We start from the raw sequence: 115,343 nt of genomic DNA, 5'->3' as shown, positions 1-115,343 counted from the left end.
GGCAGGGTTATTACAGCTGTGGTTGGTTATTTGGTGCCGAGTACCGTTTTAACTTTGATGAGCTCTTCTCAATGATCAGCGATTTAACCGCAGAGCGTGTAAAAGCGGTAGTGAACACAGACCGTGGCTGCTATGCGTTTAACTCAGCCAATGGTGTGGTTTCCGTGAATGAGTTGAGTCTTGAAGGCTTTGAGTCGCGCCTTGAAGTGATTGATTCTCAGCTAATGCCGTGGGATCAGTTGGAAAGCATTCTGTTAAAACTGGCTGGAATTTCCAAGTAACTTCTAAGTTACTGAAGAAGTCATAAACAGTGGGTACGACAAGGGCGACATGAGTCGCCCTTAATTTTATATCTATAGTAAAAAGATTAACGCTTGTTACGCAGGTAGCGCTTACGGCGTTCTTCTTTGTTTTTCGCTTTTTCTTCCGCTTTACGCGCTTCTTCGATTTCCACTTCAATCAGCTCCTGAGTAATCATCTCAGGGTGCTCAAGGGTAATTTGCCCCAGAATACCTTGACGCAGTTCATGCAGAAGAATTTCAGACGCTTTGTGTAAATCTACACGACCGCCAGCGCGTAGTGCGCCACGTTTGCGACCAATCTCTTCCATCCACTCAAGGTCAGATTCAGGTGACTCGTCGATGTTGTAACGTGCTTTCAATAGGTCTGGGTAACGCTCTGCGAGGTATTCTACGGTATAGAATGCCACTTCCTCATATTCCATTGCCGTATCTTTAATTGCGCCTGTCGCCGCTAAACGGAAACCACTGTGTGGGTTTTCCACTTTCGGCCATAAGATGCCCGGAGTATCAGAAAGCACAATGCCATTTTGTAGGTTGATACGTTGCTGACGGCGAGTAACCGCAGGCTGATTGCCCGTCTGAGCAATCGCACGACCCGCTAAACAGTTGATAATGGTTGACTTACCAACGTTTGGAATACCCATGATCATTGTGCGAACGTTCTTGCCCAAAGCTTCGCGGTTTGGCGCTAACTTGCGGCACAACTCCATGATTTGCATCACTTCATTCTGGTTAGAAGTGGTAATCGCAATCGCCTTTACACCTTGTTCTTTCTCTAAGTGCTCAATCCAAAGCTGAGTCATTTCAGGATCAGCCAAATCGCGCTTGTTCAGCACTTTTACACAAGGCTTTTCTTTGCGAAGTTTCGAAATAATCGGGTTTTCACTACTGAAAGGAATACGCGCATCCAACACTTCGATGATCACATCTACTTGTGGGATGACTTCTTCGATCTCCTTGCGCGCTTTATGCATATGCCCAGGAAACCACTGAATATTGTTGTTAACCATTTGAATTTATTGCCTTAGTCTTCATCTGAAATGTGCGTTGCTATACAGCAAATCTAAGAAGTCAGATGATCATTGGTTAATTTGAATGGCGGCTATTGTACGCGAGATTGTTCGATGTATCCAACTCACCATTCAGGGTCTGACTGAGTGCTGATGTGGTCGTTTAATCAAACACACTTGAGAATGAATAAATTCCACTCAATTTATTGATAAATCTCATACCACTTTAGGGTAGTTTAAAAACTCAATTGACCTACATCATGTATTAATTTACGCAGAAAAATAAAACTTCGCTTAGTTAAGAACCTAACCCTTAGGAATTACAATGAGCAAGTTGAAGCTAGTCGTTATCGGTAACGGGATGGTAGGTCACCGTTACATCGAAGATTTAGTCGAGAAAACCGATGTCTCTCAAATGGATATCACTGTTTTCTGTGAAGAACCTCGCGCCGCATACGACCGTGTGCATTTGTCCTCTTACTTTTCACATCACACTGCGGATGAGCTTTCTTTAGTTAAAGAAGGTTTTTATGAAAAGCACGGCATCAACATTCTTCTTGGTGAACGTGCAATCAACGTTAACCGCGAAAACCGAATTGTGTATTCAAGCACAGGTCGTGAAATTCAATACGACAAGCTGATCCTTGCTACTGGCTCATTCCCATTTGTTCCGCCTATTAAAGGTCATGAAAGCAAAGACTGCTTTGTTTACCGCACGATTGAAGATTTGAAAGCAATCGAAGCTTGTGCAAAAAACAGCAAGTCAGGCGTGGTTATCGGCGGCGGTCTGTTAGGTCTTGAAGCTGCAGGTGCTTTAAAGGCGTTGGGTGTGCAAACTCACGTTGTTGAGTTCGCGCCTAAATTGATGGCAGAACAATTAGATTTGGCTGGTGGTAACCAGTTACGTCAGAAAATTGAGCGTATGGGCGTGCATGTTCACACCAGCAAAAACACGCTTGAGATTGTTCCAGAAGGCACAAATGCACGTAACGTGATGCGTTTTGCAGATGGTACAGAGCTTGAAACAGACTTCATTGTGTTCTCGGCAGGTATTCGCCCGCAGGACAAACTTGCTCGTCATATGAATCTGGATATTGCACCTCGTGGTGGTGTGGCGATTAACGACCACTGTCAGACTTCAGATGAGAACATTTACGCGATTGGTGAATGTGCTTCTTGGAATCAAACCTTCTTCGGTCTAGTGGCACCGGGTTACAAGATGGCAACTGTGGCAGTAGACCACTTGCTTGGTAAAACGGAAAGCAAGTTCGAAGGTGCAGATATGTCTGCAAAACTGAAGTTACTTGGCGTGAAAGTCGGTTCAATCGGTGATGCGAATGGTCGCACTGAAGGTTGTAAGAGCTACGTTTACCAAAACGAAGAGCAAGAAGTTTACAAACGTCTGATTGTATCGAGTGACAACAAGAAACTGCTTGGCGCAGTGCTTGTGGGAGATACGTCTGACTACGGTGATCTGCTTCAGTTAATGCTGAATGAAATTGACCTTCCTGAACATCCAGATGCACTGATTCTACCTGCTCATGCTGGCGCAGAAAAACCGGCTCTTGGTGCCGATGCACTGCCTGAAAGCGCGGTTATCTGTTCATGTTTTGATGTGACTAAGGGCAAGATAGCACAAGCGGTTGCTGATGGTCATCATACGCTTGCGGATATCAAAGCAGTAACAGGTGCGGGTACGGGCTGTGGTGGTTGTGTTCCACTGGTGACATCTGTTCTGAATGCGGAACTTGCTAAGTCTGGTATCGAAGTGAAGAGTGATGTGTGTGAGCACTTTGCTTACTCTCGCCAAGAGCTTTTCCATTTAATTCGTATCGAAGAGATCAAAACTTTCGATGAGCTACTAGCAAAATACGGCAAAGGTTACGGCTGTGAAGTGTGTAAACCGCTGGCAGGTTCTATTTTGGCGTCATGCTGGGGTGAACATATTCTGAAACCTCAGTTAGTGAAACTGCATGACACCAATGACAACTTCCTAGGCAACATCCAGAAAGACGGTACTTACTCTGTTATTCCGCGTATGGCGGGTGGTGAAGTAACACCACAAGCGTTAGGCGCTCTGGCTGCAGTAGCGGAAGAGTACAAGCTATACACCAAAGTAACTGGTGCTCAACGTATTGGTTTGTTTGGTGCGCAAAAAGATGATTTACCTGAAATCTGGCGCAAGCTGATTGACGCTGGTTTTGAAACTGGTCAAGCGTATGCCAAAGCACTGCGTATGGCGAAGACTTGTGTGGGTTCTACTTGGTGTCGTTACGGTGTTCAGGATTCTGTTGGCTTAGGTTCATTAATTGAGAATCGCTACAAAGGCATTCGTACTCCTCACAAGATGAAGTTTGGTGTATCTGGCTGTACGCGTGAATGTGCGGAAGCTCAAGGTAAAGACTTAGGCATCATCGCAACAGATGCTGGCTGGAATATGTACGTGTGTGGTAACGGGGGTATGAAGCCTCGCCATGCCGACCTTCTAGCAAGCGATCTAGACAAAGAAACACTGCTCAAATACATCGACCGTTTCATGATGTTCTACATCCGTACTGCTGCGCCACTGCAACGCACATCGGTTTGGTTGGATAACATGGAAGGCGGCGTGGATTACCTGCGTAAAGTGATTGTTGAAGACAAGCTAGGCATCAATGCTCAACTTGAAGCTGACTTAGCGAAGTTAGTGGATGAGTATGAGTGTGAATGGACTGCGACCATCAACGACGAATCACAACTGACTCGTTTTGCTCATTTCATTAACTCAGACAAACGCGATGACAACGTTGTGTTTGTGCCAGAACGAGCGCAACACCGCCCAGCAACTTTCACGGAAAAACATCCTGAAGCGAAAGGCGACATTTTGCACGTAGCTGCGACAGAAGCATAAGGGAAGGTTAGATATGTCATTTGAAAAAATTTGCCAAATCAGCGACATCATTCCAGGTACTGGCGTATGTGCGCTGGTGAACGGTGAGCAAGTAGCGGTGTTTCGTCCTACTGATGCGGAAGAAGTGTTTGCTATCAGCAACACAGATCCGTTTTACCAATCGAACGTGCTGTCTCGCGGTTTGATTTGCGAACATAAAGGCGAGCTTTGGGTTGCAAGCCCACTGAAAAAGCAGCGCTTCAACTTGGCGACTGGTATGTGCATGGAAGATGAACGTTTTAGCGTGAAGTCTTACCAAGCACGAGTCACCAAAGGCGAAGTTGAAATCGCAGCCTAACTGATTGATGCCCCTCTCAATGGGAGGGGCAGATTCAATAGGCAAAGGCTTTAGTCGCGAATCCGTTTGAAAGCCTTTCTCTATTTAATCTTCCGTTTTACACATTTTTATATTTTAAATTTTAGGAGATCCACATGTCTGCATTAAAACCTGTAGAGTTTGTCCAAACCATGATCGACATTGGTGAGGCAAAAGTAAAAACCAGCACTCGTGACCTTATTTTACGTGGCATGATGGCAGGTGTGATTTTGTCGTTAGCGGTTGTTGTTGCGATTACAACTATTGTTCAAACTGGTTTGGGCGTTGTTGGCGCACTCGTGTTCCCTGTAGGCTTCTGTATTCTGAGCCTAATGGGCTATGACCTAGTTACAGGCGTGTTTGGTATTGCACCACTGGCTAAATTTGAAAACCGTCCGGGTATCTCTTGGGGTCGCGTTCTTCGTTGTTGGGGTCTGGTTGGTTTCGGTAACCTTGTTGGCTCATTGATTGTGGCTGGTTTGATCGCTCTCTCTTTAACTATGAACTTTAGCGTAGAACCAAATGCCGTTGGTCAAAAATTTATTGCTGTTGCAACGGCTCGTACCGTGGGTTTTGAAAACCTAGGTGCTGATGGTTGGATTACCTGTTTTGTACGCGGCATCCTATGTAACCTAATGGTTTGTCTAGGTGTAATCGGTAATATGACTGCTCGTTCTGTGGCTGGCAAAATCGCAGCAATGTGGCTTCCAATCTTCATCTTCTTCGCATTGGTATTTGAACACGCAGTAGTAAACATGTTCCTGTTCCCGCTAGGTATGATGCTAGGTGCAGATTTTGGCGTGGCAACTTGGTTGAACTTCAACCTGATCCCAACCATTCTTGGCAACATTGTGGGCGGTCTAGTATTTACTTGTATCCCTCTATACCTAACTCACGCGAAAACAGCGCCAGCGTTAAGTGTAGAAACTGAAGTAAACGCAGAAGTAGCACTAAGCAAATAAGGTTTATGGGCTCCGCCATTAAAGTGGTGGAGCTCTTTTAATACAGATTTTTGGCTATAAAAAGCAGTGACTTAATATCTCATGAGTACTCCTTCTTATATCCAAATTTGAAACGGCAGGCGTTGCTATGAATACAGATATCACTGTGAACAACCTTGATTTAACAACGGGCTTTGTCTCTCTTGTTGGTGCAGGCCCGGGTGACCCTGATTTGTTGACTATGAAAGGGTACCGAGTCATACAACAGGCGGAAGTCGTTGTGTATGATCGTTTGGTATCAGAGCAAATTCTCGCGTTAGCGGATGAAAGCGCTGAGCTAATCTACGTCGGAAAAAAGCTCGACTATCACTGTGTCCCTCAAGATCAAATCAATCAAATTCTGGTGCAGAAAGCGCAAGAAGGTAAGCGTGTTGTACGTTTAAAAGGCGGTGACTCGTTTATCTTTGGTCGTGGTGGTGAAGAGTTAGAAGAGCTTGCCGAGTATGGCATTGCTTATGAGGTGGTTCCGGGCATTACCGCAGCGGCTGGCGCAACGGCTTATGCAGGCATTCCGCTCACTCACAGAGACCATGCGCAAAGTGTTCAGTTTATTACTGGTCATGTGCAAAAAGATGGCCGTGAAATTGAGTGGCAATCTCTGGCGCAATCAAATAACACACTCGTGTTCTACATGGGCTTGAAGCAAAGTGGTCACATCATGGATAACCTAATTAGCCATGGTTTAGACCCACAGATCTCGTGTGCAATTATTGAAAATGGTACACGACCTGAACAACGTGTATTTCAGGGCAAACTTAATCAATTATCACAGTTAGCAGATCAAGCTCAAAGCCCTGCACTGATTGTGGTGGGTAGTGTTACTGAGCTGCACAATAAATTGGATTGGTTTAACAAATAAATAATCCTTTCATGTTTTATATCCAGAGAAGCCTAAATATTCTCGACACTTTTGCTTAATAATTTCACCTTTACCTGTAAGAAAGCTTGTTAAATTCTTACAGGTACAAATACCCATCATCCTGCATTATTTCCCGTCTATTTAGTTCACATTTCGTAAAATAGGAAAACCTATTTTCGCTCTAAAATCGTCGCGCACTACTGCAGCTTTTTACGCCTATTGATGATTTGTTTCCTAACTAAATTTGAGAAGCAATTCAAATGAGTGTGAACTTCGGATAATTAACGACTTGTTACACTGTTTTCAATTCCTTGTTTTGTAGCAAGTTTTAGACTTGAGATTGAGCTATAGGCTAAACAAAGCAGAGCTGTTCATCGCTTGAACGCGATTTTTCGCTGGTTTAGAAAACAACGCCTGTAGGTAGTTGTGAAATGACTCGTAGGAATAGTCTTAATTTTATTCGCATTGGCATGTTCATACGAATTGAAGATTTGGTTAATGATAAATTCTCCCACCATCAGAGATTCTTCATTAACCAGAGTTTAAATATCCGGATGAGATATTATTTCACTTTATTATTCTTAACATTATTTTCTTTTAAAGTTATTGCTGCGGATATATCGGTGCAATTAGAGGCTGATAAACCGGTTTATGAAAATAATGGTTTTGTTACTTATGCCGTGACAGTGTCTAACTTGACCGATAGTGTTATTGATATCTCATCGGTTTCTGCAGATTTCTCTGCCTATTCCACAACACAGATAAGTGCCTCATCCAGTTTTTTATCTGAGAGCGGAGATTTTAGCTCAAGCGGAAATCTGCAAGTCACTGGCGCAAGAATCCGTGCCGGTGGACACATTAAATATGTAGTTCAAGCTCTGGTTGCTAATGACACAACCGCAGACATTACCATTCAGGCTTCAGCTCTTGCTAGTTCTAGCCCAGATGCTGTGACTTCGGAGTTAGTTACCGTTACTCCAGCCCCTTATAAGTACTCTTTAACACTCTCTTCAGATACGAGTGAGTATCCAGTAACTGGTCTTCTGACATACACATTAGTGGCAGAAAACACAGGTGCTTACCGAGTTCAAAACCTCGATATCGAGCAGATATTTAGCACGTTATTGGTTGAAAATATTGATGGTACAAATACCGCGCCTTTCACTCAGATCGCCAACAGTGCCGTAAAAGAAGGTACTGAAAGTGATGTCGGCACCTTTGAACCTGTTGGGGATTTAAAGATCACAGGCGCAAGTATTGCTGTGGGTGGCAAGCTCACGTATACAATGCAAGCCACTCTAGCGGATCGGCTCGCCGGAGATATTGTTGTATCTGCTACTTCACAAACGAAAGATGGAATCGTTGCAAGTGATGAGTTAACTACGCCTCCTATGGCTGGCACGTTAGAGATCATCAGACATGGGTTTGTTAACAGTTCTCCTTATTTAGTCAATGGTGAAATGCAACTTCATCTGGCGGTAGAAAATACTGGGAAAGGTATCGTCCATAATTTTAGGGTTCAGCATAATATCAAAGATATTTTGACGACCTTAGGGAATAACTTAGTTAATTCCACCGTCACCTTCGACCATACCGATGTCAGTGGGCACCCTTATAAAACGTGGTCAATTGCTATAGACAGTATTGGAGAAAACTCTGTTTCCAAGTTGGGTAGCAGTACGGTGACGAATGATTCTCTTGATGACGTAGTCTCTGTTTATCCGGGTGAAACGATTGATTATCTGATTACTGCAGCCATCTCTCCAGCCGCTATTGGTGACATCAAAAACTTAACTGCGAGAGTCATCAATGATGAAGGTTCATTGGCGTCAGCGGCGAATACGATTTCGACACCGATTGCAACTGAGCGAGTATTACAAGTCGGTGACCCTGAAATTCATATAAGCAAGATAACGTCTCAGTCTCAATACAGCCCGGGTCAAAGTGTTGAATATAACATTAGCGTTGAGAACTCATCAGATAAGTACTTTGCTAATAACCTTATCATTGTCGATAAGTTGTCTTGTATTCAGACTGAGCAAGCTGCTGGGTACGGTGAGGGTGCTGCTTTTAAGTCTTGGAAGCTCGAGGTTGTTAGTGGCTCAGACGGTGAAGGTACAGATGCAGGTAAGTTTGATTATGGTGCAACTAAAACTGGCGATTTAACGATTTCTCCGGACATCGCTCCGGGTAAAAAAGTGGAATATAAACTTACCGCAACAACAACGGATAGCAGTATTGGCCTTATTCTTGATGATGCGAGTTGTGCTGATGATGTGGTAGAAAGTGGCACTGGTATTGAGATGCCTGCCAACGCTTTATCAGTGACGAAAGATGTCGATACCTCAAAATACTCTGCTGGCCAGGAAATGACGTATACCATTAAGGTTGCCAATACCAGTGATGCTATTGCGAATATGGTTCCCGTCGTTGACGATCTGGCTTCTATCATGGTAACGGATGTTTATGGCAACTCTATTCCCGCCTTCTCTTCTTGGGAAATTACCGCCGACTATGGAAAAGATATTAGTGGCGTGGATGGGACGATCACCTCACCAGACATATTAGATGTTAAAGCTACGATTCCTCCTCATACCGTTGTTACTTACACTGTAAAAGTTCATGTTGCACCAACCGCAAACAGCAAGATCAGCAACATAGTCACTGTAGATGGCAAAGCGATAGCTGATAGGGGCTCGGTTCCTAAAGAGTTCTCGTTGGCAATGAACAAGTCAGTCAAAGTTGATGATGAATCTTCTTTTCACTCCCTTTACAGTTTTTACTCCAAGCAAAGCAATGTCGTTACTTATCAGATAGTTGTTGAAAATGATAACACCAACGGCTTTGCTACTGATGTGGAGATAAAAGACCCTATCAGTTCGATTGAAGCTGATATGTTGGAACCCGACAATACACCAATGCCAGTGTTCAGTTCCTGGACCATTAGCGCTGATAAGCAGGTTATGGATATTTCGGGGTTAACCGCTGATGACCAGCAGCAACTGTTGAATGCCACTGATGTCGGAACATTTGCTGACAATACCGACCTTGATACGACTGCACAAATCCCACCTAACGTTCGAGTTATATACACCATTGTGGGACAAATTGATCGCTCATCAAGTAACAAAATCGTATGGGGCGGTTTTACCAATACTGCCACGGTATATTCACCAGACAACGGACAAACGCTTAGTGGTGGTGCGACAGTTCAACCCGAAGCTCCTGATGTGCAAGTTCTGAAATTAACTCCCAACGATATTTTTCAACTGGGGAGTGAAGTTTCCTTCGACATTTTTGTATTTAACAAAGGTTCTGGCTATGCCAATGATGTAGATGTTTCGGATGATATTAATGGATTAGGTGTATTCGAACCTGGCTGGACTATAGAAGCAACTGCGGATGATCACATAAGTAGCGGGAGTTACGCTGACGAAAAGTCCACTTGGCCCGATGGTGGAAATATAGCCTCAAAAGTGGATATCGATCCTAAGTCCGATTCAGGTAAATGGAACGGTATGGGTTACGTTAAATACACGGTCAAAGGTATTGTGAGATCTGATTATGAGAAAGAAGAAATCTCCAATACAGCGAGCATTCATGACCCAGCAACAAACACTAATCATTCTTCAACCGCTGAAATTGGTAAGGATGGCAGTGTCGATCAACTTAATGTTTCTATTATAAAAACCTCGGACAAAATGCAGGTCGCTCCGGGCGGGTATATTACTTATACCATCACCTTGCTTAACAACAGTACTAATACCATTGCGAACAATCTGACAGTGGTTGACCTGATCTCAGAGATAAAGTCTGTGCTTGCCAATGACAATAATGATGGTGGTATAAATGATGGCAAAATGGATAACGTTGAAGATTATCCGGATCAGTCCCCATTTGTACACTGGCAGTTCAAATTACCCGGTGACGCTAGCTTTGGTCCTGAAACCACAGAAGATTTTATTTATCCTGCAGTAGACTCTACAGATGTCCTATCGTTAGCTCCTCAGTCAACAATAGAATTCCAGATTAAAGCGCTGGTGAAAGACAACTACGTCAGTCAAGTGCTTAAGAATGATGCGTATGTTTATCGCGACTTTGGTGAAGTATCGTCACTGAATCATGTTTCCCACCATGAAAACAGATTGGCATCTAATGGCGCAGGTACACAACGACAACTATTGGTAAACGGTGTACCTAGCAAATATTACTCCCCAGGCGATGAACTGACCTATACGGTGAAAATTCACTCCAATACTGGGTATTTGAATAACCGCCATGTTGCTGAAGATATTCTTGGAGTAGATGTTTTGCTGATGGATGGTACATCGGCAAATCCGTTTAAAAATGCTTTTTCCGTAGATGTTGTGAAAGATGATGGCAATGGTAGTAATGGCACGACTACTGGCGAGTCTGAAGGGGTTGTTGAGGACAACCAAAACATTGATACCTACATAGATGTTGCTGGTGGGGACTACGTTTTATATACCGTCAAAGGAACTGTGCGTGATGATGCTGTAGGCAGTATTACTATCGGTGGCATTACGGTTAAACCTAACGATTATCATCTGAACTTTTACAAAACCACTGATGAAGTGAACTATCACCCAGGAAAAACAGCGACTTACCATTTACATATTACCAATAACGGGTTGGCTAACGCTTACAACATTCCTGTGGTAGATGAGTTATCAAAGGTACAAGTTAGCTTGGTTGATGGCTCAACTGGACCAGCTTATACCTCTTGGACTATTGCGCCGCAAGTGACACTTGATCCTTCTTTGCCAGACGGTAATGCTCAAGTTGGTGACTATGCAGATAATCAAGATATCAATACGTTAGCTTCAATACCGATGGGAGCGACGATTGACTATGTGGTTACTGCTACGATAAATCCTAATGCCATCGGCGAAATTACCAACGTTCTTTCTGTGAACGGCGATAGAGTCAGCTCTTCTCTTACGCCTGATGCCAATAAATTTAACTATAGCAAAGCGATTAAAGCCTATTACGACACAGATGGTACAACTTCACTAGGTTTAGAAGGGTATAAGCCGGATGGCTATATCGAATATGAAATTGCTATTGGCAATGAAAACGAAGTCCATCTCAACGATATTGCCGTGTTTGATAATATCCAAGGGGTCATGACTTCTTGTTACAACATCACGACTGGCACAACTTATAGTTGCCCAGCTTTTGATAGCTGGACAGTCTCATCAGAAGTCGATTCTAGTGGGATCACTGATGCAGGAAGCATTTCAAATAACACCAACATTGATACCACATTTGATTTAGCTGCTGCTAGCTATGGTTCTTATATTAAATACACGGTTAAAGCTCATATTGTCGAAAATGCAGTCGGTGAATTTAAGAACACCGTATTAGTCAATGGTCGTTATCAGGCTTCTTCTGATCGTTCAACAATGTTGCCGCCAAATTTAGTAAAAGCGCACAAAGCTTTTACCGATACGTCTCTAGCTACCGTTAAGACAACTTACAATCATCAGACAGATGATCAACAAGTGGCTTATCACCTGCGAATCGATAATAACGGTAATGGACTTGAGTATGGCAAAGCTCTGATTGAAAAATTCTCAGAGTTGCAAGTTCGCTTAGCGCAAAAATCTGATAGTGCGGGAGACAGTGATAAGGCTCCGGCATACCTACCTAAAGGATGGTTGGTTACGGCAAACACTTCTGGTGAGTCTATGACCTCTATTGGCGGTTTTACCCGAGGAAACAATGTCGATATTGATATCCCTCATGTATCAATAGCTCCGGGTGGTTATATCGAATTTGTCATGGAATCAGAGATTCGCGATGACGCTATAGATGCCATAGATATAACGCCAACGTACGGTGGTAGTAATCTTCCACGGGCAAATATTACCCCAGACGCTGCATTATTGAATGTCACTAAAGAGATTGTTTCTCTTGGTGGAAAAAACTACACCAGCGGTGATAAATATAAACCGGGCGACAGCATTGAATATCGGTTTGTGGTCGAAAATACAGAGCCTGTTTGGCACGACAACACAGTCATTCAAGACCTGATTTCTAATATTAAAGTTGAAGTGATCGGTGGAAAAACCGAAGCAGCGTTGATTGATACAAATATTAGTCATGTTGTATCAACGGGATTAAACAGTGTTGTTGATACCAAACCGCTAAGTTACGAAGCCAATGGTGATTTGAATATTGCGGCATCGGACGGTTTGGATATCGCACCCAATGAGACTATTACGTTTACCATCACAGGCAAAATTCGTGAAGATGTTGTAGGCGTTGTCGATGCAAACAGTGCGACAGGCGGGGATAACACAGTAACGACCGATGCTATTCCACCCCACGACGCAAGTTTAACGTATGAGAAATTGGTAACGAATACCACCGCAGACGGGAATGCGTGTTCGTTTCCTTCAAACTCTGGTTCTGGCTGTCTATATAACCCTGATGGTCAAGTTATATACCAAATCCACATAACGAATGATGGTGAAGGTACTGCGAATGATGTCGTGATTCAGGATCTGGTTAATTCAATTACGACCTCAGATAGCGGTGTTGCATTTTCTTCCAGCAGCGTTCGTATCGTGGAACAGCCAGACAGCTCACGTTTCTCTATCTCGGGTCAATATTCGGGAGTCGGAGACTTGGACGCTAAGTTTGATTTGATGGCTGGGGATACAGTGGTATTTGAAATCACCGCTACTGTTTCTGATAGTGCCACCGGCACGATATCTAATGTCGCAACAATTAATGGTAACAATACCAATACTATTGTTCTTGACCCTGGTATTGCCGAAATATTGGCGAAAAAAGAAACGGACATTAACACATATGTTCCCGGTCAAACGATAAATTACACCATCCATGTGCTAAACAAAGGGCAGAAAAACAGTTTTGTGCATATTACGGATATTGTTTCTGATTTCCTTGTAGAAACTGCGGATGGTTCTTCCAAGCCAGCGTTAGAAAATTGGAGCATTAAATCTCAAGTGCTGGCCGACTCTTCTCCAGCAGTGACAGATATCTCTGGTTTAACCGCATTAGAGTCAGGCACTAACGTTGATATTAATGATGTGGAAATTGAGTTAGCAGGAGAACACAGTGGTGTTGAAACACACGTAGCCATTACTATTACAGGTAACATCCGCAAAGATGCTGTAGGAGCTTTCCATAATATTGCTACTGTTGCGACGCTAACAGACTCTAACAGCTATCGTGTTGATGTCTCGCCTGAAAACGGTGTCCTCGAACTGTCGAAAGTCGCTTCAAAAACACCCGCTACTTATGTTCCTGGTGAGACTATTGGTTTTGACGTTGAAGTTAAAAACAGTGGTTTGGGCTATCTGACCAACGTCAATATTTCTGATTTGTCTGCGGACATCAAAACGGATTTCGCTGGTCAGGCTCGTGAAGGCCAAGTATTCGAACAGTGGACAATAACAAACGTCAGTGTCACGGGCGTGGAGCCTACTCTCAGCCAGCAAATCTCTGGGAGCGAAGTCACCGGTGCGAATGGTTATTCAGTTAACTACAATATTGCGCCGTCTCACTCGGTCGTGATGCATTTTGAAGGTGTCGTTAATGATAAGGCAATGGGAGATATTACGAATACCGTTGTTGTGTCAGATGAAGAGGGTAACAGCCGTACAGCACAAGCGACTTATACACCTGAAAAGGCGAATCTAACGGTAACGAAAACTGTCGATAAACCGCTATATGAAGCTGGTGATACCTTGACTTACACCATAGTCGTCGCCAATACCACAGGGGCTTGGGCTAAGGATGTTCATATCACGGATATGCTTTCTTCCATCGAAACGACGACGATCGACGGCTATACGGTTTCTGCGTTTAACCCTGATTCTATCGCAATAAATGCAACGTCATCGACAGGTGCTACGACTATCCCTGTAGTAAATTCGGGCGATATTGATGGAAGCATAGAAATTGCACCTAATGACACCTTGACCATCACTGTTCGCGGAACGCTCAATTCAACAATTCATGGTCAAGTGAAAAATACAGTCACAGTTGAATTGGACGGTGGCACTCAGACAGCCGAAGCGGTCAGCGAACCAGTCATTCCAGAAGTGAAACTGACGAAAGTTGCACCGGTGGAGAATTATGTTCCGGGCGAGGTTTCTGACTTTGTCATTACCGTTGTAAATGAAACAAATGGATTTGCAGACAACATTCAGGTTGAAGATCTTATCTCTGGTTTAACCGTCGATACCATCGACGGTACAACAGAAGCGGCATTCAGTTACTGGGTACTGGATATTGAGAACAGTAACTCGAACACGGTCATAACCTCTCGAGCCTCATTGAACGAAGATATTAAGTACAACATTGATCTTGCCCCTTTAGATACGGTCACTTTTAAAGTGCATGGCACAGTGAATCAAAAGGCTGTTGGAGTGATCACTAACACGGCGACAATGATATTCGACGGTAAGACTCAAACCGCAACGGCACAGTTAAAACCGTTTGAGCAGGATATCAGCTTTATTAAAACGTTAGCGGATGGCTCTCAGGAAGGGGAGTACAAAGCGGATGAAGAGACCGAATTTCATATTACGTTAGTCAATAACGCACAAAGTTTCGCTCAGAGCATCAAGATTACCGACATCATTAGTGACTTGACTGTCGTTAACTTGTTGGGGAATACGGTTCCGGCACTGACGTCGTGGGATATCAACTATGAAATCAAAAATGATAAATACAATACGACGACAGTCGATCCTTTACCGCTAGGGGATGATCTCGACGTTACAGTAAATCTAGCTCCAAGCGCAACAGTCGACTTTATTGTTAAGGGTATCGTCAATCCTATGGCATTAGGGGTAATCACCAATACCGCAACTATGGATGACGGTAGCTCAACGTCAGAGTCTACGGTTACTTTGATACCTGGTGGAGTGGTTCTTATGGCGACAAAAGTTGCTGATAAAGCCGAATACACTAACGATAATGATCAGATTACCTACACCCTTGCAGTGACTAACCGAGGCTCTTCTGATGCACTGAATGTTCATCTGGTTGATGAAATATCAAAGCTCCAAGGAGTGAACGGAAGCCCACTGTTTACAGAGTGGAAGACCACAATTAGTGAGTACGATACAGCTACTTCAACTACTACTGTACTGGATACTCAAAACTCGGTTGACCTTGACTATACCTACACTCTCAAGGCTTATGAGGGGAATATTATATGGGTGACTATTGTCGGCCAAATCGGTAAAGGGCTGGATGATGACATCACCAATACGTTTAGTGCTACAACGATTGGAGGTGATACCGAGCAAGCGAGTGTCACTGTGCATGTTAAAAAATACTCTGATAACGAAGGTGAGTTGGTTGTCACCAAGAAAGCGCTGCAACAAACCGCTCAGGTTGGGGAGGTCGTTGAATACGAAGTCACTATTGTCAATAACAACGAGTCAGAATTCAAAAATGTTCATCTAACAGATCGATATCCTTCTGGTTTCCAGTATGTAGAAGGTTCTACTGAGATCACGAATAGTGGCCCTGACGGAGAATTTGATACTGCTGATGATGTATTCAACACCAATGAGCCAACGCTAGCCAATGTAATGTCGTTCAGTGTGGGTGACATGCTGGCGTATGGTTCGAGTGGTTCTACTGTTCAAGAGAAGATTCGTGTTCGTTACTTGATGCGGGTTACTGTCGGTGCAACCTTTGGTAACTATACCAATACGGCTTATGCGATGACGCCTGCGGAAGGAATGACGAGCGGAGCGCTAGAAATTAAGTCAAACATGAGTAGCGCCACCGTTGAAGTGACACCAGATAAGCTTTTTGATACTGCATCAATAATCGGAAAAGTATTTGAAGATAATAATGGCGATGGTTATCAAGCAAGTGCAACTGCCTATGGCATCGAGGTCTCGATTGATATTGATCCTTCTCTTGTTGTCGCTGGCTCTGCGACGCTAAAAGTCGAAGGAGAGAAAAAGAAAGACGTTTCTATTAATGGCAATAACGTTGTGATTGATAAACTGATTGGTCAGTCCCGAAATCGAACGCTATCTGGTAGCCACAAGGCAACCCTACGGTTTGTTTCTAAGACTGCTGATTCGTTCGCGTTTAGCGTCACGACCAAAGACGGAACCCATATCACCGCGCATGAAGATGATTCATTTAGCGCTGAACATTCAGGCAATAAACTACAGGGTTTAACGGCTGAGAACCTTCAAATAACTCGTAATGTCTACCAATACGGTAGTCAATATTTGCGGGAAATCGTCATCGAAAACATGGGGATTTATGAAGAAGGTATTCCGGGAGTTAAGCTGCTAACTGTTGAAGGTATTGTGATAGAGACAGACCAATATGGTCGTTATCACGTTCCGGATCAATGGGTACTGAATAAGAAAGGTCAGCAGTTTCTTGTCAAACTGGATACAGACTCACTGCCGACGGGTATGAAAGTTGTCAGTGAGAATCCTAAGGTCAGACGTATCACACCAAATGCTCTGAGTAAGTTTAACTTTAGCGTACAGAGTATCAGTGATGAGTAAGTATCGATCGAGTCCTCTCAATAAAATCCGTATGAGTTTATTAAAAAAACACTATTTAACGGCTTGCATTATGACAAGCCTGCCGACAGTTTCTGTCGCTAAGGAAACAGACGAGTTAAAGCAGCTTCGCTCCACTAGAATGTCGGAGAAGGTCAAGGTTCATGAGCAAACGGATAGCTCGCGTATCTACCTAGAACAAGGCGCAATTTGGGCGAGCCGAGATATAACAAAATTTAACCCCGTTTTAGCCGTTAGCGTAACTGACGAGGTTGAAGTTGAAAACGGCAAGTTTGTCAGTCCTATGAGTTTTTCCGTCGACACTAACTATGGCTACTATATCAAGTCATGGCAGTTAGAAGTTTATCGTGGTGGAGACCGACATCTATCACAACCGTTAGCCGTTCAAAAAGGCCAACAGCTGGCAAATAGCACCAGTATTGAATGGGATGGGACTACGGATGTCGAGCATAAGTTTAAGCTGGGTCAACAACTAATTTTCCGCCTGAAAGCTTGGGATGAACAGGGGAATATGGATACCACCACATTGGGTGTGGTTGACCTTGTTCGACCTGATAAAGAAGTATCGATAGATAAAAATACGGGTCAGTCAGATAAAGGGCGTCAATTTGGTCGGGCGAACCTGATGCGCCATAACATTCCGACTTCATCAGGTTTGGCGAAATTTATGGGTACGGGGCTCAATGGTGTTGACAAGGTTGTTATCGGTGAGGATGAATTCGACGTTGTCGAAGGCGAGCTTTATGCAGAAATATTCTTACCGACAGACGCTTATAACTTCCCGACAACCGTAGTATTTGATGACGGAGAAGAGCGTCGTTTTTCCCTTTATGCACGTATTCCGGACACATACTACGCACAAGCAGGTTTAGCGGATTTTTATATTGGTTCTAACCGTGTAAGTGGTAGCTCGGGGGCATTAGATGTGAATGATCAGTATGAAAAAGACATCTATAGCCAAGGGCGATTAGCCTATTTTGGGCAGGGAAAATTTGGCGATAAGCTGAGAGTTACTGCTCATGTGGATACACAAGAGCATGCCATTAAAGACATGTTTAAGCATCCTTTCGCTTCGAATGATAATTCTACGGTATTTGATATCGTCGATGGTGATGACGAGATGATGTATGGTCACTACGGTGATGGTTCCAATATCCGTAAAGTGGTGAATACACAAGGGAAAGTGTATTTAGACGTCGAGTACGACAAATCACAGTATTTGTGGGGTAACTTCAACACTGGAATCACTGGGACGGATAATAGCGATTACAACCGCAGTTTATACGGTTTTAAAGGTGATTATCGTACCCGTTCAACGACCAAATATGGTGAAGACCGATTAAACATTGTTGGTTTTGCTTCTCAAAGTGAATCTTTGTTTGCTCATGACGAATTTCTTGGGACTGGAGGCTCCCTTTACTTTCTGCAACACGGTGAAGTGATCCCCGGTAGTGATAAGGTCATGGTCAAAGTCACTAACAAGGATAGCGGCATTGTTGAGAAAGAGATTGCACTGACAGAAGGCGTTGATTATGAGATCGATGACTACCAAGGTCGCATCATTCTAACCAAACCACTGTCTGACATTGTTTCGAGTAGCTTTGGTGATGTGATAAACGATTCCCCTCGCGGTGGCTATGAAAACTATTTAGCGGTGGACTATGAATACGTTCCTACCGGAAGCAGTGCTAAAGAAGCGATGGTTTTAGGTGGTCGAATAAAGGGGTGGGTTAATGACTATGTTGGGCTGGGCGCTACCTACGCAAGTGAAGAAAAAGATGCACAGGATTATGAGCTTTACTCTGCCGATTTAACCTTAAGAGCGACAGAAGGTACTTATTTGAAGACCGAGTTTGGTCAAACAAAAGGTACTCAGACCGATAGTAACTTTGTTTCGTTTGATGGTGGTTTGACTTTTACACCTATTACCTCGGCAACTGAAGGCGACAGACAAGGCAACAATCTTCAAGTACTTGGTGTTGCAAGCTTATATGATTTAGCTCCGAGCATTTTCGGTGCTGTGGGAAATGACTTCAAAGCTTGGTATAAATCGAAAGATGCTGATTATTCTTATGCCAGTCAAAATGACAATTTAGAACAAGAGTCATATGGAGCAGAAGTCCGATTCCAACTTAGCGACTCTATTCAATTTGCTACTCGCTTTACTTCGATGGAAGAAAAAGAAGTGGATGGCAGATTAGAAACTGATAGTGAACAAGTAGAAGCCGAAACACAGTTCCTAATCACTGACAACTTCAAGCTATCTGTTGCTGGTAAACAAATTAAAGAGCTAAACCAAGAAAAGGAGTCTGGCACAGGCACGCTCTTGGGAGCGAAAGCGGAATATCTTTGGGATAGCGAGAACAGTGTTTATATCAAAGGTCAAACTACCGTAGATAATACCGATAACTACGATGAAAACGACAGCGTCACAGTGGGTGGCGAGACTCGTGTTTTTGACGATATTACCCTAGGAGCCTCTTATACTGCGGGTGATAGAGGCGAGGCGACAGAAGGGACAATCAACTATGATGTGAATCGAGACTATTCGACTTATGTCACTTACGTTGATGACAACTATGAAGACCAAAATAATGTTATTTTGGGACAAAGGGCTGCTTTGACTCAAACCGTCGATTTTTATCAGGAAAACCAGTTCGTTAAAGAAAATAATGGCAAAGGTCGTATCGATTCTTTTGGTTTTGATAACGAAGTGAACGATGACGTCGATGTGGGCGTTTCCTATCAACAGGGCGAAATAGACTACGGGTATGACCCAGAAAACGCCATAGTGGGCGTCGTACAACGCAAAGCCGTAAGCTTCAATGTCGCTGCTGATCTGGATGATGTGATACTCAAACACAAACTAGAGTACCGAGTTGACGAAGCAGAACAAACGAATGAAAAAGTCATTCAGTGGGTGACGACAAATAGTTACACCCACCATCTGACGGAAGAATACACACTATATGGAAAGTTCAACTATTCACGTTCAGAAGACGATACAAATAACGAGCTACTGGCTCGCTTTATTGAGTCAACAATCAGTTTGGCATATCGCCCAGTATATAACGACAACCTTAACTTGTTGTCGCGCTATACCTACCTCGTTGACTTTGACAATCTGAGCCGAGATGTTACTTATTCAGATGAAGTCAGTCATATCATAGAAACGGAAGCTCTCTATCAATGGGATGCGAACTGGGAGTTTGGAACCAAGCTTGCCTACAAAGATAAGAATCAGATATTTAGCCGAGCATCTGGCGCAGATGTCGATGTTGATACAGATATCTATCTGGCAGGGCTAAGTGCCTCATATTTAATTATGAAAGGTTGGGACATTACTGGTCAGTATCACTGGAAGATCGATACACAGTTCGATGAAGTAGAAGATGGAGCGCTCGTTTCGTTCAATAAATATGTTAGTGATAACTTTAAAATAGGTGTGGGATACAACTTCTCTCGCTTTGATGACAACTTAACTAATGATGATGACTATGATGCACAAGGTCTTTTCATTAACTTAATTGGCAAGATCTAGAGGAAGGCGTAATGAGTGGTTTGAGCCGTAAAGTTAAATTAACGATAGCTTCAGGTTTCAGTGTTTTGGCATTAGTTGCATGCAGTACCGACACATATGTTAGCCAAGAAAATGTCGATAAATACGATCATCGAGTCAGTAAGTTCCTTATTGCCGAATGTCTATCCCCTCAGAGAGAAATAAAAATTGCAGTTGCCGAACATTTTGATTTTGATAAGTATGAGTTAAAAGAAGAGGATAATGCTGCGTTGGATCAGTTTGTGCGCGATATAAGGAAACTGAAAGGTCGTATATCCATAGCGGCACATACAGATTACCAAGGTTCAGAGACCTACAATGAGCGGTTGTCGCTACGTCGTGCAAACTCGGTTAAAGAGTACCTACTTAAAAATCTGCCTAATAATGAATATCAATGGGAACTGAAACACTTCGGAGAGAAGGTACCGTTATTTAAGGAAAAAACATTAGAGGCTAATGCTGCCAACCGTCGTGCGTATGTGATGTTTGAGCAAATGTTGGAAACGGAAACTCATGCTTCGTGTTTACCACCTAAGCCAGAACGTAAAGTTTTTGTCGCGTTAACCTCTCACTTTGAGTTTGATGATGCAACCTTGAGAGAGGAAGATAAGCAAGAACTGGATAGGATTGCGTTAAAGCTAGAAGAGTTGCAAGGGCATATATTGATCGCTGGGCATACTGATTATCAAGGTTCTGTTAGCTATAACGAAAAGTTAGCGTTAAAAAGAGCTGAAGCGGTAAAGGCGTACTTGGAAACCAAGGTTGCGAACACGGATTCGTTTATATGGGAAGTGAAATCATTTGGCGAAAGTGAGCCCCTTGTGCATGAGAAATCATTAGTGGCCAACAAAAAAAACCGCCGTGTTTTTGTTGTGTTTAGAGAAGAAACCGTTCAACAAAGTAAGAAATAAGTTAAAACATAATGCTAAGACTCTAGTTTTATTAATCGGTATTGAAACGCACATTGACTAGAGAAAATATTAAAAATTGCGAACAACAATGACGTTGATTACAGAAAGTCAGACAACAAGGAAGCAGTATGAATTCACCAAAAGTCGCTATTATCACTGGTGGTGGGCGAGGTATTGGCGCTGAAACAGCAAAACACTTTGCTCGCCAAGGCTATGCGGTATGCATCAACTACAAATCAAATGCGGGTGCAGCGGCAAGAGTTGTGGAAGAGATTGTGGCACTTGGTGGTCAATGCATTGCAGTGCAGGCTGATGTCTCTCAAGAGGCAGATGTGATGCGACTGTTTGAAACCGTAGATAAGGAACTGGGTACACTCACTGTTCTTGTTAACAATGCGGGGATTTTGAAAAAGCAGATGCGCTTGGATGAGATGACCGCTGAGAGAATCAACGCTATCCTCTGTAACAATGTCACCAGTTATTTTCTCTGTTGCCGAGAAGCAGTTCAGCGTATGTCTACACGCCATGGTGGGCAGGGTGGTGTGATTGTGAATGTTTCATCAACCGCTTCCCGTTCTGGCGCTCCAAACGAATACATTGATTATGCAGCGTCGAAAGGCGCGATAGATACTCTGACGAAAGGTCTATCACTGGAAGTGGCGGCTGAGGGAATTCGCGTTAATAGTGTACGCCCCGGATTAATCCATACAGATATGCACGCTGACGGCGGTGAGCCTGAGCGAATTGAACGATTGAAATCCAAAATCCCGCTCCAAAGAGGTGGTTTACCCGAAGAAGTAGCAGAAGCTATCTATTGGTTAGCTTCAGAAAAGTCATCATTTTCTACAGGTAACTTTTTGGATCTCGCTGGTGGTTTGTAAGCGGTAAGGTGAATCCATAGCATGAGTAAAAGCTTCGCTAAGTGAACACTGGGCTATTGCCTTATGTATCAAATATCAGTGGCATCATAAAACCAGATAGGAAAACGTTATTTATTTAGCTAAGAGATACTCGTTTAACCATGACTAGTTTTTAAGTTTTATTGAGTTCTGTTTCATATCGGTTCTAGGGTTGTTTTAACTTTCGATCTTCTTTTATATTTATTTGTTGCACATTATTTATGTATCTTCGAAATATGTATCTAAGTATTTCAATGTAGGTAGTGTCTTGTGCTTTTGAATGACGGATTTAATAGAATCAAACGTTGAGAATGGGCTGAAATTATAATTTTTAGAAAGCCTTTGGAACCAACATCTTTGATTATGGAGTTACCATGAGTAACCAAGCATTAAATCAAGCGTCATCACCGAAGCCGAGTGGTATGGATCGCTTTCTTAATTTCATTGAACGGGCAGGTAACAAGATCCCTGATCCGGCAATTCTATTCTTCTGGGCACTCGTTATTACTTGGGTTGCATCCGCACTTTTATCCAACGTTTCATTTGACCTTCTAAACCCAAGAACTGGCGAAGCGCTGGTAATTAAAAACCTGCTCACTGGTGAGTCACTAGCGAATTTCCTTGCGAGTATGGTAACAACGTTCACTGGCTTTGCACCGCTAGGTATCGTGTTGGTTGCGATGTTAGGTGTCGGTGTTGCTGACTCTTCTGGCTTTATCACCACTGGTCTGAAGAAAATGCTGAACTTCACGCCAGCGAAACTGTTAACGCCGATGCTGATTCTGGTGGCGATTGTGTCACACACCGCAGCAGACGCTGGTTACGTACTGGTTATTCCTCTGGGTGGTATCATTTTTCACGCAGCAGGCCGTCATCCTTTAGCAGGTATTGCTGCCGCTTTTGCTGGTGTTTCTGGTGGCTTCTCTGCGAACTTTATTCCTTCTGGTATCGACCCATTGCTAGCGGGTTTTACTCAGACGGCAGCGCAAGTTCTTGATCCTGAATACGTAGTAAACCCTCTGGCGAACATCATCTTTACTGGCCTTTCTTCTGTTATCGTTATCGTTATTGGTTGGTACGTAACAGAGAAAATCATCGAGCCACGTTTGGCAAACACGCCAATCGATGAAGATGCAGAAATGGCACCGGATCTTGCGTCTTTCACTGAGCTAGAATCAAAAGCTTTCCGTTACGCAGGTTGGGCAATGGTTGCTGGTATCGCGCTTCTTGTTGCAGCGCTGATGCCTGAAGACTCAGCACTCCGCTCTCCAGATGGTCAGATTACAGCGTTCTCTGCGCCAATTATGAAGTCTATCGTTCCGTTGATCTTCATCCTGTTTATCATTCCAGGTTATGTTTACGGTCGCGTTTCTGGCACATTTAAAACCAGCAATGACATCATCAAAGCAATGGCAACGACTATGTCTACCATGGGGGCATACATCGTCATGTCGTTCTTCTGTGCTCAGTTCCTATCGGTTTTCGCACAATCAAACATCGGTACTATGCTAGCGCTATACGGTGCTGAAGGTTTGAAAGCAATGAACCTGCCGGGTGAAGCAACAATTGTGGGTATGATCCTACTGACTGCTTCAGTTAACCTGATCATCGGTTCTGCATCTGCGAAATGGGCACTGATTGGTCCAATCCTAGTGCCAATGTTGATGGCGGTGGGTATCTCTCCTGAGCTTTCTCAAGCGGCTTACCGTGTGGGCGATTCAGTATCTAACATCATCTCGCCTCTGATGGTGTTCTTCCCATTGGTGGTGGTTTACTGCCAACGTTATGTGAAATCAACAGGTATCGGTACTCTGGCTTCTCTGATGATGCCATTCTCAATCGCAATGATGATTGGTTGGACTATCTTCTTGCTTGCTTACTGGGCGGTGGGTATTCCACTAGGAATTCAGGCACCTTACGAATACGTAATGTAATTACGCTGTGTAACCAAAAGCCTGCCAAATGTTGTGCAGGCTTTTTTGTCTTTGCTCAAAAATATTATGACCTAAAAACCAGTCAGTTATATTCAAATTATCTTCCATAGCTTTGTTTAACCATGCTCTGTCAAAGGTGAACAAAAGATGTGAACTACACTGTAGAAGGAATAAAACAGTGGTCGCATCGCTTCTCACCACGTGAGTCAATGTTAAGTAGAAGCGAAGTAGGAGATTAATGGTATGGCAAAGTACAAAGTTGGCTACTTCGTCGGTAGCTTGTCTTCCAGTTCTATCAACAGGCTGTTGGCGAAAGCACTGGTACGCTTGGCTCCTCCTGAGCTTGAGCTGATTGAAATTCCAATCAAGGATCTGCCGTTATATAGCGCGGACTATGATGCTGATTTCCCGCCAGTCGCTCGTGAGTTCAAGAAAGCCATATCCGCTATGGATGGTGTGTTGTTTGTCACTCCAGAATATAACCGTTCAATACCCGGCGGACTAAAGAACGCAATAGACTGGGCAAGTAGACCTTGGGGGCAAAACTCGTTCACAGGCATACCATCTGCGGTCATCGGTACATCTCCGGGTTCAATTGGTACAGCCGTCGCCCAGCAAAGCTTACGTGGCGTACTCTGCTTCTGTAACTCACCACTGATGAACACTGTGGAAGCGTATATTCAATTTAAACCGGGTTTAATCACAGAGGATGGGAAAGTGACAGATGAGGACACGGAGAAGTTCCTAGCTAAGTACATGTCTGAATTGCACGCTTTCATTGTGCGAGTTCTCACTGTGCTACCACGCTCGAAGAGCTAGTTGCTTGATTAGAAGTCAGTTTGTGAAACCACTACAAATTTAATGGCAGCATTGTGTTTTGTTTGCTGCCATTCTCTTTAATATTTTAGGTAACGAATAGGCAAAAATATGGCGATGTGAAGCATGATTTTTTCCACCTTTATCCTCCTAAATTCTAAATAAATTATCAGCTTCTAAACTGCAAAAATAAAAATATTCACAAATATTTATATCTATTTGAACTAATCGGTGTATAGTGCACGCAGCTCTTAAACGTGAGCTATTTATGAAATGTTTAGTTCAAGTCTCTTCTCAGTTTTCTTTCGATCGATTTCGTTATACTACTCCTGCGGCAACTTATTCTTCATCTTCCATCAAATAGCCTCGATTTTGGATTTTATGATGATTAACGAGGTATTTATTATGTCTAATAAAGCAACTGGTTCAGTAAAATGGTTTAACGAAACAAAAGGTTTTGGTTTCATTTCTCAAGACAATGGCGGTCCAGATCTATTTGTTCACTTTAACTCTATCGTTTCAGAAGGTTTTAAAACCTTAGCTGAAGGACAGAAAGTAACATTTAGCGTTGAGCAGGGTGCTAAAGGCGCTCAAGCTACTAACGTTCTAACAGCTTAAGTTAGCTTTCGAAAAAATAAGCACGATTTGCTTATTTAAATAGAAAAAGCACGAGTAGGATAAAAATATTTCGAGAAGTTTTTATCCTAAATTCACGCAAGTGAATGCCTTATTTTTTGATGTTCTGAATAGTCTGTTTAATCGATATTTTTAGATTTATTTTATTTAGATGTAACTATGAATATTATTTCTTTGTTACTGAAGTTTTTCTTATTTTTATAAAATATAAATCTCAGAGTGAATATCTTTTAAAAATGCTTTTCAGTATAGGAATAGTGAATGAGAAAAAGACGAGATAAAGTTGCAAAGAAAGCTTGGAAAAGTGGCTACGAAGCAAAATTTGAGCAAATGGTAGGTGAATACCATAGTGCAAAAGAGACTCTTGAAACGATGACGGCTGGTTCCGATGAATTCAAAGCGCAGGAAAAACTCTGCGAATCTCTTTTCTCTAGTGCCGAACGCTTCTTTAAGCAGCACCAATAACTCAAGATTGATTTGCCACAGTCTCACTTGATCTTGTGGCTTTCTATCCCTTAGTCCCCCCTTACTCTCCCTCATTTATTTGCACTTCTAGTTAATCCAACTAACGATTAGTCAGGTTTCCAACAGAATTAAGTGCAAAATCATGCGCCAAACCCAAACACTTTTAAATACGTAAATGCAGCCGCCAGTTCAGGACCTTAGCTCAATTCTCGCGCTATACCCTAAATCGAGCAGCTTTTCAGTTACGTGAAAATGGATATCGGATGTGCCTATCCTACTTTCAGTGAAGGTAATTCGTAGTCATAGGTTATGGATTCGTGGCCCCTTAATGCTGTTTCTAACAGTTAGGAAACTTTTCCTGAATATTTATTGTTGGGATCCCGCTTTTTTACTTTTCTTAAAAAGTAATGTGAACGCTATCACTAGATACTTTTTCCTTGTGGTCAAACCCCGTTGTCTTTACCTCATACCAACCCTATTCTCAGTCTGCTACTTAAAACAAAGGACTGAAAGCCTATGAACAACAAGAACAAGGTATTCTCGCTGGCGGTAACTACTTTGCTTACTGCTGGAATTTCTGCCAAAAGCTTAGCTGCTGATGTGACTGTTTGGGCTTGGGACCCGAACTTCAATGTGGCTGCCATGAATGAAGCGGCCGCTCGCTATAAAAAGATCGACCCTAGTTTTAATCTCAAGGTTATTGATTCAGGTAAGGAAGACATTGAGCAAAAACTGCATACCATGCTGGCCTCAGGTATTACGAGTTCGTTGCCTGATATTGTCTTAATTGAAGACTACAATGCTCAGAAGTATTTGCAGGCTTACCCTGGCTCTTTCTTGCCACTGCAGGAGCACATCGACTACAGCCAGTTTGCACCATATAAAGTTAAAGTGATGACTATTGGTGACAAAGTGTTTGGCATTCCTTTTGATTCTGGTGTTGCTGGTATGTTTTATCGAAGTGACTATCTAGAGAAAGCAGGCTACACCCACAAGGATTTGCTTAATATTACGTGGGACAGGTTCATTGAAATTGGTAAAGACGTCAAAGCGAAAACAGGTATTAGTATGCTGACATACGATATCAATGACGTAGTGTTACCTCACATCATGATGCAGTCAGGTGGTGAATGGTTCTTTACTCCAGAAGGAGAGATGAACATCGCTAATAACCAAGCGCTTAAAGAGACATTAAAAACTATCAAAGCAATCAACGACGCCAAAATTACTCGCCCAACATCAGGTTGGTCTAGTTTTGTTGGCAGCTTTAACGCTGGTCAGGTGGCTACAGTAACGTCTGGCGTTTGGATCATGGGTTCTATTAAAAGCGTTGACGAGCAAAAAGGTAAATGGCGAGTTGCACCAATCCCAAGTCTTAAACTACCTAATGCAAAACATGCTTCCAACCAAGGTGGTTCGAGTTGGTATGTGCTAAGTACCAGCAAAGATAAAGAAGCGACTATCAACTTCCTCAAGAAAACATTCGCAGCTGATGACGACATGTACCAAACCTTACTGGTTGAACGTGGCGCTCTGGGCACATATTTGCCAGCAAGTGTGGGCTATGCCTATACAGTCGAAGATGAGTTCTTCTCTGGGCAACCTGTTTTTTCTGATTTTTCCAAATGGGTAGCTGAGATTCCGCAAGTTTCTTATGGCATGTACACACAAGAAGTAGACAACGCCATCTCTGCTGAAATTCCTGCTCTTCTATCGGGTGATTCAGTTGACGACGTGTTAAAGCGCGTCGAAACCGCACTTAAATACCAACTGATGTAAACCACTTCGGCTTGGGGCTCGCCCCCCAAGCCTCTTCAATCCAATTAAATGGTGTAACCATGCATAAATCCAAGATGCACAGGCTGTATGACATTAACGGCTGGGCTTTTGTCGCAACTGCCGTGGGTTTAATTGCCTTAATGACTCTTTACCCGATTGGAAAGTCGCTCTGGTTATCATTGCATTCCGGTCGTGGGGTAATACTAGAATTTGCTGGTGTCTCTAACGTGATCAGGCTGTTTTATGATCCGATGTTTAAAAAAGCCCTATGGAACACTCTGACATTTCTAGCCATTCAAGTACCGATCATGATCTTCCTTTCTCTGGCGGTCTCATCGTGTCTGAACTCATCCAAATTAAGATACAAACAGTGGTTCCGATTGGCTATTTTCTTGCCTTGTGTAACTTCTTTGGTGGCTTACTCAATACTGTTTAAGAGTATGTTTGAGCTCGATGGCGTTGTGAATTCTGTATTGATGGCGATTCACATCATTTCTGAACCGATTCCTTGGTTAGCCGATCCATTTTGGGCAAAAGTAACGGTTATCATCGCTATCACTTGGCGTTGGACTGGCTACAACATGATTTTCTTTCTATCGGCAATGCAGAATATTGATAAGTCTATATATGAAGCGGCTCGAATTGATGGCGTAAGCCCGATAAAGCAGTTCTTGTTCATCACTGTTCCATTACTGAAACCTGTGATCTTATTTACTACGGTGACATCCACTATAGGTACGCTTCAGTTATTTGATGAAGCAATGAACATCACTAATGGAGGGCCTGCGAATTCAACGATGACTTTGTCACTCTATATCTACAACTTATCATTTTCTTATGTGCCGAACTTCGGTTACGCGGCCACAGTTTCCTATGTGATTGTTGTGCTATCGGCGGTTTTAGCTGTTGTGCAATTTAAAGCTGCGAGGAACAAGTAATCATGAAACGTAGTCAACTTTATACCTTATTCATGCACTTGTTTTTAGGTATTGTCAGTCTCTTCTCGCTATTTCCGTTTTACTGGATGGTGGTATCAAGTACCAACCGTACTAGTGATATAAACATTGGAAAATATACATTTGGTGACCAGCTACTGGTTAATTTCAACAATCTGACTAGCCAAGTGGATTTGACTTTAATTTTCTGGAATACAGCCAAAATAGCCATTATCAGTACAGTAGCGACACTAGCGATATGTTCTATCGCTGGTTATGCGTTTGAAATTTATCAAAGCAAGAATCGTGAACGTGTTTATACCGCTTTATTAACGACAATGATGATCCCGTTCGCTGCCTTGATGATTCCGCTGTTCACAATGTTTGGTAAAGCGGGGTTACTCGATACTCACTTTGCTGTGATAATGCCGACCATTTCTGGCGCGTTCATCATTTTCTACTTTCGCCAATGTACCAAATCTTTCCCTCTGGAGCTTATTGATGCTGCTAGGGTAGAAGGCGTTGCGGAGTGGAAAATTTTTCTTTTTGTCTACGTACCAATAATGCGAGCCAGTTACTCTGCCGCCTTCATTATCGTATTCATGTCCTCTTGGAACTCATTCTTGTGGCCCTTGATAGTCCTGCAATCTAATGAGCTTAAAACAATAAACCTTATTCTCTCTAGCTTTGCTTCTGCTTATTCACCCGATTTTGGGCTGATTATGGTTGGCACAGTACTTTCCACATTGCCAAGCCTTTTGATTTTCTTCGCGATGCAAAAGCAATTTATCGCCAGTATGACCGGAGCCGTTAAATAATGCGAAATACCCAATTATTGTCTCAAAACTGGGTGTTTTGCCCAGGCTTTCACATCAACGCTTCACTTGAACATGTGCAGGGTAGCCAGCAAATAGAGTTACCGCACAACGCGGTTGATGTCCCACTGAACTATTTTGACGAAACAAAACTTCATCAAGATTTTACTTATCAGTATCGCTTAAAAGCGACGCAAACTGATTTTAGCAAGCAACTGGTTATGCATTTTGAAGGTGTGATGTGTGATGCACACGTATACGTTAATGGTAAGTTGACCAAGCAGCATAGCGATGGCTATACACCATTTGATGTGCATCTGTCACCTTGGTTACAAGAAGGCGACAATCACATTACTGTCACGTTAAGTGGACGAGAAAACCCAGCGATTCCACCTTTTGGTGGCATGATTGATTTTCTTTGCTTTCCTGGCATTTATCGTGACGTGAACTTAACTCGCTTTGATGAGGTACGCGTGAAGAACGTTAAAGTCGATACCTTTAACGTTCTGTCAAAGCCAACAGTGGAAGCTACGGTTTATCTGGAAAAACTGGCTGATTACAACGCGCCATTGACGATGAAGCTAACACTAGTCTCTGCCGAAGGTAATACAGTCGCTAGTCAGCGGATCACGAATTGCCAGTCAGATGAACAAGCGATAAAAGTGTGTTTCGAGCCACTTACTGAGGCGCAATTGTGGCATCCAGACCACCCGAATTTATATACGCTACAAGTAGAGCTGCTTGGTGAAAATCTGAGTGATTATTATCAGTGCCGTTTTGGGCTTCGTGAAGCGGAGTTCAGGGTAGATGGATTCTATCTCAACAATGAAAGACTTCAGTTGGTCGGGGTAAACCGACATCAAAGTTATCCGTATGCGGGCTACGCGATGGGTAAACGTGCCCAACAACTGGATGCGGAACTGGCTAAGCAAAAACTAGGCTTCAACTTGATTCGCACTTCTCACTATCCTCAGTCTGTACATTTTCTGGATCGATGCGATGAACTGGGATTACTCGTTTTTGAGGAAATTGCAGGGTGGCAACATGTCGGAGACCAAGCTTGGCAGCAGAAATCAATTGATAATGTGCTAGCGATGATTGAACGCGATTGGAATCACCCTAGCATCATTTTGTGGGGTGTACGCATTAATGAATCTGTGGATAGCCACGACTTCTATACTCAGACAAACGCATTGGCTCGTAAACTCGATCCTAGCCGACAAACGGGTGGTGTACGCTGCATTCAGAACAGTGAATATCTTGAAGATGTTTATACCATGAACGACTTCATTTTGAGCGATAGCCATTTGAATCCTAATGGGGATATTGAACTGCGCAGTCCGCAAACTGTCACTGGTTTAGATAAACCCGTTCCGTATTTAGTTACTGAATATGCAGGGCATATGTTCCCAACCAAACGTACTGACTGCGAAGTTTGGCAAAATGAGCATGTGATGCGTCATCTACGAGTGCTGAATGCCAGTTTTTCGAACCCGAATATTAGCGGTGCCATCACTTGGTGTTTATTTGATTACAACACCCACAGGGACTTCGGAAGTGGTGACAAAATCTGCTACCACGGTGTGAATGATGCATTCAGGGTTCCAAAATTTGCTGCATCTGTTTATGCCAGTCAGATGTCGCCGAAACATCAAGTCATTCTTAACCCCGTGACCTACTGGACTCGTGGTGAACGTCCGGAGGCAAAAGCTCTGCCATTAATTATTTTGACCAACTGTGATCGTGTTGATATTCAGATTGGTGATGGTGTATGTCGCAGCTTTTTCCCTGACAAAGGCCGCTTCCCGAATCTGCCACATCCGCCGGTTGTGGTTGATGTGACTAATCAGAGAGATCTGCCTGTGGGCGACTGGGGTAACTCTTGGCAAGATATTAAGTTCACTGGTTATGTGGATGGTACTGTTTGTATTGAAACCGAACTTGCCGCCTCTCCGGTGCCAACGCTACTAGATATCAGTTTGCAGACAGATAGCTTAAATGCTCACTGTGGTGATACCTGCCACGTGGTCATTAAAGCTCTCGACCAAAAAGGTCAAATACTGCCTTATTTCAAAGATGTTATTCAGATTAGTAGCAGTGACAATCTCGCTGTAATCGGCCCGACATCAATACCTTTAGAGGGCGGCGTTGCTAGCTTCTGGGTGCGAGCGTTTCAACAAGGAACCGGCGAAATCAAACTGAAGAGTTCGTGTTTTGGCGAATTCTCTCGCTCTATTTTGGTTAAACATCAACAGGTCATCAGCCAACAAACTCAAAATGAGGTTCAATATGGCTAATATCACTTTAGAAAACATCGTTAAGCGTTACGGCAGTGTCCAAACCATACACAATGTTAATCTGGATATTGAGTCTGGAGAGTTTGTGGTTTTTGTGGGACCGTCGGGATGCGGTAAATCAACCCTGCTTCGTATGGTTGCGGGATTAGAGCAGATTTCTGATGGTGCAATTGAAATAGACAACCAGAGAGTGAACGAACTTGACCCTGCGGCTCGTGGTATTGCAATGGTGTTTCAGTCTTATGCTTTATACCCACATATGTCGGTTGCTGAAAATATCGGTTTTGGTCTGAAAATGAATGGTCGCCCAAAGTTGGAAGTTGAGCAACTGGTGCAGAGAGCAGCTAAAACTCTGCAGCTAGAACACCTACTCGATCGTAAACCTAAAGAGCTATCGGGTGGTCAACGTCAGCGAGTCGCAATAGGACGGGCAATCGTTCGGGACCCCAAGGTGTTTTTGTTTGACGAGCCTTTGTCAAATTTGGATGCTGAGTTAAGAGTTGAAATGCGTTTGCAGATAGCAAAGCTGCATCAGGAAATGGGAAACACCATGATCTATGTTACCCATGATCAGGTTGAAGCGATGACATTAGCAGATAAAATCGTTGTGCTCAATCAGGGGCGAATCGAGCAGGTGGGTTCTCCAATCGAGCTTTATAATAGGCCGCAAAATCTTTTTGTGGCGGGTTTCATTGGCTCTCCTAAGATGAATTTATTACCCGCAACGGTAGTGAGCTGTGAACAAGAACGAGTGAATATTAAACTGAAGGACGGCAATACGGTGAGCTTGTTACGCGGTGATTACACGGTCTCAGAAGGGCAACCTGTGACAATCGGTATTCGTCCAGAACATCTCAATTTGGAAAGAGAAGGGGATGTTCATCTGACGATGCGTAATGAAGTAACAGAGCGACTAGGTAACGCTACATATATGTTTGGCCACTGTGCTGGCGTTGATAGTTTCAAAGTACACTTAGTGGGAGATCAAGTATTAGAAAGCTACTGTGATGTTGGACTGAGCTGCTTCAGTGAACAATGCCATCTGTTTAATGAAGAAGGCCTGCGTATAAACTAACGAAATCGTTTGAAACTTGATAAAAAGAAAAGCGGTCGTTGAACGGCCGCTTTTCTATCTATTTTGCTTCTAAACATATATGAAGCTGAAGTTAGAGTGGCTTAGCAAAACTTTTGCGCCATATCATTTCATAGCCGAGCTGAACGGTTTTGTGATATTGGCGTCCAGCAACGAGTTCCATAAATAGATCTACAGCCGCTTCACCCATCTCAGTCGCATAGAGTCTCATTGTCGTGAGACTTGGATTCATATGCTGTGCGGTAGGGATATCGTTCATACTGATCACTTGGATATCTTTAGGAATTTCGATATCCCTTTCTTGGATGGCACGATAGACACCTATGGCGATAATGTCTGTTGCAGCAAAGACCACATCAGGCCAAGGTTGAGTGGACAGCATTTCTGTCATAGCTAAATAGCCAGATTCAATGCAAAAGTTCGTGCTAACCTTGCAGCGTGCTGAACCGTAGATGCCGTGAGCTTGGGTCATTTCTCGAAAAACATGTAAACGGGTCTCATCATTACCAATAAATGCAGGTCTCTGAACATCGGCTGATATCATATTGCCAACAATTTCTCGTGAGGCAGCTTCTCTATCGAATTGCACCACATCGCACTGTTTATCTAGCGGGTTTGAATCAACAAATATCAGGTTAGGATTTAGTGATTGGATGAGGGTGACATCTTGATCTTTAAAATGACCAACACAAATAACGGCTTGAGCTTGTTGTAAGAAACTGCTGTTCGCAGCCAAGTTATTGGCAAATGTATTACGCAAAGCGATGTTGTGTTGATGGCAGCTATTCTCTATGCCAATTCGAATCGCTGTATAGTAAGGGTCGTTTAGTTCTTCATTGGGACTAAGGCAATGAACGACCACCAAGTTTAGCGCGTCTCCATTTGCCAGCTTGTAGTGGGTGCGAGCTGCGATGGCATTTTGTTGTTGACGCTGCTTCTTACGCTGGATAGGAGAAAGATAACCCAGCTCAATTGCCACTTTATTGATTAACTGTCGCTTTTCAGAAGTGATGGAAAGTGTATCGTCCTGATTCAGGACTCTCGATACTGTTGATGATGCTACACCAACTTTGTCTGCGATGTCTTTTAATGTTGCCAAAGAAAATTCTCTAAAAATTTTCTTAAAATATTACTAAACTTTTCCTAACAAGAAAGCGATCTTGGTCAACGGTTGAACTAACCAAGTGCAAACATCTCAGGTGTTCCTTTTCTAAATCTAATTTGGAATCTCACAAGCCTATGTTTTCTTCCTGATCTAGTTCCTTAATGTATAACAGCTCACTTGTTTGGGATTCTGATTGGCACTAGAAGTCTACGCCATTTCCCAGATTGCACAGATCTCTTGCATAACTGCTTTGGCAATCGGCGAATTCGCTCTGTTCTTCGGCACAATAAAGTAGAGCTCAGCCTCGAAGTCTAAATCTGGAATGATGGTGATTTGATTGTTCTGCGCATGTTCCTTTGCGTCTTCAAGTTCATAAAAGCTCAGTCCCAACCCACTTCTTACTAGCTCTAATCGAGTTGCATCATCATCACTGCTGGTAATGGCATTGATATCATCACCCAACTTCAATTTTAAGAAATCATCAAACGGGCAGTAGTAACCCATCGTAATCCAATGACTCTTTTCTAAGGGCGTATCGGAGTTAAAGCCAAATGGGGCAATCGTTGTGATTTTTTGCGATTTAACTTTCACTGAGACAAAATCGCTTGGCACTTCCCCATACACAAAACCTCCGTCCATCTCTTCAGAGCGTATTGCTTCAATCGTTTTCCCTGTAGACATAGGGTGGATTTGCAATGTAATACCGGGTGTACTTTCCAGTAAGTTCTCTATCAGGCGAGGGACTTCAAGCTGGGCTGGTTTTTGATTCAATGCCAGACGAAACGTTCCGACGATTTCATCCTGACTGGATGCCGCAGCGTTAACCAAATCAAACGCGGAATCTAAGGTTTTCTGTGCTTTTTTAAGTAACAGTTCGCCTTTTTCGGTCAGTTTCATCCCTTTACTGGTACGTACAAAAAGTGGCACTTGCAGCTCTTCTTCCAGCGCTTTGATGTGCGCGCTGACGGCTGGTGGCGTTGTATATAGTTGCTTAGCCGCTAGGGTTAAGTTTCCTGTTTGAGCGACAACAACAAATGAGCGTAGGTGATAAAATTCCATGTAATCCAGCACGTTTCACTATCAGCAATTGATGCCCCATTATCGGCTATCAGAAGCAAAAGTATATTTGTTTTCTCTTAACGCTCCCTTCAGAAACTACGAATTCTCATCGCTATGTTTGGTCAATACACTGGCTAGGAAACAAACAACATGGCTTTGGTTATACAACGTTAAGGAGAGAAATCATTATGACTATGTCGAGTGTACTTGGCCACCCAGCGGCTGACAGCGAAACAGCGAATGCGTTTTTTAGCAACAAGCTGAGCTTTGAAACGGATTGCTCAGATGTTTACGCCGATATCAAAGAGAACAACAAACAGTTCATTTTGCTCGATGTTCGAAGTGTCGAGGCCTACAACAAAAGCCACGCCATTACTGCAGATAGCATGCCTCACGCCAACATCAATGCGGAGTCTTTTGCTCACTATCCGAAAGACACAACTTTTGTAGTCTACTGCTGGGGGCCAGGGTGTAACGGTGCGACTAAAGCGGCTAAGAAAATTTCAGCCTTGGGTTTTGTTGTTAAAGAGATGATTGGTGGTATTCAGTATTGGGAAGATTTCGAGCGTTACCCTGTGAATCGCCGATTAGGTGAAGCGCAAAGCTAAATGGTGGTTTAATGAGTAAAACTGAAGCTGAGAACAGGTTAACTTGGGGTGAAATAGTGAATCAACGAATCGATATCCGTATGAGTTGCTCAGAAGATGCTTACGATATTTGGCAACTAATGTGCGAGCACGCAGATTATGAAGGTCACACTCTGGTTGTATCTGGCCAGCTTCAGACTTTACAGAATCAAACATACCCCGCAGCAATTTGGGTTGTAGAAATCGATGGCAGTATTGTGGGGTATATGAGTCTGATAAAGCAGTTTTCAACGTGGGATATGAACCACTATCTCTACTTGGACTGCCTTTATCTTAGACCTGAAGTCAGAGGCAAAGGCTTAGGCAAAGCGATGCTGATGAAAGCTTCAGAGTTTGCGCAAGAACGTTCTTTATCAGAAATTCAGTGGCAAACACCCACATCAAATACCAACGCCATTGGCTTTTATCACAGGTTGGGAGCGATTGATAAAGAGAAGCAAAGGTTCTTCTGGAACCACAATGAATTTAATTAGTTATCCCTGATTGCGACTTTCATTTGAAGATGTCATTCTGAGAACCGTACACATAAACAAAGAAAACTCCGCCATCCATTTGAAGAGTCAGAATGTCAATAAAGCCAATTGATGATAATACGTGGGCAGGAATACTCTCGGTGCAATCTGAAGTCTATTTGCAAGTAGAGCCCGAAACGATAGAGGTGTTGCAAAGTAAATGGCGTCGCACACCGCAGTGCTGCTTCGTGTATCAAGATAAAGAGTCAGTGCTGGGTTACCTCTTGGCACACGCTTGGGATAAGCAAGCACCGCCGAAACTGTTTAAACCGCTACCGGAAGAATCTGGTGTTTTAAACTCATATCTGTTTCTGCACGATCTCGCAATATCAGATAAGGCCGCTGGGCAGGGTATAGGAAGCAAGTTGGTTAGCCACTTAATTTCAATAGCAAAAACAATGGGCTTTGATGAAATTCGCTTGGTGGCGGTACAAGATTCATCAACGTTTTGGATCAATATGGGCTTCAGCGTAGTAGACAAGCAGAGCATTTCATCAACCTATGGTGAAGGTGCCAAAATGATGAGATACGCTTTACAGGGGGAATAATGTTTAGCCTGAGAATAGAAAAGGATTTAAAGCTGGTTTTGGTTCAGCCCTCATTCGCAGCTCGCTATTTTGAGATTGTTCAAAGTGAACGTGAGTATTTAAGCCAGTGGTTAGCTTGGCCTCCTCATGCTGATAGTGAAGCGTTCTTTCTCAGTTTCATTCAACGTTCGCTGCACGATTATGCCGATGGAAAGTCACTGGTTTGTGCAATGTTCTATGAAGACGAGCTGGTGGGAAACATCAGTTTCAATACCATCAATTATGATCTTAAAAAGGTCGAAATCGGTTACTGGCTGAGGGAACAATTTAGGGGGAAGGGCATCGTCACCCGTTCAGTATCTAAGCTCATCGAAATGGCGTTTCGTGAACTGAATATGCAGAAGGTAGAGATTTCAGCCGCTGTTGATAACGCACCCAGTCGTAATGTTTGTAAACGTTTGGGGTTCAACTTGGAAGGCATTATTACTTGCGCGGAGAACCTCAATGGTCGCGTTGTTGATCATGCTGTTTATGGTTTGAGCCGCAGTCATTGGCTTGGTAAGTAAACAGATTTGTATTTATCTAGTCGTCTGAAACAAAAATCCCCACAGTGATAACTGCGGGGATTTTTTCATTCATCTAACCGCTACTAGCTCATCGTGAAATGCTGAATCGCATATGCCACTGGAGAACTTAGCAGCAGCGTTAATACAGTACGTTGGAACCAAACTACAACGATCTGTCTTACTGAGATTGGAATCTCGGTCGACAAAATACAGGGGATCGACGCTGAGAAGAACAAGATTGAAGAGATAGAAATCTGACCAATCACAAAGCGAGTAATGAAGTCACTTTTCGCTGCAATCAGTGCAGGTAAAAACATCTCTGCAAGGCCCGTCGCTGAAGCTTTTGCAACCAACATAGGATCTGGCATTTGCGCTATCCAAGCGAACGGATAGAACAGAATACCCAACCATTCGAAGACAGGTGTGTATTTAGCAAGTAGCAAGCCGATCAAACCCACAGACATGATTGATGGCAGAATACTCATTGCCATTAACAGACCTTCTTTCAGGTTCTTAAAGATGCTACTTAACACTGGCTCAGATTTGTCTGCGATTTGCAGACCTTCATTCACGGCTTGTTTGATGCGTGGCAGATCACTTGGAACCTCATCAGCAATCGGCTTTGAATCATCTAAACGAGCAAGTGGACGTAGACGTACCGTAATAGCGGTAACGACAAAAGTCAGAACCAATGTGCTCCAGAAGAACAGGTTCCAAATCTCCATCAAGCCTAATGTTTTAGCCACGATGACCATGAAGGTTGCTGAAACGGTTGAAAAGCCTGTAGCGATAATGGCTGCTTCTTTTGCTGAGTACTGACCGGATTTGTATACGCGGTTGGTAATAAGAAGACCAATTGAGTAGCTGCCTACAAAAGAAGCAACAGCATCAATGGCTGATTTACCCGGTGTTTTGAAAATAGGGCGCATCACAGGTTGAAGCAGCACGCCAACCATTTCAAGCAAACCAAAGCCGATTAAAAACGCTAAGAAAATTGCGCCAACAGGAACAATCAGACCTACTGGCACAACAAGCTTGCCAAATAGAAATGGCAGCATGTCTTTTTCAAATAGCAGTGCTGGACCGACTGAAAAAAACGCCATTAGCGCAGTAATTACGCCGACTACTTTAAGCACAGAAAGCACTTTCTGCGTTATGTTTGCGTTCCAACTGCCTGTAACAAAAGGGTAGACGCTACCAGCGATGATCATCAGCAGTGCATAAATCTCAACACCTTTAGGTGATGTTGCACGTAGCCAAGAAACCATGTGGTCGAGTGGAATAGTGGATTTTGCGTTGATTTCGATCGGTACAAAGAAAAAGATGATGCCGATAAGGCTAAACAGAACCAGTTTCAGTGCTGAAGACCAAACAGGTTTCGTGAGCATGGATCCAGTTGCTTCCATAGTTACCTTCCTTAGTGAGTGAAACTTTGCACGTAGGCAGTCGTTCTGCCCCGTGCTCCGTGTTTTTGACTGAACTTTTAATCTTGGCGTTCTATACGCTCTTCTCTTGCCGTTCATCCAAACGGCAAATAATTTTATTGCTTTGAACAGTTAAATCTGTGCTTTTAGAACAGCACTTAAAATCGCGTTGAGTTGCGATTTAATTTTGATGGCTTTGTTCGCATCTAACTCGTATCTCCCTTGAGCGAGTGCGTCATTGTTTAAGTAAGTGTCTTGTGACATTTCAAGCTGAATGGCGTGAATATTTTCGCTCGGTTTACCAAATCCGCGAGTAATGAAACCGCCTTTGAAACGACCGTTGAGCACTTGGCTATAGCGGTCAGATACCGCACCCATCACAGCATCGACAATTGCGTTGCTGCATGATTCGCCTTGGTTGGTTCCCCAGTTGAATTCAGGCAACGTCCCTTCGAACAACATAGGTACTTGCGCGGCGATACTGTGGGCATCAAATAAGATGGCGTAGCCGTGAATAGATTTAAGGCGCGCTAGTTCTTGTTCAATTGTGGAGTGGTATGGATGCCAAATCTGTTCTTTATAGCGTTCGTGGTCACTTTCGCTTGGTGCTTTACCATCAACGAAAACCGGAGTGGAGTCGAAGAGGATCTCTGGGAACAAGCCTGTAGTTTTTGTTGTGTAGAGTGGCTTGTCGTCACTTGGTCGATTTAGGTCAATCACGTAGCGAGAATAGTTAGCTGAAATGACACTCGCGCCCAGTTCTTTTACACACTCATAAAGCTCTGGAATAAACCAATCAGTATCTGGAAGTTTCTTAGCGGCTTCCGTCAAGCCTTGTTCAACTTCTGGAGTCAGACCTAAACCAGAATGAGGCATACTCACTAACAGTGGGACGCTTCCTTGATGAAATTCGAATGGTGAACGTACACAATTTGGCTGACTCATTTGACAGATACTCCGTTATCTTTATTAAATGTATATACATTTGTTAATCTAGCTGTCATAAAACGTTGTTGCAAGTGAGAGGTTAATTATTTATTGCATTTATCTCACTTTTTTCTGTATCAAATCCCCTTGTTTTCGTGAGTGAATTGAGTTGGAAAATATAACTTGTATATACATATAAAGCTAAATTACACTTATTTTAAACAGCGCAAGTGATTACTTTTTTGAACTAGGAATTCACCATGACAGGGACTCAAACACGTCATTATTTCTTTGCTGAGCGAGCTTGGCTCGCCGATGGTTGGCATAACAACGTCTCTTTCGAAGTCACCGATGGAGTGTTTACTCATGTCGAATCGGATACTTCAGCGCTTGAGGGGGCAACAAAGCTTATTGGCCCAGTATTGCCAACCTTAGCAAACGTGCATTCACATGCTTTCCAACGTGTCATGGCGGGAATGGCAGAAGTGTGTTTGAACCCGAATGATAGCTTTTGGAGTTGGCGCGATCTGATGTACAAAATTGTACAAAAGCTTTCGCCAGAACAAGCCAACGTTATCGCTACTCAGCTCTATATCGACATGCTTAAAGCGGGTTATACCCAAGTGGGTGAGTTCCACTATTTACACCATGATGTTGCGGGTAAACACTATGCCAACCGAGCTGAGATGTCTCACCAGTTGATCAATGCAGCGGATCGCTCTGGTATTGGTCTGACTCTGTTACCTGTGTTGTATTCTCATTCTGGTTTTGGCGCGCAGGCTCCGAACGAAGGACAAGCTCGCTTTATCAATTCGTCACACTCCTATTTGGAGCTGCAAAGTCAATGTGAGCAAGCCTTAGCAGGTTCTAAGCTGCACAACCTTGGTATCTGTTTCCATTCACTACGTGCGGTAACAGAGCAGCAAATCAAAGAAGTATTGAGCTCATCCGACAGCAACAAAGTGGTACACATTCATATTTCTGAACAGCAGAAAGAAGTGAATGACTGTTTGGCATGGAGTGGTCAACGTCCTGTTGAGTGGTTGCATGAACATGTGGGTTTGAATGAGCGTTGGAACTTAATCCACGCGACGCACCTGAATGAATACGAACTCAATGCAATTGCCAGCAGCAAAGCGGTAGTGGGTTTGTGTCCGACGACAGAAGCAAACTTGGGTGATGGCATTTTCCCTGGAGTTGAATTTGAACGTTTGAATGGTCGCTGGGGTATCGGTTCAGATAGCCATGTAAGCCTGTCGATTGTTGAAGAACTGCGTATTCTGGAATACGGTCAACGCCTTCGCGATCAACAACGAAATCGTCTATATCGAGGCGAGCAAACTAGCATTGGTGATAACCTGTTTAAGCAAGCGTTATTGGGCGGCAATCAGTCATGTGGCGTAGAGTTAGGTTTATCGGTTGGTCAACGCGCAGACTTTATGGTGCTTGATGATAGCCATCCGTTTATTGGTGCAAGCGAAACCAAAGATGTACTGAATCGTTGGTTGTTTGCATGCAGCGAAAATGTGGTGAAAGATGTGTTTGTTGCTGGCAAGCAAGTGATTAGCGAAGGACGACATGAGCTCGATGTTATAAGCCGTTCAGAGTTCTCTAAAGTGATTAAGAAGGTGATTTACGATGTCTAATCACTCAAACTTGTTTAGTGTAGTGCCTCAATCTGACTATCTGCGTATGCCGTGGAAAAATGGCTTGGGTGAAACGTTAGAAATTGCGGTGAGCCGAGAAAACGATGAGGTGCTGTATCGCGTTAGCCAAGCTGCTGTGGTTGAAGATGGTGCGTTCTCTGATTTTTCTGGTCTGCATCGTACGCTTGTTTTGCTAAAGGGCAATGGGATGCTTCTGTCCCATAAAAACGCACAAAAAGAATATCAACATAACCTTCAGCAAGTGTTGTCTGTTGCGCATTTCGCTGGTGGTGATAGTACCTATGCGACCCTATCAAACGGAGCAATTGAAGATCTCAACATTATGGTGCGAGAAGGCAAAGTCAGCTCGGAAGTGCAAGCGGTTTTCTCTCCAGCATCTCGCGTTATTACTATCGATTCGAGCACGCTGTTCACGGGTTTCTATGCCAACAGCGATTGTGAATTGTTGGTACAGTCGCAAGCGATACAACAAAGTATCGCAATACCAAATCAAGCCACGGTTCTTCTGCATCAGAATAGTCAGATTACGTTGCAAAAAGGTTGTGGCGTTTTTATTGTTATTACTGCTAATACAATTAGCTGACCATAAGGTCAGCCAATTGTTACTTTTACGATTCGTTAGCTTTCAAATGAAAGCTTGTCGCCAAATGCTTCCTTCCAGTCTTTATCGAACTGTGCAACTGCTGGTGCAACCGCTGGATGAGCAAACATTGCAGCAGCAACATCGACAGGAAGTGTGATAGCTTCGATACCAAGTTTCATCACTTCCATCGCCTGCTGAGTATTTTTGAAACTCGCAGCAAGTATCTTTGCTGGCAACTGATTTTGGTCTAAAAGCAGTTGAAGATCGGCAACAACTTCCACGCCATTACCATTCATTGCATCAATACGGTTTACATACGGCGCTAAGTAATCAGCACCGCATAGCGCGGCCAAAAAGCCTTGCTGAGCCGAATAAATAGCAGTGGCGAGAACTTGAATTCCCTCTTTTTTCATTAACTTAATTGCCGTTAAGCCAACTTCCGTTGCTGGAACTTTTACCACCATATCGTAAGGCAGTTCGTTAATCTGGCGTGCTTCTTCCAACATCTCTTGGGCTGTAGAACTGACCACTTGAGCATGGAATCTAGGTGTACCACCTAATGCTTGTTGCATGCCTTGTAGTGTCTCTTTTAGCCCTTGATTTGACTTGGCCAGAATACTTGGATTGGTGGTAATTCCTTTCAGTGGCAGGCACTGGTTAAAACGCTTTGTCTGTTCGACATCGGCTGTGTCTAGGTACAGTTCAATCATGATATTTCTCTCTCTGTTCGAGATCTCAGTTTCATCGTTGTCATAACTATAAAGAACACTACCTATTCAGCCTTTGATTTTGATCAATGTAACTTTCATTTGAAAGTTTGATTATTTCAAATATAGAAAATTTGAAAAGCTAGATTATCGAATTTAGCGCTATTAGGTGAAAGGCATGTATTTCAACATTCAACGATTTTCAACCCATGATGGTGATGGAATCCGTTCTATCCTTTTCTTGAAGGGATGTTCGCTTGCTTGCCCTTGGTGTCAGAATCCTGAAAGTCGTAGTGAAAAACGTTCGCTGTTGTTTGATCAGAGAATCTGCCTAGAGGATTGTGACATATGCAGTAAAGCGTGCTCGGCAATCAGCAAACAAGATGGTGTTATTTCGATCGATAGAGATTTGCTTACCAATGAAGATCTCGCGGAATTAGACAATATCTGCCCGACACAAGCGCTAACCGTGTGTGGGCAAGAAGCAGATGCTGAACAACTGTTCAAAGAATTGATGAAAGACAAACCCTTCTATGACCAAAGCTCTGGAGGTGTAACGTTTTCTGGTGGCGAACCCTTGATGCAAGCGCATCTGGTTGCCGATATCGCCAAAAAACTAAAGCAAAACAGTGTCTCTACTGCGATTGAATCGTGTATGCACGCACCTTGGAAAAACGTTGAAAAGGTCGCGCCTTTTATTGATTGCTGGCTAGCCGATTTGAAACACACGGAAGAGGTCAAATTCAATCAATGGGCTAAAGGTTCACTTAAGCGCATCAAGGAAAATTTCCGCAAGTTAGATTCTATCGCCAAGCGCATCGTTATCCGTGTACCTGTTGTGCCGGAGTTCAACGATACAGATCAAGAACTCAAACAAATTATCGACTTTGCTGCTTCTCTACAAAGCTGCAAAGAACTTCACTTGTTGTCCTACCACACACTAGGGATCAACAAATACCGTTTATTGGATATGCCGTACTTGTGCTCAGACAAACCGCTGAGCAACCCCCAACTTTTAGAGAGAGCTCAACAATACGCGCGTAAACATACTCAACTCAATGTCACTGTGAGAGGCTAATCATGGATTTAAATTACTTACCTGAGCGAATTAAAGCGCACAAATCGGAACTGATTAATATTGTTACACCGCCGGTTTGTACCGAGCGAGCCCAAGCATATACACGCGCATACGCCGAAAATGAAGATAAACCTGTGATTATTCAACGCGCTCTGGCACTTAAAGAGCACCTTGAAACTCGTACTATCTGGATTAAAAATGACGAGCTCATTGTTGGTAACCAAGCGAGCAAGTTAAGAGCTGCACCTATATTTCCTGAGTACACCGTTCGTTGGATAGAAGCAGAGATTGACGACTTGGCCGATAGACCCGGAGCTGGTTTCGCGGTTACTGAACAAGATAAAGAAATCATTCATTCACTGACGCCATATTGGCGAGGTAAAACAGTGCAAGATCGCTGTTATGGACTGTTTACGGATGAGCAGCAAGATATCCTCGCAACAACCATCATCAAAGCTGAAGGTAACATGACTTCAGGTGATGCTCACCTTGCGGTGGATAACGAGAAAATTCTCAAAATAGGCATGAATGGACTAATTGCGGAAGTTCGCGAATTAAGATCCCACAATGACATATCGACATTCGAGGGGCTCAGAAAAGAGCAATTCTACAAAGCGACAGAAATCGTGCTTTTAGCGATACAAGAGCATATGGCTAGCTATGCCACACTGGCGGCGGAAATGGCGCAAGCAGAATCGCGTCCAGAACGTAAAGCCGAGCTGGAAGCTATCGCTGAAAACTGTCGTTACGTGGCTTACCACGCTCCACAGAACTTCTGGCAAGCTTTGCAACTGTCTTACTTTGTTCAGCTGATGCTACAAATCGAATCAAACGGACACTCGGTTTCGTTTGGCCGAATGGATCAGTTCCTTAATCGATTCTATGTCGCTGATTTGGAGAGCGGTAAGCTTGAGAAAGGCTTTGCGCTTGAATTGCTACAAAGTTGCTGGCTGAAATTGTTAGAAGTGAACAAGATACGTTCGGGCGCTCACTCTAAAGCGTCAGCGGGTTCACCTCTGTATCAAAACGTCTGCATTGGTGGGCAAAAACTCAATGCGAACGGCGAACCAGAAGATGCTGTTAATCCTCTGTCGTGGGCGATTCTGGAATCGTGTGGCCAGCTTCGTTCAACACAACCTAACTTGAGCGTTCGCTATCACGAGGGGCTAAATCAAGAATTCTTAATGGGCTGTATTGAAGTGATTAAATGCGGTTTTGGAATGCCAGCATTTAATAATGATGAAATTGTCATCCCTGAATTCATTAAGCTGGGGGTAGAGAAAGAAGATGCTTACAACTATGCCTCTATTGGTTGTATAGAGACTGCGGTACCGGGGAAATGGGGCTACCGTTGTACGGGCATGAGCTTTATCAACTTCGCGCGAATTTTGCTTGCAGCATTGAACAAGGGCGAAGATGCGACTTCAGGTAAAACCTTCTTAGCGCACGAGAAATCGCTGGCGGAAGGCAGCTTCACTAACTTCGATGAAGTGATGGCATCATGGGCAGAGCAAATCCGCTACTACACTCGTAAATCTATCGAAATTGATACCGTTGTGGATACTGTGCTTGAGCAACAAGCTCACGATATTTTCTGTTCATCGCTGGTCGATAGCTGTTTAGAGCGAGGCAAAACCGTCAAAGAGGGCGGAGCAAAATACGATTGGGTATCGGGGCTGCAAGTGGGTATTGCTAACTTAGGTAATAGCCTAGCTGCGATTAAGCACATGGTCTTTGATGACGCTCAGATTTCACAACCTGAGCTGGCTAAAGCTCTTGCTGATAATTTCGCAAGTTCTGAACAAGAACAGCTACGTCAGCGTCTTATCAACTTTGCACCTAAGTATGGTAATGACGATGATTCTGTCGACTCACTACTTGCGCAGGCTTATCAGGTCTACATTGATGAACTCGACAACTTTGTGAATACACGTCATGGACGTGGACCGATTGGTGGTGGTTACTACGCAGGTACTTCAAGTATTTCTGCCAATGTCCCGTTTGGCGCCTCTACCATGGCTACACCTGATGGTCGCAAAGCTAAAACACCACTGGCGGAAGGGGCTAGCCCTGCTTCTGGCTCAGATAGACTAGGGCCAACGGCGGTTTATAATTCTGTCGGTAAGATCCAAGCGAATAAGATTCTAGGCGGAGTACTGCTTAATCAGAAGTTAAGCCCTGCGGCTGTTGAATCTGAGAGTGACAAACTGAAGTTATCAATGCTAATTCGTACCTTCTTTAACCATCACAAAGGCTGGCATGTCCAATACAATATTGTTTCTCGTGAGACTTTATTAGCCGCGAAGAAGAACCCAGAACAATACCGCGATCTGGTTGTTCGAGTTGCAGGTTATTCAGCATTCTTTACGGCATTATCTCCTGATGCGCAGGACGATATCATTGCTCGTACGGAACATGAGTTGTAATTAAACTTTCACTTTGGTTTCAAATGAAAAGGAGAGGCTCTATAATGGAGCCTCTTTTCATTTTAGAGCAGTGTTATGAACGCTAGACAAAATCAAATAGTACAGTTAGTTAATGAGCGTAAACGAATTCAAGTTACTGAACTTGTCGAGCTTATTGGTGTGTCTGGCGTTACCATCCGTCAAGATTTGAATCTTCTTGAGCAGGAAGGTTATCTCAAACGAGTTCACGGTGCGGCGACCACTCTGCAAAGTGATGATATTGATAACCGCTTGGAGGTTCATTTCAATATCAAACAATCTCTAGCCAACAAAGCCGCAGATTTGGTTGCGCGTAATGAAACTGTGCTGATCGAAGGTGGAAGCGCAAATGCTTTGTTAGCGAGAACTCTAGCAGAGCGTGGCGACGTTACTATCGTTACCCCGTCCGCCTATATCGCACACCTCATTCGTAATACCTCAGCCAATATCATATTGCTCGGTGGGGTATATCAGCATCAAGGTGAAAGTCTCGTTGGCCCGTTAACCAAGCTGTGTATTGAAAATATCCATTTTAGTACCGCATTTTTAGGCGTTGATGGTTTTCATCAAGATACGGGCTTTACCAGTCGGGATATGATGCGCGCAGATATTGCTTCGACAATATTGGCGAAACAGCGCCGAAATATCATACTGACCGACTCGAGTAAGTTCGGACAAATATACCCTTCGACCATTGGACGTTTTGACCAAATATCTATTCTTCTTACCGATGATAACGCTTCGCAAAGTGATCTTAGTTTTTTAAAACAACAAGGTATTGAGGTTATCCTCGGGTAAGTGCGATACGAAGTTTGCACAAAGTATTGTGTGACATATAGACATGGTGCGTTGTTTTGGTTATACAGATTGAAAAGTTGAATAGTTAAGTCGAGGACAGGATGTTAGAAGCGTTTGGTGTTATCAATATTTGGACCTATTTGGTTGGTCTGACAATGATCATTCTTGCTCCGGGTCCAAACTCTCTTTATGTATTGAAATCAAGCTCGTCACTGGGTGTGAAAGCTGGCTATCAAGCCGCGTCTGGTGTGTTGATCGGCGATGCTGTTTTAATCCTGCTCTCTTATTTGGGAGTCGCGTCACTCATTCAAACTTCTCCAGTTTTGTTCACTATCATTCGCTATCTTGGTGCGGCTTACCTGCTGTATTTAGGTATTAAAATCATCCATCAGCTGATGAGCAAAAAAGGTGAAGAGGGGGCAGAAATGGCGCGCCCTAAGAAGAAAGAGAACGTGTTTGCTAAGTCACTTACTTTGAGTTTGACCAACCCAAAAGCGATTCTTTTCTATGTGTCGTTTTTCATCCAGTTTATTGATTACACTTATGAGCACACTTGGGCGTCTTACCTGATTTTGGCAACCATTTTGGAAGTGTTCAGCATTGTGTATTTAAGTGCTCTGATCTTTTTGGGCACATCACTTACTCAACTGTTTAAGAACAACAAAGCCTTAGCGAATCTAGGTAATGGTCTGTTAGGTATGTTCTTTATGGGATTCGCAGCTCGTTTGGCGAGTTTGAGTTAAAAGCCTATAATTACTTTTCGTTAAGCCGACAACGGTAACCAACGCCTCTCACTGACTGGATGATATCGGCCTTATCATCCAATTTTCTTCTCAAAGACCGTATGATGGTATCTACGACGTTACTAGAACCTTCATACTCTATTTTCCATACTTGTTTAAGCAACGTTTTACGAGTAATCACTGTGCCTTGTTGACTGAGTAGGAGTTCTAGAGTGCCGAATTCTAAGGGGGTTAAATCGATACGAGTGTGACTTAGAACTAATTGGCGGGCGTTGCTATCGAACCAGTCAGGGTACTCCAAATTCGTTTGCTCCTGATTGACCTCCTGTATTAATCGTTTCGAAACCCAATCGTCTACAGAGCCTTCTCCCATATCCAGCATTGCTGAATAATAGGATTTATCGTTAATCTGGTAGTCTAAATCCAATACTTGAAACCCAAGTTCTGTCGCGATGAGCGAATAGGGCTGTAGATCGTTCACGGTCAGATAAACTCTTCTCAATTCTGGCCTCATTTCCAAATAAGCTCGTTTTATATCAAGCCAGCATGCAGCCTGTGCACCACATAATGATTCTCCTTCGTTCAATGATAACCAGCGCCTGATAAATAAGCATTGGTTTAGGTTGCAGTTGTTTTTGTCATTAGAGAGATGTTGAGCCCAGAGTGAAGTGATTGGATCTTGGTTGATTAATTCTAGAGATACATCGCCAGGTTTGATCAGGCAGTAAAATCCTACTGTTTGATTGCTACTGTTTTTAATACAGTGAAAGGTGTTTATTTGTTTCTCCCACCATTGCTGGTAGACCCTATACATCTCTGGAGCTTCGTGTTTTTCAATGATGGCAAATATCGCATCTCGGTTATGTTCATCTGCGGGCTCTACACTGTATTCTCTCTGATCAAATGGTGGGAAAAATGCTGAACGGATAACACTGTTTTCAACCAAGTAAATAATATCAGCGGTATAACGCCAGAGTTGGCTCGGCGACGAATGTCTCATTTCTTCATTTAACAATACACAGGCACGATGTCTATATTGGCAGTAGCGGATTGGGTATTGAGATTTCATATTCGCTGAAATGACGTTTTTTAGTATGTCATGTAGGCTCAGCCCATCTTCTCTATGCTCTACGAATTCTATTTCCGAAAGGGCGTTATAAAGACACGCACCTACATTCTCTTCAACGTTTAACATCGCAGTGAGTAATGGCTCGTATATCCTACGGACAATCGCTGTCGCCTCCAAAGCCTGTTTTAACTGATGGCCTTTTATATCCTCAACAAAATACTGTACCAATGTTTGAACCACATCATTAGGTGGGATTTCATTTAACTTGCGCTGAGACTGTTCTAGAACCGCTGAACTTGCAAGTTGAAGGGCTAGTGGGTGTCCATGAGCGAATTGATTGATCCCCATAGCGACTATTTGTGTATGACCAAGAGTCTGTAAGTAGCTAACCGCAGCAGAAAAACTGAGACTGTTAAGTTTCATACAGCGGAATTCACTGTTATCTGGTGGATTAATGACCCATTGTCTATCGGGATGAATTCGACCAGAAAAAATGAGTCTTAGCTGCCCGTGCATATGTGGTACGAATTCTCGCCTGAGCCAAGTTTCAATTAAGTTTAATGATTCAAACTGATCGATAACCAAGATCGTTTTCGGAGCAATTGAGCAACAGATTGAAGAGAGATTATCTTCGCAATTGGTTAACTTACTTAATTTTTTGATGAAGGCTTTAGGCGTTGGTTCTATATGTTGGCAGTTAATTGTCAGACATTGGTTGGAGTGACGTTTAATGAATTGATTTAATAGCGTAGTTTTGCCCACGCCAGGAATCCCATATAAACCAATTACGTCAGGGCCATGCTCATCAAATACTTGTTCTAGAAAACTCAACTCGGAAGCACGTGTTGTTTCTACAATAGACCTCACCGTGTTCATCCATTTTGGTGACTTTTACTGTTATTGATAATAGTAGAAATAATTATTATCACACCGAATTCTCATGAAAATCTCATCATAAAGAATGATTCTAGAGGCTATGTTTGATGGGACAGATGAAAGAAACGGGAGGTTATATGAGATTCTTTCAATTATGTTTAATAGCTACGATGAGCATTTTATTTGGTTGTTCGTCAGCGCAAATGGCTAACAATGAGCTGCTAAAAAGAGCTGAGAGTGCAGCCCCATCAGATATTAGTTCAACTGCAACAATATTGGCTGTAGATGGTACCGTATTAAGGGAGGGTACATCTGACTGGGTATGTTATCCGGGAATTCCACTTATGCCAGGCGATTTGCATCCTATGTGCGTAGATTCTGTATGGCAAGATTTCTTAAAGTCTGCGTCGGAAGGAAAGCCTTTTGTAACTAGTTCAATGGGAATTTCTTACATGTTGCAGGGGGATGCAAATGTGAGCAATGCAAACCCTATGGCAACAGATCCCAACAATGGGGATGTGTGGGTTAAAGAAGGACCACATCTTATGATCGCTGTACCCAAATACTTGCTCAAGGACTTGAGTGAAGACCCTTATAACGGAGGACCTTATGTAATGTGGAAAGATACACCTTACGCACACATTATGGTTCCAATTAAGAACAAGTAGAAAGAGGTATGAGTATGTCGTTATTTGAAAGATTAGGTGGCAGTGAGGCCATAACCAAAATATCTAGTGATATAGTGGACTTACATCTTAGTAACCGTTCTATCTCAAATCGTTTCGCTAAGTCAGATGTGAATAAACTCAAGAAAACTGTTTCGGAATTTTTTATTACTGGTAGTGGAGGGCCAAATGTCTATAAAGGTGCCGATATGCTAGCGGCTCATAAAGGGATGAACATTTCTGCCGTTGAATTCATGGCCGTTCTTGATGATGCTCTAGAAGCGCTACAGAAAAATGGTATAGGTCAGCGAGAGCAGGAAGAGGTTTTGTTTATTCTTTATAGTATGCGTTCAGATATTATCTTGGTTTGAGTCGTAAATGAGGGTTATAGATAGGTGGCCACTTTGACCCTCACCCTTCTTCAACCCAATCTATATTTACGGCCAAGCGCGCTTTTTACCGCCCGAGTTCGCTTTAATCAGTTCTATCGCTTTCTTCGATTTGTCTTCAATCGAATCCAAGCTTTTCGCAACGTTAGCCTGAAACTGTTTGGTTAGCGCTACCTGTTCGACATCGGTTTTTGGCGCCGCTGGTGTCTGAAGCTTGTTGATCATTTGTGCCAATTGTTTGTTTTGGCTTTCCAGCGTTTTTACTTTCAGGTTGAGCTCTCTTAAAGCACTGTTTTGTTGTTCAATTTTGGCTTCAATACTGTTGAAGGCTTTGAGAATCTGCCCAACATTTTGCTCAGTCATCAAGTTCTCCGCATTTGGTTAATCTGGTTTTCTTACCACTAGGCAAGCTCTGAAACTTGGCTGCACGAGTGATAAACAGCCGCCAAGTATACAGATAAACCATGTCACTATTAAGTAGGAATACGCCGATATTTAGATTTCCCAATGCTGATGTTCGGCTTCTCTTTGCTCGGATAGATCACAGCAACAATACCTGCTAAAAATAGCGTGCACGAAATCCACTGAACGGTGGAGAGCGTTTCACCAAAGAACAGATATCCGCTCAACAAGGCAAACACACTGGTTAACAGGGTTAGCGGTGCAAGCTTCGACATTGGATAGCTGAGTACCATTTTGTTCCAAACCCAGTAACCGAATAGGGTGGTCGGGTAGGCTTGAAACAATACCGAAAACCACGCGCTGCCATTCCACTGTTCGTAAGTGGTGATAAGGCCTGCCACTCCATTAATAGCAATGCTCAGTAGAACAAGCGGAATAGGGGCAAACAACATTCCCCAGATATTAAAGGCGAATGGCGCTTTGGTTCCTGAATGGCGGATAATCACTCCCATCATTGGCCAGCAAATGGCAGCAATAAGAATGAAGACAAAACCCAGCAAGGTGATGTTGCCATTGGTATAGATAATCGACAGAGTTAAACCAACCAGTGCCGCGAGAATCCCAAACCACATTTGTTTGGTGATCACTTCTTTATAAAGCAAAGCACCTACTGCGATACTGGTTAAAACGTCCAGTTGCAGCAGAACCGAGGCCATTCCCGATGAAAGCCCAAAAGCAATCGAGCAATACGCCATACCCCAAATACCTGTGCCGAAGACTAAACCGTAAGCCATTAAGTATTTAATTGGGACGTTAGGCTTTTTCACAAAAAAGATGATAGGGAAAGTCGCTAGTATGAATCGAGCAGCCGCAATCAAAAAAGGATCGAGTTGGTTTACACCGAGTTTGATAGCGGAAAAATTCACGCCCCAAATGACCATAACCCCAATAACGAGTAATAAATGTTTTCCCTGCACAATAAACTCCTAGTGTTCACAATATGGTCAGAGTATTACTTGAGTTACTAAACCAGTACAGATACAATTTTTTAAAATTTAATCAGTACAATTTATCGCTATGCAGAAATACAAACAGTTAGCAGAGAAGATCATTGAAGATATTCAGTCCACCAAACTTAAGCATGGTGACCGTATGCTTTCACTACGTTTGTTTGCCAAACAGCATGGTGTGAGTGTTTCGACGGCGGTAAGTTGCTATCAAGACCTAGAACAAAGAGGGTGGCTCGAAGCTCGTCCTCAGTCGGGTTTCTTTATCTGTTCACAAACGCCGGTTGTGGCGACTCCATCTTGGCAGAGATTTGCGACTCAGCTTGCGACTAATGTTAGGCCACGCATAAAACCTCAAGTTAAATCGGGGCCACTAGGCATCGCTTGCATTGAGTTGGATGTCACAGCGCAACGCGCGTTGGATAAGAGTTTTCGCCGCGTCATGACGCAATCGCCTTCCAGATTGACACAGTATCCAAATAAACAGGGTGAACCTGTTCTGCGGGATGCTTTAAGCTCTCACTTCAGCCAGTTGGGATTTGCATTGCGTCCGGATGAACTGGTGATTACTCATGGATGTATGGATGCAGTAAAAACAGCATTGCAGATCTGTGTTAAGGCTGGCGATACCGTTGCAGTCAGCTCTCCGTGCTTTAACGGGTTGTTGGAGCTACTTGCTAACTTGGGTTTAAAAATCATTGAGATTCCATCTGTAGAAGATGGCATCGATCTCGATGCTCTGGAACGACTGTTTCAAAACAAGCAAGCGCAAGCGGGGCTGTTTTGTACCACGCACATGAATCCTCAAGGCATTACCATGTCGGCTAAACAGAAAAAGCGCTTAAGTCTGCTCGCAAGCCAGTATCAAATTCCTGTGATTGAAGATGACGTGTATTTCGAACTGAATCATTCGGATAAATTGCATTTGCCGACGGCTTATTATGATGAAAGTGGTTACGTGATTTGGTGTGGCTCTTTCTCTAAGACTCTTTCACCAAGTTACCGTTTGGGTTGGTGCCGACCAGGTAAGTTCGTTGCAAAATATACTCAACAGTACGAAGGCGTACCCACGCTTATTCAAACTGCGATAGCCGATTTCATTCAAACGGGCGCTTACAGCCGCCATCTTAAGCGCACCAGACAGCAGTTGGCGATCAACAAGCAAGATTACACCCGTTTCTTAGTACAGCATTTGCCGCAAAACAGCCGCATTACTCAACCTGATGGTGGTCTGGTACTTTGGCTTCAGGTCGCTGGTTTAAGTTCAGATAAACTCAATGTCGAGGCGATTAAATCCAATATGGATATACGGGTTGGCAGCGTATTTACCGAATCGCAACGCTACGATGATTGTGTTCGGATTAATATTGGGTTTGCTCTGAACAACGAAATTGAGCGCTTACTGAGTAAGCTTATTGAGCTGATTAATAACTGTCTGCCGCAGGATTCTTTGCAAGTCGCGATGTTGGAAACGGAACAACTTGCAGCAACAAGCAAACAACAATAAACGCTAAGCCATACCAGCCAATAAGAGTGAATCTTTCTCCGACTAAACTGACGGCAAACAAAGTGGCAACAGCAGGTTCTAGCTGAGTGATCAATGTAGCTGTGCTGGCTTCCAATTGTTTTAGTGCATGGCCAAACAGCAGATAGCCTAAAAACATAGGTACGGTTGCCATATAGATCACCACAGCCGTATGCTTTGCATCGGCAAAAAGGTTGTCACCAGTCACCCACAATGACGGCAGCAATAGTGTGGCAGCCAAACCAAACATACTCGCCATCGCTGATTGAGAACTCACTCCTCGTTCAATCATGCCACGAGCCGCCCATGAATACGTAGCGTAAGTTAACGCGGCGATAAGTCCCAGCCCTATACCGATTAAGTGCAGCAGAGAGGCCTCGGCAGAGTATGAGCTGTCTTGTTTACCTAACGTGAGTAACACGATTCCTATTGCACCCACAATAAAAGAAATCACCCAGTGTAGTGATATTGATTTTTTGCTGATTAGACGCTCAAGAAGGACAGAAAAGAAAGGGGCGCTGGAAATAGAGATTAATGTCCCAATCGCCACGCCTGAAAAACGCATAGATGAATAAAAAGCAAGAGGATAGACAGCCACGGCTGCGCCGCCACATAACAGAAGCTTGTAGTTTCTTACCAGTGTGGCGATATCTTTGGTCAGCTTTTTTCGGGCATTAATCAGCAGCAATAAGCCACCGCCACCCATGGCTGATGCGCCGATGGCAAGAGGGCTAATATCTGGCGCAAAACTGGCGGCGGTTCCGGTTGTTCCCCAGAACACACTCGCTAATACAACGGCGAATATTCCGCTGATATTGGTATTACTCTTCAACATAGCCACTCCATTAACGTACTTGATACGAGTGAAATGGTATGCGTATTTTCTTAGTTAGTTTGTGCAGATTGGACGCTTGTTTTGGCAGTAAAGACGGAGTTAACGGGTTAGCTTTGAGGGAGGAAGACCAAAATGTTGCGAAAAACGGCGGCTAAAAGCACTGTGGTCGGCATAGCCCACAGATTCCGCGACGATTTGAATAGGGTAGTCAGTATGGATAAGCAACGCTTGTGCTTTTTCCATTCGCTTGTGAGTAATGTATTGGGTCACCGTTAAAGCCGTTTGCTCTTTGAACAGCTTTTTTAACTGGGTTGGACTTAAAAAAGCAATTGCCGCCAGTTGAGTAATCGAAAGCGGCTGGGCAAGATGGGTTTCGATATATTCTTGAACTTTTCTGATCCTATAGTCGAACTGCTTAAGTATTTGTTGTTCACTAAGCAAAAGCGAGATAGTGGTTAACATCAGTTGTTCAATTTCTGTATTCACTTGATACTTGAGTTGCTCTTCTATGAAGCTCAAGTAGTGCATTAAAGGTGGGCTGATTGAAAAGACGATAGTGTCAGAATCTAAAATGTGCGGAGGCAGATGTTCGAGATCGGCCACAACAAAACGCGCTTCTGTTTCTGCCGCGAAATAATGCATTTCGTTTGCACGAACAACAACACACTCTCCGGGCCTTACTGCCCCTTTGAATGCTTCAACTTCAATGTTAATGACACCACGAACAGGCAAAACCAACTGATGAAAATGGTGGCTATGCCCGTTCTTTTGACGGCTGTATGAGCGAATTGAGAGAGAGTTGGAATTAAGCATTCATCAATTTTCGATATTAACGATCATCTGACCCTAGCAAAAACGTGAAGACACTATATCCCTAAAGCTGCCCCTGCAACAATGAAGAATGCGACACATACAACGATGGGTAACTTAAGCTGCTTAAGCAGATAGAAGCCAACCAATACCAAGGCAATGTCGGTTGCATTAAACACCGCGCTGGTGAATACCGGTTGGTATAATGCTGCGGCCAGTAAACCAACGACGGAAGCATTTACGCCGTTCAGCGCACCTGAAATGGTGGGGTTATCTGCCAGTGCATGCCAGTTCTTCAACACCGCTAACAGCAGTAAGAAACCGGGGAGGAACACCGCTATAGTCGCTAACAATGCACCTAAAACTGGAGCATTTGGCATCAAAGCGTAACCTAAGTACGTCGCGAAAGTGAACATCGGCCCCGGTACTGCCTGAGCTGCCGCGTAACCCGTTAGAAACGTATCTTGACTAAGCTGATCGCCTACAAGGTTTTGCAGCAAAGGTAGAACGACATGTCCGCCACCAAACACTAAGCTACCCGCTTGGAAGAAATCACCGAACAACTGAACGCTTGGATGACTCGATAGCACAGAAGTGCCAATCAAAATGGCAACAAACAACAGTAACGGCACATAACTGGGTTTAAATGAACTTTGTGCTTTGGCTATGTCACCTTTGATGTAGATTGTGCCGATAACCGCCGCCAAAATTAATACCAATAGTTGCGTCGTAATACTTGGAACAACCAGCAGCATGCTTGCCGTTAAAAGGGCTAAACCTGCCGAGAGTTTGGTTGAGCAGAAGTTCTTGTACATTCCCCAAGTTGCATCGGCAACCACAACCACAGCAAGCAGTTTAAGCCCGTGTACGATGTTGTGGAACAGAGCAGTATCGGTGATCTGACTGCTTACTAAAGCAAGAACCAGCATCAGAATGATTGAAGGGGCAGTGAAGCCGATGAATGCGGCTGTGGCTCCGACTAAACCACCGCGTTTATAACCAATTGAAAAGCCGACCTGACTAGAACCTGGGCCGGGCAAAAATTGGCTGAGTGCCACTATCTGAGCATATTCGTTGTCGTCTAACCATTTAAGCTTTTCAACGAAGGTTTGGCGAAAATAACCAATGTGAGCCGCTGGGCCGCCGAAGCTAATCCAACCTAACCAGAAGAAGGTTTTGAAGATAGTGAGCATGTAAATAAGCTTCCTTTATCGATGTTGCGCCATGAATATCTAAAGCAAGCTCCAATTTCAACCTATCTCGTTAATAATTCACAATTATTTAATGTAAAAAGCCATTACCGAATGTGTCAGAAGTTCATCTTCCGCTTTGTCCGGTAATGGCTTGAAGTGGTTTATTTTAAGATTACTTGTTTAAAGTTTGAAATTACCTACCAGCTTGTCGAGCTCAGTGGAGAGTCTTTGCAAATGAGTGCTGGACTGATTGAGTTGTTCTGAAATATCTGTGGTTTCAGAAGTCAGTTGGTTAATCTCTTCCAGATTTCGATTGATATCGACAACAACGGTCGATTGTTCCTCAGTGGCTGTCGCAACTTGAATATTTTGCGCGTTGATATGCTCAATGTGGCTGCTGATCTGCCCCAGAGAAGTCGTAGCATTATCGGCAAAGCCGACAACTAAGTTACTTTGATTTCGTCCTTTATCCATAGCGTTAACTGCTCGGCGAGATTCAGTCTGCAATCGATCGATGATGTTTTGGATCTCTTCAGTTGATTGCGCTGAGCGACTGGCAAGTGTGCGAACTTCGTCGGCCACAACAGCGAAACCGCGCCCTTGTTCTCCGGCGCGCGCTGCTTCAATCGCCGCATTAAGTGCCAGTAAGTTTGTTTGATCAGAGATGTTGCGAATAGTGTCCAAAGTTAAGCTGATATCGTCGACTTGTTTCGCCAGTGACTGAACAATCTCTGTCGCTTCTTCGAGTTCTCTCGACAGTTCACCAATTTGCTCACGCGCCTGACCGACCACATTACGCCCATCGCTGGATTGATGCGTTGCTTCGTTAGCGGCTTCGGCAGCCTGTGAGGCGTTGGCAGCAATTTCATCAACGGTCGCACCTAACTGATGAATCGCAGTAGATACTTGAACGGTGCGATCTCTTTGCGAGGTGCAGTTATGACGAGTATGGTCTGCACGTTCAGAGACGTTGCCAGCCATTTCGGCCAAATCACGTGAATTTCTTGCCACTTGAACCATTGAGGTATGTACCTTCTCAATAAATTGGTTGAAGCTGTTCGCGATATGGGTCAGCTCATCTCGGCCCTCGACTTCGATTCGGGTATTCAATGCCATATCCTGTGCCGCGTTATTCATGGTTTCACGCAGATAGGTCACTCGTCTGCGAAGATTCAGCACGATGGATGACGAGATAATGAATGAAATCAGCAGGCCAATAATGCTGATCACAATCAGTGTATTGCGGTTCGAGGTATAGGTTTCGTGACTGAGTGAATTTTGTACCTCTGCCTGTTGTAACAAGGTATCCAATATGACATTGGCTTCTTTTCTCATTACACCGTAACTTTTAGCGTATTTATCACGGTAGATTTGTTGCGCGCTAGACAGGTCACCTTTGTCCAAAGCATCGAGCATTGGGTTGAGTTCGTCTTTCACTACTACCTCAAATGCATCTGCGAGTTTTTGAACACGCTCTTTAAGCACTAAATCGGACTGAGCTTTAACCGCGTCATCCAAAGCCACTCTCATTTCAGGAATGTCTTCTGTTCTTGCTTCTTTGACGCGTGTAGCAATGCCTTTGGCATCACGAAGGGCGGTTTCCTGTAGCAGCATCATATCTATTCCGACACGCATTCTTGGAATTCTAGACGCCGTTTCTGCCATAGCACGCATTGGTGCTGCTGTGTTTAAGTACATCGCTTCGGTTTTCTTATCGATGGAATCCATTGAATTAAGGCTTTGTAAGCCAACAGTAATTAATGCTAGGCAGGGGATGGTTACAGTAATTAGCAAACGGGTTTTTAAGGTGAAATTATTGATGAGCATAACGTTAAATATCCATGTCTGTTGCTGTTATGGATAAGGACTTTACCAAGTCGCCAATAATTAAAATGGTGGAATTTTAATCGGATGTGAATGTGGACACAGTTTTGCAAGACAACATGTCGAGATTGCGAGGAATTATAGAATTTTCATAAATTTAAATGAGTTTAATTGAAACAGGGTTGACCCCTATGAACTCAAAAACTTGTTCATAGGGGGTGTACGAGGGAAAAGCTAGAGCTTGAAGTTACCGACCAGTTTGTCCAACTGAGAGGAGAGCTGTTGCAGACTATTACTGGATTGATTTAGTTGCATAGCAATATCGGTTGTTTCAGTGGTCAGATGGTTAATTTCTTCAACATTGCGGTTAATGTCTTCGACCACGGTAGATTGCTCTTCCGTTGCCGTCGCCACCTGTATGTTCTGTCCGCTAATTTGGTCTATGTGGCTGTTGATTTGCTCTAAGGCGCTGGTGGCGTTGTCTGCATATTCAACCACTCGGTCACTTTGTTCACGACCTTGCTGCATCGCTTCAACCGCACGTTTGGACTCTGATTGAAGTTTATCGATCACCTGCTGAATTTCTTCTGTGGAATTAGCTGATCGACTAGCCAAGGTTCTGACTTCATCAGCAACCACAGCAAAGCCTCGACCTTGGTCGCCAGCTCGCGCGGCCTCAATGGCTGCGTTGAGCGCAAGTAGGTTAGTTTGATCGGAAATGTTACGAATCGTATCCAAGGTTGAACTGATGTCGTTCACTTGTTTAGCCAGCGATTCAACGACGTTTGTTGCTTTTTGTAGCTCAAGGGACAAAGCACCAATTTGATCTCTTGCTTGCATAACGACTTTTTGACCATCACTCGACTGGTGAGTCGCTTCATTTGCTGCATCTGCTGCCTGAGCAGCATTAGCCGCGATTTCACTCACTGTTGCGCCTAGTTCATGAATTGCCGTTGCCACTTGCACTGTTCGGTCGCGTTGAGATGTGCAATTACTTTGAGTATGACGAGCTCGCTCTGATACATCTCGAGCCATTACTGCCAGTTGGCGAGAGTTCTCTGCTACCTGATTAATTGCACTGTGGACTTTTTCCATAAACAAGTTAAAGCTGTCGCCAATCTCTGTCAGCTCATCTTTGCCATCCAACTTGATTCTCGTGTTTAATGACATGTCTTGTGCGGCAGTCGTAATGGTATCTCTTAATGTTGATACTCTCTTGCGTAAGCTCATAACAATTGCAGAAGAGATGATAAAGGAGATGATAAGACCTGCGCTAATGATGATAATCTGCGTCGTTCTGCCGGAGATATAGCTATCGTGGCTCAGCTTATTTTGTGATTCCGCTTGTGCCAACAAGGTCTCCAATAAGGTGTTAGCATCTTTACGCATCGTGCCGTAGGTCACCGCGTATTTCTCTTTGTATATTTTCTGTGCGGTTGCTGTGTCATCTTTATCAAGAGCTTCAAGAAGTGGGTTTAGCTCAGTACTGACCATTTTTTCAAAATCATTAAGCAAGCGTTGCACTTGCGCTTTTAGCTCTGGGTTTACTTGAGTGCTCACTGCAAGATTAAGCGCATCGCGCATTTCTGGAATATCTTCTTCTCGAGTTTCTTTAACACGAGTTTTTACCCCTTTCGCATCCCGTAGGCTCGTTTCTTGAAGCAGCATCATATCTATACCGACACGCATCCTTGGTATACGGGAAGCGGCTTCGGCTACTGCTCGCATAGGTGCCGCAGTATTAAGGTACATTTCTTGGGTTTTACTGGCCATTACCGACATGGCGTTCAGGCTTGCCAAACCTACAAATATCAATGCCAAGCAGGGGATTGCCACTGTAATAATCAATCTGCTTTTTAGCGTGAGTTTATCAATTAACATTGAGTGAATACCTTCCGTATTTTGATGTTAGACAGCGTTTGAGGCTCATTAAATGCCAGCTAAAAGAATGGCTGGCTAAGAGGTGTAACTAATAAAAAAGTTTATGTATTAATGAATAGCTTAGGCTAAAACGGAAGAACTGCTATGCACAGCAACGAAAATTGATTTGGTATTGTGACAGTCAGCCAGAAGGCAGGAAATTTAGCTTTCAAGTCTCGATATGACGACACCTGCCAGTTGTCAGCAAGTGAGGTGTTGGGACGCTAAGATGGTTCGCTTAGGCGAGGTGTTCAACCAATTGCTGCAGTGGCATGGGTCTACCTAAGTAATATCCTTGAGCTTGTTGACAGCCCATTTCTTGCAGGATTTTTAGTTGAGTTTCTGTTTCCACACCTTCGGCGACGAGATTAATACCAAAGCTGTTTGTCATGGCAATGATGGCACTGACAATGGTTTTGGAACGGTCATCGCTATCGACTTCGGAAATATAGCTGCGGTCGATTTTGATTTCATCGACCGTCAAATCTTTAAGCATGGCAAGTGACGTATAACCTGTACCAAAGTCATCGATAGAAATCGCAATACCACATTTCTGGAGTGATGAAATCAATTCAACACTGTTATTTAGGTTGTCCAATGTTGCGGTTTCAGTGATTTCTATGCTGACGAATGGGGCAATGGCTTTCTGAGCTTGGATGTATCGAACCAACTCGTGCATTTCGTCAGAGTCGTTGAACTCAGCTGCCGATACGTTAACGGCAATGGTTTTAATTTTGCTACCCAATAAGTCTGTTGAACTCAACTCTTTGGCCACTTTGCTGATCACCAACTTTGATATTTCGCCCGTTAAACCATGTTTTTCTGCGAGTGGGATAAACACATCCGGAGCGATAAACCCTTTAGACGGATGATTCCAACGTACTAATACTTCTACACCATTAACGTTCAACGTTTTCAAATCGTATTTGGGTTGATACACAACGCTGAGAACGTCATTGTCGATGGCATTGCGTAAATCCAACATCATCTGACGGCGTTGTAACGCCTTTTCGGTCAGGGTCTTATCGTGGTACTGGATCGCGTTCTTTTTCTCTTTTGCAACATTAAGCGCTTCTGTTGCAGAAACCATCAGCTCTTTGGCGGTGCTGCCATCTTGAGGATAAAGAGCAATGCTGATGCAGCATGTCGACTCAATTCCGTAATCTTTGGAAAGACGGTTATACAGACGTTGGATATCTTGCATGTGTTCGTCCATATCATATTCGCCTGTGATCTTGGCAAAGCTGGCAAACTGATCCGCATGCAAGCGAGAAGCAAATGATCCGGGTAATAAAGCTTGATTTAGTGCTTGGGCCAAATCTTGCAGAAAAGCATCGGCTTTATCAAAACCAATCGCATCATTAATTCTTTTGAAATCATCAATATCAAGGTAGCCAAGAATGAGCTGCTCATTGGGTTTGAGCTGTCTGATGGTCAGGTTCAACGTACGGACGAACATCGTCATACTGTGCAAGCCCGTCAGGCTATCCATATCGTTGGCTTTTTCTAAGGCATTGTTGCCCTTCAGTACCATAGCAAGCAGTAAACCTGCGGTGATAACAACAAAAGCTAAACCTTTGTATGTCTGAGCGACAGCACGCATTTGAGAATTGGGTAAAAGGGTTTCTACCGCAAGATCGGAGAAAAGAATCCATAAGGTAGCGAACAGAGCATACGTAGCGGCAACCTTTACCGCTGAAGTGACTGTACTGTTCATATTCCCTCTCTCCTGGGGTTGTTTATACTTGTAATAAAGTATGTCTAGCACACCATGAATGCTTACGGTTTGTCTAGTCAAAGAGTTCAATAACTAACTTATTATCTTTGATAACAAGATTTGGCTCAGCTGATTTCAATAATGCCTGCTCAACTTTACTGCTGTCCAGTTTGTATACCGGATACTGTGATAATGCTGTGCCGATCATTGAAACGGCTGGTTTCAGTAGCTGCTTAATTTCAGGCGTCAACAGTTGGCCTTCTTCATCAAAGCGGTCTAGACGCAGAGATTTCAAGAATATTTCGCCTGTCTCTTTGTCATATTCTGGGACTGCGCTGAACTCTAAATCCAATTCCAGTTTCTTCTCTGGTTGGTTCCAGATTTGTACTTTGGCGGTGGTGTTTGCAAGCACAGACACGCGGTCTGCGTCGGCCCGGCCAATATTCACATCGAGATCGTGAATAGAAACAAAAGCATGCATAACATTTTGAACCCCAACAGATTGTTCGAAACTGACGTTATCATGCAGATACTTAGTCATATCCTGCTCTGTCACGCTATAACTTGCACAACCAGCAAATGTTAGAGCGGCTAAAGGTAAAAGAAGTGATTTTAATGCTTTTTTGATCATGGACTTGGGCTCTTTTTATGCACGATAAAGATAGCTATGGGACATCATAGCGAATCATTTTGTACAACAATATGGGCGTTTTCTGATTCTGCATCATACTGTTTTGGTCATCATAAGAGCAAAGTCTTGTTTGCCGATAGTGTCAAGCTGTTACCTTTAATAAATTCAACAGTTATGAACGAGTTGTACAAACTTGATGGTGACCTGAGCCACATCAAAGGAATTGTGATCAAGGTCGCTATAATTCTCTGCTCATATTGGCTGAGAGAGTAGTGCGGTTTGGGTTTTATAAAAGAGCAGTTTGAACTACTCGCCCCCGGAGGCGATTTAGATTCGATCAAAGCAGCAATTGCAGCTGGTGCAGACGCAGTTTACTGCGGACTGGATAGATTTAATGCACGTAATCGAGCAACCAATATTACGCTTGATGTCCTTGAGGGTGTCATTGAACTTGCTCATCAACACAGCTGTAAGATCTTTCTCACCCTCAACATTGTTCTGCTTGAAAGTGAAATTCCATCCATTATTCGCTTGTTGACTCAGCTTAACGAGACTGAAGTCGATGGCGTTATCGTTCAGGACCTAGGTCTAGCATTTCTCATCAAACACTACTTCCCTCGCTTGGATATGCATGCGTCGACGCAGATGAACACTCACAATGAAGGGCAAATTAAGCTGCTGAGCAAACTCGGCTCTAGCCGTGTGAATTTATCCCGAGAGCTGAATATCGATGAAATCACCCATTTGGCGCAATATGGTCGAGAGCACAATGTATCTATGGAAGTCTTTGTGCATGGCTCTTATTGCATCGGTTTCTCAGGTCTGTGTTATTTCAGCTCGGCACTAAACGGTGCATCCGGTAACCGTGGACGTTGCAGTCAGCCTTGTCGTGATCAGTACCAAACCACTCACGCTGGCAACAATTACCCGCTCAACCTTAAAGACAACTCTGCTTTTGAAGATATGGATGCACTGGCTCGTGCAGGCGTCTATTCGCTGAAAGTGGAAGGGCGAATTAAGAAGTCACATTATGTTTACACTGTGGTTGATAATTGGCGCAAACAAATTGACCATTACTGTCAAACGGGCGAGATGCTCAGCGATATGTCTGAGCTTTATACGGTTTTCAATCGTGACTTTACCAATGGCTATCTCAAAGGCGATATCCATCGCGATATGTACATTGATAATCCGAGAAATTTCGCGGCGGCTCATTTTGCTTCTAAAAATGTTACCTCTAAAGGCTTGGCATATAAAGAATTTGCCGCAGCGAACGTTACTTCAGTGACTTCACAGGTAAGTCAGCCAGTTAAGCCGGATGTGTCCTTACAAGATGCTAAGAATTTTATTTATGATCGCAACACCGATGTTATTCGTAAGGTCGACGCGATTACTCAGGCAATGCCAATTACTGCCAATGCTAAGCGGAGCCTGAAAGGAAGCGGCTTTATCGCGAATATTCCACTACCTAAGTTCGATGCTAACGCAAAGTTAAACAGTACTACGAAGCTTTCGGTACTGATCGACAAGGCCAGTGATTTAGATTTAATTGAACAAGCCAGCGAAACAGAGTTTTTCTATCAAATACCGGATGCGCTAGAACTTCAGTACCAAGAAGTCTTGGATGTGTTTACTCGCTATCCAACCCTTATCCCTTATTTTCCTGCGATATTAATTGGTGAGCATTATCAAGCTGCGTGTCGACTGCTTGAACACATCAAACCGAAATGGTTGGTTACCAATAACCTTGGTGTTGCTGAAATCGCGCAAAGCCTGGGTTTAGCTTGGATAGCTGGACCTCAACTTAATATCACTAACTCGCTTTCCTTACAGTGTATTGAGCAAGAGCTGAAAGGTCATGGAGCGTTTATCTCCAATGAGCTAAGCGCTAACCAGATGAAGCGATTAGTCAGACCTGAAGGCTTTAGATTGTTTTACAGCCTCTATCATCCGATTCATTTGATGACCAGCAGACAGTGTCTGCTCATTCAAAGCATCGGCTGTAAGAAGCAGAGTATGAATAAAGGCTGTATGAAACGCTGTGAGAAAACCGCATCAATCATCAGCTTAAAAGAACAGTCTCATATCATTCACAAGCAGCGCGGCAATCACAATTGCCTATATGGTAACGAGAATTTCCTAAACTTGGATCTATTAGCTGAAGTGCCGAATCTGTTTACTGACATGATGATTGATTTACGAGATATCCCAACTCATACCAAATTGGCGGTAGGTAAAGCAGAGTTGATTGAGCTGTTTAAGCAAGCCTTGGAGGGGAATGAAGCAGCGCAGCAAACGTTGTCATCAAACATTATAGGGACAACAAACAAGCAGTATTTAAAAGGTTTGAAATAACGTCGTTTAGTCGGTTAAAAGAGAAGGGCAAACTTGTAGCAGTTTGCCCATTTCTTTTGGTGCTACGACTTTTCCAATACCCGTATCGACATACTCACCGCTGACGTGCGGTTATCGACTTCCAGCTTCTTATAAATCTGCTCAAGATGTTTGTTCACCGTGCGCGGGCTCATATCGAGTATCTGCGCAATCTCCCAGTTTGTTTTGCCGAAAGAGAGCCAATAGAGAACCTGAGATTCGCGCTTGGTGATGTTAAACACTTCGCGTAGGTCATCTTCGCTTCCTGCTTGTTTAGGAACGTTGACTCGAATCAGAACATGCGTATTGCTGTCATTGCCAGCAAAGGTTGCTTCGAGAGGCGAGTCAAACTGAGTAATGGACAATGGTGCAGAAGTATCACCACTGTTGAGCCATAGAGCGATGTCGGTTTGGATTTGTGACCAAGTATGCGCAATGTCCTGCGTGCTGTCCGAGCGACGACTAATATCGCATAACAGCTCCTGAGCATGGGGTGTTGCCCATTCCAAATCACCGTTTTTTGAGACACAGAATATAAATTGTCCCGCATAATCGAGTGCCGCTTGAGCCGATTTTGCCATGCGTGCGTTATGGCTGTGAACGCGAATACGAGCGAGCACTTCAGCCGGAACCACTGGTTTAGTGATGTAATCAACTCCGCCTGCTTCAAACCCTTTGATGACGTGTTTGGAGTCATTTAACCCCGTCATAAAAATGATAGGAATCGCTGGCAAGCGTTCCTTTAACTTCAAGCAGGTATCGAAGCCGTCCAATACGGGCATAACGGCGTCAAGCAAGATGACGTCTGGCTGGATTTTTTCCACTATCGATAGCGCCTGATGACCGTCCAGTGCGACCAGTACGGTAAGGCCTGCTTCATTGAGAGTTGCATTTAACATTCCCAATGATTCAGGAGAGTCATCGACGACTAATACGATGATGTTTTTTGCTGAGAAACCGTTCATGAATCTATTAATCCATTAATATGTTCGACGATGTTTGCGAAGCGGCAATGGTGCGCCTCTTCTCGCATGGTGCTGATAAATTTTGTGCCTTGGTGACCGTTGCTTTCTAAATGGTCGAGCATGTCACTGAATGCGGACATAAACCCGATCTCGGCAAAGCTTTTCAGCTTATAAAGCTCGGAATGATTCGGGTAGAAGTCAGCTATTTCTTGATGACTCTCTTTTTCATCGGCTTGATAGACCCACTCAATGCCCAACAACTGGCTCAATTTTCCAAGCAGGAGTGACAGCGAAACCGGCTTGGTCAGATAGCCATTGTGATAACTGTATAGCTGATTGTTGGTTTCTAACTCCTGAATATTGGCTGAGAGCATGAGTATAGGCTGATAGTAGTGCTTTTGACGCAATTTAATCGCCAATTGCCAGCCGTTCACTTGTGGCATAAAGATATCCAGCATGAAAAGGTCGATCGCTTTGCTTTCTGCCAGTTCCAATGCCGCTTGTGCGGAGTTGGCTTGAAGGACGTTAAATCCAAGTGGTCTCAGAATATTGCTGATAAGCGTACGCTGATCATCAATGTCATCTACCACCAGAATGGTTTTCTTCGGTCCTTTATAGCCAGTGACATCAAGGTTAGTTAATTCAGGCTCATTCAGATAGTCATTCACCTCTGACAGCAACATTTTCAAGGTAAAGGTGCTGCCTTTGCCTTTTTCGCTGACACATTCAATTTCACCACCCATCAAGTCGGCCAATGCATTAGAGATGGTTAATCCCAACCCTGTGCCGCTGATATGTTTGGTGTGGTCAGATTGAATGCGCTCAAAAGGGCGGAATATCAGTTGCTGCTCATCTTGTGAAATACCAATACCCGTGTCCTCAACAGTGAAGCGTGCGACTTGGTTTCGATACGTCACTGAGAAATGTACATGCCCAGATTCTGTGTATTTCACCGCATTATTGAGCATATTGATAAGGATCTGCCTTAGTCTTTGCTTATCAGCACTGATAAACACAGGTAAATGTCCAGCACAACTGTAGTGGAAGGTAAGCTGCTTTTGCTCTGCCTGCATGCGGAACATTTCAACCAGTTGTTGCAATAAAGAATGCAGGTTAAATGAGTCCCGATGCAGCTCTAATCGCCCCGCTTCAATTTTCGAAATCTCTAACAGACTTTCCAGTAAATCACCCAGATGCTTGCCGTTTCGTTCCAGTGTTTCCGCATATTGGCGCTTTTTCGGGGTTAACTCTTTGTCCTTGCTGAGCAGTTGGGCGTAGCCGAGCAGCACGTTGAGTGGTGTTCTCAGTTCATGGCTCAGCCCCGCCAGATAACGACTTTTCGCATCGTTGGCGTTTTCTGCTTTTTTCTTTGCCCGTTCAAGCTCCAGAGAGGTTTTTTCGTGCGCGGTAATTTCATCAGAAAGCAAATTGGTGTGTGCCTGAAGCTCTTTCATAGCGAGGCTGCTGCTGCTTCTAGCCAAGACAAATAGCCAACTGATAATACCTATTGGGATGAGCAACAGGGCGAACGCTTTAAACAGACTGATAGAGAGCGCATTCATCTTGGTTGGATCTAAGCTCGGAACCTGACTGTAAGCCAGTGCCAGAATCGCGCCAATCGTAAGGCTCATTAATACCATCACCATAAAAAATTGGCTGATAGAAGAGGAGAGTTTGTTGATCCAAGCGAGCGGTAAATAAGGCTTTAATGCGTGTTTAACCTGTGCGTGAAAGGTGGCTTGTGGGCGGCACTTATCATGGCAACGAACATCGAGAGAGCAGCAAAGTGAGCAGATGTGACCTTGATAGGCAGGGCACATCGCCATATCTTCTTCCTCGAATGTGTGCTGGCAAACCACACACTCATGTTCTTGATGTCCATGGTGAACAATGATTTCGTCGTGGACTAAGTAGTAGCGACTGCGTGTCGCGAGTGCAATTAATGGCGCAGTCATAAAAGGCAATATGAACGCAAGATATGAGGCGAAGGCTTTGATCACATCATTAAATACGCCAAAGTGGGCCGCGAATCCAAACAGGGATGCAATGATCATTGAACCCAAGCCCACAGGGTTTATGTCGTAAAGCTTTGAGCGTTTAAATTCGATGTGTTTGGGGCTAAGACCGAGCGGTTTGTTGATGGCTAAGTCAGCCACTATGCTACCAATCCAAGAGAGCACCAGAACCGAGTAGATTTGCAAAGTTTGCTCAATGAGTTGATAGACGCCAAGTTCCATTAGCAGCAGTGCAATCAATACGTTGAAAATCATCCATACCACGCGACCGGGGTGGTGATGGGTTAAACGTGAAAAGAAGTTAGACCAAGCCAGAGAGCCCGCATAGGCATTGGCAACGTTAATTTTCAGCTGGGAAATGATGACAAACAAACCGGCGCAAATAAGGGCAAGTTTGGTGTTATCCGTCATATAACCGAACACATTTACATACATATGAGCTGGGTCGCCGGCCAGATCTGGCGCAATACCGTGACTGATAGCAAGCCACGCTAAGAAACTTCCCAGTGCGATTTTCAACGCGCCAAACAACATCCAACCGGGTCCACCAATCAGCATCGCAGCCCACCAACGCAATTTAGTTGATGGAGTTTGTGCGGGAAGAAAGCGCAGAAAATCGACTTGTTCACCAATTTGCGCCACAACCGAAAGCAGTACTGCCGAGGCTGCACCAAACAACATCCAGTCAAACTCAGGGCTGTGTCCAACTAAGCCACCGTAAGAGAGCCATTGGTCAATTTGACTGTCTGGATGAGAGAAAACGAAGAACAGTGGAATGATCTGCATTGCTAGCCAAAGCGGCTGCGACCACATCTGAAATCGTCCGATATTGGAAATACCCAAAGCAACCAGAGGAATCACAATCACGGCGCTGATGATGTATCCCCAAAACAGCGGAATACCAAACAGCAGTTCTATCGCCATCGACATAATGGCGGCTTCGAGGGCAAAAAAGATAAAGGTGAACGAAGCGTAGATGAGCGACACTATGGTCGAGCCAATATAGCCAAACCCAGCACCTCGGCTAAGTAGGTCGGCATCAACACCATATTTGGCGGCGTAATAGCAGATAGGTATGCCACTTAAAATGACCACCAGAGAAACACCGACTATCGCCCAAAGTGAGTTGATAACGCCGTAGTTGAGAGTGATAGTGCCACCGATGGCTTCAAGAACCAGAAACGAAACGATGCCCAAAGCGGTATTGGCTATCCAGCCTGCGGACCACTTCCTGGCACGTTTGGCGGTAAAACGCAGTGCAAAATCTTCCAGTAATTCGTTGCCAACCAGTGTGTTATAACGCCTGCGCGTTATCGGAACCTTCTGCATCTCATTGTCTCTTCATCCTTAAAGCGGTGACTTACACTCCTTGCAAGTCTGGAAATTTCAACCATTTCATTTTATAGGTCGCTCGCGCGAGTATAGCTCGATTTGTTCAAATCTAATATGCGTAGTTTGACGTAGACAAAGTGCGCAATACGCGCATACCGCTAACTCTCTATCTCACCGATACTTTTCCGGAGCTTGCTTCTGATGTCTGTAACTGATGTCTGTCATTGGGGGTGTAAGTTTGAACCATTTATTAATCAAGGGAAGATGAAAAATGAAACGGAAATTCCTCTCCACGGCAGTACTGGCGGCGTCACTACTCAGTGCACATGCACTAGCAGCAGACACGATTAAAGTCGGAGTGTTGCACTCATTGTCTGGCACTATGGCAATCAGTGAAACCACACTGAAAGATACAATGTTGATGCTGATTGAAGAGCAAAACAAAAAGGGTGGTCTGCTTGGTAAAAAGCTAGAGCCTGTGGTTGTTGACCCAGCGTCTAACTGGCCTCTATTTGCAGAAAAAGCGCGCGAATTGATTTCAAAAGACAAAGTATCAGCAGTATTCGGTTGCTGGACTTCAGTATCTCGTAAATCTGTACTGCCAGTATTTGAAGAGTTGAACAGCATTCTGTTCTACCCAGTTCAATACGAAGGTGAAGAGTCTTCGAAAAACGTGTTCTACACAGGCGCTGCGCCAAACCAACAGGCAATTCCAGCAGTTGATTACCTGATGGATCAAGGTGTGAAACGTTGGGTTCTTGCAGGTACGGACTATGTTTACCCACGCACTACCAACAAAATCCTTGAAGCCTATTTGAAAGATAAAGGTGTGGCGGAATCAGACATCATGATCAACTACACGCCTTTCGGCCACTCTGATTGGCAGTCTATTGTTTCTGATATTAAGAAATTCGGTTCAGCGGGCAAGAAAACAGCGGTTGTTTCTACCGTCAATGGCGATGCAAACGTACCTTTCTATAAGGAGTTGGGTAACCAAGGCGTAACTGCAGACCAAATTCCAGTGGTTGCTTTCTCTGTGGGTGAAGAAGAACTATCCGGCATGGACACAGCTCCACTTGTCGGTCACTTAGCCGCGTGGAACTACTTCGAAAGCGTGGATTCACAAGCGAACGAAGAGTTTATCGAAGCGTGGCACAAATTCACTAAAGACGACAAACGCACCACGAACGACCCAATGGAAGCGACTTACATCGGTTTCAACATGTGGGTGAAAGCGGTTGAAGCGGCAGGCACAACAGATCCAGCAGCCGTGCAAAACGCGCTCATTGGTACGTCTGTTCCTAACCTTTCAGGCGGTTACTCAACCATGATGCCTAACCACCACATCACTAAACCTGTTCTGATTGGCGAAATTCAAGATGACGGTCAGTTCCAAACTGTATGGGAAACGGCTGGTTTGGTTGCGGGCGATGCATGGTCTGATTTCTTACCGGGTTCTAAAGACCTGATTTCAGATTGGCGCGCGCCACTTAGCTGCGGTAACTACAACGTTAAAACAGGTAAATGTTCTGGTCAGAACTTCTAATTCGTAACACAGACCTTCCTGCTGTTTTACGAAATTAGCCAGACGCAACGAAATAAGTGGGTGCGAAAGCCCCACTTATCCTCTGCTTGATAAAGCAAGAAATGGATTTTAGAGGCTGGGCTAATAGCCGAGTCAGAAAGGGTTACTCATGGTCTTAATTAAGCGAATGTATTCCATAGTACGCGATACCAGACGAATAGCTCTGGTGTGGTTGCTTGGGGTGACAGCCTTATGTGTGACTTCTTCGGCGCAAGCCGAGACGAGCGCTTCATTCGATGAAGGCTTACAAGCGATTTCAACACTCAAATTCAATCAAATCGAATCGGGTGTGGATAGCATCTTACAAAGTGGCGACGAGCGAGCGGCTGACGTATTGAGTCTGCTGCTGAATGGCGATTTATATGTAGAGAAATCAAGCTCAACATTGGTCGTCATTAAAGCCAAAGAGGGCAGTGACGTCACTATTCAGCCACTTCTTTCGACCAATGATGGCGATACATCGACGGCAAATTCTCAATCGACAGTAAGTTCCCGAGCGATTAAAAAAATCGGTATCAACAACAGTTTGCGTGGCAAATTAAAATCGGCAATCGCCGCGTTAAGCATCTCTCATCCTAACTCGGACCAGCGTATTGACGCGATTAACCAGTTAATGGGTTCGATGGATGAAGAGAGTTATCAACTCCTCAAAGATCACTTAGTGAAAGAGTCAGATTCCAAAGTGAACGACTTAGGAACCACGGCGCTGGCTATCTATGTTTTGAAAAACAGTAGCGATGACAATGTCCTTGCTCAAGCGATTGATACCCTCAAACCCAGCTACCAACCAACGGCTCGAAATGCGCTTAATCAGTTTATTGGTGAGAACCCTGAGAGTGCACTCATTAGTGCTGCGCGTATCGCGTTAAGCAGCATTGAACAACGTGAGAAAGTGGCGGACATGACGCAAACCCTGTTTTTCGGTTTAAGTCTTGGTTCTGTATTGGTGTTGGCGGCGATTGGTCTTGCGATTACCTTTGGTGTTATGGGTGTCATCAACATGGCACACGGCGAACTCATCATGTTGGGCGCGTACACCACTTATGTGGTTCAAACCTTAATGCCAGAACACATCGGTTTATCTGTATTTATCTCTATCCCCTTAGCGTTTGTTGTGTCAGCAGTTGCTGGTGTACTGATTGAACGTTGCGTGATTCGCTTTTTGTATGGTCGACCATTAGAAACACTGTTAGCAACATTCGGTATCAGCCTGATTCTGCAACAAGCGGTTCGCACAGTGTTCTCTCCGCTAAACCGATCGGTTTCAACACCGGAATTTATGCAAGGTGTGATTGAAATTAACCCTTTGCTTAGCCTGACGTTAAATCGCTTATACATCATTGTTTTCTGCCTAATTGTGTTTGCACTTTTGTACCTGATTTTGAACTACACCCGCTTGGGTATTGAGGTTCGCGCGGTTTCGCAAAACCGCAGTATGGCACGTGCGATGGGGGTTCGCTCTGAATGGGTGGACGCCATGACCTTCGGATTAGGTTCCGGCATTGCGGGCATTGCGGGCGTTGCGTTAAGTCAGCTAACCAACGTAGGACCGAACTTAGGTCAGGCTTACATCATCGACTCTTTCATGGTGGTGGTATTCGGCGGTGTGGGCAACTTGTGGGGAACGCTGGTCGCGGGTATGTCACTAGGCGTGGCAAACAAAGTCCTTGAACCTTGGGCTGGCGCCGTTCTGGCGAAAATCCTAGTGCTGGTGTTCATCATTCTATTTATTCAGAAAAAGCCCCGAGGATTATTCCCTCAGAAAGGGCGTTCTGCGGAGGGATAATCATGGTGTATCAACCGAAGTTATTTGATCGCTCTACCATGACATTTCTATTGGTTTTGGCAGTAGCTCTGTGTGTGATTCCGGTGTTGAACATGCTGGTGGGTTCAGGCAGTGCACTGCATATTTCAACCTATACCGTCACGCTAATGGGTAAGTATCTCACCTACGCATTACTCGCTGTTGCTGTGGATTTGGTGTGGGGTTATTTAGGAATTCTGAGCTTAGGTCATGCGGCATTCTTTGCTTTGGGTGGCTATGCGATGGGTATGTATCTGATGCGTCAGATCGGTGATCGTGGCATTTACGGCAACCCTGAACTGCCAGACTTTATGGTGTTTTTAAACTGGAAAGAGCTGCCTTGGTTCTGGCACGGTTTTGACCAGTTCTGGTTTGCTGCTTTAATGATCGTTCTTGCACCTGGTGCACTTGCGTTTGTTTTTGGTTGGTTGGCGTTTCGCTCTCGCGTAACAGGTGTGTATTTATCAATCATCACTCAAGCGCTGACTTACGCATTGATGTTGGCATTTTTCCGTAACGAAATGGGTTTTGGTGGCAACAACGGTCTAACCGATTTCAAAGATCTTCTGGGCTTTGATTTACAGGCTAACTCAACGCGAATCACGTTGTTCATTTTATCGGGTGTCGCACTTGGTCTTGGTTATCTGGCGTGTCGTTTTATTGTGGTGAGTCGTTTAGGACGCGTAGCAATGGCGGTGCGCGACGCGGAATCTCGTACCCGCTTTACGGGTTACAAAGTGGAATACATCAAGTTAGCGATTTTCTGTTTTTCTGCTGTGTTAGCAGGTATTGCTGGTGCTCTGTATGTACCGCAAGTGGGTATCATCAACCCTTCTGAATTTTCTCCTTTGAACTCGATTGAGCTGGTGGTTTGGGTCGCATTGGGTGGTCGCGCAACTTTGTACGGCGCGGTGGTGGGTGCATTAGCGGTGAACTATGCCAAAACCTATTTAACCGCTGCGCTACCAGAGGTATGGCTGTTTAGCCTCGGCGCTATGTTTGTGTTAGTGACGCTGTTCCTGCCAAAAGGTGTGGTTGGGCTTATCAAAACCAAGGAGGCAAACGCATGAGCTTGAGAGATTTTGCAAGGTCAATGACTGACCGTCAACATGTTTATGATTTCCTTGTGCCGAAAGTAAATCCAATGCTGACCGTTGGTCATGGCTGCTTGCTTTACCTTGAAGGATTGACCGTTAGTTTTGATGGATTCAAAGCGATAAACGATCTCAATTTGTACATCAATGAAGGGGAGCTGCGCTGCATTATCGGCCCTAATGGCGCAGGCAAAACCACCATGATGGACATTATTACTGGCAAAACTCGCCCAGACAGTGGCAGTGCGTGGTTTGGGCAGAATATTGATCTGCTTGAACTGAGTGAACCGGAAATCGCCCAAGCGGGAATCGGTCGTAAATTCCAAAAACCGACGGTATTTGAAAACCAAACCGTGTTTAACAACCTTGAATTGGCGATGGCTGGAGCGAAAACCGTTCGTTCGACCTTGTTTGCCAAACTGAGTTCGTCAGACATTGATTACATCGATTATGTGCTGAAACAAATTGGTTTAGAGCCTCAACGCTTTCTACTCGCTGGTGCTCTATCTCACGGACAAAAACAGTGGCTAGAGATTGGCATGCTGCTGATGCAAAACCCGAAACTGCTGCTGGTGGATGAGCCTGTGGCGGGAATGACGCATCAGGAAATGGACAGAACTGGCGAGCTACTCACCAGCCTCGCTGGCGAACGCACCATTGTGTTGGTTGAACATGATATGGATTTTGTTCGCTCGATTGCCAAAAACGTTACGGTTCTTCATCAAGGTTCTGTACTTGCCGAAGGCACCATGGATCAGGTGCAAAGCAACCCCAAAGTGGTTGAAGTCTATTTGGGAGAAGAAGCATGTTAACGGTGAAAGGATTAAACCAGTTCTACGGACAAAGCCATACCCTGTGGGACTTAGACCTTAATGTTGAAGAGGGTAAATGCACCTGCCTGATGGGACGCAACGGCGTGGGCAAAACCACGTTATTGCAATGTGTGATGGGGTTGCTCGCGACACAAAGTGGTCAAATTGAATATCTTGGGCAAGACATTGCTGGATTATCAGCAGAAAAACGTGCGCCTTTGGGTATCGGTTATGTACCTCAAGGTCGCCAAATATTCCCTTTACTCACGGTGGAGGAAAACCTGCGTATAGGTTTACCCGTGCGCGGCGATAAGAGCAAAAATGTCCCGGATTTTATCTATGAGCTTTTCCCTGTGCTCAAAGAGATGCTGCATCGTCGTGGCGGCGACCTTTCAGGTGGTCAGCAGCAGCAACTTGCGATCGGTCGCGCACTGGTCATTAACCCAAAACTACTGATTCTGGATGAGCCAACAGAGGGTATACAACCTAACGTAGTGGCTGAGATTGGCGACATCATCCGCCGTCTAAATCAGGAAATTGGTCTGACGGTATTGCTGGTCGAACAGAAGTTACCATTTGCAAGAAAAGTGGCTGACCGATTCTGCATTCTTGATCGTGGACGCCAAGTGGCGGCAGGTGAGATGACAGAACTCAATGATGCTCTGGTCAAAGAATATCTAACGGTGTAGCGCTATGAATCTTATGTCTAAGTTCGACCTCATCAGTCAAACCGAGCGCCACTGGCCAGCGTTTCTCTCGCTGGGTTTTGATTTTGATGGCGAGAAGACTCGAATGCACCAAATGGCGTTTCAAGGCCCATTGCGTGTACAGCGTCCATTCTACCCAGAGCAGGAGGTTTGCCATGTTTATTTGCTGCATCCCCCAGGTGGGTTGGTCTCTGGCGATGATTTAAGCATTCAGGTGGAATGTGCGCAAGACAGCCACGTGCTGATCACCACACCTTCTGCGGGCAAAATCTATCGAGCTGACAGCCAAGGCGGCGCACAGCGTCAGCAGGTTCATATTGATGTGCACAGTGCCCGCTGTGAATGGATGCCTATGGAAACCATCGTGTTTGACGGTGCGCACGGCAAACTTTCTACACGAGTGAACCTGTATGGCGAGGCGAAATTCGTCGGCATTGACGTGTTCTGTTTAGGTCGGCCGAAAAGTCATCTGCCATTTGTTAGCGGCAGCGTTGAACAGCGTTTGGCGGTCTATTTGGAAGATAAGCCGATTCTGCTTGAGCGCCAATTTCTGTCTGCGGACGATCCGCTTCTAACCGCCATGAGTGGTTTCAACCATCATTTGGTTTCTGGAACTTTGGTGGTGTTTGGTATTGAAGATGCAGATTCTGCGGTTACTGCGTTAAGACATTCACTAGATTCAAAGCAAACGACACTGAGCGTTACCCATCGCCTAGGGGTAATAGTGGTTCGCTATTTGGGCGATTGCAGTGAACAGGCACAACAACAATTACGTGGATGTTGGCAACTTCTGCGACCGCTATTGATGGGCATCGAGCCATGTCCACCAAGGATTTGGAACACCTGATTTAAACCATTTTTCAGAGGGACGATATGGAATTATCACCAAGAGACAAGGATAAACTGCTGCTGTTTACTGCGGCGTTATTGGCTGAGCGCCGATTGGCTAAAGGTATCAAGCTCAACTATCCAGAAGCCAGTGCTTATATCTCCGCAGCCATTATGGAAGGTGCGCGAGAAGGTAAAACTGTGGCTCAGTTAATGAGTGAAGGGCGCACTTTATTAAGCAAAAGCGAAGTTATGGACGGCATTGCAGAGCTTCTAGAAGAAGTGCAGGTTGAAGCCACCTTTCCTGACGGGACTAAACTGGTCACCGTTCATAACCCGATTCAGTAGGAGGCGTTATGAAGCCTGGAGAATACCAACTGCAATCTACACCAATTGAACTGAATGCAGGGCGTAAAACCTTGAGTATTTCAGTGGTCAATCACGGTGACCGACCTGTGCAGGTAGGCAGCCATTATCATTTTTTTGAAACCAACCCAGCACTCGACTTTGAGCGTGAGAAAACCAAAGGAATGCGTTTGAACATTGCTGCGGGAACGGCTGTTCGTTTTGAACCGGGACAAACTCGCAACGTAGAACTGGTTGAGTTAGATGGCGCGAGAGAAGTGTACGGCTTCCGTGCCGAAGTGATGGGTAAGGTCTGATTTCAAGGAATAGGAAATAAAAATGGCAGAGATATCTAGGGCTGCGTATGCCGATATGTACGGGCCGACAACCGGCGACAAAGTTCGTTTAGCGGACACTGAGCTGTGGATTCAGGTTGAAAAAGATTTTACGACTTATGGCGACGAAGTGAAATTCGGTGGCGGTAAGGTGATTCGCGATGGCATGGGACAAGGGCAAAAATGCCGCGACGAAGTGGTGGACTGCGTGATCACTAATGCTCTGATCCTTGATCACTGGGGCATTGTTAAAGCCGATATCGGCATTAAAGATGGCAAGATCCACGCAATCGGCAAAGCGGGTAACTCAGATATTCAGCCGAACGTGACGATTCATATTGGTGCCAGCACAGAAGTGATTGCTGGCGAAGGTCATATTGTGACGGCAGGCGCGATTGACGCTCACATTCACTTTATCTGTCCGCAGCAAATCGAAGAAGCGCTGATGTCAGGCACAACAACCATGTTGGGCGGCGGCACAGGTCCTGCAACGGGGACTAACGCCACTACCTGTACACCGGGCGCTTGGAACCTCGCTCAGATGTTGCGCAGTACAGACTTAATGCCGATGAACTTTGGTTTTCTTGGTAAAGGTAACGCCAGTTTGCCGCAAGCGTTAGAAGAACAACTTGAAGCGGGTGCGTGTGGCTTAAAACTGCATGAAGACTGGGGAACGACACCGGCTTCGATTGATAACTGCTTAGCAGTGGCTGAAAAGTACGATGTTCAGGTCGCGATTCATACCGATACGTTAAATGAATCGGGCTTTGTGGAAGATACTCTTGCGGCATTCAAAGGTCGTACGATTCATACCTACCACACGGAAGGTGCAGGTGGTGGTCATGCTCCGGATATTATCGTCGCTTGTGGTCAGCCGAATGTGCTTCCTTCTTCGACCAACCCGACTCGTCCATACACGGTAAACACAGTGGATGAACACCTCGACATGTTGATGGTGTGTCACCACCTTGATCCCAACATTCCTGAAGATGTGGCGTTTGCTGATTCTCGTATTCGTAAAGAGACTATTGCGGCAGAAGATATTCTGCATGACTTAGGCGCTTTTTCGATGATTGCTTCTGACTCTCAGGCAATGGGTCGAGTGGGCGAAGTGATTTGTCGTACTTGGCAAACCGCGCACAAGATGAAAGTGCAACGCGGCTTATTGCCAGAAGATGAAGAGCGTCAGGCGGATAACTTCCGCGCCAAGCGTTACATCGCTAAATACACCATTAACCCAGCTATCGCGCATGGCATCTCTCATGTTGTGGGTTCATTAGAAGTGGGTAAGTTGGCGGATATCGTACTTTGGAAACCGGCTTTCTTTGGCGTTAAACCAGCGTTGATCATTAAAGGCGGTTTTATTGCTGCTGCACCAATGGGAGATGCGAACGCATCCATTCCAACACCTCAACCTGTGCATTATCGCTATATGTTCGGCGGATTTGGCACTGCGGGCGCTGCAACGTCAGTAACTTTCACCAGCAAAGCGGCAATGGAGAACGGCTTGCAGCAAACGCTAGGGCTGAAACGTGAGTTAGCTGCGTGTCTTAACAGTCGTAACGTAACGAAAAACGACATGATTCATAACGACTACATGCCGGTGATCAGCGTCGATCCGCAAACCTATGAGGTGAAAGCGGATGGACAGTTGTTAACTTGCGACCCAGCAACGGAATTGCCTCTGGCACAGCGTTATTCGTTGTTCTGAGAAACCGAACTAAGGAGAGTTGTATGTTGAAAGTTGTAGGACGTTCCGACCATTTCCATGGGGCAGTGTTGGATAAGGTGATTTTGCCATTTGCACTGCGTCAGAAAGGTCGATTCAGAACAATGAGCCAATCTGGACTGGATGTAGGTGTGTTTTTACCTCGCGGAGATGTGCTTAAACACGGTGACTACTTGCACACCGAGTGCGGACAAGTATTGGTTGTGGTTGCTGAAAAAGAAGCGGTCGTGACAGCGAAAACCGATGATTGGGAAACCTTTGCTAAGGCGTGTTACCACATGGGAAACCGTCATGTGCCTATGGCGATAGGCCAGTGTTGGCTGCGCTTCCAACCCGACCATGTACTGCAAGAAATGGTGGAAATGATGGGATTGGTGTGTGAAGCCCAAATGGCAGAATTTACACCAGAAAATGGCGCTTATCATGGCAGTGGTAAAGGTCATCATCACGGGCATGACCATGATCATTCTCATGGACACAGCCATTCTCATGGTCATTCCCATAACCATTTGCACACCGAATCGCACAACAAAAGCCATGGGGAGCATCATCACTAATGCAGATTTCAGCGTTGTTATCTCTGCTGCATTTAAGTAGCCCAAGTTTGCCAATAGGTGCTTTTGCCTATAGCCAAGGCTTGGAAGGTGCGGTGGAACTGGAATGGGTGAAGGATGAAACAAGCTTAAAGGCATGGCTGTCGCCGCTGTTGAGAAGCGGGCAGGCAAATTTAGAACTACCACTGTTAAAGCGCTTTTATCAGGCATGGCAGCTCAACGATGTAAACCAAATCGAATATTGGCAGCAGGTGTTACTGGCTAACCGTGAAACTGCAGAGCTGGTGATGGAGGAGCAAAAACTTGGGCAAACTCTTCATCGGTTATTGGCCAGTTTAAACGTTGAGCTAGACAGTAAAGCGCGCAGCATGAGTTACCTGCCACTATACGCCAAAGCTTGTGTGCACTTTAACGTGCCACTTGAAGTCGCTGCGACAGGTTGGCTCTGGTCTTGGCTAGAAAATCAGGTCACGGTGGCGTGCAAAACTGTTCCGCTAGGACAGACCTCTGCGCAGAAAGTGTTAATCGAAATGATGCCAGTGATTGAACAGGCGATCGAAACAGGTTTATCCGTCAGTGACGACAGCATCGGGCTGACATTACCCAATTTTGCCATGGTGAGTGCATGGCATGAGACTCAATATTCAAGATTATTTAGGAGTTAAATATGAGCACACAATGTTTACGAGTAGGCGTCGGTGGCCCGGTAGGCTCCGGTAAAACCGCGTTGTTACGTCAGTTATGTTCGGCAATGCGTGAACACTACAATCTTGCGGTGGTAACGAATGATATTTACACCAAGGAAGATGCTGAGTTTCTGATGCGTCATGAGGCGCTGGATATTGACCGCATTATGGGAGTTGAAACCGGTGGTTGTCCTCATACCGCCATTCGCGAAGATGCTTCTATGAATCTCGCAGCTATCGATGAGTTGCAACATCGTCATCCGGGTTTGGAATTGGTGCTGGTAGAAAGTGGCGGTGACAACTTGAGCGCGACCTTCAGTCCAGAACTCTCTGATTTGACGCTGTATGTGATTGACGTTTGTGCGGGAGACAAAATCCCACGTAAAGGTGGGCCGGGTATCACTAAGTCAGATCTTCTGATTATCAACAAAACCGATCTCGCGCCGATGGTTAACGCATCGCTTGAAGTAATGGACCGGGATGCGAAGAAAATGCGCGGAGATAAACCGTTTGTGTTTACCAACTTAATTCGTGGTGACGGTTTGAAAACGGTCATCGATTTCATCGTTCAACAAGGCATGTTGGCTGAGCGTGAAGTGAATGTCGTCGTCACTGAACAGAACTAATACCGAACAATCTATTACAGAACAGATCTAATAGAGCTGTATTAACGGGCTGTTGTAAGAAAAGGAATTTTTAAATGAAACTATCTCTTAGCAAAATCATCTCTGCTGCCGCTCTACTGGCTGCAAGTTCACCAAGCTTTGCTCACACTGGGCACGCAATGCACGCAATGCACGCAAGTTTCTCTGAAGGATTTTTGCACCCGTTAACGGGCATTGATCATCTTGCTGCACTGGTCTTAATTGGATTCTTTGCGGCAAGCTATAGCTACAAAAAATCGGCGCAAATTATTGCTTGTTTTGCTGCCGCGTTAATGGCCGGATTCTTTGTTGGCGTTGAATGGTCGAATGCATCAATGGCGGAATCGCTGGTTGCTGGCTCTTTGATTGCGTTGCCTGTTGCTCTGTATGCATACCGCAAAACAGGGGCAATTAAGTGGCTTTCTATGATCAGTATTGCAGCGTTCAGTGCTTGTCATGGCTTAGTACAAGGCGCAGAAGCGATTGGCGCAGTGAGTGAGTTTGGCCTTGGTTCACTGGTGGCAAGCGTAATGGTGATGGTTGGCGTTAATGTAATGGTTAAAGCTATTCGCAATGCTGTTGCTCATTTCACTACTGTTAAACAATAACAACATCCGTTGGCTATAAATACGGGTCAGAAGTGAAAGCAAAGGGAGCGAAATGCTCCCTTTGTTTATGTTGAATGTTTATATTCAGTCATGTCATTGGTGAAATAATTTATTTAAATATGAAATAATTTTTCAAAAAGCATTGTAATGAGCTAGCTAAGCTGAGATAACTAAACGCGTCTGTGCATTAGATGTAAGGTCTATCTTTGTGAACCCATTCGTCTTTACTTTCGGCATTATTTTTAGCGGTTTTGTGCTGGGATTATTTCTCCAACGTTATCTCAAACAGCGTTCATCTTTTGTTAGTTTGGTTTTAACCAAAGTAGCGCTGATGGCATTGATTCCGTTTAGTGTCTTTGTCTCTTTATGGCAGCTAAGTGATATTCGCACTGAGTTATTGTATCTGCCTTTTATAGGCGCAGGTGTGATCGCCGCGGGTACCTTGGTCGGGATTGTTGTAGCAAAGAAGAACCGCTTAACGCCTGTGCAAACAGGGGCGCTTGTACCAGTGACGGCGCTCTACAACATTGGCGCGCTGGGTAACCTTGTTCTGTTCATCACATTTGGTGAAAACGGCGTGGCTATGATGGCTCTGTTTAAGCTGTTTGAAGAGTTGACCTATTTTGGTCTGGTTTTCCCATACGCAAAATCCAAATCTCAAGATGAAGCGCTCAAGTCCACACAAAACAAACAAGTGTGGAAAGACCCGATTTTCCTTATCGCCATTTGCGCGATCTCTGCTGGTTTGCTGCTCAATGTGGCGGGGATTGAACGTCCTGAATTTCTGCTTTCAGTGAGTCACTGGACAATCCCAGTGGGTACATTTTTGCTGATCGCTTCTGTAGGGCTAACCTTTAACCTAAAAGGTGGAAAGCGTTGGCAAAAAGTGGCATTGACGGCGACCCTTGCACGCTCTGTTTGTGCGGTGCTGGTGGTTTTAGTCATGCTTTCACTGTTTAACCTTTGGCAGGTTGAAGGACAACTGGTCGCGAAGGTGTGCTTGGTGCTGGCAGTGATGCCCACAGCATTTATGGGTACGTTACCAGCAGTGCTTTATGGCTTGGACAAAGAGGTGGCGAATACCAGTTGGATTACCAGTTACTTCGTGTCCATGGTGCTCACGCCAATTATGCTCGTTTTCCTCAGCACCTTGTAGTTTCCACTAAACATTAACGTTTGATTGAGCACGCTATATCGCGTGCTCAGGCTTTTCTAATGCGATATCACGACCACACAGCTTTGGATTAATGTCATTTAAAATCAGCAGCACGCAAGAGACCACTACGGCAGCAAGCAATGTGGCACTCACCAGACCAAAGGCAATGCTGGCAATTAGCGGTATTAAAAATTGCGCCTGAGTACTGGTTTCGGTCAGCAAAGGTAATAAACCAGCAAAGGTAGTGAGTGAGGTGATCAATATTGCTCGGAATCGATCGTGAATGGCTAGCTTACATGCTTGGCGTAGTTCCTGACCTTCTGCCACTTTGTTTTTCACAAATGTGACCAGCAGAATATTGTCGTTAACCACAATACCCGCAAGGGTGGCAAAGCCCACCAGACTCGGAATCGTCAAATCTATTCCCAATCCTAAGTGTCCCCATACAACTCCAATCCAAGCCATTGGAATGGCAAGCAAAACCGCAAACGGTTGAACGAAGCTTTTGAACAAAAATACCAGTATCAGATAAACGCCAATAATGCCAAGTGCAAAATAGGTGAACAGTGATGAGCCAGTGTCTGCACTCTCTTTATCCTGCCCTTGAGAAGCGAAATGCACTTCGGGGTATTTCTGCGCCGTTTTAGGCACAAACTCTTTGTAAAACTGCTGCATGATTTCACGTGCGTTGGCGACTTGGGTATTGATATTGCCTTGAACTGTCGCTGTTGGAATGCCATTGACCAAGTTAAGACGCGAGAAGGCTTTAGACTGGGTTAAATCAGCGACTGCCATTAATGGGATAAGTTTGCCGTTGTTGGCAGTGATAACAAGATCATTCAGGTCGTCAAGCGTTGCTTGATGCAGGAAGTTACTTTGGCGGATGCGAATATCGACGATCTCTCCGTCTTGGAACACTGTTAGTTCATTGTTGCCTTTCACCGCGTTGCGTAGTGTTTGTGCGACTTGAGATGCGGTAACGCCCAATACGCCAGCTTGGTCTTTGAGTGTGACTTGAATATCGTCACGTCCGTATCGCAAATCGGAAGAAAGATTGAATACACCGTCGAATTGTTTGAGCCATTTCATCAAAGCTAAGTTCACCGCATAGAGTTCTTGTGGGTCGTTTCCCTGAACTCGGATATCAATACCGATACCTGCAACGCCACGTTCCTTGTCTGTAAATTTCAGAGCAATAACATCAGCAGTAGGGCCAGCTTTGCTTTTCCAACTTTGGATGAGGTCTTTGATGCTTTCTTGACGAAATTGAGCGGGTAGCAAGTCTGCACTAACCGTTGCCATATGTGGACCAGAATCAAAGGCATCGATGTTGGTGTTATACATAACCGTAATACTGTTGATTAACGGCTCACCGAACTTCTCTTGATACTCCTTATCCATCTCTTTTAAGGCGTTTTCAACTTTGCTCACCACACTTTCTGTTTGTGATAACAAGCTGCCTTGATTAAGCAATATTCTTGCTTGAAGTGTGTCGCTCTCTAGGGTTGGCATAGCTTTGAATTTGAGCAAACCCGCAGGGAAAGTGGCAGTGGTCGCGGCGACGACAAACAGCAAAATACCAATACTCAAATAGGGGGCACGCATTGCGATGACTGAAAGGGGGACAAAACCTTTGTCGCGTACAAACTCAAACCCAGCGGTAATTTTTCTGCGAATGCGGTTGCCATTGGCGACGTCAGGATGACGAGCTAAATGCGAAGGCAGAATGAACATGGCTTCAATTAAGCTCACGATCAGAGTCATCATTAGTACGATCGGGATATAGCGAAGAATGTCACCGAGCTTTCCGGTTAGGAACATCAACGGGCCAACGACCATGATGGTGGTTGCAAAAGAGGCGATAACACCCGGTAATACTTGCTTTGTTCCTTCTATTGCCGCTTGAACTGGAGCCATGCCTGCTTCACGTTTTGCTGCGATGTTCTCAGCAATGATCAATGAATCATCCATCAGAATACCGATGGCGACAATCAGTCCGACCATGGTCATCATATTGATGGTGTAACCGAGTATCAGCATGATAAACAGCGTGCCGAGAAAAGAGACGGGAAGACCAATCGTTACCCAGAAACTAAAGCGGATATTGAAGAATGCCCATAACGCTAAGAACGCAAGGATCAAACCTTGAACACCGTTGCTGCCTAGAATACGCAAACGCTCTTTAATATTGACGCTCACATCTTGTGTAATGGTCAGTTCAACACCTTGTGGAGCTAACGCACGTTCTTTGTCGATGAGGCGCTGAACAGCTTCGCGCACTTTGAGGGTGTCCTGATTCTGGTTCTTTGAGATTTGCAGTAACGCTGCTCTTTGTCCGTCAAACAGAATCTTATCTTCTTCAAGGGCAAACTTTTGCTCTATGGTTGCGATGTCTTTCAAACGCAGTTGAGTGGCGCTGTTGATCATCAAGTTCTCGATGTCATTCACCTGTTTAGCTAGCTGGTCAAAGCGAATACTGGATTCTGATAAGTCGTTTTTCATTGTTCCCGCAGGAATACTAATGTTCTCTTGCTGAATTCGATTTGAAAGATCAGAAATGCTCAGACCAAACTGCCTTAAGGTTTCGCTTGGTACGGAGACTTCTATTTCTTGCTCAGAGAAACCACTGATGGTGACTTGGGCGATCTCTGGGCTGGCTTTAAGACTTTGTTTTACTTTGTTTGCATACCAGTAGAGGTCTTGATCAGACATAGGGCCAGTAATTGCGATACTGACAACGGACGCAATGCGGTCGAGTTTTGTCACTGTTGGCTGTTCGGCGCGTTCAGGGAAGTCGCTAATCGCATTCACTTTTTGCTGTACTTCACTGGTCAGAATATCGATGTTTTCGCCACGGTTGATTTCCACACTGCCAATTGCCACGTTTTCTCGTGCATCACAAGTGAACTCATAAATACCATCTAGCTTATCCATCGCGTCTTGAAGAGGAATGCAGACCTCATCTGCCACTTCTTTAGGTGAAGCACCCGGATAGCTGACTTTCACTTCAATATTAGTGGTCGGCGCTAAAGGGAATGTGTCCTTTTGCATTTTAGGTAGGGCGTAAATCCCGAGCAGCAAGATAGCAATCATCAAAACGTTGGCCGCCGTTTTGTGCTGAGCAAAGTAGGCGATCATCATTCACCTCCTGCTGCTTGTTGGCTTAACCACTGCATCATTGTTTTATCGGGTTGCGGTTTAAGCTTCATACCCTCTACCGCGGGTTGTAACTGGCTCACGACCACCATGTCACCTTCGCTGACTCCAGATTTAACAACCGCAATCTGGCCTTGGGTAAAGTCGACGTCTATAGGCTGAATCGTGAGTTGATTGTCTTTCACCACATAGACATTACCTCTATTAATCGCATTAATAGGCACAATAAGCTGGTTTTCCAGTTGTTGCGCTTTTAGCGTGACTTTAACAAAGGTATCGCGAATCAAAGGTGGCCTTTCTCCCGGCTGCGCTTGGCGATAAGGCTCTGGAATGCGAACAATCAGGGTTTGGCTCTGAGTCTGAGCATCAATAAAGCCGCCACTTCGGTCTACAACACCTTGCCAGTGAATCAGCCTGTCTCCTGTGGTTAAAGTGACCGTGGCTTCTAAATCGCTGTGCAGAGAGTTATCGAAGCTTTGCAACTGACTCGCTCGGCGCAGTGGACGCATTTTGCCAATCGAATACTGGGCAAGTACTTCTACCGAGTCCATGCCATCGGATTGGAGCAGCGCTTGTCCTTTATTGACGTACTCTTCGACATCAATATTGGTTGCGGTGATGCGAATGTCATAAGGTGCTTTGACTTCAGTATGGCTAAGGTCACGTCGAGCAATTTCCAGCTCAGCATTTAATACTTGTTGTTCCGCAACCGTAATCGCTTGTTCATTCTTCAGGTTTTGCAGCAACTGTTGTTTGTTAAGTAGATCTCGTTTGGCTTTGTCTTTTTCAGTCTGAGAAAGATGACCAGTCTTGGCTAAGCGTTCGCTGCGTTCGTACTCTTCTTTTTGCAGTTTGTAGTCTTGCTCGGCAATCGAATAACTTACGCCTATGGTTTGATATTTGAGTTTCGAAACGTCCAGCTCTGCATTGAGTTTAGTGATGGCAAGTTGATAGGCGGAGTCGTCGAGTTTAAGAAGAGATTCACCTTTAGTCACAAATGCGCCGTTCTTAAAATGGTCAGAGACCCAAATAACCCGGCCTTCGACTTCAGCTTGAGCTTGCCACTCTTGTGCTGGACGGGTGTAGCCATAACCGATAACACTAGGTTGAATGGCGAGAGGTTTTATCTTTATGACTCGGACGACTTTTGTGCCTATAGCTTGTTCTGTTTTCGGCGGTTCGGCTTTCATGCTGGGGGCGACAAAGAGAACAATACCGCCCAAGACGAGTGGGGGAACAATAAGTAATCGTTGAATCCAACTGTAGCTAGCCATAGTCACTATCCCTGATCTTGTTTTTATATAAGTAAAAGCTAATGCAAAAGTTGCCGAATGAATTGGTGCCAGATCTCAATTCATCGCATATTGTTAATTTAGCTTTAACTAAAATAAAAAATCCGGTGCTGGGCACCGGATTTGGGTAAAGTTAAGTAAAAAATCGTCAGGGATAATTTGCGTTTACGACTCTTTATCTTTCGTCAGGGACAGAATGCCAATAGAAACGGCCGCGACCCCGACAAATCCACCTAGGATAATGACTGGCATAGCACTGTAACCTAGAACATGCCAGATAATGGATTCAAGTGTACTCATTTCTGTGCTCCTTGTTATTGCCAGCCTTCTACGCCGTGCATATCTGGCAGGTTATGTGCGATACCTTTGTGGCAGTCTACACATGTTTTTTCACCAGACGCTAGGGCAGTAGAGTGTTGTTGAACACTACGTTCACTTTGCTCTGAGAAATCCATAAATTCAAATTGGTGACAGTTACGACATTCGAGAGAGTCGTTCTTCTTCATCCTTGCCCATTCACGCTCTGCTAAGTGCGCGCGGCGCTCTTTGAATTTTTCTGGAGTATCGATAGTTTTCGTTACGAAATGTGCAAACAGCTCTTTTGATGCTTGAACTTTACGAATGATTTTATCTGTCCATTCGTGTGGTACGTGACAGTCTGAACAGATTGCTCGAACCCCTGAACGGTTAGAGTAGTGAATTGTCTCTTGGATTTCGGCAACGATAGGAGCATGACAACCAGAACAAAACTCTTCCGTATTGGTCATTTCCATACCTGTGTTAAATGCGCCCCAAAATAGCAAGCCACCAGAAAAACCCAAGAATAAGATAACACCAGCAGCCGCTTTACTTGGCCTAGTTAACTTACTCCAAAACGCTTTAAGTAGTTTCATAAATCGCCTCTTATTGTTTGGTTTGCTTAGCGAAGTGATTCAACACGCTTAAAGTCATTTTCAACCAAAGGTTGAGCGTCCGCTTGAGGAACGTGACATTGCAAACAGAAATAACGACGAGGTGATACATCAGCAAGTACTGCATCTTCACGGTTTAGGAAGTGCGTTACACTAATTTTCGTTGCGCCCATATCTTTGGCGTTTTTCCAGCTGTGGCAAGATAAACACTTGTTCGCATCTTTATTGACTTCGTAGTTACGAATTGAGTGTGGAATTAGTGGCGGCTGATAAACGTAATCCGCTTCTAAAGATTGTTCACGAGGAATTTTCTTCATTTCATCAGCGTTTCGCGTTTCTTCAAGAAGGCTAGAACCTCGCAAAGATTCCAAACCACCTGTTCCACCTGGAAGATCCAACTCAGCTTGCGCAAAGGCTACGCCGGACAAAACAGCACCTACAGATAACAGTGCAACCAGTAATTTTTTCATATTACATTCTCCGCCTAATGGCTAAATTCTTTAATGTGGCTGCCCGAAGATTTTGCCGAAGGGCAGCCTTTATACGCTTGCTTTACTTAAGCCACTTTTGTGATTTTAACCGGACATTTCTTGAAGTCCGTTTGTTTTGAAAGTGGGTCGGTAGCATCTAGGATCAACTTGTTGATCAGAATGCGAGCATCAAAGAATGGTACGAATACCAAGCCTTTTGGCGGCTTGTTACGACCACGAGTCTCTACACGCGCTCTAACTTCGCCGCGTTTGTTAGCAATGACCACTTCATCACCACGGCGTAGACCTCGTGCGACAGCATCTTCGTGATGCATGAAACACACAGCATCCGGGAAGGCCTTGTAAAGTTCAGGTACACGGCGAGTCATAGTACCTGTGTGCCAGTGTTCAAGAACACGGCCTGTACATAGCCATAAATCGTATTCTGCATCTGGCATTTCAGGTGGCGCTTCGTATGGAGCAGAGATGATCCATGCTTTGCCGTCTGGTTTGCCGTAGAAATCCCAGCCAGTGCCTTTCTTCGCATACGGATCTGAGCCTTCTTTGTAGCGCCATAGTGTTTCTTTGCCATCAACTACTGGCCAGCGTAGACCACGAGTTTGGTGGTACATATCGTAAGGTGCTAAATCGTGACCGTGGCCGCGACCGAAAATTGCGTACTCTTCGAAAATACCTTTTTGCACGTAGAAACCGAAGTGGTGTGCGTCATCGTTTAGTTCACGTGCTTCGCTCACTGGGTACTTGTCGATCTGACCGTTTTTGTACAGCACATCAAACATAGTTTTGCCACGGTATTCAGGCATTTTTGCTAGCAATTCTTCTGGCCACACCTCTTCCATCTTGAAGCGTTTAGAGAATTCCATTAGCTGCCATAAGTCAGATTTTGATTCACCGATAGTACCAACTTGTTGGTACCAAGCTTGAGTACGACGCTCTGCGTTACCGTAAGCGCCTTCTTTTTCAACCCACATTGCCGTTGGCAGAATCAGGTCAGCTGCTTGCGCTGTTACTGTTGGGTATGGGTCTGAAACTACAATGAAGTTTTCTGGGTTACGGTACCCTGGCAGACGTTCTTCATTGATGTTAGGACCGGCTTGCATGTTGTTGTTACATTGAACCCAGTAACAGTTCAGTACGCCATCGTTCAGCATACGGTCTTGAAGAACCGCGTGGAAACCTGGTTTTGGTGGGATAGTACCTTCTGGTAGTTTCCACACTTTTTCTGCGATTTCACGGTGTTTAGGGTTTGCAACCACCATGTCTGCTGGCAGACGGTGAGCAAAGGTACCTACTTCACGAGCAGTACCACAAGCCGAAGGCTGGCCTGTTAGCGAGAATGGGCTGTTACCCGGAGTCGCAATTTTACCCGTCAGCAAGTGTAGGTTATACACAAGGCTTTGCATCCATACGCCACGTGTATGCTGGTTCATACCCATGGTCCAAAGTGACATTACTTTGGTATTTGGATCCGCATATTGTTTCGCTAGTGTAATCAGTTTCTCTTCGCTCACACCCGACATTTCGGATGCTTTAGCCGCAGTGTAAGGTGCAACTGATTTTTTGTACTCTTCAAAAGAGATGTTGCTCATTGAGCCATTGTTAGCATTTTTTGCTTTTTTCTGTAGCGGGTGTTCATCACGCAGACCATAACCGATATCAGTCACAGCTTGTTTGAAGTGGGTGTGCTTGTTCACGAAGTCCCAGTTTACTGCATCATTCTGAATGATGTAGTTCGCGATGAAGTTTGCAATTGCTAGGTCAGATTGTGGATGGAAAATGTAACCGTGGTCAGCAAGCTCAAATGAACGGTGATAGTATGTAGACAGCACGTTTACTTTTACATGCTGTTCGCTCAAGCGACGGTCAGTTAGACGGCTCCAAAGAATAGGGTGCATTTCGGCCATGTTCGAACCCCAAAGTACAAAAGAGTCCGCATTTTCTAAGTCGTCATAACAACCCATAGGTTCATCAATACCGAAAGTACGCATGAAACCCACTACCGCAGATGCCATACAGTGACGAGCGTTCGGGTCGATGTTGTTTGAACGGAAACCAGCCTTCATTAATTTAGCTGCCGCATAACCTTCCATTACTGTCCATTGGCCAGAACCAAACATACCGATGCTTGTTGGGCCTTTCTTAGCAAGCGATGCTTTCCATTTTTCAGCCATAATGTCGAAGGCTTGGTCCCAAGAAATAGGCGTGAAGTCGCCATCTTTAGCGTATTCACCATTGCGCATACGAAGCAGAGGTTGAGTAAGACGGTCTTTACCGTACATGATTTTAGAAAGGAAATAACCTTTGATACAGTTTAGGCCTTTGTTTACTGGTGCTTCAGGGTCACCCTGAGTTGCCACAATACGACCATTTTGTGTACCCACTAAAACCGAGCAGCCAGTACCACAGAAACGACAAGGCGCTTTGTCCCAGGTAATTTTGGTTTGATCTGTGCTAGCAATCAGGTTAGCAGCAGAAGCTGGCAATGTTACTCCAGCGATAGCTGCAGCTGATGCTGCTGCGTTTGCTTTCACAAACGCTCGTCTTGTCATTTTCATACTTCATCCTCTGTTTGGGATTGTTGAATTCCAGTGTCTTCGTCCAACTGCTCTAAATCTGTTTCGATTTGGTGATAAACCAAAACAGTGCTTAGCACGTTAGGTAAATTGTTGATGGCATCAATTGTGTCGGTAATAAAACCTTGATTCTCGGTTTCGAGAACAACCACAATTTTACCTTCAGGGCTGTCACCGTAGACTTCAGCATTCTCGAATTCTTCGATTTGAGCCTTTATTGATTCAAGATGCTGTGGAAGCACATGAATCACCAAACTTGAAATGTGCACTTCATTCAGTGACATACATTACTCTCATTTTTATATTGTGTTGCTTACATGGATAGCTGCTGTTGGGCATACAGAAACACATGCTCCGCAACCGCTGCAGTCATCAACATTGATAACTGGTTGTGCAACTTTGTTGAGTTGCAACTTAAACTGAATCGCCATGGTGTCACATGTTTCACCACAGCTACGACATTCAACGTTTTGATACGCCAAACAATTTTGTTTGATATCCGCTTTAATCTGCCAAGGTGAATTGGACTGTGGAAGGAAAATAGGCTCCGGGCAAACTTCGGCACATTGATAACAAAATGTGCATTCGCCTCGGCTGAAATCTACGGTTGGAAAACCACCGTCACCATTAATGATGATCTTGGTTTCACAAGCAGAAACGCATTTGCCGCAACGTGTACAATCGTCGGTAAAAGAAGCCGCTGATTTAACCCAAGGCATTATTATTGCTGAGTCTTCAACAGTTTTACGCGAGAACAATCGACGTCTGGCTAAATCGACCACTACAATCACCTTATATTTTGTAAGCGATAGGTAAATTGTAGCTCAAAGTTGTTAAGCCACAATTTTCACATATCCATATGAAAATTGTAGTTTTCAGGCTATTTTCTTAAATACCCATTAGGGGGTAATTGGGGGTAAGCGTTGTTTTAGATCAATTATTTCCAGCGAGAGTGATCACATATTGATAGTGTTTGACTGTGATTCAAAATTTAAGAAAGACGACAGACGTCAAAATGAAGGAAATGCACCAGTTTGGTTAGAAGAGTAGAAAGGTCGCTGATTGGCACAATTGCCAAGGCAATGTTTAGCATTGTGATGATGTCGTTTGCAACAATTAGCTTCGCGATTATAACACTAGCATCATCATTGAATGACGCAGAAGCGGTCAATGTTTCAGGTTCGATGCGTATGCAAAGCTATCGTTTAGCGCACGATATTCAGAGTTCCTCCATCGATTATGTCAGTCATATTGAAAGTTTCGAACAGTCACTGTTTTCTCCGTCTATGCAGGCGTTAAAACATTGGACAGTGCCTGAAGATATTCAGTCCGATTACAACGACATCATCATCCGCTGGCAAGAACTGAAAACAATCTTGAAAAGTGACCAACGTGCTGAATATTTGAACCTTGTGGCGGGGTTCGTCAGCCAAATTGATGTGTTTGTGTTTAAACTGCAGCAGTTTTCTGAAAGTAAATTAATCAAACTGGCATGGGTTGGGGGCTTAGGCCTTGGCGGTGTATTTTTGGTTTCTGCGTTGGTTGTTATTTATACTCGAAGAGAAGTTGTAGGCCCGCTACGTAATTTAGTTGTGGCGAGTGAACAGGTACAGAACCGCTCTTTTGATGTGCAATTGAAAACAACCAGCCGTAATGAAATGGCGATATTGACCCGCACGTTTAATGACATGGCGAATGAGTTAGGCAAGCTGTATCACGGGCTTGAAAATGCGGTCAATGAGAAGACCCATAAGCTCCAACATGCAAACCAGTCATTGCAGGTACTTTATGAGTCGTCACAACAGTTAACGGCTTCTCGAATTAGCCAAGAGAACTTTCAGACGTTACTTAAACAAATCGTTAGTGTTGAAGGGATTGATGCTGTTCGCCTCGAAATAGATGAAGAGGCGGGCAAAGGCATTGTTTTAAATGAAGGTTATTGTGACAGCAATTGCAATAACAACTGCCACGAGCAACCATTGATGGTGGATGGACAGACGTTAGGAAGACTGTACTGGCGGGCGGGGTTACCATGCCCGGATAAAGCACTGATTGATAGCTTTGTACAGATGCTTTCACGCGCTGTTTATTTTAACAAAGCGCAGAAGCAGGCAGAGCAGTTGCTCCTGATGGAAGAGCGTGCGACCATCGCGCGTGAACTACATGACTCTCTTGCTCAGTCGCTTTCTTATTTAAAAATTCAGGTCTCGTTACTTAAGCGTGTCATGAACAAGCTAGACCAAACGCCGCAAAGTGAGAAGACAACAGACATTATTAAAGATATCGATGAGGGTTTATCCGGAGCCTATACTCAGTTGCGTGAGCTGCTGACCACATTCCGGTTAACCATTAAAGAAGGTAATTTCGGGCGAGCGTTATTGGAAATGATCAATCAGTTGAAAGAGCACACCAGTGCGTCAATTGAGTTAACCAATAATCTCTCTTCGCTGGAGTTAAATGCACATCAACAGGTGCATTTAATGCAGTTGATCCGAGAAGCAGTAATTAACGCCATTAAGCACGCAGACGCTACGAAAATAGTCGTGGAGTGCAACGAAGTTGACGGCGATGTTGTTGTCGTGGTCGAAGATAATGGTGTAGGTTTTGAAGAACACGATGCAAAACTTAACCACTATGGTTTAAGCATAATGCAAGAGCGAGCGGCCCGCCTAAATGGAGAATTGACAGTGAACTCTTCTCTGAATTCCGGTTGCAGAATAACTTTGAAATTTAAACAGTCTAAGGACATTAACGTTGACGAAGATTAGAGTAATGTTGGTGGATGACCACCCGCTAATGCGTAGGGGCATTAATCAGTTATTGAGCTTAGAAGACGATTTTGACGTGATCGCGGAAGCAAGCAACGGTACTGAAGCCGTCGCTCTGGCCCACGAAGATGAGCCGGACTTAATCCTGCTCGACCTGAACATGAAGGGGATGTCTGGGCTTGATACGCTTCAGGCACTACGCACCGACGGATGCAGCTCAACCATCGTTATACTGACCGTATCTGACAGTGCGGCAGACATAGAAGCGTTAGTGAAAGCAGGTGCTGATGGTTATTTGCTAAAAGATACTGAGCCTGACGAACTGATTGAACTGCTAAAACAAGCGTCTTCAGGTGAGAAAGCCTACAGCAGTGTCGTAGCGAAATATCTTCGTGAGCGTGAGGAGCACTCAGATGTATTTGACTCTTTGACTGATCGTGAATCTCAAATTCTTGCGGAAGTGGCAAAAGGGTATCGGAATAAGCAAATTGCGGATCACTTGTTTATTTCTGAAGCGACAGTAAAAGTTCACATGAAGAGTTTGCTGAAAAAGTTACGAGTTCCTTCGCGTACAGCAGCAACAGTGCTCTATCTGGAACGCTACGGCGAGCTGAGATAACAATCGCGGCTTATCAGATGCAAAAAAGAGGCTAATTGCCTCTTTTTTTTATTTACAGATTGCTATTAGTTACAGATTGCAATTTTGGCAGTCGTTATAGTTTCGAATAACGAGTTTTAAATTCAAATACCTTTTCAGAACACACATCGATGCAGCGTCCGCAGCTAATACAGTCCTGATCCATCACCCTGATGTCGCCATCTTTTAGCGGCTCTCTAAGAACTTGCGGTTCTGGGCAGACGTTGAAACAATCCATACACTTGGTGCAAGCGTTTCTGTCTGTCGCCGTGATACGCATAATGCTTTGTTTTCCGATGATGCCGTAGGTCGCACCTAAGGGGCATAAGTGACCACACCAGCCATGTTCGACCAGTAACAGATCGAGTAAGAAGACAAGTACAATCAGCATCCAGCCAGCACCCATACCAAATATCAGGCCCCGATGCAGCGCAGAAACAGGGTCAATCCACACCCATAACGCGCTTCCGGAAATAGCGCTGCCAATCAGCAGCACTGGAATTAGCCAATACCGCAGACTCTTTGGCCATGAATAGCTCGCTTTTACATTCAGTTTCCTGCGTAGCCACGCGGCTAAGTCAGTCACGATATTCAGTGGGCAGACCCAAGCACAAAACACTCTTGGTGCGATCACTGCGTATAATGCTACAACAATCAGAGCGCCTAAAATTGCCGTGAACTCAGGAAGATGCCCTGCGGCGATGGTTTGTAACAACAAGAGTGGATCTGTAAAAGGAACAACATCAAACAGAGTGCTAGACGAAAGGTTTCCTCTAAACACTCCCCACGTTGGGCCTGCCATAAACAGCGCAATAATGGAAAACTGAGAAATTCGGCGAAGGATCAAAAAGCGATGCGCTTTCCACCAACCCAAGTTTTGTATTGCCGCTTTACCGGCGTCTTTAGCCAAATGTTTAGCCATCATCCACCTCCTAAAGCTGGTTGCCGTTAAATGGTTTAATTGGAACGCCACCGTGTTCTTCGGTGTCGATACGCACTTCAGAATGCTCTTCCCATCCTAGGCGATAGTGCTTACCGAGTTGGCCTTGAGCCAGTTCAGTTGGGACCACTTTTATTGCCGCTACATCTAACACACAGGCTTCTTCGCACTTACCGCAGCCCGTACAGTAGTCGGCATGAACGGTGGGAATAAATTTGGCGTGAAAACCTGTTCTTTCATTTCGGATGGTTTCAAGGGTGATGGCTTTATCAATAGCAGGGCAGATGCGGTAACAAACATCGCAACGTAGGCCTTGAAAATTAAGGCAGTTCTTTTGGTCGATCAGTACTGCAGTTCCCATCCTTGCATCATCTATATCGGTTAGCGCAGGATCGAGAGCACCGCTGGGGCAGGCTTTCACGCAAGGAATGTCTTCGCACATCTCGCAAGGTATTTGTCTCGCAGTAAAGTATGGAGTACCCGCAGCAACAGGTGAAAGAAGCGAAGCTAACTTCAAAGTATCGTATGGGCATGCCTGAACGCATAAGCCGCAACGCACGCAGGCTTTTTCGAAATCGTTACCTGGTAATGCACCTGGTGGGCGAATAGGGACACCAGAAGTTTCTCTTGCCTGACTTTGCAGAGATTGCAATCCGAGGAGTGATGCGGCTGCACCAACACCGACCGCAGTTCTGGAAGCATCTCTTAAGAAGCGACGGCGGCTTTCGGAAATTTTTGGACGAGAAGTTTTCATACGCCAACCCTGTATAAAACGCACTACTAAAATTATAACCACATTATCTGTGTGCATAAGAATAGTCGCTACCTCCAAAGTAGTGTACGAACACTCCGTTGATTCAGGTCAAGTGAAAGCTAATATAAATGAAAAATGTGCAGAGATTGAAAACAAAAAGACCAGCAAATCGCTGGCCTTTTTATGGTTAAGTTCGGCTGATGTTACGCCATCATAGGAACAAGAACCGTAGTACCGATAATTACTGTAATCAAACCTGTCATCACTGGTAGGAAGGTGCGTTTAACCACTTCAAACGGGCTTAAGTGCGCCATACCTGAAGTTGCAACGATAACACCAGATACCGGAGAAATAGTACGGCCTAGGTTTGATGCTTGTAGCATTGGGATAATTAGGAACGCTGGGTTCAGACCCAATTTTCCGGCCAATGACGGTGCAAGTTCCACGAATGCGTAGAAAGGTGCGTTACCTGAACCTGTTGCGATTGCTGCGGCAACCGTCAAGATGGTCAGAATAAGCATTAGTGCAACGCCACCTGCGCCCGCAGTTTCTGCAAGGTGAAGTAGGTTGTCGATAGCGCCGATAGACATCAAGCCTTGTGCAAATACGCCAGCTGCCACTAATAGCATTACCACGCCTTTAAACGCATCAGCCATACCGTCGTAACACACTTCTAGGTCTTCTAACGCTTCTTTACCGTTGAACTTACGAGATACGTAGTGTACTAAGGCACCAACAAAGATAGAAGCAACAACGATGGTGTAGATATCCAGAGATAAACCTTCGATGGTTTTACCGTTAAACAGGAACACCCCAATGATTGGAAGGAATGGCAGAATTGAGTAATAACCTGGAGCATTCACTTCAATTTCAGACACATCAACTCGTTCCATTGGCGTGTTGTCTTTCTTATCCAGATATTTGTTCCAGAAGTAAGCTGTAATCGCCATAACGATAATGGCACAGATAGACACAGGAAGAACGGTTTGTACCGCGAACACATCTAGGCTCAAGCCTGATTTTTCAGCCGCAATAACAACGTCGCCAGACGTTGGAGAAAGAATGATTGCCGCTGGTGAAGCACATACTGCTGCTGCTGCTGGGCGTGAGATGCCCATTGCTGTCATCATCGGGAATAAGGTAGCCATTAATAGCACGCCTAGACCTGTTGCAGAGCTTACAGCCAGTGACATTAAACAAGCTACGATATATGCAGAAACAAGCAGAATGTAAGGTGATTTAATAAAAGAAAGTGGTTTAGAAAACTGTTTTACCACAACATTATTTGCACCGATATGAGTCATGTAAGAAGCAAAACCACACAACAGCATGATTTGCATACCCAAGCCACCGCCTCGGTTTTGCAGCATGAATTTCACGTATTCTAATGAGTCTGTAAGCAAGTTGCCTGTTGAAGCAACGTTTTTAGGTAATACAGTATGACCGATAATACCGGTGAGAATGAGTAGCACAAGACCACCAGTCAGTAGTACGCCAGCCGCTTTGTAGCCTTTTACGATCAGGTATCCAACAGCAATCGTAACAACTAACCCGATGAGAAGTTCAAGCATAGTAGTCTCCAATCTATGAGAATGATGCGAGTAAAGTTAAAAGTAAATGTTGCAAAGTGTTACGGCAATTTACTCGAAACTTCTCTGTGGCACGAGTTCAACTTGCACTTTGAATGATCTAAAGCAATAAAAATTAAACTATCATTTACAGGGTATTGTTCTTTTTGTGAATAATAACTCCGAATAATATTAAGAAATATATTTATTAGATAATATTATCGTTTGTATGAGAATTTCTAATGCTAAGGAGTTAAAAAAGAAAAGTGGCACAAATGCGCCACTTTTTTAAAAGAGAGGGAGAATTAAGCGTATTGTGAAACTATTCGGTTCCAGCGGTTTCTTTTTTCAACAAAATCGAGTTTAACTTGCTCGTAGCGAACCTTGAGCATAGAACGTTCATACTTCTTAAATGCTAGGTTTTTCTTACTTTCAATCAGTTGTCTTTTAATATCGTAGTAATTGTGCAGTTCGCTGATGAAAGCATCAAATTCATGTTGAAAGCTATTCATTAATACGACGTGGTTTGGCAGTGACAGGATTCTGCTTTGCACATAAACAAGCGCCATCTGTGCGCGTGCCTTCTCAATTTTCAGTGCTGGGGCTTTTCTTAGTTTCTTGGTCAAGCCTACCCATGAGCAAGCTTTGATGAGCCATTTGGTTGGATCGTACTGCCACCAATAAATACCGTTTCGGTAATCATTTTCAAAGATGTGGTGATAGTTATGATAGCCTTCACCAAAGGTGAAGAAAGCCAAAACGCCGTTGTCTCTTGCGGTGTTCTTATTGGTGTATGGCTGTGAACCCCAAATATGCGCCAGAGAATTAATAAAGAAAGTGGTGTGGTGGTTAAGTACCAGACGAACAGCGCCAACCATCAGCAGCATACCGATGATATCGTTATAGATAATGCCAAGTAGTAGAGGCACACCAAGGTTCATAAGCACTGCAAGAGGCACGTAATAACGATGTTGCCACATCACAATCTTATCTTTTTGTAGATCACGGCAGTTACTGTAGTCGTCATACACCGCTTGGTTGTAGTGACGCAGCATCCAACCGATGTGTGAATACCAAAAGCCTTTCTTTGCTGAGTAGGGATCTTTGTCATTCTGGTCGACAAACTTATGGTGTACTCGGTGATCGGAAGACCAATGCAGTGCGCTATTTTGCAACGCAAATGCACCTCCGAGAGCACACAACAAACGAACTAGCCAATGGGCTTCAAAAGTCTTGTGTGACCATAGGCGGTGATAGCCCATGGTAATTGACAGGTTGCAGAAAGCAAAACAGACGATCAGCCAAACCCAGTGCTCAGCACCGAAGCCAAAATGCCAACCAAACCACGGTGTAACAACCGCAGCTAAAATAAAACTGAGTGAGAATATTGCGACATTTAGCCATATAACTGGCGGCTTAGTTGTCATGATAAAGTCCTTTGGGCTTACAAGTGTGCGCTAGATTATCAGCGAACACGTGTAAGTCAAATAACTTTAGCAAAATTGTGACCAGTATGTTTTGCTTTTTCATCCTAAATGAATAGTATGAATGGGTACTAGAAATCCTTACAGGAAGTTATAAGGACTAATAAATGGAAATTAGGATAGCGGAATATAGTGATTATGAAAAAATCGCTGCTCTTCATGTTCGTAGTTGGAAAACACATTACCAAGGTTTATTGAAGCAAGATTATCTCGATAATGAAGCACTGCCGGACAGACTTGTGATTTGGCAAACTCGCCTTACCAACCCACCTTTTAATCAGCATATTTTGTTGTTGGAAGAAAAAGACCAGTTAGTTGGTTTTATTTGTGCGTTTGGAAATCACGATTTTGAACGTGGCAGTATTATTGAATCACTGCATATTGACCCTGAATATCAGGGATGTGGACTCGGCAAGAAGCTGATTCGCGAAATGGCAAAGTGGATTGATCACTACTTCCCAGATAATGGCGTTTATCTGGAAGTATTGGAACAAAACAGACAGGCTATCGACTTTTACGATCACATCGGTGGTGAACATCAATTACAAAAGTTATGGAAAGCACCTTGTGGAACTGAAGTACCAGAATTCGTTTACGCTTGGAAAACACCAAAACTGATGCTGGCGTCCATCGAATAAATAGAAGTATTTGGATAGTCTAGTTATAACAAAAAGCCCAGCACTTGCTGGGCTTTACTGTTCTTATAGCGAATTTTACGGATTATTAGCGTTTCGTGGTGAATTCAGATACGGCTTTATCCATCTCTTTGGCTTGTTGAGAGACCATATCCACTTCAGACATCACTTGCTGGGCTGAATGCATATTGTCTTCTGAGATAGAGTTAAGCTCAGTGATCGACTCACTGACTTGGTTCATCACAATGCCTTGTTCTTCTATCGCAGAAGCGATGCGTTCAGAGTTTGCCTGAATGTTACTCATATCTGAAATAATCAGGCTCAGGCTTTCATCAAGCTTATGGGAATCCATCAAGGTTTCTTGGCTCTGAGCATTACACTGTTCAATGTCCTTCACGACTAGACCCATTTGCGACTGAATGGCTGCAACGACCTTAGTGATTTCTTCGGTCGACTCGTGAGTTCTTGTTGCCAGAGAACGAACTTCGTCGGCTACCACTGCAAAACCTCGGCCTTGTTCGCCCGCTCGTGCTGCTTCAATTGCCGCGTTAAGTGCAAGAAGGTTCGTCTGTTCAGCGATTCCCTGAATGATGTTCACGGCGCCGCCTATTTTCTCAACATGATTGTTCAAAGACGTAATTGAGTGCTGGCTAGATTCCAACGTTTTAGAGAGTTGTTCAATATTGTTCACGGTCGAATCGACCACCAAGCGACCGTTCTCTGCGTTGTGTGAGGCTTGTTGAACCCCTTCAACTGCCACGCTGGTACTTTCTGAGATCTCGCCGATAGCGGAAACCATTTCCTGTACGGATGTTGCCATCATAGCGGTGTGTTCAGCTTGTGCATTAAAGTGTCGCAGTACTTCTTCCAACTCATTGTGCATGGCTGCAGTGCTGGTAGATAACTGGTTCGATTTCGCCTGAGAGCCTGAAATCAGCGTCTCGAATTTATCGAGCAGTTTATTGAAGTAGTGGCTGACCGATGCAAGTTCGTCTTTGCCCGTGATGTCTGAGCGCAAACCGATATTGTTAGTATCAGAAATATTGTGAATAACAGTCAACATACGGTTAACGCGAATGTTGATTGTGCGGCTAATCTGGAAGATAAGTCCAAAGATAACGATAATCACGAATACAGTAATACTGTTTTCAATCATCGCGATTTCAGAACGGCGGTTATCCACTTCTTTACTCAATGTTTCAGAAAACGTTTTAAATTGCTCTTCAACATTGTGTGAAAGGTTGCGTGTATTGCCCAACAAACCTTCATTGTATTTCAGGCCGATTTTTTGCTCTTGTAGCGTAACTGTTTTTGCTGCCGCAATAAGCTCGGACATTGATGCGATTTCTCCCTGCGGATTAATCGTTCCTGAGCGAACATTGTTATCAAATAGAGTTAGCTCTAGTTGACCTTCTTTGTTAGCGTTACTAAAAGCTTGGTTGAAGAGTGCGTAGTACTTTTGAAGTAAACCAGATTCTTTGTCTAAACCTAGTTGAACATAAGCGGCGACTAGATCTTCAAATCCTTTTTTGTAAGAAAGAAGATCATTGCGCAGAGCAGTCGATGACTCTAGTTGATTGGAAGACAGAATGAGCGATAGTTCAGATTCTAAACTTAAAAAATGTTCACTGTTCTTTTTGAATGTATCTAGGTAATTTGTACTGCTGCGAAGTAAAAAATCTTTTTCGTTACGGCGCAAATTAAGTAATCGAATTTCAAGCTTGTCGACTAAAGTGATGGCGTGAGTTAATTCACGAGTCGTATTAGCGAAGTAATTAGAACTAATTAGAAGGGTAATGATGCCCAAGACAGCAATAACACCCAATGAATACAGCTTCTGTTTAATATTCATATGTTTACCTGGTTAATAAAGTTTATAGATATTTTTGTTATTATCGTCGTGAGTGCAGGGGAAAACGGACCCCTATAAGTTAGTGTCGGCTAATATATGCATGACAATTATTAAAGTTTTATGACAGGAGCCTTGGTCGGATGACTATAGACGTAGAAAAGTACAAAGGTTTGATTTTTGATATGGACGGAACCCTTATCGATACGATGCCTGCACACGTCGAAGCTTGGCGTGTTACCGCTGAGAAATTTGGCTTTCCATTTGATGCAAAATGGCTGCAAAGCATGGGCGGAATGCCGAGTATAAAAATTGCTGTTGAGGTGAGTAAAGCGTATGGCATTGAACTCGACCCAAAAGCTGTCTCTGATTACAAGATGAAGGCGTTTAGTCAAATTGATGAAAGCGGCGATTTGATTACAGACACTGCGAACCTGCTTGAAGCGAACTTAGGTAAGAAGAAGTTGGCGGTCGGTACTGGGAGCCAACGAGTAAGTGCCATTAAGCTACTGACCCGAGTAAATATGCTTGATAAGTTGGATGCGTTAGTCACGGCGACAGATGTTGAAAATCATAAGCCGCATCCACAAACGTTTTTAACGGCGTGTGAATTATTGGGATTAGAACCTCAAGAGTGTGTCGTATTTGAAGATACCGATCTCGGCAAACAAGCTGCGCATGCAGGTGGTATGGATTGCATCATGGTGACAGAACACGGATTGCAGTTCTTTCCATATAAGGCATAACTTCATTTCCATAAAAAGAGCCGCCTTGAGGCGGCTCTTTTGTCGCTGTCCGGTTTTTTAAGCCGTTACAAAACGCTGGCTTTTAACAAAGTGCCGGTGATCAGTTAATCGCAATTAATTCTACGTCAAAGATCAGGGTTGCTGACGGCGGAATAGGGCCAGTGCCACTTTTGCCATAACCAAGGTTTGCAGGAATGAAAAGACGCATTTTTTGCCCTTCAACCATCAACTGAACACCTTCTTGCCAGCCTTTAATCACTTGGTTTAAGCCAAAGGTAATTGGTTCATTGCGTTGGTAAGAACTGTCGAAGACAGTGCCGTCTAGCAGTTTACCTTCGTAGTGAACCGTTACTTTGCTGTTTGCTTTTGGATGAACCGTACCTGTTCCTTCTTCAAGTACAAGATACTGCAAACCACTTTCAGTGGTGTGAACATCTGGCTTAGCGGCATTCTCTGTTAAGAATGCCTGACCTAGCGCAAGTTGCTCTTCACCGGCTTTATGGTTTGTCCAAGTGCGGTATACGAAAAATGCTGCAAGTACAAAAATAACAATAGGAAAAACGATTTTATACATGGTTATTGATCTTATGGTTGAGTGAGTAAGTAGCTAATAGTTTTTGCAATACCTTCCACATCTTTGTGGCCGCTGGTTAGGACTTGGTATTTTCCTTTCACCACAAAAGTTGGAACCGCATTGATTTGACCTTCACGTGACGCTTTGTCTGCGGTTTTCATCATGCTCATCACCGATTTTTGCTGCTCTTGAGTTAAGTGATAAGGCGTAGTTAGGTTTCGGTCAGTAAACGCTTTTTCAATCGCAGCTTGGCGATCGGTCAGTGTCGAACCTTCACCCATCTGAACAGCAGCGAATAATTCATCCATCATTGCTGTATCTGGGATGCCATCTAACTGCATTACTGCTGTGTAGTAAATCATAGCGCCGATCTTTGCCCCTTCATTGAAGGTTACGTGCAGCTTGCCAAAATGTTCGTTCGTCAACTGTTCAAGTTGAGGAATGATAGTTTCCATTTTTCGGCAATGACCGCAAGTGAGTGAGAACACTTCAGTCACAGGTGCTAAGCGATAGGTAGAAAGATTCGCTGGCAATAGTTGGTATTGTTCTCCTTCGACAGGTGTTGAATTGTCGCTACACCCAGAGAGTAAAAATACCAAGGAAAACAGACTTATAAAGCCAGTGAGCAATTTTTTCATATTAGATTCGCCTTTAAAAAACACTAGCTTAGATTCTAACGGCTTAATGATGTGACGCAAACCACGGATAAACAAATTGTTATCAATTTTCTATAAAGTTTTATAAATGGTGCCGATAAATGTATGTAGTTAGATTGAAGGGTGATGTATTCGATGAAATTTTTAGTTTTCCCACTGATGTTGATATTAGCTGGTTGTGGTTCTCTACAAACCGACCGTATGTTCAGCAACAATTTATTAGATGCGGCACCGAAAGGCGAAATGGATGTCCGTAATCCTGAGTGGGTAGCGCCATCACGCAGCGCAACTTCAGGTGTTCGTGGTCCATTGGGTCAAGTTCGCACTAGCAGTTACGAAGCTTTGCAACAATTTCTGCTACACAACGGCGTGGACTATGAAGTGCTGCCCGGCAACCATGTTATGGTTCGCCTAAAAGATTCAGTCCAATTTGAAACGGGTTCTTCTAAGGTTTCACAAGAGTCATACCATTGGCTATCAATGATGAGTGACTTTCTTTCAAGACAACAAGGTATTGATGTCGTGATCGATGGACACACGGATAGCACGGGTAAACCAACCTTTAATGATTCGTTATCTGTGAAACGTGCAGACACAGTGAAAACAACGCTGATTAAGAACAGAGTAGCTAAAGATGCTATCTATACACGTGGCTATGGTGAATACATCCCTGCGTGTACAAACCGCACAACAGAGGGGCGAGCGTGTAACCGCAGAGTAGAACTGTTATTCATCGTTTCAAATAATTAATTGTTCAATTATTCGTCTAGTTATTAACTCCTTCATCTACTCTAAATCCCAGCTTCGTCTGGGATTTTTGTTTAATGTCCTCATCGTTTTAAAGGAAATTGATTGCACTCTCAGTTATCGAATAAAATGCGATAATAATTTTGAAACATTATTAACGTTTGTGTACATTCCCTCACAAAATATAACGTATAAGATATCGAGAAGTATGTCAGTTCATCAAGTTGCCTCAGATCTGGAGGTTCCAGTCGGAAAGACAGATCAACTAGTTTCTACCACAGATCTTAAAGGCGTTATTACCTACTGTAACGAAACCTTCTGTCGCATAGCCGGATTTACTGAAAGTGAGTTGTTAGGGCAGAACCACAATATCGTTCGTCACCCTGACATGCCTAAAGCGGCATTCGCCGATATGTGGAGTCACTTAAAAAAAGGTCATCCATGGCGTGGAATCGTTAAGAACCGTACTAAAACTAACGGTCATTACTGGGTTGATGCCTACGTCACCCCTATATACGAAAATGGAAAGCTAGCCGGTTATCAGTCAGTCCGTGTTCAACCAAAACGTGAGCGCGTTGAAACCGCAAGTAAAGCCTATAAAGCGTTGTGTAAAGCAGAGAAAGGCGGTAAGAGTTTCTCATTAACTTTGCCTGCTTCTGTTCGTTATGCCATTTTAGCGGGTTCATTATCTGCGCCATCATTAGCTTATTTGACGTCTGCAAACAGTGCTGTTCAGATAATTTCTGGTCTATTGCCTGTTGCTGCGTTAGCGTTGCTATTTAGAAATGAACTGATTGAAACACCTCGCCAAATTAACAAGCTGAAGAATAAATACGACAGTATCAGCCGCCTTATTTATTCAGGTAACAGTGAGTTTTCCTATGCGGATTATCATCTGCGTATGTACTCAGCGCGTATTCGTACCGTGTTGGGGCGCATGGTCGATTCCGCTAAGCCGCTTTATGCAACTTCTGAACAACTTAACCAAACTTGTGTTGAAGTTAACCAAGCGTTGGAACAGCAAAACATTGATATTCAGAGCGTAATGAGTGCAACCGATTCTGTAGAATCCGCCGCTGATGCGGTTTCTAGCAGTACCAATGAGGCCTATGCTTTGTTAGATCAAGCGCAGAATCAATGTTTGAAAACGAAGCAAACCATTCAACAGACGCACTCTGATCTGATGGCTTTAGCGGAGCAAGCTGAACGAGCAACAGGCACAACACATCAATTGAATGAGCAAGCCAATGCGGTCAGTCAGTTGATGGAAGAAATCGATGGTATTGCTGCTCAAACGAACTTACTGGCACTGAATGCGGCTATTGAAGCTGCAAGAGCAGGGGAACAGGGCAGAGGTTTTTCGGTTGTTGCTGATGAAGTTCGTGCTCTATCTGGAAGAACGCAAAAGGCGACTCACCAGATTCAAAACAGTTTATCTGCGATGTTAGACACCATTAAGTCTTGGCAGCATGAGATTCAAGAAAGCCAAATACAAACTAAGGCGTGTGGTTTAGTTGCTGAGGAAACGGGTAATCGACTCTATGAAGTTGAACGAATGCTTTCAGACATGCAAACACTAGTGGGCGATATGGCGAAATCTGCCGAAGCGCAGCGCGGCTTGACTCAAGAGGTGAACCACCATATTCACTCTATCGCATCAGCTGCTACTCAAAACGTTGCGGCTACGAGTATTGTCAGTGAGCACAGCCGAGAGATGAAGCAACAAGTGGATAATTTCATTACTCTCGCGGCACGTTTCGAAGAGAAGTAACAAACGTTCAGAAATAAAAACGGAGACTTAGAGTCTCCGTTTTTATTTCCGTTAATTAATTTTTATGTCCGTTAATTAAGATGCTTAGAAGTTTACATCTAAGCCCAGCCAATAACGGCGTCCATCTTCGACGTAGCCATATTCTTCATAGCTAATATCAGCATCTAACAAGTTGTAGATTGCACCTTTTAATCTTGTGTTGTCAGTGAGCTGATAGGTAATACCAGCATCAACAAAGGTGTAAGAAGGCGCTGTGTCTGTATCTCTGAAGCTTGAAGGATCAGACTCTTTGCCTCGGTAAGTCACTTTTGCCCAGCTGTTTAGCTGCTCGGTTGTTTGCCAGTCTAACTGAGTTGAGAATAAGTGCTTAGGTAGCTGAGTAAGAGGCGAACTTGCCATATCACCGGTAAGCTGTTTTGAGTAGGTATACGTATAGCTAGCTGCCCATTTCCAGTTTTCACCGATTGGCGTATCTAACGAAGCTTCAACACCACGAGTTACAGCTTCATCAACGTTGGTATATAGACGAGGTGGACGACCTCGCAAGCTTGTATCTCCAGTACACACAGATGCCGAACATTCAATGCTGGTGATCTTATCTTTGAAATCATTGTTGAATAGACCAAGTGACGCCTGCAAACCAGAATCAGCATTGTAAATCAGGTTCAGTTCTTGGCTTACCATTGTTTCAGGACTTAGGTCAGAGTTACCGTATAAGTTGCCACTGCGGCTGACTTGAACCCAATCATCACTTGCTTGACGTAACTGAGGCGCTTTAAAACCGGTTGAGACACCACCTTTTAATGTCCACTCAGAAGCAATGTTCCATACACCATACAAACGAGGGCTTAGGTGAGAACCGTAGTTTTCGTTAACATCAACACGGCCGCCAGCTGTGATAGTAAAGTTGTCCAAAGCTCGCCACTCATCTTCAACAAATATTGCGCCTTGGCTGTTGCTCAGCTCGGTAATAGTACCGCCAGTATTACTGGTTTCATCGTTAAGTTTGGAGTATTCACCTTGGATACCGACACTGACAGTGTTGGTCTCAAAAGGCATCACTAAGGTTGATTTTGCAACCGTATTTTCCAGTGACATTTGGCGAGATTTGTTGTTATTGCGCTCGTACTGAATGTAGCTATCTGACTGACCTAGTGTATTCCAGCGTCCTAAATGGCTGAGTGCGAATGATGTTCGATCATATTGGTTCTGCTCATCGTCTTCACCATCCGCAACCGTTAATCCTTCAGTTCCGCTGCGTTCTTGCTTGGTTGTTTCTACAGTGAACGACACTTCTTGCTGTTCACTGATCTGGTAATTAAGCTTGGAGCCTATCGAACGCAATGTTTTATTTTGATAGCCGTTTTCGATGTTGTCTTCGTCACGTTGTATATTCTGACCATAAACTTGTAGAGAGAGTGAGTCGGTCAGAGGTCCTGTAACGAAGAAATTGGTGTTTTGTTCATCACCTGAGTCACGGTTCTCTTGCAGGAGTGTACTGAGTTGGACGTTACCGCTCCACTCTAAATTGGACTTCTTCGTAATGATGTTGATGACACCACCCATTGCATCTGAGCCGTAAAGAGTAGACATAGGCCCGCGAATAATTTCGATACGTTCAATCGCTTCTAATGGTGGTAGCCAAGCCGCTTCAATACCTGGTCCATCACTGTTTGGACGAGTCTCACGAGAAGACAAGCGTCGTCCGTCAACCAGCATTAACGTGTATTGCGAGCCTAAGCCGCGAATGCTGATGTCTTTGCTGTCTCCGCCACCAGTTACCACTACGCCCGGCACACTGGAAAGTGCATCAGTTACGTCTCGATAGTATTTCGACGACAACTCTTCCTGAGTGATGAGTGTGACACTGGCTGGGGCATCGGTTTGAACCTGTTCGTAGCCTGCGGCCGTCACGACCATGGTCTCTGTTGTATTGATACCAGCATCGGCTGCAAAGGCGAATGGGGCAGTAATAATGGCAGTTCCGCCAACGAAAAGCGCCTGACGTTTAAGTGTAGACATGTTTATCCTTATTTTGTGATAATGGTTATCATTAGTAAGTGGTAATTATTCACATTTGTATTGATGGGGGATAGAGAGATTTATGGAACGCTTTGTCTCGAATATGGAACTTTTACGAGGTATATAAATGCATGATCTGACATCAATGAGAGCGTTTGAGGCCTTGCAAGAGCATAAAAGTTTAACGGCTGCCGCTAAGGCACTGAATCAGCCGAAATCAACAGTCAGCAGACGTCTGGCACAATTGGAGGCTGATATTGGGCAAGCACTGACGGTTCGTGAAGGAAATCGATTAACGCTGACCAAAGCAGGACAAGTTTTTGCTCGTTACAGTAAGCAGATGTTAGAAATAGCCGATGAAAGTTATGACGCCATCCAAGGTTTAAATAATAAGGTGTCAGGTGAGTTGACCGTTGTTTGTCATCCCGCCCTCATGCGTGGTTGGTTGAACAATATATTGAATATGTTTCTTGGCGATAATCCCCAAGTACGTGTTCGATTAAAGAGCGAATTTGCTTCCAACAGTATTAAGCCAGACTTGGTCATTTGGCTGGGTGAGTATCCCGATCTGGAATGGCGTAAACAGACTCTAGGTCAATGGCGATATGGTGTTTATGCCTCTCCAGATTACTTAAGAAAAGTTGAAGAAATTCAACATCCTCAAGATCTTAATGGACACCCTTGGATCGATTTCGGTTCTGTGCGTAAAACGGGCGTAACGATTTCCGCATCAGATCAAAGAACCTATTATTTGGACCCGATGAGGAGCCGATTTGAAAGCGATAATTTGGTGTTGCAGATTGATTCAATAGCTAATGGACACGGAATAGGGCTATTACCTGATCCTATCGCTGCTGGCTATTCAAAACATCATCCAAACCGGATTGTAGAATGTCTGCCCGAATGGAAAACGGGAACAACGGATATTAATTATTATGTTCAAAAAGGGTTGGTTCCAAGACGCTTACTGGCGCTATTGGATTTGATTGAAACTAATGTGCCATCGGAATGGATAGCTCAATAGCAGCATTGCTTTGAACATAAAATAATCCCCGCTACGTGGCGCATTGTAGCGGGGATTTGACTATCTTCTGAACCTGATTATGTTTGCTTTCTCAACCACGTTTGCCACAGTGAAACTGAATACCTTCAACTGTCGGTATTTTGCAGTCAAGTCATCAAGTTTGCCTTTAATAGAGTGAGCTAAACTCTTCAATTCTCGGCTTACCACGTAACAATAAGAAGTTAAGAAATCTCGATGTTGAGGTAGTAATTACCTTAGATTCATCAACGGAATACTTCTCAAGTAGTGCGGAGGCTAAATTCAAACGTGCTATTTCATGGCAAAAATGTGCGTCAGAGCCTGTTGTAAAATAAACACCAATTTCTGCACCTAATTTGACGATTTCACTACAACGCACATCACTTCCTTTACGGCTTTTTCCGGTTAAAGAAGTATTGTTTACTTCAATGGCTACGTTATGTTGTTTGGCGCATTCTAGTACAGGAACAAGTTCAAAAGGGTAGTTGGGGTTGCCAAGATGACCAAGGGCATCGACTTTACCACTCTTGATGACGTTGATCAGAGTTTGAGTATGTTGCTGAACTGAAGCGGGTTTATAGACAGGTTCGTGTAAGCTCGCGATAACCCAATCTAAATGTTGGTAAGAAGACGGTGGTAAATCGAGTTCACCATCGATATTCAGTGTATTAGCTTCAACACCACGTAAAATTCCGACTTGGTGAAGAAAGCGGGGTAAAATTCTTTGATTGTTAAAATGCCAGTAGTGGGGGGCTCCTGGCATTTCAGGAGCATGATCCGTGGTACAAAGAAGTTTTAACCCCTTGTTTTTTGACTCAAAGGCATTTTCGATAATCGTGCTGTAGGCATGGCCACTAGCGATAGTGTGTGTGTGGCTATCAACAACGATGTTCATAGAGCCTCCTCATGGAGTTATTTGATTTCAAACGAACCATCTTGGTTCATGTACAAAGTCAGGTCGGCAGGCACTGAACAAGAGAGCACTTTATTGACATTAATAGAGTCTGAGCTCTTATAGAAGGCTTGTGCGTCTGCTAATCGACTACCGCCACGAACTTTCCGGTCGACAAGTCTTTGCTGCAGAAATGCAGGATCGGTATCGACAAAAATTGTAAAATCGGCAAGCTCATGCAAACCGTTCCAAACAGGTTCATTTAGAAGCAGCCAGTTTCCTTCTACAATAACAACGTTGTTTTTGACGTGAATAGCTTCGTCAACGGGATCGTGTAGATTGCGGTCATAGTATGGCCAAAAAGGGTCCTTTATTTTGAGTTGCTTCAATTTGCCGATCAGTTCCGTTAAGTTGAAGGTTTCGTATGAGCCTTTGATTTCCCTTAGTGAGGCTAACTCTCCGTTGCGTTCGATAGCGTTACTATCAAGAATATCATTTGGGTAGTGGAACCCATCAAATGGCAGGACTTGAATAGGTTCCAGTTGCGAGCTTTGATAAGATAGATACTCCCACAATGCAGCAAGTGTTGATTTACCACTACCGGGAGGAGCGCACAAGAACACTACGATACGTTCTTGTTTTTGTTGAAATAAGCGTGTGAATTTCTCTACTAATGGTCTGTGAACCAATGAGACATCACTGTCAGGAAATACAGCATGAGTGTCAAAACCACTCACATTCAATGTAACTTTCATGGCTAATGCCTTACTCTAAAATCTCTTTCTCAATTCGTTCAATCAGCATTTCACAAGACAATTTGAGTACGGTTTTAATCAAAGACTCATAGCGCATTTGTGAAAAAGACTCGAATGAAGAAAACTTAAGCTGATTGATAGAATCCAGATAGAAACTGTCTTCACCTTTCGATAAGGTCGACTGATTGGTAATAAAGTCGTATACCATATCGTCATCAAAACGCAGCTTGGTTGGTTGCTTGAGTACGTAGTCGAGCATCTGATCGTATAGATCAATGTCTGCATAAGTTTCGACAGAGAGCTTTCCCATCGCAAAAACGAGTTTAGACACAACATTGGTTGTTACCAGCGGACCATCCTTTTCGATGAGCGGTGCAACGGCATTTTGCATGACAAACTCGTCTTGAACGAAAACTTTAGGCAGTAACTCTTTCAGCTTTAAGTTGATAATTTCGTTTGATAGCCGAAGAAAGCAGGTGGCACTTTCACACTGCTCTATCGTATCAAGCAACTCTTCTTCTCGTGACAAATGTTGATTAACCTTTTTAGAATGTGGCAGCTCAAGGCTACCACACACTTGGTTGTGTCTAAACTGTAAGACTGACATCGTAATACTCAAGTAACTCTTTTTCCGCGTGTTCGTTCCAAACGTAGTTATTGGCAGCCAATATCGCGTCAAGATTAACGAAGAATGGGTCAACGTCAGAAAGTGAACAGAAGTCAGTAATCGCCGTTAGTGGCATATTAATGTGTGGATAAATCAACTTTTTGCCGCCCGGAATATCCAATTGGTTGAGAATGGTATGTGGTGCTGACTCCAACCCACCAACATGAGTAATCATGAATGAAGGGTTAATCTTATTCTGTTCAGAAAGCTCAATGGATTCGAGCATATCGCCTGTTGAACCACCTGAAGTTCCTACAATATGGGTTGACTCATAGTGGACGTTGTAAAAATTAAATGGCACTTTGAATTGTTTGTCTGTTGGACCAGCAAAAAAGTTTAAGCATCCGTCATTCCCAAGTAGTTCATCCGCTTGTTCTAGTACTTGTGGTACTGCAGCATAAACCATCACATCATCATAACCATTACCCTGATTAAGTTGTTTAAGGAACTCAACGGGTTTCTCTAGTTTGGCAGTGTTGATGTAATGAAGCTCTATCCCATTTTGTTTGGCCGCATCGATAGGAATCAGGCTTTTTGCTCTTGCTAATCGTTGTTCATCAATGTCTGTTACCACAATAAGACTAGGCTTTACTGGACCATTAATTGCGTAATCAATGGCTCCAATTCCCATTGGTCCCGCACAGGCAAGTAGCGCAAGCGAGCCACCGGGTTTGATACCCATCTGGTGCTTATAAACATAAGGTGTAGTGTGGTAGCTAGCGTGGAATGCACCAATGATACAGGACATCGGCTCTGCTAATGATGCATTCGCAAAGTAACTACCCTTATAGGGAAGCACACAGCCTAGGTCGATAGCAATCTTGGGGATGATAGAGTAGGTAGCATTACCCCCAAAGGTTTCGTAACTGTACCCAGCAGAGTAACCCGTTGGTAGCCCCATTGCTGGTTGCAATACGAATGGTTGTCCTAGTTGATACTTATCTCGTAGATTAGCGCCTACTCTGATAATCACTCCCGCATATTCATGGCCTGTCATAACAGGGGTTTCATTAATGTTCTCGGGAACTCGCTTGTGGTTGCTGCCAAGCAGTGCGGCTTTATATGTAGATAGACAGATGCTATTGGAAATATTTTTAACCAATAACTCATCGTCGGTTATTTCTGGAAGATCAAACGTTCTTAAGCGAACATTTTTCTCGCCACAAATAACAGCTGCAGTCGTTTGAACCATGATATTCTCCAGGATATAGGGGCCTTATCGGCCCCGATAATGATTTAAATTAAGCTTGCTGACTAATGGTGTCGATGAGTTCATCGAGTGCCGGGTCATGAAGGAAGTTTTTAATAGTGACAACAGGTAGTCCTGTGGCACTTACCGCTCTGTTTTCAAGGCTCTCATGCGTGACCACTACATCTGCGTGAGGTGGTACTTTCTCTATCGAGAAGTTTTTAACTTCCACGTTATATCCAGCATCACTGAGTTTCTTCCTAAAGGTCGAAGCACCCATCGCGCTAGATCCCATACCTGCATCACAGGCAAATGCGACGAACTTGATTTTTTTAGGTTCAGCAGTTGATTTGGTGATGACACCTTCTGCTTTCATTTCTTTCATATCAGTGACTGATTGCTCAAACTCTTTTTCGGATGCTTCCTTTTTACTCACTTTTAAGATGGCACTTGCGACAAAGAATGAGACGATTGTTGCTGTTGTAACCCCTGCAATCGTAGCGATAAAACTACCTTTCGGCGTTAAGGCTAAGTAAGAGAAGATAGAACCCGGACTCGGACCTGCGACTAAACCACCGCCTAAAAGGTTGAAGGTTGCTATACCTGTAGCCGCTCCTGCAATCATCGCCAAAATCATTATTGGTTTCATCAGTACGTACGGGAAGTACAGCTCGTGAATACCACCAAAGAAATGAATGATAATTGCACTAGGTGCCGAGCGCTTACTTAGACCTTGGCCGAATTTGGCATAAGCCAAAAGCATGCCTAAGCCTGGACCTGGGTTTGATGCAACCATAAAGAAGATTGACTTACCTGTTTCAGCCGCAGCTTGTAGACCTAGTGGGTAGTAAATACCTTGGTCAATAGCGTTGTTTAAAAACAGCACTTTCGCAGGTTCATTGATAATGGCTAAGAGAGGGAGAAAGCCTGTCGCGACAAGCGCTTCAATTCCAGACTTAACAAAAAGGTTTGCTGCCGTTACCGCTGGACCAACGATGGCGTAAGCGAACAAACACATGATCATGCCAAAGATACCAAGCGAGAAGTTATTGACCACCATCTCGAACCCTGAAGGGATCTTATGTTCAAGTTTTTTGTCGATTTGAACAATCACCCAGCCACTCAGAGGGCCCATGATCATCGCACCAACAAACATAGGTATTTCTGCACCTGCGATAACACCCATAGTACCAATCGCACCTGCTACAGCACCTCGTTTATCACCAACGATTTGGCCACCGGTGTAACCAATCAATAGTGGGAGTAGGTAGGTAATCATTGGGCCTACCAGTTCGCCAAAGTAGGCATTGGGTGTCCAGCCTGTTGGGATAAATAATGCAGTAATAAAGCCCCACGCAATAAAGGCGCCGATATTTGGCAAAACCATGGCGGTCAGATGCCCCCCGAAGGCTTGCACTTTAGCTCTCACATTTGTTGTCACGTTATGTTCCTTCTGTTTAATAAGTTTTTATAATATTTAGTACATCTTGTTTAGAAGATGCGGCTGAAAGTTTCACAATATTGGACTCGTCGACGAGCATTTCGCTAAGCGCTTGAATCACCGCAATATGTGTGTCTGAATCCTTGGCGGCGAGTGTTAATAGAACATTTGCCGGCCCCATTTCAGAGCCGAAATCAACGGGGTGAGTAAATACATGTATACCTAAACCAGTTTTCAGTACGCCGGCTTCTGGGCGAGCATGAGGCATCGCGATTCCTGGACAAAGCACATAATATGGACCATTATCCATAGTCGATTGAATGATCGCTTTTGAGTAATCAGCAGTTACATAACCTTTATTTTCAAGATATTGAGTGGTGACTTTTACGGCCTCCTCCCATTGACAATCTTGATGGTCGATAACGTCGATCAGGTCATGGTCAATTAGGTCATACAGCATGTTTGCTTCCCGTGTGATGCGTTGTTGATAGACTCATTATCAACAGGGAAGTACAGTTTGGAAATAGTAAGCGATTTGTGAACTATGTAGCATTAATATCAGTGTCAAATAGATTTTTACCACTTTCTGTCACAAGTTTTTAACGAAATGTTTTTACAAAATTTGTTTTTATTACAAGTCAATAGCCTATTTGTGAGGTGTGTTTTGTTTTAATATTTTTAATTTATTTGCTTTGATGTGAAGTTTGGCCTGTTTTGGGTATTGACCGGTATGGAAGTGTGATTTTTGTTCGGTCTTATTTTTTTATTGTTAGGTGAACAGGTTAGGTTTAACTGTGATGTATATCATATTGTATCTTTGTTAAGATAAATTAGTAACTCAATTTCTTTGTGTATTACAGGCATAAAAAATCCCCGCATCGTAGCAGGGATTTTTACTATTTAGTGAACCTGATTAAGCCAGTAATTCGTTAGCTTTCTCAAGTGCGTTTTCAACCGTAAAGCCGAACATCTTAAATAGCTCACCCGCTGGTGCAGACTCACCGAATGTGGTCATACCGATGATTTTGCCGTTTAGACCAACATACTTGTACCAGTAATCTGCAATACCTGCTTCGATAGCGATACGCGCTGTTACGTCAGCAGGAAGTACTGCTTCACGGTAGGCTGCATCTTGCTTGTCGAATGCGTCTGTTGATGGCATTGAAACTACACGTACTTGTTTACCTTCAGCGGTTAGTTGTTCAGCTGCTTTCACAGCCAATTCAACTTCAGAGCCTGTTGCAATCAGGATTAGCTCAGGTTTGCCTGCACAATCTTTCAGGATGTAACCACCCTTAGCGATGTCAGCTACTTGCTCTGCTGAACGTGCTTGTTGTGCTAGGTTTTGACGAGAGAAGATAAGCGCAGTAGGCGCATCTTTACGCTCGATAGCCAGTTTCCAAGCCACTGCTGATTCCACTTGGTCACATGGACGCC

At 44.1% G+C, this 115,343-nt stretch carries 94 protein-coding genes (1 of these 94 running past the window's edge); 53 read left to right on the top strand and 41 right to left on the bottom strand.

Features of this window, described 5'->3' with window-relative positions; translation table 11 throughout:
- Positions 1–281, top strand: the 3' end of a protein-coding gene (locus L3V23_RS08030; protein ID WP_237292171.1) for a GTP-binding protein. 706 nt of this gene lie to the left of the window's left edge; only the last 281 of its 987 coding nucleotides appear in the window; the start codon falls outside the window, past its left edge; the stop codon is at positions 279–281.
- An 86-nt stretch (positions 282–367) separates the two neighbouring features.
- On the opposite strand, the gene ylqF is transcribed toward L3V23_RS08030, so the two are convergent.
- Positions 368–1,312, bottom strand: a complete 945-nt coding sequence (ylqF, locus tag L3V23_RS08025; protein ID WP_042482908.1) for a ribosome biogenesis GTPase YlqF — start codon at positions 1,310–1,312, stop codon at positions 368–370.
- Positions 1,313–1,637: 325 nt separating this feature from the next.
- Here ylqF and nirB point away from each other — a divergent pair, with 325 nt between their 5' ends.
- The 17 genes from nirB (at position 1,638) to ugpC (ending at position 33,106) form a co-directional block, all read left to right on the top strand.
- The gene (nirB, locus tag L3V23_RS08020; protein ID WP_237292170.1) at positions 1,638–4,202 is read left to right on the top strand and encodes a nitrite reductase large subunit NirB; all 2,565 of its coding nucleotides are present in this window, start codon (positions 1,638–1,640) and stop codon (positions 4,200–4,202) included.
- A gap of 13 nt (positions 4,203–4,215) precedes the next feature.
- Positions 4,216–4,539: a nitrite reductase small subunit NirD gene (gene nirD, locus L3V23_RS08015; RefSeq protein ID WP_102942203.1), complete on the top strand. Its 324-nt coding sequence runs from the start codon at positions 4,216–4,218 to the stop codon at positions 4,537–4,539.
- A gap of 134 nt (positions 4,540–4,673) precedes the next feature.
- Complete coding sequence (locus L3V23_RS08010; RefSeq protein ID WP_237292169.1) at positions 4,674–5,519, top strand: formate/nitrite transporter family protein; 846 nt, start codon at positions 4,674–4,676, stop codon at positions 5,517–5,519.
- A gap of 127 nt (positions 5,520–5,646) precedes the next feature.
- Entirely contained in the window at positions 5,647–6,417 is a 771-nt protein-coding gene (cobA, locus tag L3V23_RS08005; RefSeq protein WP_237292168.1) for a uroporphyrinogen-III C-methyltransferase, read from the top strand.
- Between the two features lie 623 nt (positions 6,418–7,040).
- Entirely contained in the window at positions 7,041–16,967 is a 9,927-nt protein-coding gene (locus L3V23_RS08000; protein WP_237292167.1) for a DUF11 domain-containing protein, read from the top strand.
- 31 nt (positions 16,968–16,998) lie between these two features.
- Positions 16,999–20,526 (top strand): hypothetical protein, encoded by a 3,528-nt coding sequence (locus tag L3V23_RS07995; RefSeq protein WP_237292166.1) that lies wholly within the window; start codon positions 16,999–17,001, stop codon positions 20,524–20,526.
- Between the two features lie 11 nt (positions 20,527–20,537).
- Positions 20,538–21,455 (top strand): OmpA family protein, encoded by a 918-nt coding sequence (locus L3V23_RS07990; RefSeq protein WP_102965263.1) that lies wholly within the window; start codon positions 20,538–20,540, stop codon positions 21,453–21,455.
- A 128-nt stretch (positions 21,456–21,583) separates the two neighbouring features.
- Positions 21,584–22,336: an SDR family oxidoreductase gene (locus L3V23_RS07985; RefSeq protein WP_102965264.1), complete on the top strand. Its 753-nt coding sequence runs from the start codon at positions 21,584–21,586 to the stop codon at positions 22,334–22,336.
- A 392-nt stretch (positions 22,337–22,728) separates the two neighbouring features.
- The gene (locus L3V23_RS07980) at positions 22,729–24,288 is read left to right on the top strand and encodes an AbgT family transporter (RefSeq protein ID WP_102965265.1); all 1,560 of its coding nucleotides are present in this window, start codon (positions 22,729–22,731) and stop codon (positions 24,286–24,288) included.
- A gap of 243 nt (positions 24,289–24,531) precedes the next feature.
- Complete coding sequence (locus tag L3V23_RS07975) at positions 24,532–25,107, top strand: NADPH-dependent FMN reductase (RefSeq protein ID WP_102965266.1); 576 nt, start codon at positions 24,532–24,534, stop codon at positions 25,105–25,107.
- A gap of 402 nt (positions 25,108–25,509) precedes the next feature.
- Positions 25,510–25,722, top strand: a complete 213-nt coding sequence (locus L3V23_RS07970; protein ID WP_042483411.1) for a cold-shock protein — start codon at positions 25,510–25,512, stop codon at positions 25,720–25,722.
- Between the two features lie 279 nt (positions 25,723–26,001).
- On the top strand, positions 26,002–26,205 hold the full coding sequence (locus tag L3V23_RS07965) for a hypothetical protein (RefSeq protein WP_042482927.1): 204 nt from the start codon (positions 26,002–26,004) through the stop codon (positions 26,203–26,205).
- Between the two features lie 516 nt (positions 26,206–26,721).
- The gene (locus L3V23_RS07960) at positions 26,722–27,984 is read left to right on the top strand and encodes an extracellular solute-binding protein (RefSeq protein WP_102965267.1); all 1,263 of its coding nucleotides are present in this window, start codon (positions 26,722–26,724) and stop codon (positions 27,982–27,984) included.
- A gap of 59 nt (positions 27,985–28,043) precedes the next feature.
- Positions 28,044–28,922, top strand: a complete 879-nt coding sequence (locus L3V23_RS07955) for a sugar ABC transporter permease (RefSeq protein WP_042482934.1) — start codon at positions 28,044–28,046, stop codon at positions 28,920–28,922.
- A 2-nt stretch (positions 28,923–28,924) separates the two neighbouring features.
- Positions 28,925–29,737, top strand: a complete 813-nt coding sequence (locus L3V23_RS07950) for a carbohydrate ABC transporter permease (protein WP_042482936.1) — start codon at positions 28,925–28,927, stop codon at positions 29,735–29,737.
- Positions 29,737–32,031: a glycoside hydrolase family 2 TIM barrel-domain containing protein gene (locus tag L3V23_RS07945; RefSeq protein WP_102965268.1), complete on the top strand. Its 2,295-nt coding sequence runs from the start codon at positions 29,737–29,739 to the stop codon at positions 32,029–32,031. The genes L3V23_RS07950 and L3V23_RS07945 overlap by 1 nt, the downstream gene beginning before the upstream one ends.
- A complete protein-coding gene (ugpC, locus tag L3V23_RS07940) occupies positions 32,024–33,106 on the top strand; it encodes a sn-glycerol-3-phosphate ABC transporter ATP-binding protein UgpC (protein WP_042482943.1) in 1,083 nt (360 codons plus the stop codon). The genes L3V23_RS07945 and ugpC overlap by 8 nt, the downstream gene beginning before the upstream one ends.
- 91 nt (positions 33,107–33,197) lie before the next feature.
- Here the strand turns inward: ugpC and L3V23_RS07935 are convergent, their stop codons facing one another.
- Entirely contained in the window at positions 33,198–34,223 is a 1,026-nt protein-coding gene (locus L3V23_RS07935; protein WP_102965269.1) for a LacI family DNA-binding transcriptional regulator, read from the bottom strand.
- Positions 34,224–34,436: 213 nt separating this feature from the next.
- Positions 34,437–35,288: a LysR family transcriptional regulator gene (locus tag L3V23_RS07930; RefSeq protein WP_102965270.1), complete on the bottom strand. Its 852-nt coding sequence runs from the start codon at positions 35,286–35,288 to the stop codon at positions 34,437–34,439.
- A 188-nt stretch (positions 35,289–35,476) separates the two neighbouring features.
- Here L3V23_RS07930 and L3V23_RS07925 point away from each other — a divergent pair, with 188 nt between their 5' ends.
- The 4 genes from L3V23_RS07925 (at position 35,477) to L3V23_RS07910 (ending at position 37,540) form a co-directional block, all read left to right on the top strand.
- Positions 35,477–35,896, top strand: a complete 420-nt coding sequence (locus tag L3V23_RS07925; RefSeq protein ID WP_217995504.1) for a rhodanese-like domain-containing protein — start codon at positions 35,477–35,479, stop codon at positions 35,894–35,896.
- Positions 35,897–35,907: 11 nt separating this feature from the next.
- Positions 35,908–36,408: a GNAT family N-acetyltransferase gene (locus L3V23_RS07920; RefSeq protein WP_052404573.1), complete on the top strand. Its 501-nt coding sequence runs from the start codon at positions 35,908–35,910 to the stop codon at positions 36,406–36,408.
- A gap of 92 nt (positions 36,409–36,500) precedes the next feature.
- Positions 36,501–36,995: a GNAT family N-acetyltransferase gene (locus tag L3V23_RS07915; RefSeq protein ID WP_042482954.1), complete on the top strand. Its 495-nt coding sequence runs from the start codon at positions 36,501–36,503 to the stop codon at positions 36,993–36,995.
- Positions 36,995–37,540, top strand: a complete 546-nt coding sequence (locus L3V23_RS07910; RefSeq protein WP_102965272.1) for a GNAT family protein — start codon at positions 36,995–36,997, stop codon at positions 37,538–37,540. The genes L3V23_RS07915 and L3V23_RS07910 overlap by 1 nt, the downstream gene beginning before the upstream one ends.
- A gap of 83 nt (positions 37,541–37,623) precedes the next feature.
- Here the strand turns inward: L3V23_RS07910 and L3V23_RS07905 are convergent, their stop codons facing one another.
- Complete coding sequence (locus L3V23_RS07905) at positions 37,624–38,946, bottom strand: YjiH family protein (protein ID WP_102965273.1); 1,323 nt, start codon at positions 38,944–38,946, stop codon at positions 37,624–37,626.
- Positions 38,947–39,096: 150 nt separating this feature from the next.
- Complete coding sequence (hutG, locus tag L3V23_RS07900) at positions 39,097–39,909, bottom strand: N-formylglutamate deformylase (RefSeq protein ID WP_102965274.1); 813 nt, start codon at positions 39,907–39,909, stop codon at positions 39,097–39,099.
- A 242-nt stretch (positions 39,910–40,151) separates the two neighbouring features.
- Here hutG and L3V23_RS07895 point away from each other — a divergent pair, with 242 nt between their 5' ends.
- Positions 40,152–41,537 carry a formimidoylglutamate deiminase gene (locus L3V23_RS07895; protein WP_102965275.1) on the top strand — a complete coding sequence of 462 codons (1,386 nt, stop codon included), beginning with the start codon at positions 40,152–40,154 and terminating at the stop codon, positions 41,535–41,537.
- Positions 41,530–42,141, top strand: a complete 612-nt coding sequence (locus L3V23_RS07890; protein WP_237292165.1) for a HutD family protein — start codon at positions 41,530–41,532, stop codon at positions 42,139–42,141. Before L3V23_RS07895 ends, L3V23_RS07890 begins: the two co-directional genes overlap by 8 nt.
- Before the next feature lie 35 nt (positions 42,142–42,176).
- Here the strand turns inward: L3V23_RS07890 and L3V23_RS07885 are convergent, their stop codons facing one another.
- A complete protein-coding gene (locus L3V23_RS07885) occupies positions 42,177–42,851 on the bottom strand; it encodes a fructose-6-phosphate aldolase (RefSeq protein ID WP_102962622.1) in 675 nt (224 codons plus the stop codon).
- A gap of 175 nt (positions 42,852–43,026) precedes the next feature.
- Here L3V23_RS07885 and L3V23_RS07880 point away from each other — a divergent pair, with 175 nt between their 5' ends.
- The 4 genes from L3V23_RS07880 to leuE all read left to right on the top strand — a co-directional run bounded on the left by L3V23_RS07880 (position 43,027) and on the right by leuE (position 47,911).
- A complete protein-coding gene (locus tag L3V23_RS07880) occupies positions 43,027–43,926 on the top strand; it encodes a glycyl-radical enzyme activating protein (protein ID WP_102962536.1) in 900 nt (299 codons plus the stop codon).
- 2 nt (positions 43,927–43,928) lie between these two features.
- Complete coding sequence (locus tag L3V23_RS07875; protein ID WP_102965277.1) at positions 43,929–46,352, top strand: formate C-acetyltransferase/glycerol dehydratase family glycyl radical enzyme; 2,424 nt, start codon at positions 43,929–43,931, stop codon at positions 46,350–46,352.
- Positions 46,353–46,427: 75 nt separating this feature from the next.
- Positions 46,428–47,168, top strand: a complete 741-nt coding sequence (locus L3V23_RS07870) for a DNA-binding transcriptional regulator YciT (RefSeq protein ID WP_042482975.1) — start codon at positions 46,428–46,430, stop codon at positions 47,166–47,168.
- A gap of 101 nt (positions 47,169–47,269) precedes the next feature.
- Positions 47,270–47,911: a leucine efflux protein LeuE gene (leuE, locus tag L3V23_RS07865; RefSeq protein ID WP_102942218.1), complete on the top strand. Its 642-nt coding sequence runs from the start codon at positions 47,270–47,272 to the stop codon at positions 47,909–47,911.
- Between the two features lie 10 nt (positions 47,912–47,921).
- On the opposite strand, the gene L3V23_RS07860 is transcribed toward leuE, so the two are convergent.
- Positions 47,922–49,856, bottom strand: a complete 1,935-nt coding sequence (locus L3V23_RS07860; protein WP_102965278.1) for a winged helix-turn-helix domain-containing protein — start codon at positions 49,854–49,856, stop codon at positions 47,922–47,924.
- 107 nt (positions 49,857–49,963) lie between these two features.
- Between L3V23_RS07860 and L3V23_RS07855 the strand changes: the two genes are divergently transcribed.
- Both L3V23_RS07855 and L3V23_RS07850 read left to right on the top strand, forming a co-directional pair.
- Positions 49,964–50,524 carry a hypothetical protein gene (locus L3V23_RS07855; RefSeq protein WP_237292164.1) on the top strand — a complete coding sequence of 187 codons (561 nt, stop codon included), beginning with the start codon at positions 49,964–49,966 and terminating at the stop codon, positions 50,522–50,524.
- 14 nt (positions 50,525–50,538) lie between these two features.
- On the top strand, positions 50,539–50,892 hold the full coding sequence (locus tag L3V23_RS07850; RefSeq protein ID WP_219725501.1) for a group 1 truncated hemoglobin: 354 nt from the start codon (positions 50,539–50,541) through the stop codon (positions 50,890–50,892).
- 66 nt (positions 50,893–50,958) lie between these two features.
- Here the strand turns inward: L3V23_RS07850 and L3V23_RS07845 are convergent, their stop codons facing one another.
- Positions 50,959–51,273, bottom strand: coding sequence for a hypothetical protein (locus L3V23_RS07845; RefSeq protein WP_102965279.1), 315 nt, complete (start codon positions 51,271–51,273; stop codon positions 50,959–50,961).
- Positions 51,274–51,383: 110 nt separating this feature from the next.
- Positions 51,384–52,289: an EamA family transporter gene (locus tag L3V23_RS07840; protein WP_102965280.1), complete on the bottom strand. Its 906-nt coding sequence runs from the start codon at positions 52,287–52,289 to the stop codon at positions 51,384–51,386.
- Positions 52,290–52,389: 100 nt separating this feature from the next.
- On the opposite strand from L3V23_RS07840, the gene L3V23_RS07835 reads away from it, so the two are divergent.
- Positions 52,390–53,826 (top strand): PLP-dependent aminotransferase family protein, encoded by a 1,437-nt coding sequence (locus tag L3V23_RS07835; protein ID WP_102965281.1) that lies wholly within the window; start codon positions 52,390–52,392, stop codon positions 53,824–53,826.
- On the opposite strand, the gene L3V23_RS07830 is transcribed toward L3V23_RS07835, so the two are convergent.
- From L3V23_RS07830 to L3V23_RS07800, 7 genes are all read right to left on the bottom strand, one after another.
- Positions 53,744–54,679: an EamA family transporter gene (locus L3V23_RS07830; RefSeq protein WP_102954815.1), complete on the bottom strand. Its 936-nt coding sequence runs from the start codon at positions 54,677–54,679 to the stop codon at positions 53,744–53,746. The genes L3V23_RS07835 and L3V23_RS07830 overlap by 83 nt on opposite strands.
- Before the next feature lie 99 nt (positions 54,680–54,778).
- Positions 54,779–55,492 (bottom strand): AraC family transcriptional regulator, encoded by a 714-nt coding sequence (locus tag L3V23_RS07825; protein WP_102965282.1) that lies wholly within the window; start codon positions 55,490–55,492, stop codon positions 54,779–54,781.
- A gap of 53 nt (positions 55,493–55,545) precedes the next feature.
- Positions 55,546–56,682, bottom strand: coding sequence for a chromate efflux transporter (gene chrA, locus L3V23_RS07820; protein WP_102965283.1), 1,137 nt, complete (start codon positions 56,680–56,682; stop codon positions 55,546–55,548).
- A gap of 180 nt (positions 56,683–56,862) precedes the next feature.
- Complete coding sequence (locus L3V23_RS07815; protein ID WP_042483004.1) at positions 56,863–58,509, bottom strand: methyl-accepting chemotaxis protein; 1,647 nt, start codon at positions 58,507–58,509, stop codon at positions 56,863–56,865.
- A gap of 231 nt (positions 58,510–58,740) precedes the next feature.
- On the bottom strand, positions 58,741–60,387 hold the full coding sequence (locus tag L3V23_RS07810; protein ID WP_102965284.1) for a methyl-accepting chemotaxis protein: 1,647 nt from the start codon (positions 60,385–60,387) through the stop codon (positions 58,741–58,743).
- A 277-nt stretch (positions 60,388–60,664) separates the two neighbouring features.
- Positions 60,665–62,143, bottom strand: a complete 1,479-nt coding sequence (locus L3V23_RS07805; RefSeq protein WP_102962554.1) for a GGDEF domain-containing phosphodiesterase — start codon at positions 62,141–62,143, stop codon at positions 60,665–60,667.
- A 73-nt stretch (positions 62,144–62,216) separates the two neighbouring features.
- On the bottom strand, positions 62,217–62,774 hold the full coding sequence (locus L3V23_RS07800; RefSeq protein ID WP_042483011.1) for a DUF1439 domain-containing protein: 558 nt from the start codon (positions 62,772–62,774) through the stop codon (positions 62,217–62,219).
- A gap of 288 nt (positions 62,775–63,062) precedes the next feature.
- Between L3V23_RS07800 and L3V23_RS07795 the strand changes: the two genes are divergently transcribed.
- Positions 63,063–65,129 (top strand): peptidase U32 family protein, encoded by a 2,067-nt coding sequence (locus L3V23_RS07795; RefSeq protein WP_180980267.1) that lies wholly within the window; start codon positions 63,063–63,065, stop codon positions 65,127–65,129.
- Between the two features lie 62 nt (positions 65,130–65,191).
- On the opposite strand, the gene L3V23_RS07790 is transcribed toward L3V23_RS07795, so the two are convergent.
- Both L3V23_RS07790 and L3V23_RS07785 read right to left on the bottom strand, forming a co-directional pair.
- Positions 65,192–66,112, bottom strand: coding sequence for a DNA-binding response regulator (locus L3V23_RS07790; RefSeq protein WP_102965286.1), 921 nt, complete (start codon positions 66,110–66,112; stop codon positions 65,192–65,194).
- Positions 66,109–69,456 (bottom strand): ATP-binding protein, encoded by a 3,348-nt coding sequence (locus tag L3V23_RS07785; RefSeq protein WP_180980261.1) that lies wholly within the window; start codon positions 69,454–69,456, stop codon positions 66,109–66,111. The genes L3V23_RS07790 and L3V23_RS07785 overlap by 4 nt, the downstream gene beginning before the upstream one ends.
- A 274-nt stretch (positions 69,457–69,730) precedes the next feature.
- Between L3V23_RS07785 and urtA the strand changes: the two genes are divergently transcribed.
- From urtA to L3V23_RS07715, 14 genes are all read left to right on the top strand, one after another.
- Positions 69,731–71,005, top strand: coding sequence for an urea ABC transporter substrate-binding protein (gene urtA, locus L3V23_RS07780; RefSeq protein ID WP_042483021.1), 1,275 nt, complete (start codon positions 69,731–69,733; stop codon positions 71,003–71,005).
- A 148-nt stretch (positions 71,006–71,153) separates the two neighbouring features.
- Positions 71,154–72,830: an urea ABC transporter permease subunit UrtB gene (urtB, locus tag L3V23_RS07775; protein ID WP_237292163.1), complete on the top strand. Its 1,677-nt coding sequence runs from the start codon at positions 71,154–71,156 to the stop codon at positions 72,828–72,830.
- Positions 72,831–72,832: 2 nt separating this feature from the next.
- Positions 72,833–73,918, top strand: a complete 1,086-nt coding sequence (gene urtC / locus L3V23_RS07770; RefSeq protein ID WP_237292162.1) for an urea ABC transporter permease subunit UrtC — start codon at positions 72,833–72,835, stop codon at positions 73,916–73,918.
- On the top strand, positions 73,915–74,754 hold the full coding sequence (gene urtD / locus L3V23_RS07765) for an urea ABC transporter ATP-binding protein UrtD (RefSeq protein ID WP_237292161.1): 840 nt from the start codon (positions 73,915–73,917) through the stop codon (positions 74,752–74,754). Before urtC ends, urtD begins: the two co-directional genes overlap by 4 nt.
- Entirely contained in the window at positions 74,748–75,443 is a 696-nt protein-coding gene (urtE, locus tag L3V23_RS07760; protein ID WP_102942235.1) for an urea ABC transporter ATP-binding subunit UrtE, read from the top strand. The genes urtD and urtE overlap by 7 nt, the downstream gene beginning before the upstream one ends.
- Positions 75,444–75,447: 4 nt before the next feature.
- Positions 75,448–76,308 carry an urease accessory protein UreD gene (locus L3V23_RS07755; protein ID WP_237292160.1) on the top strand — a complete coding sequence of 287 codons (861 nt, stop codon included), beginning with the start codon at positions 75,448–75,450 and terminating at the stop codon, positions 76,306–76,308.
- Between the two features lie 26 nt (positions 76,309–76,334).
- Positions 76,335–76,637, top strand: coding sequence for an urease subunit gamma (gene ureA / locus L3V23_RS07750; RefSeq protein ID WP_102942237.1), 303 nt, complete (start codon positions 76,335–76,337; stop codon positions 76,635–76,637).
- An 8-nt stretch (positions 76,638–76,645) separates the two neighbouring features.
- A complete protein-coding gene (locus L3V23_RS07745) occupies positions 76,646–76,951 on the top strand; it encodes an urease subunit beta (RefSeq protein WP_102987335.1) in 306 nt (101 codons plus the stop codon).
- Between the two features lie 22 nt (positions 76,952–76,973).
- On the top strand, positions 76,974–78,680 hold the full coding sequence (gene ureC / locus L3V23_RS07740; RefSeq protein ID WP_102942239.1) for an urease subunit alpha: 1,707 nt from the start codon (positions 76,974–76,976) through the stop codon (positions 78,678–78,680).
- Between the two features lie 23 nt (positions 78,681–78,703).
- Positions 78,704–79,255 carry an urease accessory protein UreE gene (gene ureE, locus L3V23_RS07735; protein ID WP_237292159.1) on the top strand — a complete coding sequence of 184 codons (552 nt, stop codon included), beginning with the start codon at positions 78,704–78,706 and terminating at the stop codon, positions 79,253–79,255.
- On the top strand, positions 79,255–79,917 hold the full coding sequence (locus L3V23_RS07730; RefSeq protein ID WP_237292158.1) for an urease accessory UreF family protein: 663 nt from the start codon (positions 79,255–79,257) through the stop codon (positions 79,915–79,917). Before ureE ends, L3V23_RS07730 begins: the two co-directional genes overlap by 1 nt.
- A 2-nt stretch (positions 79,918–79,919) precedes the next feature.
- Positions 79,920–80,564, top strand: a complete 645-nt coding sequence (gene ureG, locus L3V23_RS07725; RefSeq protein WP_237292157.1) for an urease accessory protein UreG — start codon at positions 79,920–79,922, stop codon at positions 80,562–80,564.
- Positions 80,565–80,638: 74 nt separating this feature from the next.
- Positions 80,639–81,190, top strand: coding sequence for a HupE/UreJ family protein (locus L3V23_RS07720; protein WP_237292156.1), 552 nt, complete (start codon positions 80,639–80,641; stop codon positions 81,188–81,190).
- 208 nt (positions 81,191–81,398) lie between these two features.
- A complete protein-coding gene (locus L3V23_RS07715) occupies positions 81,399–82,346 on the top strand; it encodes a hypothetical protein (protein WP_237292155.1) in 948 nt (315 codons plus the stop codon).
- A 33-nt stretch (positions 82,347–82,379) separates the two neighbouring features.
- On the opposite strand, the gene L3V23_RS07710 is transcribed toward L3V23_RS07715, so the two are convergent.
- From L3V23_RS07710 to napF, 8 genes are all read right to left on the bottom strand, one after another.
- A complete protein-coding gene (locus tag L3V23_RS07710; RefSeq protein ID WP_237292154.1) occupies positions 82,380–85,487 on the bottom strand; it encodes an efflux RND transporter permease subunit in 3,108 nt (1,035 codons plus the stop codon).
- Entirely contained in the window at positions 85,484–86,776 is a 1,293-nt protein-coding gene (locus tag L3V23_RS07705; protein WP_102965291.1) for an efflux RND transporter periplasmic adaptor subunit, read from the bottom strand. Before L3V23_RS07705 ends, L3V23_RS07710 begins: the two co-directional genes overlap by 4 nt.
- A 183-nt stretch (positions 86,777–86,959) precedes the next feature.
- Complete coding sequence (locus L3V23_RS07700; RefSeq protein WP_081878682.1) at positions 86,960–87,094, bottom strand: TIGR02808 family protein; 135 nt, start codon at positions 87,092–87,094, stop codon at positions 86,960–86,962.
- Between the two features lie 14 nt (positions 87,095–87,108).
- Complete coding sequence (locus L3V23_RS07695) at positions 87,109–87,687, bottom strand: NapC/NirT family cytochrome c (protein ID WP_042483062.1); 579 nt, start codon at positions 87,685–87,687, stop codon at positions 87,109–87,111.
- 26 nt (positions 87,688–87,713) lie between these two features.
- Positions 87,714–88,175, bottom strand: coding sequence for a nitrate reductase cytochrome c-type subunit (locus L3V23_RS07690; protein WP_042483065.1), 462 nt, complete (start codon positions 88,173–88,175; stop codon positions 87,714–87,716).
- Between the two features lie 86 nt (positions 88,176–88,261).
- The gene (napA, locus tag L3V23_RS07685) at positions 88,262–90,751 is read right to left on the bottom strand and encodes a periplasmic nitrate reductase subunit alpha (RefSeq protein ID WP_237292153.1); all 2,490 of its coding nucleotides are present in this window, start codon (positions 90,749–90,751) and stop codon (positions 88,262–88,264) included.
- Positions 90,748–91,053, bottom strand: a complete 306-nt coding sequence (locus L3V23_RS07680; RefSeq protein WP_042483070.1) for a chaperone NapD — start codon at positions 91,051–91,053, stop codon at positions 90,748–90,750. The genes napA and L3V23_RS07680 overlap by 4 nt, the downstream gene beginning before the upstream one ends.
- Before the next feature lie 15 nt (positions 91,054–91,068).
- On the bottom strand, positions 91,069–91,551 hold the full coding sequence (gene napF / locus L3V23_RS07675) for a ferredoxin-type protein NapF (protein WP_102965293.1): 483 nt from the start codon (positions 91,549–91,551) through the stop codon (positions 91,069–91,071).
- Positions 91,552–91,803: 252 nt separating this feature from the next.
- Here napF and narQ point away from each other — a divergent pair, with 252 nt between their 5' ends.
- Both narQ and L3V23_RS07665 read left to right on the top strand, forming a co-directional pair.
- Positions 91,804–93,537 (top strand): nitrate/nitrite two-component system sensor histidine kinase NarQ, encoded by a 1,734-nt coding sequence (narQ, locus tag L3V23_RS07670; RefSeq protein ID WP_102965294.1) that lies wholly within the window; start codon positions 91,804–91,806, stop codon positions 93,535–93,537.
- Positions 93,524–94,156, top strand: coding sequence for a response regulator (locus L3V23_RS07665; protein ID WP_102954793.1), 633 nt, complete (start codon positions 93,524–93,526; stop codon positions 94,154–94,156). The genes narQ and L3V23_RS07665 overlap by 14 nt, the downstream gene beginning before the upstream one ends.
- Before the next feature lie 94 nt (positions 94,157–94,250).
- Here L3V23_RS07665 and napH read toward each other — a convergent pair whose 3' ends face one another.
- The 4 genes from napH to L3V23_RS07645 form a co-directional block, all read right to left on the bottom strand.
- Positions 94,251–95,096, bottom strand: a complete 846-nt coding sequence (napH, locus tag L3V23_RS07660; RefSeq protein WP_102965295.1) for a quinol dehydrogenase ferredoxin subunit NapH — start codon at positions 95,094–95,096, stop codon at positions 94,251–94,253.
- A gap of 10 nt (positions 95,097–95,106) precedes the next feature.
- Positions 95,107–95,868, bottom strand: a complete 762-nt coding sequence (napG, locus tag L3V23_RS07655) for a ferredoxin-type protein NapG (RefSeq protein WP_042483438.1) — start codon at positions 95,866–95,868, stop codon at positions 95,107–95,109.
- A 203-nt stretch (positions 95,869–96,071) separates the two neighbouring features.
- Positions 96,072–97,439 (bottom strand): anaerobic C4-dicarboxylate transporter DcuC, encoded by a 1,368-nt coding sequence (dcuC, locus tag L3V23_RS07650; RefSeq protein ID WP_102965296.1) that lies wholly within the window; start codon positions 97,437–97,439, stop codon positions 96,072–96,074.
- 302 nt (positions 97,440–97,741) lie between these two features.
- Positions 97,742–98,863 carry a fatty acid desaturase gene (locus tag L3V23_RS07645; protein WP_102954791.1) on the bottom strand — a complete coding sequence of 374 codons (1,122 nt, stop codon included), beginning with the start codon at positions 98,861–98,863 and terminating at the stop codon, positions 97,742–97,744.
- A gap of 164 nt (positions 98,864–99,027) precedes the next feature.
- Between L3V23_RS07645 and L3V23_RS07640 the strand changes: the two genes are divergently transcribed.
- Positions 99,028–99,558, top strand: coding sequence for a GNAT family N-acetyltransferase (locus tag L3V23_RS07640; protein WP_102965297.1), 531 nt, complete (start codon positions 99,028–99,030; stop codon positions 99,556–99,558).
- 85 nt (positions 99,559–99,643) lie between these two features.
- Here the strand turns inward: L3V23_RS07640 and L3V23_RS07635 are convergent, their stop codons facing one another.
- On the bottom strand, positions 99,644–101,407 hold the full coding sequence (locus L3V23_RS07635) for a methyl-accepting chemotaxis protein (protein WP_102965298.1): 1,764 nt from the start codon (positions 101,405–101,407) through the stop codon (positions 99,644–99,646).
- Between the two features lie 140 nt (positions 101,408–101,547).
- Here L3V23_RS07635 and L3V23_RS07630 point away from each other — a divergent pair, with 140 nt between their 5' ends.
- Positions 101,548–102,150, top strand: a complete 603-nt coding sequence (locus L3V23_RS07630) for a beta-phosphoglucomutase family hydrolase (protein WP_237292152.1) — start codon at positions 101,548–101,550, stop codon at positions 102,148–102,150.
- Between the two features lie 100 nt (positions 102,151–102,250).
- On the opposite strand, the gene L3V23_RS07625 is transcribed toward L3V23_RS07630, so the two are convergent.
- Positions 102,251–102,724 carry an FKBP-type peptidyl-prolyl cis-trans isomerase gene (locus tag L3V23_RS07625; RefSeq protein WP_042483099.1) on the bottom strand — a complete coding sequence of 158 codons (474 nt, stop codon included), beginning with the start codon at positions 102,722–102,724 and terminating at the stop codon, positions 102,251–102,253.
- An 11-nt stretch (positions 102,725–102,735) separates the two neighbouring features.
- Positions 102,736–103,362 carry a thiol:disulfide interchange protein DsbA/DsbL gene (locus L3V23_RS07620; protein WP_102965300.1) on the bottom strand — a complete coding sequence of 209 codons (627 nt, stop codon included), beginning with the start codon at positions 103,360–103,362 and terminating at the stop codon, positions 102,736–102,738.
- 153 nt (positions 103,363–103,515) lie between these two features.
- On the opposite strand from L3V23_RS07620, the gene L3V23_RS07615 reads away from it, so the two are divergent.
- Together L3V23_RS07615 and L3V23_RS07610 are read left to right on the top strand one after the other, a co-directional pair.
- Positions 103,516–104,130 (top strand): OmpA family protein, encoded by a 615-nt coding sequence (locus L3V23_RS07615; protein WP_042483106.1) that lies wholly within the window; start codon positions 103,516–103,518, stop codon positions 104,128–104,130.
- Positions 104,131–104,335: 205 nt separating this feature from the next.
- Positions 104,336–105,898, top strand: a complete 1,563-nt coding sequence (locus L3V23_RS07610; protein ID WP_102965301.1) for a PAS domain-containing methyl-accepting chemotaxis protein — start codon at positions 104,336–104,338, stop codon at positions 105,896–105,898.
- A gap of 84 nt (positions 105,899–105,982) precedes the next feature.
- Here the strand turns inward: L3V23_RS07610 and L3V23_RS07605 are convergent, their stop codons facing one another.
- Complete coding sequence (locus L3V23_RS07605; protein WP_102965302.1) at positions 105,983–107,920, bottom strand: TonB-dependent receptor; 1,938 nt, start codon at positions 107,918–107,920, stop codon at positions 105,983–105,985.
- Between the two features lie 127 nt (positions 107,921–108,047).
- Between L3V23_RS07605 and L3V23_RS07600 the strand changes: the two genes are divergently transcribed.
- Positions 108,048–108,944 (top strand): LysR family transcriptional regulator, encoded by an 897-nt coding sequence (locus L3V23_RS07600; protein ID WP_102965303.1) that lies wholly within the window; start codon positions 108,048–108,050, stop codon positions 108,942–108,944.
- A 166-nt stretch (positions 108,945–109,110) separates the two neighbouring features.
- On the opposite strand, the gene L3V23_RS07595 is transcribed toward L3V23_RS07600, so the two are convergent.
- From L3V23_RS07595 to L3V23_RS07565, 7 genes are all read right to left on the bottom strand, one after another.
- The gene (locus L3V23_RS07595) at positions 109,111–109,857 is read right to left on the bottom strand and encodes a phosphatase (RefSeq protein WP_042483116.1); all 747 of its coding nucleotides are present in this window, start codon (positions 109,855–109,857) and stop codon (positions 109,111–109,113) included.
- Between the two features lie 17 nt (positions 109,858–109,874).
- The gene (locus L3V23_RS07590; protein WP_102965304.1) at positions 109,875–110,609 is read right to left on the bottom strand and encodes a nucleoside/nucleotide kinase family protein; all 735 of its coding nucleotides are present in this window, start codon (positions 110,607–110,609) and stop codon (positions 109,875–109,877) included.
- Between the two features lie 10 nt (positions 110,610–110,619).
- Entirely contained in the window at positions 110,620–111,138 is a 519-nt protein-coding gene (locus L3V23_RS07585) for an MltR family transcriptional regulator (RefSeq protein WP_042483442.1), read from the bottom strand.
- Between the two features lie 58 nt (positions 111,139–111,196).
- Positions 111,197–112,468, bottom strand: a complete 1,272-nt coding sequence (locus tag L3V23_RS07580) for a zinc-binding dehydrogenase (RefSeq protein ID WP_102965305.1) — start codon at positions 112,466–112,468, stop codon at positions 111,197–111,199.
- Between the two features lie 49 nt (positions 112,469–112,517).
- Positions 112,518–113,906 carry a PTS mannitol transporter subunit IICB gene (locus L3V23_RS07575; RefSeq protein ID WP_042483122.1) on the bottom strand — a complete coding sequence of 463 codons (1,389 nt, stop codon included), beginning with the start codon at positions 113,904–113,906 and terminating at the stop codon, positions 112,518–112,520.
- Positions 113,907–113,922: 16 nt separating this feature from the next.
- Positions 113,923–114,366 carry a PTS sugar transporter subunit IIA gene (locus L3V23_RS07570; protein ID WP_042483125.1) on the bottom strand — a complete coding sequence of 148 codons (444 nt, stop codon included), beginning with the start codon at positions 114,364–114,366 and terminating at the stop codon, positions 113,923–113,925.
- A 453-nt stretch (positions 114,367–114,819) separates the two neighbouring features.
- The coding region (locus L3V23_RS07565; protein WP_276573992.1) for a transketolase C-terminal domain-containing protein at positions 114,820–115,343 on the bottom strand (524 nt) is incomplete at its 5' end.

The organism is Vibrio sp. A1-b2 (assembly GCF_021726015.1).
Classification (GTDB): Bacteria; Pseudomonadota; Gammaproteobacteria; order Enterobacterales; family Vibrionaceae; genus Vibrio; species Vibrio diazotrophicus.
Note: the sequence above shows the minus strand (reverse complement) of the source record. Positions and strands in the feature narration are given on the sequence as shown.

What these genes read in the sequence shown, in the direction of transcription:
- ylqF (WP_042482908.1), bottom strand. Translation starts at nt 1,312, where the DNA reads ATGGTTAACAACAATATTCAGTGGTTTCCTGGGCATATGCATAAAGCG.
- nirB (WP_237292170.1), top strand. Translation starts at nt 1,638, where the DNA reads ATGAGCAAGTTGAAGCTAGTCGTTATCGGTAACGGGATGGTAGGTCAC.
- nirD (WP_102942203.1), top strand. Translation starts at nt 4,216, where the DNA reads ATGTCATTTGAAAAAATTTGCCAAATCAGCGACATCATTCCAGGTACT.
- L3V23_RS08010 (WP_237292169.1), top strand. Translation starts at nt 4,674, where the DNA reads ATGTCTGCATTAAAACCTGTAGAGTTTGTCCAAACCATGATCGACATT.
- cobA (WP_237292168.1), top strand. Translation starts at nt 5,647, where the DNA reads ATGAATACAGATATCACTGTGAACAACCTTGATTTAACAACGGGCTTT.
- L3V23_RS07995 (WP_237292166.1), top strand. Translation starts at nt 16,999, where the DNA reads ATGAGTTTATTAAAAAAACACTATTTAACGGCTTGCATTATGACAAGC.
- L3V23_RS07990 (WP_102965263.1), top strand. Translation starts at nt 20,538, where the DNA reads ATGAGTGGTTTGAGCCGTAAAGTTAAATTAACGATAGCTTCAGGTTTC.
- L3V23_RS07985 (WP_102965264.1), top strand. Translation starts at nt 21,584, where the DNA reads ATGAATTCACCAAAAGTCGCTATTATCACTGGTGGTGGGCGAGGTATT.
- L3V23_RS07980 (WP_102965265.1), top strand. Translation starts at nt 22,729, where the DNA reads ATGAGTAACCAAGCATTAAATCAAGCGTCATCACCGAAGCCGAGTGGT.
- L3V23_RS07975 (WP_102965266.1), top strand. Translation starts at nt 24,532, where the DNA reads ATGGCAAAGTACAAAGTTGGCTACTTCGTCGGTAGCTTGTCTTCCAGT.
- L3V23_RS07970 (WP_042483411.1), top strand. Translation starts at nt 25,510, where the DNA reads ATGTCTAATAAAGCAACTGGTTCAGTAAAATGGTTTAACGAAACAAAA.
- L3V23_RS07965 (WP_042482927.1), top strand. Translation starts at nt 26,002, where the DNA reads ATGAGAAAAAGACGAGATAAAGTTGCAAAGAAAGCTTGGAAAAGTGGC.
- L3V23_RS07960 (WP_102965267.1), top strand. Translation starts at nt 26,722, where the DNA reads ATGAACAACAAGAACAAGGTATTCTCGCTGGCGGTAACTACTTTGCTT.
- L3V23_RS07955 (WP_042482934.1), top strand. Translation starts at nt 28,044, where the DNA reads ATGCATAAATCCAAGATGCACAGGCTGTATGACATTAACGGCTGGGCT.
- L3V23_RS07950 (WP_042482936.1), top strand. Translation starts at nt 28,925, where the DNA reads ATGAAACGTAGTCAACTTTATACCTTATTCATGCACTTGTTTTTAGGT.
- L3V23_RS07945 (WP_102965268.1), top strand. Translation starts at nt 29,737, where the DNA reads ATGCGAAATACCCAATTATTGTCTCAAAACTGGGTGTTTTGCCCAGGC.
- ugpC (WP_042482943.1), top strand. Translation starts at nt 32,024, where the DNA reads ATGGCTAATATCACTTTAGAAAACATCGTTAAGCGTTACGGCAGTGTC.
- L3V23_RS07930 (WP_102965270.1), bottom strand. Translation starts at nt 35,288, where the DNA reads ATGGAATTTTATCACCTACGCTCATTTGTTGTTGTCGCTCAAACAGGA.
- L3V23_RS07925 (WP_217995504.1), top strand. Translation starts at nt 35,477, where the DNA reads ATGACTATGTCGAGTGTACTTGGCCACCCAGCGGCTGACAGCGAAACA.
- L3V23_RS07920 (WP_052404573.1), top strand. Translation starts at nt 35,908, where the DNA reads ATGAGTAAAACTGAAGCTGAGAACAGGTTAACTTGGGGTGAAATAGTG.
- L3V23_RS07915 (WP_042482954.1), top strand. Translation starts at nt 36,501, where the DNA reads ATGTCAATAAAGCCAATTGATGATAATACGTGGGCAGGAATACTCTCG.
- L3V23_RS07910 (WP_102965272.1), top strand. Translation starts at nt 36,995, where the DNA reads ATGTTTAGCCTGAGAATAGAAAAGGATTTAAAGCTGGTTTTGGTTCAG.
- L3V23_RS07905 (WP_102965273.1), bottom strand. Translation starts at nt 38,946, where the DNA reads ATGGAAGCAACTGGATCCATGCTCACGAAACCTGTTTGGTCTTCAGCA.
- hutG (WP_102965274.1), bottom strand. Translation starts at nt 39,909, where the DNA reads ATGAGTCAGCCAAATTGTGTACGTTCACCATTCGAATTTCATCAAGGA.
- L3V23_RS07895 (WP_102965275.1), top strand. Translation starts at nt 40,152, where the DNA reads ATGACAGGGACTCAAACACGTCATTATTTCTTTGCTGAGCGAGCTTGG.
- L3V23_RS07890 (WP_237292165.1), top strand. Translation starts at nt 41,530, where the DNA reads ATGTCTAATCACTCAAACTTGTTTAGTGTAGTGCCTCAATCTGACTAT.
- L3V23_RS07885 (WP_102962622.1), bottom strand. Translation starts at nt 42,851, where the DNA reads ATGATTGAACTGTACCTAGACACAGCCGATGTCGAACAGACAAAGCGT.
- L3V23_RS07880 (WP_102962536.1), top strand. Translation starts at nt 43,027, where the DNA reads ATGTATTTCAACATTCAACGATTTTCAACCCATGATGGTGATGGAATC.
- L3V23_RS07875 (WP_102965277.1), top strand. Translation starts at nt 43,929, where the DNA reads ATGGATTTAAATTACTTACCTGAGCGAATTAAAGCGCACAAATCGGAA.
- L3V23_RS07870 (WP_042482975.1), top strand. Translation starts at nt 46,428, where the DNA reads ATGAACGCTAGACAAAATCAAATAGTACAGTTAGTTAATGAGCGTAAA.
- leuE (WP_102942218.1), top strand. Translation starts at nt 47,270, where the DNA reads ATGTTAGAAGCGTTTGGTGTTATCAATATTTGGACCTATTTGGTTGGT.
- L3V23_RS07860 (WP_102965278.1), bottom strand. Translation starts at nt 49,856, where the DNA reads ATGAACACGGTGAGGTCTATTGTAGAAACAACACGTGCTTCCGAGTTG.
- L3V23_RS07855 (WP_237292164.1), top strand. Translation starts at nt 49,964, where the DNA reads ATGGGACAGATGAAAGAAACGGGAGGTTATATGAGATTCTTTCAATTA.
- L3V23_RS07850 (WP_219725501.1), top strand. Translation starts at nt 50,539, where the DNA reads ATGTCGTTATTTGAAAGATTAGGTGGCAGTGAGGCCATAACCAAAATA.
- L3V23_RS07845 (WP_102965279.1), bottom strand. Translation starts at nt 51,273, where the DNA reads ATGACTGAGCAAAATGTTGGGCAGATTCTCAAAGCCTTCAACAGTATT.
- L3V23_RS07835 (WP_102965281.1), top strand. Translation starts at nt 52,390, where the DNA reads ATGCAGAAATACAAACAGTTAGCAGAGAAGATCATTGAAGATATTCAG.
- L3V23_RS07830 (WP_102954815.1), bottom strand. Translation starts at nt 54,679, where the DNA reads ATGTTGAAGAGTAATACCAATATCAGCGGAATATTCGCCGTTGTATTA.
- L3V23_RS07825 (WP_102965282.1), bottom strand. Translation starts at nt 55,492, where the DNA reads ATGCTTAATTCCAACTCTCTCTCAATTCGCTCATACAGCCGTCAAAAG.
- chrA (WP_102965283.1), bottom strand. Translation starts at nt 56,682, where the DNA reads ATGCTCACTATCTTCAAAACCTTCTTCTGGTTAGGTTGGATTAGCTTC.
- L3V23_RS07815 (WP_042483004.1), bottom strand. Translation starts at nt 58,509, where the DNA reads ATGCTCATCAATAATTTCACCTTAAAAACCCGTTTGCTAATTACTGTA.
- L3V23_RS07810 (WP_102965284.1), bottom strand. Translation starts at nt 60,387, where the DNA reads ATGTTAATTGATAAACTCACGCTAAAAAGCAGATTGATTATTACAGTG.
- L3V23_RS07805 (WP_102962554.1), bottom strand. Translation starts at nt 62,143, where the DNA reads ATGAACAGTACAGTCACTTCAGCGGTAAAGGTTGCCGCTACGTATGCT.
- L3V23_RS07800 (WP_042483011.1), bottom strand. Translation starts at nt 62,774, where the DNA reads ATGATCAAAAAAGCATTAAAATCACTTCTTTTACCTTTAGCCGCTCTA.
- L3V23_RS07790 (WP_102965286.1), bottom strand. Translation starts at nt 66,112, where the DNA reads ATGAACGGTTTCTCAGCAAAAAACATCATCGTATTAGTCGTCGATGAC.
- L3V23_RS07785 (WP_180980261.1), bottom strand. Translation starts at nt 69,456, where the DNA reads ATGCAGAAGGTTCCGATAACGCGCAGGCGTTATAACACACTGGTTGGC.
- urtA (WP_042483021.1), top strand. Translation starts at nt 69,731, where the DNA reads ATGAAACGGAAATTCCTCTCCACGGCAGTACTGGCGGCGTCACTACTC.
- urtB (WP_237292163.1), top strand. Translation starts at nt 71,154, where the DNA reads ATGGTCTTAATTAAGCGAATGTATTCCATAGTACGCGATACCAGACGA.
- urtC (WP_237292162.1), top strand. Translation starts at nt 72,833, where the DNA reads ATGGTGTATCAACCGAAGTTATTTGATCGCTCTACCATGACATTTCTA.
- urtD (WP_237292161.1), top strand. Translation starts at nt 73,915, where the DNA reads ATGAGCTTGAGAGATTTTGCAAGGTCAATGACTGACCGTCAACATGTT.
- urtE (WP_102942235.1), top strand. Translation starts at nt 74,748, where the DNA reads ATGTTAACGGTGAAAGGATTAAACCAGTTCTACGGACAAAGCCATACC.
- L3V23_RS07755 (WP_237292160.1), top strand. Translation starts at nt 75,448, where the DNA reads ATGAATCTTATGTCTAAGTTCGACCTCATCAGTCAAACCGAGCGCCAC.
- ureA (WP_102942237.1), top strand. Translation starts at nt 76,335, where the DNA reads ATGGAATTATCACCAAGAGACAAGGATAAACTGCTGCTGTTTACTGCG.
- L3V23_RS07745 (WP_102987335.1), top strand. Translation starts at nt 76,646, where the DNA reads ATGAAGCCTGGAGAATACCAACTGCAATCTACACCAATTGAACTGAAT.
- ureC (WP_102942239.1), top strand. Translation starts at nt 76,974, where the DNA reads ATGGCAGAGATATCTAGGGCTGCGTATGCCGATATGTACGGGCCGACA.
- ureE (WP_237292159.1), top strand. Translation starts at nt 78,704, where the DNA reads ATGTTGAAAGTTGTAGGACGTTCCGACCATTTCCATGGGGCAGTGTTG.
- L3V23_RS07730 (WP_237292158.1), top strand. Translation starts at nt 79,255, where the DNA reads ATGCAGATTTCAGCGTTGTTATCTCTGCTGCATTTAAGTAGCCCAAGT.
- ureG (WP_237292157.1), top strand. Translation starts at nt 79,920, where the DNA reads ATGAGCACACAATGTTTACGAGTAGGCGTCGGTGGCCCGGTAGGCTCC.
- L3V23_RS07720 (WP_237292156.1), top strand. Translation starts at nt 80,639, where the DNA reads ATGAAACTATCTCTTAGCAAAATCATCTCTGCTGCCGCTCTACTGGCT.
- L3V23_RS07710 (WP_237292154.1), bottom strand. Translation starts at nt 85,487, where the DNA reads ATGATGATCGCCTACTTTGCTCAGCACAAAACGGCGGCCAACGTTTTG.
- L3V23_RS07705 (WP_102965291.1), bottom strand. Translation starts at nt 86,776, where the DNA reads ATGGCTAGCTACAGTTGGATTCAACGATTACTTATTGTTCCCCCACTC.
- L3V23_RS07700 (WP_081878682.1), bottom strand. Translation starts at nt 87,094, where the DNA reads ATGAGTACACTTGAATCCATTATCTGGCATGTTCTAGGTTACAGTGCT.
- L3V23_RS07695 (WP_042483062.1), bottom strand. Translation starts at nt 87,687, where the DNA reads ATGAAACTACTTAAAGCGTTTTGGAGTAAGTTAACTAGGCCAAGTAAA.
- L3V23_RS07690 (WP_042483065.1), bottom strand. Translation starts at nt 88,175, where the DNA reads ATGAAAAAATTACTGGTTGCACTGTTATCTGTAGGTGCTGTTTTGTCC.
- napA (WP_237292153.1), bottom strand. Translation starts at nt 90,751, where the DNA reads ATGAAAATGACAAGACGAGCGTTTGTGAAAGCAAACGCAGCAGCATCA.
- L3V23_RS07680 (WP_042483070.1), bottom strand. Translation starts at nt 91,053, where the DNA reads ATGTCACTGAATGAAGTGCACATTTCAAGTTTGGTGATTCATGTGCTT.
- napH (WP_102965295.1), bottom strand. Translation starts at nt 95,096, where the DNA reads ATGGCTAAACATTTGGCTAAAGACGCCGGTAAAGCGGCAATACAAAAC.
- napG (WP_042483438.1), bottom strand. Translation starts at nt 95,868, where the DNA reads ATGAAAACTTCTCGTCCAAAAATTTCCGAAAGCCGCCGTCGCTTCTTA.
- dcuC (WP_102965296.1), bottom strand. Translation starts at nt 97,439, where the DNA reads ATGCTTGAACTTCTCATCGGGTTAGTTGTTACGATTGCTGTTGGATAC.
- L3V23_RS07645 (WP_102954791.1), bottom strand. Translation starts at nt 98,863, where the DNA reads ATGACAACTAAGCCGCCAGTTATATGGCTAAATGTCGCAATATTCTCA.
- L3V23_RS07640 (WP_102965297.1), top strand. Translation starts at nt 99,028, where the DNA reads ATGGAAATTAGGATAGCGGAATATAGTGATTATGAAAAAATCGCTGCT.
- L3V23_RS07635 (WP_102965298.1), bottom strand. Translation starts at nt 101,407, where the DNA reads ATGAATATTAAACAGAAGCTGTATTCATTGGGTGTTATTGCTGTCTTG.
- L3V23_RS07630 (WP_237292152.1), top strand. Translation starts at nt 101,548, where the DNA reads ATGACTATAGACGTAGAAAAGTACAAAGGTTTGATTTTTGATATGGAC.
- L3V23_RS07625 (WP_042483099.1), bottom strand. Translation starts at nt 102,724, where the DNA reads ATGTATAAAATCGTTTTTCCTATTGTTATTTTTGTACTTGCAGCATTT.
- L3V23_RS07620 (WP_102965300.1), bottom strand. Translation starts at nt 103,362, where the DNA reads ATGAAAAAATTGCTCACTGGCTTTATAAGTCTGTTTTCCTTGGTATTT.
- L3V23_RS07615 (WP_042483106.1), top strand. Translation starts at nt 103,516, where the DNA reads ATGAAATTTTTAGTTTTCCCACTGATGTTGATATTAGCTGGTTGTGGT.
- L3V23_RS07610 (WP_102965301.1), top strand. Translation starts at nt 104,336, where the DNA reads ATGTCAGTTCATCAAGTTGCCTCAGATCTGGAGGTTCCAGTCGGAAAG.
- L3V23_RS07605 (WP_102965302.1), bottom strand. Translation starts at nt 107,920, where the DNA reads ATGTCTACACTTAAACGTCAGGCGCTTTTCGTTGGCGGAACTGCCATT.
- L3V23_RS07600 (WP_102965303.1), top strand. Translation starts at nt 108,048, where the DNA reads ATGCATGATCTGACATCAATGAGAGCGTTTGAGGCCTTGCAAGAGCAT.
- L3V23_RS07595 (WP_042483116.1), bottom strand. Translation starts at nt 109,857, where the DNA reads ATGAACATCGTTGTTGATAGCCACACACACACTATCGCTAGTGGCCAT.
- L3V23_RS07590 (WP_102965304.1), bottom strand. Translation starts at nt 110,609, where the DNA reads ATGAAAGTTACATTGAATGTGAGTGGTTTTGACACTCATGCTGTATTT.
- L3V23_RS07580 (WP_102965305.1), bottom strand. Translation starts at nt 112,468, where the DNA reads ATGGTTCAAACGACTGCAGCTGTTATTTGTGGCGAGAAAAATGTTCGC.
- L3V23_RS07570 (WP_042483125.1), bottom strand. Translation starts at nt 114,366, where the DNA reads ATGCTGTATGACCTAATTGACCATGACCTGATCGACGTTATCGACCAT.